General features: G+C 69.4%; 80 protein-coding genes and 1 tRNA gene (1 of these 81 cut by a window edge). 49 read left to right on the plus strand and 32 right to left on the minus strand.

Features of this window, described 5'->3' with window-relative positions; translation table 11 throughout:
• Nucleotides 1-120, minus strand: the start of a protein-coding gene (rimO, locus tag MKK54_RS16085; RefSeq protein ID WP_244012198.1) for a 30S ribosomal protein S12 methylthiotransferase RimO. It extends 1,224 nt beyond the left edge of the window; the window shows 120 of its 1,344 coding nt (coding positions 1-120); its start codon is at nucleotides 118-120; its stop codon lies off the left edge, out of view.
• Between the two features lie 264 nt (nucleotides 121-384).
• Here rimO and pabB point away from each other — a divergent pair, with 264 nt between their 5' ends.
• From pabB to MKK54_RS16105, 4 genes are read left to right on the plus strand one after another with little or no spacing between them, the layout of a single operon-like run.
• Complete coding sequence (gene pabB / locus MKK54_RS16090; protein ID WP_244012199.1) at nucleotides 385-1,815, plus strand: aminodeoxychorismate synthase component I; 1,431 nt, start codon at nucleotides 385-387, stop codon at nucleotides 1,813-1,815.
• Complete coding sequence (locus tag MKK54_RS16095) at nucleotides 1,812-2,432, plus strand: anthranilate synthase component II (protein ID WP_244012200.1); 621 nt, start codon at nucleotides 1,812-1,814, stop codon at nucleotides 2,430-2,432. Before pabB ends, MKK54_RS16095 begins: the two co-directional genes overlap by 4 nt.
• Complete coding sequence (locus MKK54_RS16100) at nucleotides 2,419-3,246, plus strand: aminotransferase class IV (protein WP_244012201.1); 828 nt, start codon at nucleotides 2,419-2,421, stop codon at nucleotides 3,244-3,246. Before MKK54_RS16095 ends, MKK54_RS16100 begins: the two co-directional genes overlap by 14 nt.
• Nucleotides 3,243-3,665, plus strand: coding sequence for a DoxX family protein (locus tag MKK54_RS16105; protein WP_409564194.1), 423 nt, complete (start codon nucleotides 3,243-3,245; stop codon nucleotides 3,663-3,665). Before MKK54_RS16100 ends, MKK54_RS16105 begins: the two co-directional genes overlap by 4 nt.
• A 3-nt stretch (nucleotides 3,666-3,668) precedes the next feature.
• On the opposite strand, the gene mazG is transcribed toward MKK54_RS16105, so the two are convergent.
• A complete protein-coding gene (gene mazG / locus MKK54_RS16110) occupies nucleotides 3,669-4,487 on the minus strand; it encodes a nucleoside triphosphate pyrophosphohydrolase (RefSeq protein WP_244012202.1) in 819 nt (272 codons plus the stop codon).
• A gap of 643 nt (nucleotides 4,488-5,130) precedes the next feature.
• Between mazG and MKK54_RS16115 the strand changes: the two genes are divergently transcribed.
• Nucleotides 5,131-6,222: a replication protein RepA gene (locus MKK54_RS16115; protein ID WP_244012203.1), complete on the plus strand. Its 1,092-nt coding sequence runs from the start codon at nucleotides 5,131-5,133 to the stop codon at nucleotides 6,220-6,222.
• Nucleotides 6,223-6,349: 127 nt separating this feature from the next.
• On the plus strand, nucleotides 6,350-6,883 hold the full coding sequence (locus MKK54_RS16120; protein WP_244012204.1) for a winged helix-turn-helix domain-containing protein: 534 nt from the start codon (nucleotides 6,350-6,352) through the stop codon (nucleotides 6,881-6,883).
• 68 nt (nucleotides 6,884-6,951) lie between these two features.
• Here the strand turns inward: MKK54_RS16120 and MKK54_RS16125 are convergent, their stop codons facing one another.
• Nucleotides 6,952-7,245 carry a succinate dehydrogenase assembly factor 2 gene (locus MKK54_RS16125; protein ID WP_244012205.1) on the minus strand — a complete coding sequence of 98 codons (294 nt, stop codon included), beginning with the start codon at nucleotides 7,243-7,245 and terminating at the stop codon, nucleotides 6,952-6,954.
• Between the two features lie 200 nt (nucleotides 7,246-7,445).
• On the opposite strand from MKK54_RS16125, the gene recG reads away from it, so the two are divergent.
• Together recG and MKK54_RS16135 are read left to right on the plus strand one after the other, a co-directional pair.
• The gene (gene recG, locus MKK54_RS16130) at nucleotides 7,446-9,593 is read left to right on the plus strand and encodes an ATP-dependent DNA helicase RecG (RefSeq protein ID WP_244012206.1); all 2,148 of its coding nucleotides are present in this window, start codon (nucleotides 7,446-7,448) and stop codon (nucleotides 9,591-9,593) included.
• 105 nt (nucleotides 9,594-9,698) lie between these two features.
• Nucleotides 9,699-12,176: a putative bifunctional diguanylate cyclase/phosphodiesterase gene (locus MKK54_RS16135; RefSeq protein ID WP_244012207.1), complete on the plus strand. Its 2,478-nt coding sequence runs from the start codon at nucleotides 9,699-9,701 to the stop codon at nucleotides 12,174-12,176.
• Between the two features lie 131 nt (nucleotides 12,177-12,307).
• Here the strand turns inward: MKK54_RS16135 and MKK54_RS16140 are convergent, their stop codons facing one another.
• On the minus strand, nucleotides 12,308-13,057 hold the full coding sequence (locus MKK54_RS16140) for a DUF502 domain-containing protein (protein WP_244012287.1): 750 nt from the start codon (nucleotides 13,055-13,057) through the stop codon (nucleotides 12,308-12,310).
• 235 nt (nucleotides 13,058-13,292) lie between these two features.
• Between MKK54_RS16140 and MKK54_RS16145 the strand changes: the two genes are divergently transcribed.
• The 5 genes from MKK54_RS16145 to MKK54_RS16170 all read left to right on the plus strand — a co-directional run bounded on the left by MKK54_RS16145 (nucleotide 13,293) and on the right by MKK54_RS16170 (nucleotide 18,755).
• On the plus strand, nucleotides 13,293-13,592 hold the full coding sequence (locus MKK54_RS16145) for a hypothetical protein (RefSeq protein WP_244012208.1): 300 nt from the start codon (nucleotides 13,293-13,295) through the stop codon (nucleotides 13,590-13,592).
• A gap of 296 nt (nucleotides 13,593-13,888) precedes the next feature.
• Nucleotides 13,889-14,080 (plus strand): hypothetical protein, encoded by a 192-nt coding sequence (locus MKK54_RS16150; protein WP_244012288.1) that lies wholly within the window; start codon nucleotides 13,889-13,891, stop codon nucleotides 14,078-14,080.
• A 31-nt stretch (nucleotides 14,081-14,111) separates the two neighbouring features.
• Nucleotides 14,112-14,990, plus strand: a complete 879-nt coding sequence (gene cysE, locus MKK54_RS16155) for a serine O-acetyltransferase (protein WP_244012209.1) — start codon at nucleotides 14,112-14,114, stop codon at nucleotides 14,988-14,990.
• A gap of 362 nt (nucleotides 14,991-15,352) precedes the next feature.
• A complete protein-coding gene (locus MKK54_RS24540; protein WP_279597391.1) occupies nucleotides 15,353-16,744 on the plus strand; it encodes a family 2B encapsulin nanocompartment shell protein in 1,392 nt (463 codons plus the stop codon).
• Complete coding sequence (locus MKK54_RS16170) at nucleotides 16,731-18,755, plus strand: cysteine desulfurase (protein WP_244012210.1); 2,025 nt, start codon at nucleotides 16,731-16,733, stop codon at nucleotides 18,753-18,755. The genes MKK54_RS24540 and MKK54_RS16170 overlap by 14 nt, the downstream gene beginning before the upstream one ends.
• 100 nt (nucleotides 18,756-18,855) lie before the next feature.
• Here the strand turns inward: MKK54_RS16170 and glmS are convergent, their stop codons facing one another.
• Entirely contained in the window at nucleotides 18,856-20,682 is a 1,827-nt protein-coding gene (glmS, locus tag MKK54_RS16175; RefSeq protein ID WP_244012212.1) for a glutamine--fructose-6-phosphate transaminase (isomerizing), read from the minus strand.
• Nucleotides 20,683-20,887: 205 nt separating this feature from the next.
• A complete protein-coding gene (glmU, locus tag MKK54_RS16180; protein WP_244012213.1) occupies nucleotides 20,888-22,255 on the minus strand; it encodes a bifunctional UDP-N-acetylglucosamine diphosphorylase/glucosamine-1-phosphate N-acetyltransferase GlmU in 1,368 nt (455 codons plus the stop codon).
• A gap of 293 nt (nucleotides 22,256-22,548) precedes the next feature.
• On the opposite strand from glmU, the gene MKK54_RS16185 reads away from it, so the two are divergent.
• From MKK54_RS16185 to MKK54_RS16250, 14 genes are all read left to right on the plus strand, one after another.
• On the plus strand, nucleotides 22,549-24,120 hold the full coding sequence (locus tag MKK54_RS16185; protein WP_244012214.1) for a glucan biosynthesis protein: 1,572 nt from the start codon (nucleotides 22,549-22,551) through the stop codon (nucleotides 24,118-24,120).
• 89 nt (nucleotides 24,121-24,209) lie between these two features.
• Entirely contained in the window at nucleotides 24,210-26,297 is a 2,088-nt protein-coding gene (gene mdoH / locus MKK54_RS16190; protein ID WP_244012215.1) for a glucans biosynthesis glucosyltransferase MdoH, read from the plus strand.
• Between the two features lie 125 nt (nucleotides 26,298-26,422).
• The gene (locus MKK54_RS16195; RefSeq protein WP_244012217.1) at nucleotides 26,423-26,638 is read left to right on the plus strand and encodes a hypothetical protein; all 216 of its coding nucleotides are present in this window, start codon (nucleotides 26,423-26,425) and stop codon (nucleotides 26,636-26,638) included.
• Between the two features lie 209 nt (nucleotides 26,639-26,847).
• Nucleotides 26,848-26,937: transfer RNA gene (locus tag MKK54_RS16200), tRNA-Ser, on the plus strand.
• A gap of 136 nt (nucleotides 26,938-27,073) precedes the next feature.
• Entirely contained in the window at nucleotides 27,074-28,258 is a 1,185-nt protein-coding gene (locus MKK54_RS16205; protein ID WP_244012218.1) for a tyrosine-type recombinase/integrase, read from the plus strand.
• On the plus strand, nucleotides 28,251-28,823 hold the full coding sequence (locus MKK54_RS16210) for a hypothetical protein (protein ID WP_244012219.1): 573 nt from the start codon (nucleotides 28,251-28,253) through the stop codon (nucleotides 28,821-28,823). Before MKK54_RS16205 ends, MKK54_RS16210 begins: the two co-directional genes overlap by 8 nt.
• 118 nt (nucleotides 28,824-28,941) lie before the next feature.
• Complete coding sequence (locus tag MKK54_RS16215; RefSeq protein ID WP_244012221.1) at nucleotides 28,942-29,169, plus strand: excisionase family DNA-binding protein; 228 nt, start codon at nucleotides 28,942-28,944, stop codon at nucleotides 29,167-29,169.
• Between the two features lie 213 nt (nucleotides 29,170-29,382).
• The gene (locus tag MKK54_RS16220) at nucleotides 29,383-29,766 is read left to right on the plus strand and encodes a hypothetical protein (RefSeq protein WP_244012222.1); all 384 of its coding nucleotides are present in this window, start codon (nucleotides 29,383-29,385) and stop codon (nucleotides 29,764-29,766) included.
• Complete coding sequence (locus MKK54_RS16225) at nucleotides 29,763-30,629, plus strand: bifunctional DNA primase/polymerase (RefSeq protein WP_244012223.1); 867 nt, start codon at nucleotides 29,763-29,765, stop codon at nucleotides 30,627-30,629. Before MKK54_RS16220 ends, MKK54_RS16225 begins: the two co-directional genes overlap by 4 nt.
• Nucleotides 30,613-32,031 (plus strand): phage/plasmid primase, P4 family, encoded by a 1,419-nt coding sequence (locus MKK54_RS16230; RefSeq protein WP_244012224.1) that lies wholly within the window; start codon nucleotides 30,613-30,615, stop codon nucleotides 32,029-32,031. The genes MKK54_RS16225 and MKK54_RS16230 overlap by 17 nt, the downstream gene beginning before the upstream one ends.
• Complete coding sequence (locus MKK54_RS16235) at nucleotides 32,021-32,428, plus strand: hypothetical protein (RefSeq protein ID WP_244012225.1); 408 nt, start codon at nucleotides 32,021-32,023, stop codon at nucleotides 32,426-32,428. The genes MKK54_RS16230 and MKK54_RS16235 overlap by 11 nt, the downstream gene beginning before the upstream one ends.
• Nucleotides 32,429-32,763: 335 nt before the next feature.
• Complete coding sequence (locus MKK54_RS16240; protein ID WP_244012226.1) at nucleotides 32,764-33,429, plus strand: hypothetical protein; 666 nt, start codon at nucleotides 32,764-32,766, stop codon at nucleotides 33,427-33,429.
• Nucleotides 33,416-33,682: a hypothetical protein gene (locus MKK54_RS16245; protein WP_244012227.1), complete on the plus strand. Its 267-nt coding sequence runs from the start codon at nucleotides 33,416-33,418 to the stop codon at nucleotides 33,680-33,682. Before MKK54_RS16240 ends, MKK54_RS16245 begins: the two co-directional genes overlap by 14 nt.
• A 224-nt stretch (nucleotides 33,683-33,906) precedes the next feature.
• Complete coding sequence (locus MKK54_RS16250) at nucleotides 33,907-34,116, plus strand: hypothetical protein (RefSeq protein ID WP_244012228.1); 210 nt, start codon at nucleotides 33,907-33,909, stop codon at nucleotides 34,114-34,116.
• A 20-nt stretch (nucleotides 34,117-34,136) separates the two neighbouring features.
• Here MKK54_RS16250 and MKK54_RS16255 read toward each other — a convergent pair whose 3' ends face one another.
• Nucleotides 34,137-34,631 (minus strand): hypothetical protein, encoded by a 495-nt coding sequence (locus MKK54_RS16255; protein ID WP_244012229.1) that lies wholly within the window; start codon nucleotides 34,629-34,631, stop codon nucleotides 34,137-34,139.
• Between the two features lie 200 nt (nucleotides 34,632-34,831).
• Here MKK54_RS16255 and MKK54_RS16260 point away from each other — a divergent pair, with 200 nt between their 5' ends.
• From MKK54_RS16260 to MKK54_RS16275, 4 genes are all read left to right on the plus strand, one after another.
• On the plus strand, nucleotides 34,832-35,485 hold the full coding sequence (locus tag MKK54_RS16260; protein ID WP_244012231.1) for a hypothetical protein: 654 nt from the start codon (nucleotides 34,832-34,834) through the stop codon (nucleotides 35,483-35,485).
• Nucleotides 35,486-35,617: 132 nt separating this feature from the next.
• Complete coding sequence (locus MKK54_RS16265; RefSeq protein ID WP_244012233.1) at nucleotides 35,618-35,815, plus strand: hypothetical protein; 198 nt, start codon at nucleotides 35,618-35,620, stop codon at nucleotides 35,813-35,815.
• A gap of 24 nt (nucleotides 35,816-35,839) precedes the next feature.
• Nucleotides 35,840-37,963 carry a hypothetical protein gene (locus tag MKK54_RS16270; protein ID WP_244012234.1) on the plus strand — a complete coding sequence of 708 codons (2,124 nt, stop codon included), beginning with the start codon at nucleotides 35,840-35,842 and terminating at the stop codon, nucleotides 37,961-37,963.
• Nucleotides 37,963-39,078 (plus strand): phage baseplate assembly protein, encoded by a 1,116-nt coding sequence (locus MKK54_RS16275; protein WP_244012235.1) that lies wholly within the window; start codon nucleotides 37,963-37,965, stop codon nucleotides 39,076-39,078. The genes MKK54_RS16270 and MKK54_RS16275 overlap by 1 nt, the downstream gene beginning before the upstream one ends.
• Before the next feature lie 1,033 nt (nucleotides 39,079-40,111).
• Here the strand turns inward: MKK54_RS16275 and MKK54_RS16280 are convergent.
• The 6 genes from MKK54_RS16280 to MKK54_RS16305 all read right to left on the minus strand — a co-directional run bounded on the left by MKK54_RS16280 (nucleotide 40,112) and on the right by MKK54_RS16305 (nucleotide 42,734).
• Nucleotides 40,112-40,411 carry a hypothetical protein gene (locus MKK54_RS16280; RefSeq protein WP_244012236.1) on the minus strand — a complete coding sequence of 100 codons (300 nt, stop codon included), beginning with the start codon at nucleotides 40,409-40,411 and terminating at the stop codon, nucleotides 40,112-40,114.
• A gap of 342 nt (nucleotides 40,412-40,753) precedes the next feature.
• Entirely contained in the window at nucleotides 40,754-40,966 is a 213-nt protein-coding gene (locus MKK54_RS16285) for a helix-turn-helix domain-containing protein (RefSeq protein WP_244012238.1), read from the minus strand.
• 417 nt (nucleotides 40,967-41,383) lie between these two features.
• Entirely contained in the window at nucleotides 41,384-41,617 is a 234-nt protein-coding gene (rmf, locus tag MKK54_RS16290) for a ribosome modulation factor (RefSeq protein WP_409564195.1), read from the minus strand.
• A 32-nt stretch (nucleotides 41,618-41,649) separates the two neighbouring features.
• Complete coding sequence (locus tag MKK54_RS16295) at nucleotides 41,650-41,910, minus strand: hypothetical protein (RefSeq protein ID WP_244012240.1); 261 nt, start codon at nucleotides 41,908-41,910, stop codon at nucleotides 41,650-41,652.
• Between the two features lie 29 nt (nucleotides 41,911-41,939).
• Nucleotides 41,940-42,269, minus strand: coding sequence for a hypothetical protein (locus MKK54_RS16300; RefSeq protein WP_244012241.1), 330 nt, complete (start codon nucleotides 42,267-42,269; stop codon nucleotides 41,940-41,942).
• 174 nt (nucleotides 42,270-42,443) lie between these two features.
• Nucleotides 42,444-42,734, minus strand: coding sequence for a helix-turn-helix transcriptional regulator (locus tag MKK54_RS16305; protein WP_313898393.1), 291 nt, complete (start codon nucleotides 42,732-42,734; stop codon nucleotides 42,444-42,446).
• A gap of 116 nt (nucleotides 42,735-42,850) precedes the next feature.
• Between MKK54_RS16305 and MKK54_RS16310 the strand changes: the two genes are divergently transcribed.
• Genes MKK54_RS16310 through MKK54_RS16320 form a run of 3 tightly spaced genes read left to right on the plus strand, consistent with a single transcriptional unit; the run spans nucleotide 42,851 to nucleotide 44,879 of the window.
• Complete coding sequence (locus tag MKK54_RS16310) at nucleotides 42,851-43,108, plus strand: hypothetical protein (RefSeq protein ID WP_244012243.1); 258 nt, start codon at nucleotides 42,851-42,853, stop codon at nucleotides 43,106-43,108.
• A gap of 12 nt (nucleotides 43,109-43,120) precedes the next feature.
• A complete protein-coding gene (locus MKK54_RS16315) occupies nucleotides 43,121-44,626 on the plus strand; it encodes a hypothetical protein (RefSeq protein WP_244012244.1) in 1,506 nt (501 codons plus the stop codon).
• A gap of 4 nt (nucleotides 44,627-44,630) precedes the next feature.
• Nucleotides 44,631-44,879 carry a hypothetical protein gene (locus tag MKK54_RS16320; protein ID WP_244012245.1) on the plus strand — a complete coding sequence of 83 codons (249 nt, stop codon included), beginning with the start codon at nucleotides 44,631-44,633 and terminating at the stop codon, nucleotides 44,877-44,879.
• Nucleotides 44,880-45,562: 683 nt separating this feature from the next.
• Here the strand turns inward: MKK54_RS16320 and MKK54_RS16325 are convergent.
• Nucleotides 45,563-45,739 (minus strand): hypothetical protein, encoded by a 177-nt coding sequence (locus tag MKK54_RS16325; protein ID WP_244012246.1) that lies wholly within the window; start codon nucleotides 45,737-45,739, stop codon nucleotides 45,563-45,565.
• Nucleotides 45,740-45,985: 246 nt separating this feature from the next.
• Here MKK54_RS16325 and MKK54_RS16330 point away from each other — a divergent pair, with 246 nt between their 5' ends.
• The 6 genes from MKK54_RS16330 (at nucleotide 45,986) to MKK54_RS16355 (ending at nucleotide 49,385) form a co-directional block, all read left to right on the plus strand.
• The gene (locus tag MKK54_RS16330) at nucleotides 45,986-46,387 is read left to right on the plus strand and encodes a hypothetical protein (protein WP_244012247.1); all 402 of its coding nucleotides are present in this window, start codon (nucleotides 45,986-45,988) and stop codon (nucleotides 46,385-46,387) included.
• Between the two features lie 452 nt (nucleotides 46,388-46,839).
• The gene (locus MKK54_RS16335; protein ID WP_244012248.1) at nucleotides 46,840-47,154 is read left to right on the plus strand and encodes a hypothetical protein; all 315 of its coding nucleotides are present in this window, start codon (nucleotides 46,840-46,842) and stop codon (nucleotides 47,152-47,154) included.
• A gap of 336 nt (nucleotides 47,155-47,490) precedes the next feature.
• Nucleotides 47,491-47,874, plus strand: coding sequence for a lysozyme inhibitor LprI family protein (locus MKK54_RS16340; protein ID WP_244012249.1), 384 nt, complete (start codon nucleotides 47,491-47,493; stop codon nucleotides 47,872-47,874).
• A gap of 345 nt (nucleotides 47,875-48,219) precedes the next feature.
• Nucleotides 48,220-48,723: a DNA-binding protein gene (locus MKK54_RS16345; protein WP_244012250.1), complete on the plus strand. Its 504-nt coding sequence runs from the start codon at nucleotides 48,220-48,222 to the stop codon at nucleotides 48,721-48,723.
• Between the two features lie 94 nt (nucleotides 48,724-48,817).
• Entirely contained in the window at nucleotides 48,818-49,000 is a 183-nt protein-coding gene (locus MKK54_RS16350) for a DUF3606 domain-containing protein (RefSeq protein WP_244012251.1), read from the plus strand.
• 136 nt (nucleotides 49,001-49,136) lie between these two features.
• Nucleotides 49,137-49,385 (plus strand): hypothetical protein, encoded by a 249-nt coding sequence (locus MKK54_RS16355; protein ID WP_409564196.1) that lies wholly within the window; start codon nucleotides 49,137-49,139, stop codon nucleotides 49,383-49,385.
• A gap of 60 nt (nucleotides 49,386-49,445) precedes the next feature.
• Here MKK54_RS16355 and paoC read toward each other — a convergent pair whose 3' ends face one another.
• Genes paoC through paoA form a run of 3 tightly spaced genes read right to left on the minus strand, consistent with a single transcriptional unit; the run spans nucleotide 49,446 to nucleotide 53,224 of the window.
• The gene (gene paoC / locus MKK54_RS16360) at nucleotides 49,446-51,665 is read right to left on the minus strand and encodes an aldehyde oxidoreductase molybdenum-binding subunit PaoC (protein ID WP_244012252.1); all 2,220 of its coding nucleotides are present in this window, start codon (nucleotides 51,663-51,665) and stop codon (nucleotides 49,446-49,448) included.
• Between the two features lie 3 nt (nucleotides 51,666-51,668).
• Entirely contained in the window at nucleotides 51,669-52,619 is a 951-nt protein-coding gene (locus tag MKK54_RS16365; protein WP_244012253.1) for an FAD binding domain-containing protein, read from the minus strand.
• Nucleotides 52,616-53,224 (minus strand): aldehyde dehydrogenase iron-sulfur subunit PaoA, encoded by a 609-nt coding sequence (gene paoA, locus MKK54_RS16370; protein WP_244012254.1) that lies wholly within the window; start codon nucleotides 53,222-53,224, stop codon nucleotides 52,616-52,618. Before paoA ends, MKK54_RS16365 begins: the two co-directional genes overlap by 4 nt.
• A 504-nt stretch (nucleotides 53,225-53,728) precedes the next feature.
• On the opposite strand from paoA, the gene MKK54_RS16375 reads away from it, so the two are divergent.
• The gene (locus MKK54_RS16375) at nucleotides 53,729-54,427 is read left to right on the plus strand and encodes a PAS domain-containing protein (protein ID WP_244012255.1); all 699 of its coding nucleotides are present in this window, start codon (nucleotides 53,729-53,731) and stop codon (nucleotides 54,425-54,427) included.
• Between the two features lie 51 nt (nucleotides 54,428-54,478).
• Here the strand turns inward: MKK54_RS16375 and MKK54_RS16380 are convergent, their stop codons facing one another.
• Entirely contained in the window at nucleotides 54,479-57,100 is a 2,622-nt protein-coding gene (locus MKK54_RS16380; protein WP_244012256.1) for an EAL domain-containing protein, read from the minus strand.
• Between the two features lie 1,142 nt (nucleotides 57,101-58,242).
• Here MKK54_RS16380 and MKK54_RS16385 point away from each other — a divergent pair.
• On the plus strand, nucleotides 58,243-58,632 hold the full coding sequence (locus MKK54_RS16385) for a helix-turn-helix domain-containing protein (protein WP_244012257.1): 390 nt from the start codon (nucleotides 58,243-58,245) through the stop codon (nucleotides 58,630-58,632).
• A gap of 113 nt (nucleotides 58,633-58,745) precedes the next feature.
• Here the strand turns inward: MKK54_RS16385 and MKK54_RS16390 are convergent, their stop codons facing one another.
• Complete coding sequence (locus tag MKK54_RS16390) at nucleotides 58,746-61,559, minus strand: ATP-binding protein (protein ID WP_244012258.1); 2,814 nt, start codon at nucleotides 61,557-61,559, stop codon at nucleotides 58,746-58,748.
• Nucleotides 61,560-61,897: 338 nt separating this feature from the next.
• Between MKK54_RS16390 and MKK54_RS16395 the strand changes: the two genes are divergently transcribed.
• Nucleotides 61,898-62,392: a TadE/TadG family type IV pilus assembly protein gene (locus tag MKK54_RS16395; RefSeq protein WP_244012259.1), complete on the plus strand. Its 495-nt coding sequence runs from the start codon at nucleotides 61,898-61,900 to the stop codon at nucleotides 62,390-62,392.
• Entirely contained in the window at nucleotides 62,386-63,024 is a 639-nt protein-coding gene (locus MKK54_RS16400) for a TadE/TadG family type IV pilus assembly protein (protein WP_279597392.1), read from the plus strand. Before MKK54_RS16395 ends, MKK54_RS16400 begins: the two co-directional genes overlap by 7 nt.
• 52 nt (nucleotides 63,025-63,076) lie before the next feature.
• Here the strand turns inward: MKK54_RS16400 and MKK54_RS16405 are convergent, their stop codons facing one another.
• Complete coding sequence (locus MKK54_RS16405) at nucleotides 63,077-64,438, minus strand: TadE/TadG family type IV pilus assembly protein (RefSeq protein WP_244012261.1); 1,362 nt, start codon at nucleotides 64,436-64,438, stop codon at nucleotides 63,077-63,079.
• Nucleotides 64,439-64,889: 451 nt separating this feature from the next.
• Between MKK54_RS16405 and MKK54_RS16410 the strand changes: the two genes are divergently transcribed.
• Nucleotides 64,890-67,313, plus strand: a complete 2,424-nt coding sequence (locus MKK54_RS16410) for a type IA DNA topoisomerase (protein WP_244012262.1) — start codon at nucleotides 64,890-64,892, stop codon at nucleotides 67,311-67,313.
• Nucleotides 67,314-67,355: 42 nt separating this feature from the next.
• On the opposite strand, the gene MKK54_RS24545 is transcribed toward MKK54_RS16410, so the two are convergent.
• On the minus strand, nucleotides 67,356-67,484 hold the full coding sequence (locus tag MKK54_RS24545) for a hypothetical protein (RefSeq protein ID WP_279597393.1): 129 nt from the start codon (nucleotides 67,482-67,484) through the stop codon (nucleotides 67,356-67,358).
• 527 nt (nucleotides 67,485-68,011) lie between these two features.
• Here MKK54_RS24545 and rocF point away from each other — a divergent pair.
• Nucleotides 68,012-68,941: an arginase gene (rocF, locus tag MKK54_RS16415; protein ID WP_244012263.1), complete on the plus strand. Its 930-nt coding sequence runs from the start codon at nucleotides 68,012-68,014 to the stop codon at nucleotides 68,939-68,941.
• A gap of 219 nt (nucleotides 68,942-69,160) precedes the next feature.
• On the plus strand, nucleotides 69,161-70,402 hold the full coding sequence (locus MKK54_RS16420; RefSeq protein ID WP_244012264.1) for a sensor domain-containing diguanylate cyclase: 1,242 nt from the start codon (nucleotides 69,161-69,163) through the stop codon (nucleotides 70,400-70,402).
• A 40-nt stretch (nucleotides 70,403-70,442) separates the two neighbouring features.
• Here MKK54_RS16420 and MKK54_RS16425 read toward each other — a convergent pair whose 3' ends face one another.
• Nucleotides 70,443-70,898 carry an RrF2 family transcriptional regulator gene (locus MKK54_RS16425; RefSeq protein WP_244012265.1) on the minus strand — a complete coding sequence of 152 codons (456 nt, stop codon included), beginning with the start codon at nucleotides 70,896-70,898 and terminating at the stop codon, nucleotides 70,443-70,445.
• 566 nt (nucleotides 70,899-71,464) lie between these two features.
• Here MKK54_RS16425 and MKK54_RS16430 point away from each other — a divergent pair.
• Together MKK54_RS16430 and MKK54_RS16435 are read left to right on the plus strand one after the other, a co-directional pair.
• The gene (locus tag MKK54_RS16430; RefSeq protein ID WP_244012266.1) at nucleotides 71,465-72,715 is read left to right on the plus strand and encodes an exonuclease SbcCD subunit D; all 1,251 of its coding nucleotides are present in this window, start codon (nucleotides 71,465-71,467) and stop codon (nucleotides 72,713-72,715) included.
• 37 nt (nucleotides 72,716-72,752) lie between these two features.
• Nucleotides 72,753-76,199 (plus strand): YhaN family protein, encoded by a 3,447-nt coding sequence (locus MKK54_RS16435; RefSeq protein ID WP_244012267.1) that lies wholly within the window; start codon nucleotides 72,753-72,755, stop codon nucleotides 76,197-76,199.
• 38 nt (nucleotides 76,200-76,237) lie between these two features.
• Here MKK54_RS16435 and MKK54_RS16440 read toward each other — a convergent pair whose 3' ends face one another.
• The 10 genes from MKK54_RS16440 to MKK54_RS16485 all read right to left on the minus strand — a co-directional run.
• Nucleotides 76,238-76,876 (minus strand): hypothetical protein, encoded by a 639-nt coding sequence (locus MKK54_RS16440; RefSeq protein ID WP_244012268.1) that lies wholly within the window; start codon nucleotides 76,874-76,876, stop codon nucleotides 76,238-76,240.
• Nucleotides 76,877-76,924: 48 nt separating this feature from the next.
• On the minus strand, nucleotides 76,925-77,368 hold the full coding sequence (locus MKK54_RS16445; RefSeq protein ID WP_244012269.1) for a hypothetical protein: 444 nt from the start codon (nucleotides 77,366-77,368) through the stop codon (nucleotides 76,925-76,927).
• A gap of 285 nt (nucleotides 77,369-77,653) precedes the next feature.
• A complete protein-coding gene (locus tag MKK54_RS16450) occupies nucleotides 77,654-77,875 on the minus strand; it encodes a DUF6894 family protein (protein ID WP_244012270.1) in 222 nt (73 codons plus the stop codon).
• Nucleotides 77,876-78,946: 1,071 nt separating this feature from the next.
• A complete protein-coding gene (locus MKK54_RS16455; protein ID WP_244012271.1) occupies nucleotides 78,947-80,308 on the minus strand; it encodes an HlyD family type I secretion periplasmic adaptor subunit in 1,362 nt (453 codons plus the stop codon).
• Nucleotides 80,308-82,074 (minus strand): type I secretion system permease/ATPase, encoded by a 1,767-nt coding sequence (locus tag MKK54_RS16460; RefSeq protein WP_244012272.1) that lies wholly within the window; start codon nucleotides 82,072-82,074, stop codon nucleotides 80,308-80,310. Before MKK54_RS16460 ends, MKK54_RS16455 begins: the two co-directional genes overlap by 1 nt.
• A gap of 318 nt (nucleotides 82,075-82,392) precedes the next feature.
• Nucleotides 82,393-84,327, minus strand: coding sequence for a hypothetical protein (locus tag MKK54_RS16465; protein WP_244012273.1), 1,935 nt, complete (start codon nucleotides 84,325-84,327; stop codon nucleotides 82,393-82,395).
• A gap of 676 nt (nucleotides 84,328-85,003) precedes the next feature.
• Entirely contained in the window at nucleotides 85,004-85,291 is a 288-nt protein-coding gene (locus MKK54_RS16470) for a hypothetical protein (RefSeq protein WP_244012274.1), read from the minus strand.
• Nucleotides 85,288-87,750: a tetratricopeptide repeat protein gene (locus MKK54_RS16475; RefSeq protein WP_244012275.1), complete on the minus strand. Its 2,463-nt coding sequence runs from the start codon at nucleotides 87,748-87,750 to the stop codon at nucleotides 85,288-85,290. The genes MKK54_RS16470 and MKK54_RS16475 overlap by 4 nt, the downstream gene beginning before the upstream one ends.
• 71 nt (nucleotides 87,751-87,821) lie before the next feature.
• Entirely contained in the window at nucleotides 87,822-89,144 is a 1,323-nt protein-coding gene (locus MKK54_RS16480; RefSeq protein WP_244012276.1) for a nucleotide sugar dehydrogenase, read from the minus strand.
• Nucleotides 89,137-89,432: UDP binding domain-containing protein (locus tag MKK54_RS16485; protein ID WP_244012277.1), on the minus strand; the 296-nt coding region annotated here is incomplete at its 5' end. The genes MKK54_RS16485 and MKK54_RS16480, both read right to left, overlap by 8 nt.

Below are 89,432 nucleotides of genomic sequence, written 5' to 3' on the forward strand. Positions count from 1 at the left end.
CGCGCGCAGGTGCGTGAGGATGCGCTCCGAATCCACCAGCGCCTTGGGGCAGCCCAGCGAGACGAACGAGATCTTCGGCGCCGTCTTCGCGGGAGCCGGCGTGAGGGGGGATGCGGTCATGGATGCTCGTCGGGCCGGGCCGGCTGCGGAACCGGGCGGGCCGTGAATCGGGGGAGAACGGGACAAAGAGGTTGACAGCCCTATAACGGGATTCGCATCCCCAGGCGAGCGGCCAAGCGGTCGGCGCGGGTCCGAGCCATGCGCGGATCGCGCTTTTGCCCCGGCGTCGCGCATGCCACCTGTGCATGGTACCGCAGGCTCCGACGGATGCTTCGTGCCGTCCGGCATCGATGATCCGCCGCATCCCCGAACCATCGAGTCATCATGTGGACCGCTGACATTCCGTTCGTCGAGCCCGTCGCGGCGGCGCAGGCCCTGGCCGCCCTGCCCGGCCTCGCCTTCCTCGACAGCGCCATGCACCACGACACGCTGGGCCGGACCTCGACCCTAGCGGCGGACCCGTTCGGGCGCTTCCGGTTCCGCGACGGTGTCGCGACCCTCGATGGGCGCCCCCTGCCGGGTTCCGGCCTGGCGGCGCTGCGGGCCTGCCTCGCGCCCTATCGCACGGAACGGGAGACCGATCTGCCGGCCTTCGCCGGCGGCGCCATCGGCTACGTCGCCTACGATCTCGGCGCGACCCTCGAACGGGTGGCGGCCCCGGCCCGGCGGGCGGATCTCTGCGACGACATCGCCTTCAACCTCTACGACACCGTTCTGAGCATCGACCACGGGACCGGGCGCTGCCGGCTCGTCGCCACCGGCTTTCCCGAGACCGACCCCGCCGCGCGCGAGGCCCGCGCCCGGGCGCGTCTGGCGCGGTTCACCGCGCTCCTGGCCGAGGCCCGCCCGAGCCCCGAGCCGGCCGCGCAGGGGCCGCTCGCCTGGCGCTCGAACTTCACGCGGCCCGCCTACGAGGCGGCGGTGGAGCGGGTGCGCGACTACATCCGCGCCGGCGACATCTACCAGGCCAACATCGCCCAGCGCTTCGAGGCCGACCTGCCCCCCGGCTTCGATCCGTTCGCGCTCTACCGGCGCCTGCGCGCCATCAACCCGGCGACCTTCGGCGCCTACCTGGCCTTCGAGGGCCTGAGCGTCGCATCGAGCAGCCCCGAGCGCTTCCTCAGGCTCTCAGGGTCCAGCATCGAGACCCGGCCGATCAAGGGCACCGTCCGCCGCGTCGCCGACCCGGAGGCCGATGCGCGTTTGGGCGCAGCCCTCCAGGCCAACCCCAAGGAGCGGGCCGAGAACATCATGATCGTTGACCTCCTGCGCAACGACCTCTCGCGCATCTGCGAGCCGCACAGCGTGCGGGTGCCGGTCCTATGCGGGCTCGAATCCTACGCCTCGGTCCACCATCTCGTGTCGGTGGTCACCGGAACCCTCAAGGCGGACATGGACGCCCTCGACCTGATCGCCGCCACCTTTCCGGGCGGCTCGATCACCGGCGCGCCGAAGCTGCGCGCCATGGACATCATCACGGAGATCGAGGGCGACGCGCGCGAACTCTATTGCGGCGCCATCGGCGCGCTCGGCTTCGATGGCGACCTCGACACTGCCATCGCCATCCGCACCGTGTTCATGGACGACCGGGTCGCCGTGCTCCAGGCCGGCGGCGGCATCACCCTGCTGTCGGAACCGGGGCCGGAATACGAGGAGACCCTGACCAAGGCCGCCCGGATCTTCGAGGCGTTCGGAGCGGAAGGGTGCGGCCCCGAAGGCCATGGCGCCGGGACGGATGCGAGGAGGGCGCCGTGATCCTCGTCATCGACAATTACGACAGCTTCGTCTTCAACGTGGTGCGCTACCTCGAGGAACTCGGCGAGACCGTGCGGGTGGCGCGCAACGACGCCCTCGACGTGGCGGGCATCCGCGCCCTGGACCCGGACGCCCTGGTGATCTCGCCCGGCCCCCGTACCCCGGCGGAGGCCGGCATCTCGCTCCCCGCCATCCGCGAACTCTCCGGCGAAATTCCGCTGCTGGGCGTCTGCCTCGGCCATCAGGCCATCGGCGCGGCCTTCGGCGGCCGGGTCGCGCGGGCCGGCCGGCCCCTGCACGGGCAGGCGACGCCGATCCGGCACGGCGGGGCGGGCCTGTTCGCAGGGCTTCCCGACCCGATGCAGGTCGGGCGCTACCATTCCCTGATCGTGGCGCCGGAGCCCGGCATGGACGAGCGCCTCGGCATCGACGCCGTCTCGGCGGAAGGGGAGGTGATGGCGCTCTCGCACCGGGTGCACCCGACCTGGGGCGTGCAGTTCCACCCGGAATCCGTGCTCACCGAGAACGGCCACGCCCTCTTCGCCAACTTCTTGCGATTGGCGCGCGACTGGCGCGCGGGCCACGACGCGCCGGAATCCACCGATGCTGTGGTTTGACGGCGCCCTCACCGAGGGGCCGGTGCCCTTCGACCTCGCCGACCGGGGCCTGACGCTGGGCGACGGGGTGTTCGACACCGCGCTCGCCCGCCACGGCCGCGTCGCGTTCGAGGCCGCGCACGTGGCGCGGCTGGCGGCCGCCACCGCGCGCCTCGGCTTCCCCGTGGCGCCGGAGCGCATCGCGGGCGCCCTGCGGGCGCTGGCGCGGGAAGAGGCGCATCCGCTCGCGGCGATCCGCACCACCGTGACGCGCGGCGCCGGGCCGCGCGGCCTTGCCCCCCCCGCCGAGCCCCGGCCCGTGCTCTGGGCCAGTTCCGCCCCGGTCGGACCCGCCCTCGCCTTCGCGCCCCTGAGCCTCCACACCACCGCGATCCGCCGCAACGAGACCTCGCCGGCCGCGTCCCTGAAGACGCTGGGCTACCTCGACGCGGTGCTGGCGGCGGGCGAGGCCCGCGCGGCGGGCTTCGACGAGGCCCTGTTCCTGAACACGCGGGGCCACGTCGCCTGCGCGGGGACGGGCAACCTGTTCGCGGTCCGCGGCGGCACCCTGGTGACCCCGCCGCTGGCGGACGGCGTGCTGCCCGGCATCCTGCGCGCCGAGATCCTCGTCTCGCGGGCGGCGCGGCTGGGAATCCCGGTCGCGGAACGGAGCCTGACCCTCGACGCCCTGCGGGCCTCCGAGGCGGTGTTCGTCACCAATTCCCTGCGGGGCCTCGCGCCCGTGACGGCGATCGGCGCGACCACCTTCGCCAGCGCCGAACACCCCGTGGTGACGGCCCTCGTCGCCGACCTGCGGCCGGCCTTCGCCCCATGAGGCCCCCCGAGATCCGGCGGGCGTCCCGGTTCTGGTGGCGCGTGCCGCTGATGGCCGCCTACGGCTTCATCGGGGTGGTCCATCTCGCGACCCCCGACGCGTTCCTGCCGATCATGCCGGATTGGGTGCCGGAGCCCCGCCGCGTCGTGATCGTCACCGGCCTGTGCGAACTCGCCGGCGTGCTCGGCCTCGCCTGGGCCCCGGCCCGGCGCTGGGCCGGAATCGGGCTGGCGCTCTACGCGGTCTGCGTCTTCCCGGCCAACCTGAAGCACGCCTTCGAGGGGATCACCGTACCGGGCCTGCCCGACAGCTGGTGGTACCACGCGCCGCGCCTCGCGTTTCAGCCGGTCTTCGTCTGGTGGGCGCTCTACGCGGCCGGGATCATCGACTGGCCCTGGCGAGCCCGGTCGGGCCGCTGAAGCTCAGCCCTTCTCGGCGCGTTTGACCGCCCGCCACGCCGCCTCCATCGCGTCGAGGTCGCTGTCGGACAGGCCGCGTCCCTGCTCGGACAGCCGCGCCGCCATGGCGTCGAACCGACGCTCGAACTTCATATTCCCTTCTCTCAAGGAATATTCCGGATCGATCCCGAGATGTCGGGCGAGGTTGGCCACCGAGAACAGCAGGTCCCCGAGTTCTTCCGCGATCGCCGCGCGCGTGCCGTTCGCCATGGCGTCGGCGACCTCGTCGATCTCCTCGCGCACCTTCAGCACCACCTGTTCGGGATCAGGCCAGTCGAAGCCGTAGGTCGCGGCCTTGGCCGAGAGCTTCTGCGCCCGCGTCAGGGCGGGCAGCGGCAGCGGAACGCCCGCCAGGGGGCCACCCGCCAGAGGCGGCTTTTCCCGGCGCTCCCGCGCCTTGATCGCCTCCCATTGCCGCGCCACCGCCTCCGGGTCGCGCCGGGGCGAGCCCTTCGGCAGCAGCGTCCCGTCGGGCGCGAACACGTGCGGGTGACGCCGGACCATCTTTTCCACCACGGCGCGGACCACGTCGGGGAAGGCGAAGAGCCCGGCCTCCTCGGCGATGCGGGCGTGGAAGACCACCTGGAGCAGCAGGTCCCCGAGCTCGTCGCGCAGGTCGTCCGTGTCGCCCCGCGCGATGGCGTCGGCCACCTCGTAGGCCTCCTCCACCGTGTAGGGCGCGATGCTGGAGAAATCCTGGGCCACGTCCCAGGAGCAGCCGACCTCCGGGTCGCGCAGGGTCGCCATCAGGGCCAGCAAATCCTCGATCCGCACCGCGTCCACTCCGTTCGTCCGGTTCCTCGTGCTCGTCCTTAGCCGATCGCGGTCCGTCCCGTGAGGTTGGGGACAAGGGCGGGAGAGGCGGTGTCTTCTTCTGAAAATTCCCTGGAAAAAGCCTTCGGTCGGGGTGTGTTCGTTCTTCCGAACGCTCAACCGGACCCTTAGGAAAGGTATCAGTAAGAGATTCTCAGAGAGTCATTTCTGAAAGTTATATGGGGTGGCCGAAACACCAGTCCTGCCATGGACTTATGAGGTGTTCTCGTATCGAACTCTGCGTGGGTTCGTATCGAACTCTGCGTGACGCCGTATCGGATTCTGCGTGGGCGAACCCCTCCGGCGCATGGGATTCTGCGTGGGTCCGTATCGGGTTCGGCGTGGATAAGCGCCCGCGCCGGTGAATTCCGGGGACAGCGCCGAATCCGACCCCGTATCGAACTCTGCGTCGGGTCGAGGCCTGCTCGGGATGGCGACCGCAAGCCCGTCGCCCGGACCCCTGTGCGCTCCGTGGATAGCCGGGATGACGCCGCCGCCCGCCGCCGTCGCCCGAGACTCTCCCGAATGGAATCGGGCATGGTCCCCGCGCGGCGCGGTCCGGGACTTTCCCCCGGACCGGCCTTGCCGGGAACGTAAGGTCACCACGGAACTCATGGGGATCGAGGACACATTGGCGGGCATCCGCGACGCCGACCTCCTGGGGGAGGTCGAGGCGGCGCGGGGCAGCTTCCTGTTCGCCACCATCGCGGAGACCATCCTGCACCGGCAGCGCGCCCGGGACGCGGAGGCGGCCGCGCGCGGTGCCGTGGCCGGGCGGCGCCAGGCCATGGGCCGCGACCAGCGCCGCCGCGACGCCGTGCGCGAGGTGATCGAGAACGAGCCCACGGCGCCGGAGAACCTGCAGCACATCCACTCGGTGCTGGCGCTCTGCGGCCTGCCCTATCGCGACCCCGGCGACGCCCGCGAGTTCTTTCGCGAGTACGGGCGCAATTCCCTGAGCCTGCTCGCCGGGCGCCTGAAGAACCCCGCCACCGGCGAGATGGAGTTCCAGGGCCTGCCCTACGGCCCCAAGGCCCGCCTCGTGCTGCTGCACCTCTGCACCGAGGCCGTGCGCCAGCGCAGCCCCACCATCGCGGTGGCCGACAGCCTGTCGGGCTTCATGAAGGAGATGGGCTTCGCCGTCACCGGCGGCGAGCGCGGCACCATCCGGCAGTTCAAGGAGCAGCTGGCGCGGCTCGCCGCCTGCACCCTGCAGATCGGCCTCTGGGACGGCGGCAACAACGCCAGCACCCTCAACGTGCCGCCCTTCCGCCAGCTCGATCTCTGGCTGCCACAGGGGGCCGACGGGGCGGTCTGGCAGAAGAGCGTGCAGTTCCACCAGGATTTCTACGACAACCTGATCCAGCACGCCCTGCCGGTGGACATCCGCGCCGCCCGCGCCTTCTCGGGCTCGGCGCGCAAGCTCGACCTGCTGTTCTGGGTCGGCTACCGCCTGCGCGCCCTGCAGCGGCCCCTGCGCCTCACCTGGGACAACCTGCACAAGCAGTTCGGGGCCGACAATGCCAGCCTGCGCAGCTTCCGCCAGGCCTTCAAGGCGGATCTGGCCCACCTGCAGGAGGTGTTTCCGAAGCTGCCCATCCGCCTCGACGACAACGGCATGCTGCTCCAGCCCGCCGACCCGAGCGCCCTGCTGATCCCGCCCCGGGGCGCCAAGCTTCCGCGGAAGGCCGCCGTCGCGGGCTGACGCGCATATTCCTTAGAAGCAAATGGAATATATGATGGAATAGACCTTGCGAGTCTATCTGGCAAAGGAATATAAAACGGAATATCCGGCTTGCTCGCCGGTTCGAAGAATATTCCGGGACGCGCCCATGTTGCTCTCCGAAGCCGAAGCCGAAGCCGCCCTGCGCGATCTGCGCCGCCGCCGCGACGCGCTCGACCGCGCCATCGCCGAGCACCAGCTCTATCTCGAACTCGGCCGGCGCCTTCAGGGCGCGGAGGCTCCGCCGCCCGAATGGCCCGTGGACGTCTGGAGGTCCGAGGCTCCGCCGCGCGTTCCCGACGCGGACGCGCCTCGGTTTTCCGAGGCTTCGCCCGGCTCCCCCCCGCTTTCGCCCCGGCCCGCCCCCGAGCCGCCGCGCGCGGGCGAGGATCTCGTGGCGGCGCGCCGCCACGGGCGCGCCCTCGTGGCGGCGGCGGTCAACCTGCTGCACGAGGCCGGGCGCCCGCTCCACGCGGGCGAGATCCTGCAAGGTCTCACCGCCCTCGGCTTCGAACTGCCGGGGCACGACCCGGTGGCCGCCCTCAACACCCGCCTGTGGAAGCGCTCGGGGCCGGGCGGTCCGCTCAAGCGCCTCGGCGAGGCCGTCTACGCCCCCGCGGAGGAGGACGAGGATCTCGGTTGAGGCGGCGCGTCGCGCAAGCAGGGCGAGCGGACGGCATCGACCCGGCGGTCGAACCCGGATGTCCGCCGCTAATGGATCGGTGCGTCGTGCTTGTGGAACGCCTTGAGGCGGCGATAGACCGGCGTGTCGTAGTTCTCGGGCGTCGCGTCCTCGCCGGTGAGCCAGCGGAACAGGTCGCGGTCCGGCACCTCGATCAGGGCCTCGAAGGTGGTCAGTTCCTCCTCCGTGAAGGTCCCGATCTCGGCATCGGCGAAGCGGCCCATGATCAGGTCCATCTCGCGGATGCCGCGGTGCCAGGCGCGGAAGAGGGTGCGGCGGCGGCGCGGATCGAGGTCCGCGCTGGTGCGGGTGGTGCCGGACATGCGGTCAACCTCTGGTGCGGTGATCCCCGGGATGCCCGACCCCGTGCGGCATCCGTCGCGGGACCAAGCCTTCGGGCACGTATATAGAGATGCTGGCCCACGCCACCATCCCGTCCCTGCGCAGGGCGGGCGCCCGTTCTCACGCTTTTCCGTCCCCGTCGAGGACCTCCCGCCCCTCTCCCGCCCCTCCACCGAGCCGCATGACCGACGACGCGCCCCGCCAGCCCCTGCTCCGCCCGAGCATCCTCGATTCCCTGTTCGCGCCCGCGCGCGGATTGCCGGGGGTCGGGCCGAAGATGGCGCCGATGATCGAGCGGCTGCTCGGCACGCCCGAGCAGCCGGCGCGGATCGTCGACCTGCTGTTCCACCTGCCGCAGGGCGGGGTGGTGCGAAAGCTCCTCGGCTCCATCGCCGAGGCGCCGCCGGGCGAGCCCGTCACCGTGGGCGTCACCGTCACCGGCCATCGGCCGCCGCAGCCCGGAGCCGGCCGGCGCCCGTTCCGGGTGCTCGTGGAGGATGCCACCGGCGACATCACCCTGGTGTTCTTCGGCATGCCGCAGGCCCGCGTCGAGAAGATGCTGCCGCTGGGCGCCCACCGCTACGTCACCGGGCGCATCGACCTCTGGGACGGGCAGCGCCAGATGGTCCACCCGGCCCGGATCGTCGACGAGGCGGGTCTGGCCGCCCTCCCCGCGGTGGAGCCGATCTACGGCGCCACCGAGGGGCTGACCTCGCGGGCGATCTCGAAGCTCGCCCACGCGGCCCTCGACCGGCTGCCGGTGCTGCCCGAGTGGCAGGACCCGGCTTGGGCGGCCCGCGAGGGCCTGCCCGCCTTCGCCGATGCCCTGCGCGCCGAGCACCGGCCCGAGACGGCGCCGCCGCCGGCACCCGAGGGCGGCGGCGCCCCGCCCCGGACCCCGGCCCGCCGGCGCCTGGCCTACGACGAGCTCCTGGCCTCGCAGCTGGCGCTCGCCCTGATGCGCGCCCGCAACCGCCGGGCTCCGGGGCGCGCCAATGCGGGCGATGGCCACCTCGTGGACCGGATCGAGGCCGCCCTGCCCTTCGGGCTGACCGCGGCCCAGACGAGGGCGCTCGCCGAGATCCGGGCGGACCTCGCCTCGGACCGGCGCATGCTGCGCCTGCTCCAGGGCGATGTCGGTTCGGGCAAGACCGCGGTCGCCCTGCTCGCCATGGCCTCGGCGGTGGAGGTGGGGCGTCAGGCCGCCCTGATGGCGCCGACCGAGATCCTGGCGCGCCAGCATTTCGAGCGCTTAGGCCCCGTGGCCGGGACTTTGCGCCTGCGCCTCCTCACCGGGCGCGACAAGGCCTCCGAGCGCCGCGCGACCCTGGCGGCCCTGGCGGCCGGCGAGGTCGACATCGTGGTCGGCACCCACGCGCTGTTCCAGGACAGCGTGGTCTTCGCCGATCTCGGCGTGGCGGTGGTGGACGAGCAGCACCGCTTCGGCGTCCACCAGCGCCTCGCCCTGGGCGCGAAGGGCGCCGCCGTCGACATCCTCGTGATGACGGCGACACCGATCCCCCGCACCCTGGCGCTGACCTGCTTCGGCGACATGGACGTCTCGGTGCTCGACGAGAAGCCCGCCGGGCGCCAGCCCATCGCCACCCGCCTCGTCTCCACCGACCGGCTCGACGAGGTGGTGGCGGGTCTGGGCCGTGCGCTCGCGGCCGGCGACCGGGTCTACTGGATCTGCCCCCTGGTGGCGGAATCCGAGTTCGTCGACCTCGCGGCGGCCGAGGAGCGCTTCTCGGACCTGCGTCACAGCTTCGGCGACGCGGTCGGGCTGATCCACGGCAAGATGCCCGGACCCGACAAGGACGCGGCGATGGAGCGCTTCCAGGCGGGGGCCACGAAGATCCTGGTCTCCACCACCGTGGTCGAGGTCGGCGTCGACGTGCCGGAGGCGACCATCATGGTCATCGAGCATGCCGAGCGCTTCGGACTGGCCCAGCTCCACCAGCTGCGCGGCCGGGTCGGGCGCGGGGCCAAGGCCTCCTCCTGCCTCCTGCTCTATCGCGGCCCCCTGGGCCAGGTCTCGCGGGCGCGGCTCGAGATGATGCGCGAGACCGAGGACGGTTTCCGCATCGCCGAGGAGGATCTGCGCCTGCGCGGCGAGGGCGAGGTGCTGGGAACCCGCCAATCGGGTCTCGCCGCCTTCCGCCTCGCCAGCCTGGAGAGCGACGCGCAACTGCTGCAGGTCGCGCGCGACGACGCCCAGCTCGTGGTCCAGCGCGATCCGGGCCTGAAGAGCGAGCGCGGCCGGGCGCTGCGCGTGCTGCTCTACCTGTTCGAGCGCGACGCCGCGATCCGGCTGCTCGGTGCCGGGTAGAATCCGCCCCGCCCTCGATCGGCCTTGAAATCGGAAGTTGGCTCATGAACTCGGTGTCAACCTCTGGGGGATTAAGCCGCGTCCCGGGAATCGGGATTGGGGACCATGCCGATCGAGAGCGCAGGAGCGAATTCCGCGGCCCTGATCGAGCGCTGGCAGGCGGCGCGCCGATTGGGCGAGGATATTCCATCCTATGACGTCGTGGTCCTCGGCAATCTCGGGCGCCATGCCGATCACGCGGCCCTCATCGCCACGCAGGCGGGCCAACCGCGCGCCATCCTCTGGAGTGGAACACGCTTCCTGGCCTGGCTCCACCGGGATTCCGGCTCCCCGCGCGCGGATGGGGCGCCCGCGATGGAGCGCTTGGACATGGCCGGCCTCAGCGAGGATGTCCGGCAGCCCCTGCACGAAGTGGTGGAGCGGGCGCTGGCCCTTCGCGGTCCGGCCGGGACGCGCTGCGACCGGGTCTCCGATGGAATCGTCACCAGCATCGCGTTCCTCGGCCTGCCCCTGACGCGCCAGGACGACGAACCCCTGGTGCTCCTCAGCCTCGTCGGCACGCAGTCCCGCTACGACCTCGTCAAGGCGATGTTCGGTGCCACGGACCAGGGGATGCTGGCCCTCAGCACCATCCGGGCCGGCAACGGACGGGTGAGCGACTTCAAGGTCGTCGCGGCGAACGAGGGCGCGGCCCGTCTCCTCGGATGCGCCATGTCCGATCTGCAATGGCAGCGCCTGACCCGGGTTTCGGCGCCCCTGACCCAGGGCGAGGTCCTCGACCGCCTGATCGGTGTCATCGCCTCGGAGCGCCGGGACGTCTTCGAGGTCAGCCTGGCCGGGGGCGACGGGCGCCCGATGCACCTCAAGATCGAGGCGGGGTGCATCGGCGACCTCCTGGCCCTGACCTTCGTCGATGTCGGGGACCTGAAAGCCCGCGAGGCCTCCGCCCGGCTCCTGTTCGAGAACAACCCCCTGCCCATGTGGCTGATCGACCGCGACACCCACCGCTTCCTGGCAGTGAACGATGCGGCCCTGACCCATTACGGGCATAGCCTCGAACGCTTCTACGGCATGACCCTGGCCGACCTCGAACCCGTCGTCCCGGGCGTCCCGCCCGCCACGGACGAACTCGACGGCCCGGCCGCCCCCCGGCCGCATCTGCGGGTGGACGGATCACGCATCGAGGTCATGCTGTTCGATCGGGTCCTCGAGTTTCACGGCCGCGCGGCGGTGCTGACGGCGGTGATCGACGTCACCGAACGCCGCCGGGCCGAGGCGCGCATCGCCCATATGGCGCACCACGATGCCCTGACCGACCTGCCCAACCGCGTCCTGTTCCGGGCGCGGTTGGGCGAGGCCATCCTCCGCCAGCGGCAGACCGGCACCGAGGCCCTGGTGCTCTTCCTCGACCTCGATCACTTCAAGACCGTCAACGACACCCTGGGCCATTCGGCCGGGGACGAATTGCTGCGGGGCGTGACCGAGCGGTTGGCCGGCTGCCTGGAGGACGCAGACCTGATCGCGCGCATGGGCGGGGACGAATTCGCGATCCTGGCCGAGCGCGACGTCTCCGCATCGCTCCTGTCCGCGCGCCTCATCGAGGCCGTGAGCCGACCCTTCGCGATCCAGGGGCAGGAGGTGCGCGTCGGCGTCAGCATCGGTGTCGCGCGCCTGCCCCAGGACGGCACCGACCCCGACCGTCTGCTGCGCAACGCCGATCTCGCCCTCTACGGGGCCAAGGGGGCGGGCCGGAACACCCATTGCTGCTTCACCCTGGAGATAGAAGCCGAGATCCAGGCCCGCCGGGCCCTGGAGCAGGACCTGCGCGCCGCCTTCGCCACCGGTGGCCTCGAGATCTACTATCAGCCGGTGCTGCTGGCGGCCTCCGGGCGGCTCACGGGGTTCGAGGCGCTCCTGCGCTGGCGCCACCCGGACCGCGGCTTCATTTCCCCCGCCGAGTTCGTGCCCATGGCCGAGGAGACGGGTCTCATCGTCCCCATCGGCGAATGGGTCCTGCGCACGGCCTGCGCCGAGGCGGCCACCTGGCCCCTGCCCCTTCGGGTCGCGGTGAACCTCTCGCCGGTCCAGTTTCGGAACCGTGGTCTCGCCGGGACGGTGAAGCGGGTGCTGGCGGAAACCGGCCTCGCGCCGGACCGCCTCGAACTCGAGATCACCGAAACCGTGCTGCTCGCCGAGAACGCGGCCAACCTCGCGGCCCTGCACCAGCTCAGGGCGCTCGGCGCGCGCATCGCCATGGACGATTTCGGCACGGGTTATTCGTCCCTCGGCTACCTGCGCTCGTTCCCCTTCGACCGCATCAAGATCGACCGCTCCTTCGTGAGCGAGATGGAGACCCATCCGGAGGCCGCCGCCATCGTCCGGGCCATCGTCGACCTCGGCGCCAGCCTCGGGATTCTCACGACCGCGGAGGGAATCGAGACGGAGGGGCAGTTCCAGCGCCTGCGCGCGGCCGGGTGCGACGAAGTCCAGGGCTTCCTGTTCGGGCGGCCGATGCCGGTCGAGAGGACCCGCCGGCGGATCGCGGACGAAGCGGGCGAGGCGCTCCTGCGGCACGCGGTCTGAGGAATGCCCGGACCCCGGCCTCGGACCAAGTCCTGTACCGTTTGATCCGTTCGGGATGGCGGATCGGGGCTTCGCCCAGGCGCCGCGCGGGCTAGCGGAACCGTCTCCCCTTCGATCCGGCGGGGACGGTCTCAGGCCTCCGTCCTCTGGGGCGCGGGCGCCGGGGCGTCCTCGCCCCGCGCCGCCCGCAGGGTCGCGGCCATGGCCTGGATGCGCGCATGCGGGTCGTCGGGCTGGATCACGCCCGCCGACATCACCAGCTTGGCCGCGTCGTCGACGCTCATGGCGATCTCGACGATGTCGGCGCGTGGCAGGTAGAAGAAGAACCCCGTGGTCGGGTTGGGCGCGCAGGGCAGGAACACGCCGACATGGTCGCCCCCCGGCGCCAGGGCGTTCTGCACGTCGGGGGCGGCGGGGGCGGACAGGAACACCACCGACCAGGTGCCCTTCACGGGGAATTCCACGAGGCCGACGGTGCGGAACGAGGTGCCGTTGGCCGAGAACAGGGTCTCGAAGATCTGGCGCAGGCCCTTGTAGAGCCCCGAGATCACCGGCGTGCGGGCGAGCAGCACCTCGCCGAACTCGACGACGCTGCGGCCGACGAGGTTGGCGGTGAGGAAGCCGAGCAGCGTCACCGCCACGAAGGCGATGACGAGGCCGAGGCCGGGAATCGAGAACGGCAGGTAATGGTCGGGCAGGTAGCTCGCCGGCACCAGGGGCTTCACCCAGCCGTCGATCAGGCTGATGAACCACCAGGTGAGATAGATCGTGATGGCGAGGGGGCCCGACACGATGATGCCGGTGAGGAAGTAGGTGCGCAGCCGGCCCCGCGCGCTCACCCGTGGGCGGGCGCCCGAATCGGGCTCGGGCAGCGGCGGCATGCCGAGCGTCGGGGCGCCCGGCAGCGGGAGCGGCGGCGGCGGATTCGCGGGTGGGGGTCTGGGCGCCACGGATGCACTTTCGGCCGGCGGGAACGGCATCTCGGGAGCCTCTTACGCCGTGACGGCGGCGGGAGACGGGTCTCCGGGCAGGCTTGAACCCTGCCCTAGAGGTAGCCCCTGCGCCGCTTCGGCTCAAGACCGCCGCGCGATCCGGGATCCGGGTTGCGCGCCCGCGTTGCGCGGCACGCGCGCGCGGGCCTATTCAGGGGGCATGACCGAGAAGCTGACGATCCGCGCCCTGTGCGACCTGGGCCTCATTTCCGAGACCGACGTGAAGGCGGCCATCGCCGCCTACATGGCCGACCCGATGGCGCCGCCCTTCGTCTTCGAGGCGGGCTACCGGCTCAACCTCGCCAAGGCGATCCGCCGCCATCCCGGCGCCAACGACTTCATCCACCGCAGCGGCGCCGGCCCGCAGCTGAAGCGGCCCTTCGTCGAGGCGGCGATCTGGGAGGCGCGCCCGGAGCGGGAATGACCCGCGCGGGCGGGACATTCCCGCCCGGCAGAACGGGCCTGCTTCGGGAGCGCGATCCTGGGGAAGGCTCTTGTCGTATGTCGCCGCGATTCGAAAAACGCTGTTCTTGACCGGCGACAGGTTAGGCCTGAAAAATACGGTGCGATGCTTGGCGATGTCCAGTCGTCCGGGCGTGCCGATCGCAAGGCGTCATCGATCTCTTCCTCTCTCACGGTCCGTGAACGGGGCGAACCCGGCCGCGGGTCGGCGCCTGATCGGCTCACCCTCACACATGATGGCCAGCGAAGGGGCGCGTGATGGTTCCTGGGGATCAGGTTGTGTTCACGAGACTCGACGTCGCCGAAATCCTCGGGATCTGGCGTCACGCCACCGGGCGCATCGTCGACGTCCTGCCCGCCATCGACGGGTCCGAGGTGGTGGACGTCCAGTTCGACGGGCACCGCCTGCTGGTGGGCTACATCGCGACGCTCTTCCAGCGCGTCGGCTGAGCCCGATGACCGGCCCGAGGACGCGACACGCATGACCGCCGGCAGCCAAGCCTCCCGCGCCGCCCACGAGGCGCTGCCCGGCACCATCCTGCGCCCGCCCCTGCGCAGCGTGAGCCGGACGCAGGCGGCCCCCGACGTCTGGCAGGCGATGCGGGCGGAGGCGGAGGCCGCGCTGATCGAGGAGCCGCTCTATGCCGGGATCATCCAGGCGACGGTGCTCGACCAGCCGAGCCTGATCCACGCCTTCGCGTACCGGCTCGCCCATCGCCTCGGCGACGGCGACCTCGCGCGGCTCTCGACCCGCGACCTCTGCCTCTCGGCCTTCGAGGCGGACCCGTACGCGGGCGACCACGCCGTGCGCGATCTCGTCGCGATCCGCGAGCGCGACCCCACCTGCCGCCGCTACCTCGATCCCTTCCTGTTCTACAAGGGGCTCGCCGCCCTGGAGGGGTACCGGGTGGCCCATTGGCTCTGGCACCAGGGCCGCGCCACCCTGGCGCTCCACATCCAGAGCCGGATCTCCGAGGTGTTCGGGGCCGACATCCACCCGGCCGCGCGGATCGGCTCGGGCGTCTTCATCGACCACGCCACCGGCGTCGTGATCGGCGAGACCACGGTGGTGGCCGACGACGTCTCGATCCTGCAATCGGTGACGCTGGGGGGCAACGGCAAGCAGAGTGGCGACCGGCACCCGAAGATCGAGCGCGGCGTGCTGCTCAGCGTCGGCGCCAAGGTTCTCGGCAACATCCGGGTCGGCGAGGGCGCGAAGGTCGCCGCGGCCGCCGTGGTCCTGCACGACGTGCCCGCCCACACCACCGTGGCGGGCGTGCCCGCGCGCGTCGTCTCCCGGATCAGCGCCGCCGAGGATCCCGCCCTCAGCATGGACCAGTTCTTCGGCGACGGGATCTAGATCGAGCCCCCGCGACGAACCTCTTCTGCAACAGATCGCGGCGACAGAGAATAAATCTCTCCTTTCCGGATTTTGTAGAATGAATTCATATCCAAATGAGAAAAGTAGTTTGTTCGTGCTCTGAGAGTGCGAAATTATGGAACATCATTTTATTGACCGCCTTCTCCGGCAGACGATAAAACGATGTGCATCCACAGTAACGCTTCCAGGTAAGCGGTGGACGCCAAGATCATCCCGATACGATCATTGATTCAAGACAATCCATCGAACGAGAGCGGTCGCGCGACGGGCGCCGATCGATGCGGCCTCGGCCGTGTCGCGGCTGACCCGTGCCGCCTGCCGATACACGGAGACGAACACCGATGAGTGGACCGGGTCTGAGCGTGAGCGCCTCGGCGGCACGCAATCTCGCAACCGCGACCGTCACTTCGGTCCAGAACGCGGCCAACACCCCCCGCTGGTTCCATCGCCTGCTGCCCTTCGTCGACGTCGCCGGCGGCGTCTACCGGGTCAACCGCCGGGCGGTGGTGCTGGCCAAGCCCGGTCGGATCGAGCTGTCCAACGACGATGGCGCGCGCACCGTGCGGCCGGCCTCCCTGCGGCGCATCCCGCTGTTCAGCCGCCTCGGCGACAACGAGCTGGCGGCGCTGGCGGGCAAGTTCACCGCCTCGCAGCACAAGGCCGGCGCGGTCATCGCCGAGGAAGGCTCGTCCGACCGCAGCCTGACCGTGGTGGCCGACGGCACCGTCGAACTCACCCTGTCCGGCCCGTTCAAGGGCCGCCTGCGCCAGGGACTGGCCACCGGCGGCGACTATTTCGGTGACGGCGACCTCGTGGGCGAGAACACGCCGGCCCCGGCCGTGAAGGCGCTCTCGGCGGTGACCCTGCTCACCCTCGACCGGGCCGCCATCGAGGACGAGGGCATCCGCTCGCGCATCACCCAGTACGTGGAGGAGCGCGACCGGCTGAAGGGCCACACGAATTCCCACGGCGAGCAGGGCATCGAGCTCCTGGCGGTCCATACGGGCGAGCCGCGCCTGCCCACCACCTTCGTGGATTACGAGGAGGACCCGCGCGAGTACCATCTCTCCACGATCCAGACGATCCTGCACACCCACACCCGCGTCACCGACCTCTATTCCAACGAGATCGACCAGCTGCGCGAGCAGATCCGCCTCACGGTCGATGCCGTGAAGGAGCGCGAGGAGTGGGAGCTGTTCAACAACTCCGAGTTCGGCCTGCTGCACGAAGTCAGCCAGCGCCAGCGCATCCCCACCCGTGGCGGTCCGCCCACCCCGGACGACCTCGACGAGCTCCTGACCCTGGTCTGGAAGAAGCCCGCCTTCTTCGTGGCCCATCCCCGCGCCATCGCGGCCTTCGGCCGTGAGGCGACCCGGCGCGGCGTGCCGCCGGTGGTGATCCACCTGTTCGGTTCGCCCTTCCTCACCTGGCGCGGCGTGCCCATCGTGCCGAGCGACAAGCTGCCCATCGACATCGATCCGGTGACCGGCGCCCAGACCACCTCGATCCTGCTCCTGCGCGTCGGCGAGGGCGAGCAGGGCGTGGTCGGCCTGCAGAAGTCCGGCGTCACCGGCGAGATCGAGACCGGCCTGTCGGTGCGCTACATGGGCACCAACGACCACTCCATCGCCTCGCACCTCGTGACCCGCTACTTCTCGGCCGCCGTGCTGGTGGAGGACGCGATCGCACGCCTCGATAACGTGCTCCTGGGCAACTATCATGACTACGCCTGACGCGCCGGGCCTCCCCACGGGGCTGTTCGGCGACACGGCGCATGCGGACCTCGTCGGGCGCCTCGCCCGCGAGATCTACGGTCAGGGTCAGGCGGCCTCCGCGCCCCTGACCCCCAACCTGCCGCAGACGCCGCAAGCGCCCCAGGCCCTGGAGAACATCCCCCAAGGGTTCGGCCACCCGCTGGCGCCCAAGGCGGATCTGGGCACGCCCTCGATCCCCTCGGGTCCGGGCCCGTCGGGCCTGCAGCCCGACGCGTCGGCGCTCGCCGCCCGCTCCTTCGGCGCGCCGCCGGTCGGCCTGCCCGGATTGACGGGGCCAGGCTTCGCCCAGGGGCCGGGCTTCGCCCAGCCTTCGGTGTTTCCGTCGGTCCACCCGGAAGCCGGAAGCCCGCAGCGGGGCCTGCCGGAATTCTTCGTGCCGAGCGTGCCCGAGGTCGCCGCCGCCCTCCCCGGCGGTCTCGATCTCCATCGCAACGTCGCTAAGGACCATCCGCGCGCGAACGGCTTCGCCCACGCGCTCGCCCCGTCCCTGGTGCCGGCCGCCCCCGGGCCGGACCGGGGCGGCAAGGCTGTCGGCGGCACGCATGCGGCGCGGGAGGCCGTCCCGCATCCCGGACGCGCGCCGGAGGCGGCCCGCAAGGTTGAGATCGGTCGCGAACCGTTCTCGCCGGGCGAGTACTACTTCCTGACCGACCGCAGCCGGACGGGCCACGCCGCTCCCGCCGTCCCGCCCCGGGTGGAGCCGGGCCACGGGCACGCCCCCCACGTCTCGACGCAAGGGACGAGCGCGATCGCCGCGCCCTTCGACGTGGAACGGGTCCGGCGGGACTTCCCGGCGCTCCACCAGAGCATCAACGGCCATCCGCTGGTCTGGCTCGACAATGCGGCCACCACCCACAAGCCGCAGAGCGCCATCGACGCGACGAGCGCGTTCTACGCCCGCCACAACTCCAACATCCACCGGGCGGCCCACACCCTGGCGGCCCGTTCCACGGACCTGTTCGAGGGCGGCCGCGAGCGGGTGCGGCGCTTCCTCAACGCCGCCTCGACGGACGAGATCGTGTTCCTGCGCGGAACCACCGAGGCGATCAACCTCGTGGCGAATTCCTACGGCCGGGCCCAGATCGGCCCGGGCGACGAGATCATCGTCTCGACCATCGAGCACCACGCCAACATCGTGCCCTGGCAGCTCCTGACCCAGGCCACGGGGGCGACCCTGCGGGTGATCCCGGTCAACGACCGGGGCGAGATCATCTTCGAGCAGTTCGCGACCCTGCTGTCGGGCCGCACCAAGCTCGTCTCGATCACCCACGTGGCCAACGCGCTCGGCACCATCAACCCGGTCGCCGAGATCATCGCGCTCTCCCACGCCTACGGCGTGCCGGTGCTGGTGGACGCGGCCCAGTCCTCGCCGCACATCCCCCTCGACGTGCAGGCGCTGGATGCCGATTTCCTGGTCTTCTCCGGCCACAAGGTGTTCGGGCCGACCGGAATCGGCGTCCTCTACGGCAAGCGGGCGCTGCTGGAGGCGATGCCCCCCTGGCAGGGCGGCGGCCACATGATCGAGGACGTCACCTTCGCCAAGACCGTCTACAAGGGCATCCCGGAGAAGTTCGAGGCCGGCACGCCCGACATCGCCGGCGCGGTGGGCCTGGGGGCCGCCCTCGACTACCTCGAGAGCGTCGGCCTGCCCGGCATCGCCGCCTACGAGCACGACCTGCTCGAATACGCGCAAGCGGGTCTGGCCGAGGTGAAGGGCCTGCGCCTCATCGGCACCGCCCGGCAGAAGGCCAGCGTGATGTCCTTCGTCATCGATGGGCACGAGAACGAGGCGGTGGCTCGCCACTTCGACGCGCGCGGCATCGCGGTGCGCTCGGGCCACCATTGCGCGCTCCCGGCCCTGCGCCGCTTCGGCGTCGACCAGTCGGTGCGCGCCTCGCTCGCCTTCTACAACACCCGCGCGGAGGTGGACGTCTTCCTCGAGGCGCTGCACGCCCTGCCCCGCCGCTGAGAGCCCGGACCGGGACGGGGACGCCGGCGTCCCCGTCCCGGGCGCGCGGGATGCGAAGCCCGCGCCCGAGAGGCCATGGGGCCGGAGCGTGTGAGGGCCGCTACTCCACCGTCACCGACTTGGCGAGGTTTCGCGGCTGGTCGACGTCTTTCCCCATGAAGACGGCGGTGTGGTAGGCGATGAGCTGGATCGGCACCGCGTAGACGATCGGGGCCACCACGGGGTCGAGGTCGGGCATCATCACGGTGGCCATGGTGTCGAGGCCGGCCGCCGCCGCGCCCCTGGCATCGCCGATCAGGATGATGCGTCCGCCGCGCGCGGCCACCTCCTGCATGTTCGACACCGTCTTCTCGAAGATCGCGTCGTGGGGGGCGATCACGATCACCGGCACGCTCTCGTCGATGAGCGCGATGGGGCCGTGCTTGAGTTCGCCCGCCGCATAACCTTCGGCGTGGATGTAGCTGATTTCCTTGAGTTTCAGCGCGCCCTCCAACGCCATCGGATAGCTCGTGCCGCGCCCCAGATAGAGCACGTCGCGGGCCTTCGAGACCTCGCGGGCCAGACCCTCGATCTCGCCCTCCAGCTTCGTCGCGTCCGCCATCAGGCCCGGCACGGTGATCAGTGCGTCGACGAGGCGGCGCTCCTCGTCCGCGCTCAGGGTGCCGCGCGCCCGGCCAGCATGGATGGCCAGACACAGCAGCACCGTGAGCTGGCACGAGAACGCCTTGGTGGAGGCGACGCCGATCTCGGGACCGGCCAGCGTCGGCACGGTGGCCGAGGCCTCCCGCGCGATGGTCGAGGTCGGCACGTTCACCACGGCGAGCGTGTGCTGGCCCTGACCCTTGGCGTAGCGGAGCGAGGCGAGGGTGTCGGCGGTCTCGCCCGATTGCGAGATCACGAGGGTGAGCCCGTCCCGGTCGAGCGGCGGCTCGCGGTAGCGCGCCTCCGAGGCGACGTCGATCTCGACGGGCAGCCGGGCCAGGCTCTCGAACCAGTACTTGGCCACGAGGCCGGCATAATAGGCGGTGCCGCAGGCGGTGATCGAGATCCGCGAGAGCGTGGCGAAGTCGAAGGGCAGGGCCTCGGGCAGGGCGACGCGGCCGTTCGCGAGGTCGACGTAATGGGCGAGCGTGCGGCCCACCACCTCGGGCTGCTCGTGGATCTCCTTGGCCATGAAGTGGCGATGGTTGCCCTTCTCCACCCGATAGGCCTGGGCGACGATGCGCTGGCGCTCGCGCGCCACCGGGTTGCCGGCCCCATCGCGGATCTCGGCCCCATCGCGTGACAGGATCGCCCAGTCGCCCTCGTCGAGATAGGTGATTTCCTGGGTGAAGGGCGCCAGCGCCAGGGCGTCCGAGCCGAGATAGGTCTCGCCCGCGCCGAAACCGATGGCCAGCGGCGCCCCGTGCCGGGCGCCGATGAGGAGGTCGTCGTGGCCGGCGAAGATGAAGCCGAGCGCGAAGGCGCCGTGCAGGCGCGGCAGGCAGGCGGCCACCGCGTCCACCGGACCGAGGCCCCGGTCCATGGCGTGGCTGACGAGCTGGGCCACCACCTCGGTGTCGGTCTCGCTCTCGAAGCGCACCCCTTGCGCCTGGAGTTCGGCCTTCAGCGCGCGGAAATTCTCGATGATGCCGTTGTGCACGACGGCGAGGCGGGCCGTGGCGTGCGGGTGGGCGTTGGTCTCGTTGGGGCGGCCATGCGTCGCCCAGCGGGTGTGGCCGATGCCGATGGCGCCGCCGAGGGGCTCGTCGCGCAGGCGCATCTCGAGGTTGGAGAGCTTGCCCTCGGCGCGCCGCCGCTCCAGGCGGCCCTGCGTCAGGGTGGCGATGCCGGCCGAGTCGTAGCCGCGGTATTCGAGCCGGCGCAGGGCTTCCACCAGCTGCCCGGCCACGGCGTCCCGTCCGACGATGCCAACGATTCCGCACATGGGTTCGTGTCTCTCAAGAATCCGGTTCGGGGGCACGGCCGGGGCCGCGTCACCCCGGGCTTGTACCGGATCGAGACAGGCGCGCGCCAGCCACGCGCCGCTTCCTCCGGCCAATCTGGCGGGCAGCCTGCCCGCGCAATCCTGAACGGGGGCTTGCGCGCTCCTGGACGGGACCGGCCCAGTGTCCGCCAAGTGCCGGGATGGTTTACGGTTTTTTCGCCCGCGCCGCCTTCTCGGCCTGGAGCGCGGCGCGCTTGCCCGGTGCCCAGCCCGCCACGTTGCGCTGGCGCCCCCGCGACACCGCGAGCGCGTCCTCCGGCACCTCCGCGGCGATCACCGAGCCCGCGCCCACGATGGCGCCCGCGCCGACGCGCACGGGGGCGACGAGGGCGGTGTTCGAGCCGATGAAGGCCCCCGCCCCGATCTCGGTGCGGTGCTTGTTCACCCCGTCATAATTGCAGGTGATGGTGCCGGCCCCGAGATTGGCGCCAGCACCCACCTCGGCATCGCCCACATAGGTGAGGTGGTTGGCCTTGGCGCCGGCCCCCATCCGGGCGTTCTTGACCTCGACGAAGTTACCGATGCGGGCGCCCGTCTCCAGCACCGCGCCGGGACGCAGGCGCGCATAGGGGCCGATCTGCACGCCGGCCGCCAGGGTGGCGCCCTCGAGATGCGAGAAGGCATGCACCACGCAACCGTCGCCGACCGTCACGTTCGGCCCGAACACCACGTGAGGTTCTACGAGAACGTCACGTCCCAACACCGTGTCGAAACTGAAGAAAACGGTCTCGGGCGCGATCAGCGTCGCGCCCGCCACCTGCGCCGCGCGGCGCAGGCGCCCCTGGATCTCGGCCTCGGCCACCGAGAGCTGGACCCGGTCGTTGACCCCTTGCGCCTCGGCTTCCGCGACGGGCACCACCGCGACCGCAAGACCGTCCGCGACCGCGAGCGCGACCGCGTCGGGGAGGTAGTATTCGCCCGCCGCGTTGGCGTTGCCGATGCGGGAGAGGAGGGCGAGCGCATGGGCGCCGGACAGCGCCATCAGCCCGGCATTGCACAGGGTGACGGCGCGCTCGTCCGCGCTCGCATCCTTCTCCTCGCGGATCGCCAGCACGCGCTCGCCCGCCGTCAGCACGCGGCCGTAGCCGGCCGGGTTCGGCGTCTCGAAGGCCAGCACCGCCACGGCCGCGCCCTGGCTGAGCGGCGCGCGCAGGCGGGCGAGGGTGGCGGCGGTGATCAGGGGCGTGTCGCCGAAGGCGATCACCACGTCGTCGTCGCCCGCCTCCAAGGCGGCCCGGGCGGCCAGCACCGCGTGCGCGGTGCCGAGGCGCTCGGCCTGGGGGAAGACGTCCGCCCCCGGCGCCAGGGCCGCGATCTCGTGGGCGACCTCCGCCTGGCCCGGCTCCACCACCACGGCGATGCGGCTGGCCCCGGCCTCGCGCGCGGCGGCCAGCACGTGGCCCAGCATCGTCCGGCCGGCGATCCGGTGCAGCACCTTCGGCCGGTCCGAGCGCATCCGCGTGCCCTTGCCGGCGGCGAGCACGATGGCGGTGAGACTGCGCGCTGAAGTCATGGTCGTCTGGTCCGTCATCGAGGGGTCGCCACGGGGCGAACGGTCGTTGTCCTCGCGGCTAAAGCGCGGACAGGGCTCTTTCAAGTCCGGCGGGCGCTTCGAAGTCTTCGCGGAGACCGGCGCCTGCACCGGCATGTGCGCCGAAACGAACGCTCCGGAGCCCTGCGGCGTTGACCGGTGAGGTCCGGGACGGCTTAACCCCCGGTTCAGGGCTCGACATGGTAAACACCCCGTAGCCTCGTACCCTGGGCCCCTTGGCCTCCACGCGCGTTCGCGCCGACCAGACGGACCCGATGACGCCGCCGAACCCGGATTTCCTCGACGACCCATCGGCCTGCCCCAGCCGCCGCACCGTTCTCGTGCGGGCCGGCCTCGCGGCCCTGGCCGGCGGGCTCTGCGCCCTGCCCTCGCCCGCCCGCGCCGACGAGGCCCCGGCCCTGCCCGCCGACGGCACGCCCTTCCAGCCCGGCCTCGTCACCGATCTCGCCCGGGCGCTGGCGAAGCGCGCCTACGCGGCGCCGCGCACCGACGACCTGCCCGATGCCCTGACCGGGCTCAACCGCGAGCAGTACGCCGCCATCCGCACCCGGCCCGGCAGCGCGGTCTGGGCCGAGGCCGGGCTCGGCTTCACCCTCGAGCCCCTGCATCGCGGCTCGGTCTTCCGCTCGCGGGTCGCGCTGGCCCTGGTGGAGGAGGGCACCGTGCGCGCCCTGCCCTACGATCCGGCCCGGTTCGAGACGGAAGGGGTCGCGCTGCCGGCCTTCAAGGAGGATCCGGGCTATTCGGGCTTCCGCATCCGTGCCCGCTTCCGGGGCGGCGAACTCAGCGATTTCGCGATGTTCCAGGGGGCCTCGTTCTTCCGCCTGCTGGCCACCGGCCAGGGCTTCGGCGTGACGGCACGGGCGCTGACCCTGCGCCCCGCCGACGCGAAGGGCGAGGAATTCCCCGAGTTCCGCGCGATCTGGATCGAGCGGCCGGGTCCCGGCGGTCCCCTCGTCCTGCACGCGCTGGTGGATTCGCCCTCCGCCACGGCGGCCCTGCGCATGAGCCTGCGCCCCGGCGACACCTCGCTCTGCGACGTCGAGGGGACGGTCTTCGCCCGGGCGGCCATCGACCACCTGGGTCTCGGCGGCATGACCACGAGCTACCTCTTCGGCCCGCACGACCGGCGCGGGGCGGACGATGCCCGCGCGGGCGCCTCGTCCAGCGGCGGCCTGCAGATCCGCACGGGCTCCGGCGAGGCGATCTGGCGACCGGTGCGCAACCCCGAGACCCTGCAGATCTCCTCCTTCATGGACGAGAACCCGAAGGGCTTCGGGCTGATGCAGCGCGCGCGCGACTACGCCGCCTTCCAGGACGACGTGCAGCACTGGGAGTGGCGGCCCTCGCTCTGGCTCGAGCCCCTGGGCGCCTGGGGACCGGGCACGGTGACGCTCCTGGAAATCCCGAGCGATTCCGAGTTCAACGAGAACGTCCTGGCCTATTGGCGCCCCAAGGCGACCCTCGCGGCCGGGGCCGAGATGCCGTTCAGCTATCGCCAGCACTGGTGCTGGCAGCCGCCCGAGCCGCCGCGCGTGGCGCAGGTCTCGGGCACCCGCAGCGGGCGCGGCGGCGAGAACCGCCGCCTGTTCCTCGTGGACTTCACCGGGGAGGGGCTGGCGGCGCCCGGTGACGTCCGGACCCAGCTCGGCGCGGCCTCCGGCGCGATCACGACGAGCACCCTCTACCGCTACCCCGAGCGCAATACCCTGCGGGTCGCCTTCGAACTCGACCCCAAGGGCGAGAAATCCTGCGAATTGCGGCTCTCCCTGCAGCGCGCCGACACGCTCCTCACCGAAACCTGGCTCTACCGTTGGACCCCGTGAACGCACCCACGCTCCCCGCCGAGGCGACCGCCCCGCTCCCGGATTCTCGCCCGGATTCTTGCCCGGTCTCCGCGCCCTTCGCGCCCGCGATGCCCCTCGAGTCGCCGCTGCCGATGCCGGTGCAGGACCTCGCGCGCTGGGACGCGAAGTCCGGCCACGGACCGGCGGTCCGGCACGGCAAGCCCTGGCTCGCCCGCGGCTTCGTCTTCGGCGGGGCGGCCGGGCTCACCGCCTACGGCGCGATGCAGATGTACGAGGTGGTGGCGGTCTCCGGCGGCACCACGGCGCTGCAATACGTGCTGCTGGCGCTCTTCACCCTGAACTTCTCCTGGATCGCGCTGGCCTTCATGGGCGCGATCCTGGGCTTCCTCGTGCTCCTGCGCGGGCAGAAGGCCCCTGCCCTGCCGGCGCGCCTGACCACCCGCACGGCCGTGGTGATGCCGGTCTACAACGAGGCCACCGCCCGCACCTTCGCGGGCGTCGAGGCGATGCGCGCCGAGATCGACGCCACGGGTCTGGGCGCGGCCTTCGACTACTTCGTGCTGTCGGATTCGACGCAAGGGGACGCCTGGGTCGCCGAGGAGCGCGCCTTCCTCGACCTGCGCGCCCGCTGGGGGCCAGAGGCCCGACTCCACTACCGGCACCGGGCGAAGAACCACCACCGCAAGGCCGGCAACATCGGCGACTTCGTCTCGCGCTGGGGCGGGGCCTACGACCACATGCTGGTGCTCGACGCCGACAGCCTGATGACGGGGCCTTGCGTCGTGCATCTCGCCGCCGCCATGGAGGCGGACCCGGATTCCGGCATCATCCAGTCGCTGCCGCTGATCATCAACCGCAACACGCTCTTCGCCCGCGTCCAGCAATTCGCCGCGCGCATCTACGGGCCGGTCATCGCCACCGGTCTCTCGGTCTGGTCCGGCCGAGACGGCAATTACTGGGGCCACAACGCCATCATCCGCACCCGAGCCTTCGCGGCGGCCTGCGGATTGCCCGACCTGAAGGGCAAGCCGCCCTTCGGTGGCCACGTGCTCTCCCACGACTTCGTGGAGGCCGCGCTGATCCGGCGCGCCGGCTGGAGCGTGACCATGCTGCCGGCGCTGCCCGGCTCCTACGAGGAGAGCCCGCCCTCGCTCATCGATGTCGCCGTGCGCGACCGGCGCTGGGCGCAAGGCAACCTCCAGCACAGCCGCATCATCGGGGCCGCCGGCCTCAAAACCGCCTCGCGCCAGCACTTCGCCACGGGCATCGCCGGCTACGTCGCCTCGCCCCTCTGGCTCGCGCAGCTCGTGGTCGGCATCGCCCTGGTGCTGCAGACGGCCTATGTCCGGCCCGAATACTTCACCTCCGAGTTCGGGCTCTACCCGGTCTGGCCGCGCTTCGACCCCGTGCGCGCGCTGCAGCTCTTCGGGCTCACCATGGGCATCCTGCTCGCCCCGAAGTTTTTGGGACTGATCCTGGCGCTGATCGACGGACCGGTGCGCCGGGCCTGCGGCGGGGCCGTCCGCCTCGTCCTGTCGAGCCTGATCGAGATCCTGCTCTCGGCCCTGATCGCGCCGATCGCGATGCTGATCCAGTCGGGCTCGGTGTTCCAGATCCTGCTCGGGCGCGACACCGGCTGGAACCCGCAGCGGCGCGACGACGGCTCGATCCCCTGGTCCGACATCGTCCGGCGCCACCGCTGGCACATGGCGCTGGGGCTCGTCACGGGCGTGGCGGCCTTCGCCATCGCCACCTCGCTGTTCCTCTGGATGTCGCCGACCATCCTGGGCCTCGTGCTGGCGATCCCGATCTCCTGGGCGAGCGGGCAGCTCGGCCTCGGCCTCGCCCTGAAGCGCCTCGGCCTGCTGATGACCCCGGAGGAGCGCACGCCCCCCGCCATCGCCGTGCAAGCCGGCGCCCTGAGCCGCCGCAACGCCGAGGCCGGCCTCGACGACGCGGACGCCCTGGCGGCCCTCCACGCCGATGCGGGCCTCGCGCAGGCCCATGCCCGCATGCTGCCGGAGGCCGCCCCGCGCCCCCGCGGCGCGATCGACCCCGACCGGGCGCTCGCCCAGGCCAAGGTGGTGGAGGCGGACCGGATCGGCGAGGCCCGGGCCTGGCTCACCCCGAAGGAGCGCATGGCCCTGCTGCACGATCGCGCCCTCCTCGACCGCCTCACGCGCCTCGCGCCCTGAAGGCGAAGCGCTTCAATCCCGGCGACGGCGCCCGGAGAAATCCGCTCACCAATCGGTAACCCGATCGCGCGACACCTTTGCCCCGCAGGCGACGAAGACCTGTCGAGGCATCGGGAGGAGATCACATGCCGAGCGGAACGACCGAACTGGGCTACGTGAACGTCAACGACCAGATGGTCCTGAGGAACACCGGCGGGACGGGGACGGATCACGCCCGGACGGGCTACGTGATGCGCTGCCTGGAATGCGAGCACGAGTATGGCGCCGACGGAGCCGACATTCCCGCCTGTCACTGCCCTGCCTGCGACAGCGGCCGTCTCGGCCTCGCCCACGCGGCGTGAGCGGCGGCGCGTGGGGCGGTTCCCTCACCACCGCGCGCGCCTCCCGACCGCGGTCCGGATCGGGGGCGGCACGCGCCCGGGCGAAGGTTGACGCCGCCCCGCGCGCGGCCATAGACAGGGCTTCCGGTTGATTGGGTCGCAAATCGGTAGCAACGGGCCATTCCCCGGTGCTTCGGCAGAGGCAAATTATTTTGCTTCTGCAAGGGTTTGGAAGGGTGGCCGAGTGGTTTAAGGCAGCGGTCTTGAAAACCGCCGTGGGGGCAACTCCACCGTGGGTTCGAATCCCACCCCTTCCGCCAACGTGGCGTTCAGGACCGTTCGCTAGCGTCCACTAAGTCACCGAATTCAATTGATTTTACCGGAACTGGTGGTTGCCAGCGTCCGCTCCCGTGCGCCACAATCCGCGTTTCGGATGTGGGTAGAAGCGGGGGAAGGATGGCGGCGCCGGGGAAGCTCAGTGCCCTGACGGCAGGCCGAGCCAAGGCCGCCGGCATGTACGGCGACGGCGGTGGCCTATGGCTTCAGGTCTCAGGCGCCGGGGCCAAAAGCTGGATCTTCCGCTTCACCCTGAACGGGCGGTCGCGAGAGATGGGCCTGGGGTCCTTCTCGACCTTCACCCTGGCCGAGGCGCGCGAGAGGGCCTTGGCCTGCCGGAAGCTGTGCGCCGAGGGCATCGATCCGATCGAGGCGCGGCAGGTCCAGCGTGGGGAAGCCCGACTGGAAGCCGCGAAGGCCATGACCTTCGCTGAATGCGCCCTGGCCTACATCGAGTCGCACAAGGCTGGCTGGCGCAACGCGAAGCACGCGAGTCAGTGGCAGGCAACACTCGACACCTATGCCAACCCTGCCTTCGGTGATCTGCCCGTCCAGGCGGTCGACACCGGCCTCGTGATGAGGGCCATCGAGCCGATCTGGGCGACGAAGTCCGAGACGGCGAGCCGTGTGCGAGGGCGCATTGAGGCTATCTTGGACTGGGCGACGACGCGCAGCTATCGGCGCGGTGAGAACCCGGCCCGTTGGAAGGGGCACCTTCAGAACCTCCTGCCGAAGCGCTCCAAGGTGCGGCGGGTCCAGCACCATGCCGCTCTGCCCTATGCCGAGATCTCCAGGTTCATGACCGACCTGCGATCGCGGGATGCCATCGCAGCCCGTGCGCTGGAGTTCGCCATCCTGACGGCGACGCGTACTGCCGAGATTATCGGCGCGCGGTGGTCTGAGATCGATCTGGCGACGGCCATGTGGACGATCCCGAAGGAGCGGATGAAGGGCGGCCGCGAGCACCGCGTGCCGCTGTCGGCGGCCGCCATGGATCTCCTCAATGCTCTGGCAGGCCCCTCTGGCGGTCCCTTCGTGTTCCCGGGCACCCGGCGGGGCAAGCCCCTCTCCAACATGGCGATGCTGGAACTGCTGAAGCGGATGGATCGGCCGGACCTCACGGTTCACGGCTTCCGGTCCACGTTCCGCGATTGGGCCGCCGAGACGACAACCTTCGCGTCCGAGGTCGTAGAGATGGCGCTGGCGCACATCGTGTCGGACAAGGTCGAGGCGGCGTACCGGCGCGGCGATCTGCTTCAGAAGCGACGCGAGTTGATGGACGCTTGGAGTAAGTTCTGTGGCTGATAAAAACGTCCCAGAAGACCCGGAATTCACATTCGATGACATCTATGCTTATCGAAAGACGTCTATCAAGCGCAGCATTGAACGTGTCGAAGAATTGCTAAAACGCTTTGGCAATGCACCTCATAAAACAGAGGCGGATGCTGCGGATGCCGCAATCGCTCTGGAAAATCTTGAGCACGGAAAGCATTATTTGTTAAATGTACTATCGACCCTAGAAGATTTAAGTCCTAGGGATGCCAAAATTCTAGTTCATAGTCTAGACTTCATTACACGCGGGTTCTTTTCCGGATTGAGTAGGGCTGCAGTTTCAGACAGCAGTATGAGATACGCGGAACTTGCCCGTGCCGAAGAGGCTCGGGCTCGTAAAAAGCTATCGCCCCGTGAGGTGATAATTGACGCTACTATCGATGAGGCTTTGGCAAAGTACGCCGCCTTATTGAACTATCCGTTCAAAATCGCTGGCAAGATCGAAAGGCGTCTGAACGAAGCTCTCGAAGCGGGTGGCCACAAAGGTATAAAACAGGATGCTCTGGGCAAACGCATAAGTCGTAGAACGCCGTCTTGAAGGCGGCGTAAAAAGAAACGCCGTCTTCAAGATGGCGCAAATCGACGGCGTGACACTTCAAGAGGTGTAAGCCACATTAATTTCGCTGGAACGCCAGCGGACAATATTGGACATCGCCATGAACTTTCACGCAGTTCAGGCGCCACAGGGAGACCTGCGCGCGTCACCGGAGAAGCTTGCCTACACTATATCCGAGGCGCTGTACGCGACTGGCCTCGGCCGTACCACGCTCTATGCGTTGGTCGCAGATAAGAAGCTGCGGACGATCAAGGTCGGAAGCCGCACGCTCATCCCGGCCGACAGCCTGCGCGGGTTCCTCGCGTCTCTTGAGATGGAGGTCGCATAAGGACATGCCTCAGAACGTCAAAACCCCCGCCGGCCAGGGCGAGGGCTTTGGAAATAGTGTTGTCGCTTCGCAGGCAGACAACTTTTCCTTAGCATCTCAGCCCCGTTTCTATCAAGCCAAAAAGCTTGCCGCTCGTCTTGGGCTGAGCCTTGCTCACGCCAGCGTTATTGCCGAGCAAGCTTATGCGGTCCCCGAGACATGGGGGAGCCGCGCATGAGCATCAGCACGCTCTCCCGCTCAGTCCAGCGTCGGCTGAAGCGCCTCACGGTCGAGAACGAGGCGAGCATCCAGGCCGATGCCCGCTTCTTTGAGCGCCGGCCGGATCGGAACCATCGCATCCGACTCGCCTCGCCGGCCGAGGTCGAGACGATTCACCTCCTGCATCCCGGCAATCCGCTCACGCCGGGCCTGCGCTGGTACACAGCCGTCCGTCAGGTACGGCAAGGCGTTCGTCTGCGCGTCTTCAGCATGGGCCTGCCGGACCTCGACACCGACGAGCCAGAGGACGTGTGCCGCTGGGTCTATGAGCGCAGCAGGACCGGCGGGGAATCGGAGATCGAGCGCGCCCTTCGTCGGGCGGTGGAGGCGCACTCATGAGTGATCGCCTAGAAGCCGCCCTTTACCTCGCCAGCCGAGGCGGACGGGTGTTCCCGCTCCACGGCATGCGCGCGGACGCAGACGGCACCCTCACCTGCACCTGCGGCAAGCCAGACTGCGACGACGCCGGCAAGCATCCCATGGCGAAGCTGGCGCCGCGCGGGCTGAACAGCGCGACGAACCAGGAGGACGTGATCCGCCACTGGTTCACGGTGGCTCCCATCGCCAATCTGGGGCTGGTGACGGGCAGCACCATCGTACTCGATGTCGACCCGCGCCATGGCGGTGACGATAGCCTTCGCGCCCTGGAGGCAGAGCACGGACCCTTGCCGGAGACCTGCCGCTCCATCACGGGCGGCGGTGGCGAGCACATCTTCTTCAAGCCGCCGGCCGGGGTCGAGATCCGCAACAGCGCGGGCGACAACGGCGGCCTCGCGCCCGGCCTCGATGTGCGCGGGACCGGCGGCTACATCGTCGCCCCGTCCAGCCTGCACCGTTCGGGGCGGTCCTATGAATGGTCCGTCGACCATCACCCCGACGAGGTGGTGCCAGCGCCAATGCCGGACTGGATGGTTGAGGCTCTGAAGCAGCCGAACCTGCGCGCCGCGCGCGCACCTGCCGAGTGGCGCCGCTTTGTCGCCGAGGGCGTTTCGGACGGTGGCCGCAACACGGCGGTCTCTCGCCTGACTGGCCACCTTCTGCGCCGTTACGTCGATCCCGAGGTGGCACACGAGTTGGTGCAGGCCTGGAACGCGACCCGATGCAGCCCGCCCCTGAGGACCGAGGAGGTGACGAAGACGGTCGGCTCCATTGCCCGCAAGGAACTCAAGCGAAGGGAGGCGCGCAATGGCAGCCGGCCTTGAGGACATTCTGAACCTGTCGGAGTTCAGTCAAGGCCGAGGCGCCCGCGCGGGTAGCAACGGCGACCTGCTCACCGAGGACCACGCCGCCCGGCAGTTTGCCGAGCGCTACAGCGGCGAGCTGCTGTTTTGCCACGACACCGGCAAGTGGCACGAGTGGACCGGCGCCGCTTGGGTTCCGAACCGTCAGGGCAAGGCGTTTCAGTGGGCGCGAGAGCTTGCCCGCGAACTCTGCGCGGACGAGGACCCGAAGACCCGGTTCATCGCTTCGAAGACGAGCTTTGCGGGTGGCGTTGAAAAGTTCTCTCGCGTCGATCCCGTCTTCGCCGTCACGATCGAGGGCTGGGATTCCGATCCCTGGCTCCTCGGCACGCCAGGCGGGACCGTGGACCTGCGCACCGGTGATCTGCGCGAGGCCCGGCGTGAGGAGCGCATCACGAAGCTGACGGCGGTGACGCCGGCCGAGGCACCGGACTGCCCGACCTGGTTCCAGTTCCTGCAGGACGTCACGCAAGGCGATGCGGGCTACATCCGGTTCATCCAGCAGTGGGCCGGGTACTGCCTGACCGGCGACACCAGCGAGCAAGCCCTGTGCTTCGCCTTCGGTGGTGGCGGCAACGGCAAGGGCGTGCTGATCCACGTCCTGGCCGGAATCCTCAACGACTACGCCCTGAACGCCGCGATGGAGACCTTCACGGCAGCCAAGCACGACCGGCACCCGACCGAGATCGCGGCCCTGCGCGGGGCCCGCCTCGTCACGGCATCCGAGACCGAGCAGGGGCGCCAGTGGGCCGAGAGCCGCATCAAGCAACTCACGGGCGGCGACGTCATGCGCGCCCGCTACATGCGCCAGGACGAGTTCGAGTTCATGCCGGTGCTGAAGCTCCTCATCATCGGCAACAACAAGCCGGGGCTGTCGAGCGTCGATGATGCCGCCCGGCGCCGGTTCAACCTTCTGCCCTTCCTGTTCAAGCCGGCGGTGCCGGACCCGCGCCTCGAGGAGAAGCTGAAGGCCGAGTGGCCGGCGATCCTGCGCTGGATGATCGAGGGCTGCCTGGACTGGCAGGCCAACCGGCTCGTGCGCCCCGACGTCGTGAAGGATGCCACCGACGAGTACTTCACCGCGCAGGACACCTTCAGCCAGTGGCTTGAAGAACGGTGCATCGTTGATCGCAGCAATCCATACCGGAAGGCGACGACGAAGGAGCTGTTCGATTCCTGGTCGAAATACGCCTTTGGTAACAACGAGGCCGTTGGCTCACTGAAAGCGTTCTCCGAAAACTTTGAGAAGCGCGGCTTCAAGAAGCTTCTCAACGTTCCGACTGGATTGGGCACCAGGGCACGAGGCTTTGCCGGCGTCGAGGTGCGCGTCGACCCCGCTCAGGGAGGACGTGATGAGGATTGATGAGCATCTCCCGTACTGCACGCACAGGCGCGGGCGCGCATATGAGGGGTATACGGAGAACCCTCGTCAAACCTCATCATCGGCTCCGGGTGAGGTGGCCAATCGCTGCCTCATCCCCTTCGACCGCCGCGAAGGTCTGTCTTTGTCCCAAGCCGCCAAGGTTGCCGGCAAGTCAGTCGACACCGTCCGGCTCTGGTGCCTGAACCACAACATCGGACGGCGCGTCGGCGGGGGCTCATGGGTCGTGAGCCGAGTGGCCCTGACGATGTTCCTCGACGACGATAGCCGAGCGCTGAAGGCCTACCTTGCTGGAAGCCGGTCGCAGGTGGACGTGGCGACGTATTTCCAGCGTCTCGGCCTAGATAACTTGCTCAAGGACTGGGCGAGATCTGCTTGAAACCTCCGAATATCCCGAAGCTATCTGTGGTCCTGAACACCCCTAATGGGGCACGGTCTGCACACCTAAAGCTTCACCCGAGGAGCCCGTCGTGCAGACCGCCGCTCGTTCCATGACTTTTCCAGAGGCTGTTCGCTTCCGTGCAGAGCGCGGCTTGTCTGATGCCGTTGTACGCGCGGCACGAATGAACCGCGTTTCCATCAGTGAATACGTGCGCCGAACAGTACGCGCTCAGCTGCTGGCTGACGGTGTGGCGCTGCCCGATCTGGACGGCGACGGTCCCCGCACGCCGCCGGCCGCTCCCGCCCTCCGTCAAGCAGCCTGAGGAAATCCGCATGAGCCTCCCCACCGTCAACGTCCGCGAAGCGAACACCCTTCACCCGGTCGTCAGCCTCGGCCGCCCACAACCCGAGGCCAACACAGCCTCCACCGGCGTTCGGACTGCGGCACAGATCTTCGCGGAGGGCGAGCGTGCCACGCTTGAAGGCGATGGGCTGTTGGCAAGCCGTCACGACGTTCTGTTGAGTGGTTCACCCCAAGACGTTGCAGACCTCGATGCACGTATCGAACTCGCTCGCATTCGGGTGCTGCAGGCGAATGCTCAACACGCCGCTGCAGTAATCGCCGAAGCTCAGGCCAAAACCGATCACGAGGCCGAGCAGAAGCGCCGCAAGGAGCTTCATCGCAAGGCCATGAAGGCCTCAGCCGAGGTCGCCAAGCTGGCTGACGAGTACGTCACCGAAGCGCAGCGCTTGGTGCCGCTGCTAACGAAGATCCGCGAAGGAGCGGCGCTCATCGCGGCTGCCAACTTCGCCCTGCCAGACGGCGCCGAGCCCGTCCCGCCTGGTGAGCCCCGCTGCAGTTGGAACGGCAAGGCCGACCAGCCGCACAGCACGATCGCAAACCGCGTGAAGCTGCCCGCCCTGGGCACCGACACCGGCTTCATTTGGGGCGAAGTCGCTGCCCCGCTTCCCCAAAGGATTGTCCATGAAATGCTCTGATATCGAGGCAGATCGCGCCTGGGCGCGTCGCGTCCTCGGCAAGCCCGAGCCGACCGCTTCCGAGCGCGAGCTCACGCAGGCCGAACGCATTGCAGCTTGGTCCGCCCAGAACCGCGAGGCCGAGGGCAAGCCCCCTCAGACCCGATCCGCCGTCGAGCAGACGAAGCGCGAGCTTCATACCCCCGGCGCCTCCTACCAGGTCGGCGCCGAGCGCTACGCAGCCGATGGCAGCCTTTGGCGCCGTACGGCCTGACACAGGATTGCGCGGGCGACCCTCACGGGCCTCCACCCGCGCCTTTGAGGGCGAACGAGTCAGCCTAATAGCGACAAGCCAGCCTGTCCTACGCCTGATCCAGAGCCATGGGGGCGGAGGATACGAAGGCCGGCAAGACTGCACCCCCTGTTCGTACAGGGACCATCGGGGATCGCGGCGGAGGGGTTACCCCGCTGCGGTCTCCTCTCTCAGAGGAGCAGGCCATGCCGAAGATCACTCAGGACACCGAGGTCAGCGCGCCGGACGATGCAGATGTCAACTTGGCGCCTGCTGTCGTCCCGTGGACGCCGCCGATCGATCCCGGTGATGCTGGTGGCATCGGCAACGGGGACGAGCGCAGCATCGCACCTGACACGCTGCAAGAGACCGCCGAGGATTACAGGGCTCGCGGCGGGATGTGGGGGCCGGTGTGAGCGAACTAGGCGCCACGACCCTAGGGCTGAGCGCTGGCCAAGACGTCAGGGTCGAGGAACGACAGGTCGACTGGCCCAATCTCGGTTGCGCAGTGCTGGCAGATGATCAGGAGCAGTCGCTGCGCCGGGACATCCAGGAAGTGCTCTTGCCCATCGTGGGTGACTGCCAACCCAGCATGATCCCATCGGCCGTCATCGAGACCACCGCATTCAGGCCCGAACCCGAATGGCCTTGCCTCACGCTCGGTGCCTGGAACCATCCATTTCTGGCCTTTCCCACCTGCATGCTTTGCGCCGTTGCAAGCACGATGAAGCAGATCAAAGGCGACACTATCACGGGCTTTGATCTCATTCTGAAGCTTCTTTGTTCGCCCCTCATCGCCTTCGGCGACGTAGTCGATGACGTGGAAGACCGCGATGCATGCCAGATAGATCAGACGTCGATCGCCCCGCGCAGCAAGCGCTTCCTTCAGTGTCGGGACAACAATAGTGGTGACGTAGGTCTCTGGCGTCATGAACAGACCATACAGCCGAACCGCTCCATACAGAACACTGACAACCCAAAAAGCACACAGTTGTAGAAATGCTACGCTTTTTGAGTGTTCCTGGGTCCTTCCTAAGGGGGCGGAGGGTCGAGGGTCAGCGCGAGTTCGGCTTCTGTCTAGGCGGCGACTTCCATTCGCTCCACCACAACTAAGGGTCCTTCCTTGTGCCGATGACGAAACGACTGTGGTCGATCAATGCGCTGGCAACGGAGTTGGACGCTGACCGGCGCACGATCGCAAACGCCCTCAAGCGGACGCCTGCCGATGGCGAAATCAGCGGGCACGGCGCTTGGTTCCTGACGACGGCACTCGGTGCGCTGCGACCAGGTGCGGGATCAGAAGAAGGCTTCCTAGATCCGGTACAGGAGCGCGCCCGCAAGGATCGCGCACTCGCCATTCAGACCGAGTTGAAGAATGCCATCGCTCAAGGCGAGGTGGTAGAAATCAACGCTGTGATTTCCGAGGTGACGCAACTGCTCGGAACCATTCGATCCAAGTTGCTCGGTCTACCGTCCCGTGCGCGATCCCGATTTGATCTGAGGAAGCCGGAGACGCTCTACTTCCTGCTGGAGGAACTCGTCATCGAGATCCTGACAGAACTTAGCGACCCGAACCAACTGGAGGCAGTTAAAGATGCAGAACGCAAGCAAAACCGCGCCGCGCGGCGAGATGCTTCTTCGGCTGATAGAGTCGGAGATCGCCGAGTGCCTGCAGGGAAACGAGCCATTGACCCGAGCCCTCCGGGGCGAAGTGATCGATCTCGGGCATCCGCGCTTGAACGCGGTGGCAGAGCGAACGGCGAGAAGGCTGGCAGCGCTCCCTAATGCTGCGGTGCCTCGATTAGCTGAGATATGCGGCCCTGCCGATTGCGAGATCATCATCCGAGAAATGATCTTGGATGCCCTAGCCGAGATCGACGCGCTTTGCGGGTTTCGAGCCTCAGAGGGAGCATTGGGATGAGCGACCTTCTCCGCATCACGCTCACCAGCAAAGCGCCGGAGGCCGTTCGCATTCCGGATGGCAAACGCGAGTTCGTCGAGGCGCCAGAGCCAGGCACCTATCACGACCCCTTCACCGGCAAGCTGAAGCGGCAGCGTCCGCCCGCAAACGGCACCTGGTGGTGGGGTGACTTGCTCGATCGCGTCCGCCGCTAAGCCGAAATCTGAAAGGGATCACCCATGGCTGACGATCGCCTCCGCCTTGTTGCGGAAGTCCAAGACGGCTTCACCGGCCCGCTTGCGAAGTTGGAAACTGCACTGGGCCGCACCGCCCGTGCCGGCACGCAGGCGGGGAAGGATCTCAAGCGGGACTTTGAGGGCTTCCATGGCGCCATCGGCAAGACGACCACGGCCCTGCAGGGCGTCCAGCCCATTCTATCCGGCCTTGGCGTCGCGGGCCTCACGGCAGGCGTCTCTCTCGGCGCAGTCACGGCAGCCCTCAGCGGCTTCTCTAAGGGCACGCAGCAGCTTGCCATCATGTCGAAGGAAACGGGGCTGGCGGTGGACCAGCTTCGTGCCTTCGGCGCCCTCGGCGAGCGGTTCGGCGTGTCGGCCGAGACGATGCAGGGGGGGGTCCGCAAGTTTGCGGATGAGATGAAAGGCCTCCGCAATCGGTACTCCGAGACCTACGAGACCTTGCGGGGCATGAACCTCGGCGAGATGGTCGAGAAGATGATCGCAGCGCCGAACATGAAGGTCGCGCTCGATACCTTCATGGAAAGGGTGAGCAGCATCGGCGACCCGGTAAAGCGTCGGAAGGTGGTCGAGATGGTGCTCGGCTCGGATCAGATCGCGGCTGTCGCTGGCCAGCTTACTGGGCGCTATCGGCAGGTGATGGATGAGATCCTAAAGGCGCAGGGCACAACGACGGACGCCCAGGTGAAGGCTGCGCAGCGCTTCGAGGACGCCCTCAGCAGGGTGCGCGAGAATATGGATGGCCTCCGCACCCAGGCGCTGACTCCGCTCTTGGAGGAGCTTTCCAGATTGGTCGAGAAGTTCAGCACCCCCGAGAACATGAAGGCGTTCAAGGACCAGCTGGAAGAGATCGGCAAGTTCGCCCGCACGACCGTGCAGGAGTTCGAGGCGATCGTTCGGGTTTGGGGGCAGTTGAAGGATTTCTTCGGTCGAGGCGACCCTTCGCTGAATAAGGATTTTACACCGCTCCTCGGTAGCGGCGGCGGAGCAAACCGGCAGCAGCTTGAGGGTCGGCGGGACTCCATCGAACAGCAGCGCCGGCTTCTCGACGCCAACCCAAGCGCACCAGACTACCAGCGCAAGCGCGACCGGATGACGGAGGAACTGAAACGCGTCGGTGACGAGCTTGAGAAGCTTCGGGCCACGGGTGGAGCGACGGCTCAGCCTTCCGGCTTCTCGGGTGCGCTTGGCGGCGGCAACCCGCTGATCCACCGCGCTGGGTATGGTGGCGGAGGCGGCGGGGCCGGGAGCAGCTATGGTGTCAGGAGTATTCCGCCGCTGGGCCTGACGGGCCCCCTGGGTGGTGGTGGCGGCAATCCGAACGTGACTGGCGGCAGCGCGGGCCGAGGGTATGGTGGTGCCCCCGCCATCGTGCCCTCGGCCCCGCTGCCGCCTCTTGGCGCTGGTGGAAGCCCTGCTCTCACCGCCAATCCGGGCGCCTACAAGGATGTCCTGGACCACATCGCCCAGTCGGAGGGCACCGCCCACAAGGCAGGCGGGGGCTACAACACCTCCTTGGGGTACGGCCGATACCTCCCAGGTGGCCAGGAACAGAACCTCACCAGCATGACGCTGGATCAGATCCACGCGCTTGGCCTTCACATGCGCCGGCAGCCTGGCAACCCGAACTCCTCCGCCCTCGGCCGCTACCAGATCGTCGGCCAGACCATGCGTGGCCTGATGCGCAGGATGGGCCTGAAGGGCGACGAGTTGTTCGACGAGCAGATGCAGGACCGCATGGGCGCCGAACTCGCTCGGGGCCGAGGCACGAGCGCCACGGGGCTGGGCCAGGAGTGGGCGTCGTTGCGCGGACAGCGCCTTGCGCGTGCAGTTGAACTCATGCGTCAGGTTGATCCGAAAGCGTCCACGATGCCGCGACGCAGGATGGCCGATGCGGATGGGTCGGATGCTGCCGGTTCCAGCAGACGCCTCGGCGACGATATCATGGGCCGGATGTTCAATCGGGAGCAGGCCGCGCCGCCCCCGCAAACCCATCGGATGACGATCGATCTCAACGGCTTCCCGGCCGGGACCCGTGCCCGCGCTTCGATGGGCGACCTGTTCAAGGAAACGACGGTCTCGAAATCCAGACAGGTGGAAGCGATCTGATGCCCGATCCCGATCTCATCTGTGAGGTGCGTACCAACGGCGGCACCTACCGCGACTGGATCAACGTCGCCGTCGAGCAGAACTACCTGAGCGAAGGTTGGATCAGATCCTTCCGCCTCGTCTGTGCCGAGCCGAGCGCCGTGGCCAACTTCCGACTGAAACCCGGTGATCGAGTGGACATCGCGCTCGCTGGTCAGGTGGTGATCAAGGAAGGCTACATCCGCGACCGGCAGGCGGCCTACGACGGCAACCGTCACGCCGTCCAGGTGGTCGGCTACGGCAAGGCCGGCATCATCACGGAAGCCAGCATCGACGGTGGTACGGGCCAGTATCGTGGCTACAAACTCGATGCCATCGCCAACTCGGTGCTCAAGCCCTACGGCCTGTCCTTCAAGGTGCAGAACGGCGCCGAGGGCTGGGATGCCCCCTTTCCGAACGTGATGGTCCGCTACGGCGAGACGCCCTTCGATCTGATCTCGCGGCTCTGCAAACAGCGCAATCTGTTCTTCTACGCGGACGCTGCCGGCAACGTGATGGCGGGTCCGAAGTCCGCTGGCGGCATGGTCACCTTCACCGAGGGCGAGAACATCCTCTCGGCGAACTGCCAACTGCGCCACCTCGCGGTTGAAGCGCTCGTCAGTGGATCTCAGATGTCCGGCTCCGACAGCCTATTCGGAAAGAAGGTATCCGAGATCCAGGCCAAAGCGACAGTGACCGGCGGGACCCCTGGCACAAAGCGGAAGGTGCTCGCCGAGATGCCGCTCGACCAGAAGGGCACGCAGTTGCGCACGAACTGGGAGGCGGCCGCGCTTCAGGCCATGGCACTCCAGCTACAGCTTACCTACCAGGGTTGGCTGAAGCCGGGCGTCGGCGGGCTCTGGGACCCGTCAGACGGCGTGACGGTGAAGTCGCCCATGCTGTTCCCGACCGAGACCGGCGAGCAGGAATTGAAGGTCGCCGGTTACGCCTATACGCAGGACCCGAACGGGGGCACGACGACGACTCTGGACCTCGTCAACAAGCTTGCCTGGCAGCAGCGCAAGGGCGACGCCACGAAGAACGACGGGTTCTATGACCTCGGTAACTCAGCGGCACAGCCGGAGGCGGCGACGTGAGGCCGAAAAGCCGTGTGAGCTGCGCACTCAGGAAAATGCGCGCGAGCCAGATGGTGGAGGGGGAGCGGACGCAGGCGAGGCAGGTTTGGAGTGCGAGCTGAGCGCTCTAGTTACTCTAGTGAGTAACCAGCCAGCCGTCAGACCTCAGTGGTTTGCCCACTGCTTGGCGGCTCCAGCCCCTTTGCGGCTCGATCGAAAATTAGAGGCGCACTTGCCCCTAAATAAAGCGAGGTGAGGATGTTCGGAGCGTCCAGGGCAATCGGCAGCGCCCCAGAAACCAGCGCAAGGGCCGTCCGCATAAAAACGTAGAACGGCCCATTATAGGGAGCCGGGCACTTACCACCGTTTTCTGCCGCTGCCTTCACCGCAGCGGCTATTTCGACGGCGGCGCTACCAAGAACTCCCCACAAATAATTGTTCGGGATATCAAGCCCAGCGATTATCATTCCGAGCCCGAGGAGATGCCCCAAGCCGGAAGACCCATACGAAACGGGACGCAACGCGCTGGATAGCAATAGCGAGGTTATCATTGTGCGCGAGACGTGCTGCTACGATTGCCGCATTAGCAGCCATCATGGCGCCAAGTGACGTAGCCATAATGATGAAAATTATGTTGGCGACGCTGTCTGCTAGCACGTCAAACGAGCCTCGTGTCTCTGGAACCCCTCGAAACGCGATGTGCATCTGAGGATAAAAATCCCCCCGGCCGTTTCAGCGGCGGGAGGGATTTTAAGGTCGTACGTCTGGGAAACCGAAGGTAGGCGCGTTTTGTTGCGCGCACAATCCCTTGTTAGAATTTACGCGGCACGCCATCCCGGCGGTTTCAGTGGACCGATCGTGCGGATGAACTCACGATATTGCCACTCGTCGTAGGTGCCGTTTGTGGGCCGGAAGGTGCAAGGCGCCCCCCATCCCGTCACCCACATTTCGTAGTTGTTCCGCCCCATGCGAACGAACTTGCAGCCAAATGCTGAAAGAGCGCTCGTGAGATCGGCGCGAGTCAAAAGCCGGGGGGAGGACATGCTTAGTTGTTCTACGCCGCCTCAGCGAACTCAACGACGAATTCGCGCTGTTTGCCGGAGTGGGTCACATGCACGTCGATGTCACGCGGGCTGGGGCCCTCAAGGAAGGACCGTGCAGGACGCGCAGCGCGAACGACAACGCTGTGGCCATACATCTCGTAGAGGTCACGGATGGCCGGCATGATGCACTCGACCACTTGCTCATGGTCGGGGCCTGACAAAACTAAGCCTGGAAGACTGTCGCTTGAGACCTGGATCCAGCCGTCTTCACGATCTTCGATGGTGACAGTGACGACTGCAATTTCGGCCATAGCGGAGTTCCCGGAAGGATGGCTCACGAAATCACTCTCTCTCTAAAATCCGGTTTCGACAACTCCTTCGAGTTTGTCCCAACGTGTGTCAACGGGAAATCGGTCCATCATGTGACGTTTAAAACTCCGTGTTGCCGCAGGCGAATGGTTCAAACGCTCTCATGCCGTTGCCAAAATCCCTTCCAATCCCGGCTAATTGGCGAAGCCATCGTGAGGCCAATCGTGCGCGTGAACGCTTCGCCATTTGGTGAAACGGTGACCGCATCTCCGAGGGGCCTTGGAGATGGATTTGCGCGTGTTTCGAAGAGAACTGAAGGCCGCTCTCGGCGGCAGCGCGCGTGGTTAGAGGCCTTGGCTATCTTTTTTCTTCGGAGGCTCTCGCTGCACCCACACGGCACGCTCCACCTCCTCGACGGCTGAGAGTGGAATTATGAGCAGCTTTCCGCCGAGGCGGTAGTGTCCGAGGTCGCCACGGTTGACCATGTTGCGGACGTGCTGTTCGGAGCAGCCCCAGCGTGCGGCGACCTCGCGGGGCAGGAGGGCATTCGGGTTCATGTCAGACGCCTCCTTCGTAATGAGGGGGGGCGGGGGTTCGAATGACAGATCCGCATTCGAACCTGGAAGGGGCTCTGCGCCCCACGCGCGAGAGCCATACCGGCACTAATCGGAACATGCCAAGCTGTCCCCGCTTCCTTGGCTATGGACCTTATGGAAACAATGCTCGACCGACTGAAGACGGAGCGGGCAAATTTAGTGGCTATCCCTTCCAAGGATGCCCGAGTCGGGACCGAAGCGGACCAGCACCTCCTGGATCACCTCAGCCGTACGATCGCGGCGTTGGAGCGCCTTATTGAGGATCGCTGACTGAGCCCGAAACAAAAGCCCGCCGCAGCGCTGGGCTGGGCGGGCAAGTTCAAGGAGAGGAGTTCCTTGGGAGGAATGTGAATTCTGTATGCAGATCGTATGCCAGTATCATGACGCCGTGAGTGGCAGATCTGGCCCATGCTCCCGAGGCGTCCCGTCGTAGCCCTCCATCCAGGCGGCTCGCTTTTCGCTGTCGCGGGGATAGGGGCAGGCGTCCTTCGGGCGACCGTGGATGCGGGCCTGTGCGCCTTCCTCGATCGGATCTGTGTGTGAATGACGGGTCTGGGCCATGACGGTGACTCCGCGTTCTGATGCCGATTTAACTGCGCCAGAATGAAACATGATCCCGCGACATAAGTAGCCGTATGCCCCGGTCAGTGAAGCGTTTCGACCGGCTCCAGAAACTGGCTCATGCCATCCTCCTCGACAGAGAGGAGGAACGCCTTGTGCGCAGCTTGGTCGCTGAGGAAACTTTCTGTCCAGACGGTCGAGCCGCCTTCCTGATCGACCACTTCAAGGGACCAGCTGTCGGCGACATTGGCGAAGCGATAGATCAGCACCTCGACGGTGATGCCTTCGCGAGTGAAGAGGCCAGAAAGGGCCGACTGCTCAAGTTCACGATTTGGAACCTCCATATCTACCTCCTGTTGCGCGCGCGTTGTCCCTACGGTCCTTGGAATGGCCGGAACATCCAAGCAAGCCGCCCGGTGGCTTCGTCCTCGGCGCTTGTCTGCTGAGCTTCAGCGGGGCCATGAGGCTGCTCGGCCGAGATCCCGTGCATGATCTGGCCCAGGAGCGAGGGTAGCTCCTGCCCGTGCTCTTGGAGCAGTAGGGCGGCCTCAAGGAGCGAGCGGATGTGCTCATTCGGGACCGGCCGGCTCATGATCTGAGCGTCCAGCACCTGGTCAGCGAGGAGCGTCGCGAGGCGGGAGACCTCCGATAGCTTTTCCACGTCAGCAAGATCACTGGCGCTCGGCTCTGTACCTTCGCTCATGGTCGCCCCTTCCCCACCATCACAGTCCCGATGCGATCGTCAGGATCGCCGCGACACCGGCAACGACAACCGCCTCTAGCTCTGGGTGCTCAAAGCCGGCGAGCTTGAGGGCGTAGGCACCTCCCAGAACGACGAGCATGGCCGCTATCGCCATGAGCCGTGGCAAAGCCGTCTTCACTCGGCCGCCCCCGACTTCCGTAGCCGTACGCCAGGTCCCTCGCCATTCTGATCGATAAAGATGACGCCGGCCGCCTCAAGGGCGGTCTGGAGTTTGGCAGCGGTATCCACCCGACCCCCGAAAGGTCCGTCCTCAGCCTCAAGCCTTTTTACAGTGGGGATAGAGACACCTGAGGCTCGGGCCAGGTCTTCCTGCGACCAAGCAAGGAGTGCGCGTGCCGCCTTGGCCTGCCGGGTGGTGATCGGCATTTGATACTTTCGGTATTGACGGCCAGTGCCGCTTTGCATTAATACGAATGGTATCAGAACTCACTAGCGCATTCAACGCGGCCGAGCCCTGACGTCTGCGCGAAAGCGCAGCTCCAAACACATCCCGACCACTTTAGCCCCGGAGCACACCGGTTATGGCAACGAACCCGCTTGCCCCTTTTCATCTCAAGCGCCGCTCTTCCGCAGCGGTTTATGCTCGCCCTGCGCCCGCCCTGGAGCCGGACGAGCACGGTCCCGGAAGCGCCGAGGATTGGCGCGTCACAGCCCCCGTCCGACCCGATACCCCGCACGTCCGCGCGCCGCGCTTCCTCGACCTGACCGGCGACTTCGTCTCCGCCGTCCTGATCATCGCCGGGGGCGTGTTCGCCTACGGCTTCGTGCAGATCGGTTGAGGGGAGGCTGTCATGACGACGAAGCACAAGACCGCCCCCCGCACGGCAGAGGGCACCCCGAGCCTCCGTGAGCGTGCCGAGCGCCTTCGGGATGCCACTGGCCGGTTCGTCCGGCGCACGCCAGCTGAGCCGTCTCCGGTGGTCGCCGCCGACCCCTTCGAGGGCGCGTCCTGCCCCGATGGGTTCGTGCCGTACCCGTTCGACAACCCGATGGGCTTCGCCAACATCGGACACATCGTAATTCCGAACGAAGCGCAGCGCCTGCTGGATCTGGCGTTGGGCGAGTATGAGCGCTGCTGCGGCTCGTTCGCGGACTACGTGAGCGAGGAGGAGCGCGAGGCCCGCAGGCAGGCGAAACGGGCCAGCCTGCATATCGATGCGCTCATAACCCTCGTTCAATCGCTGACGGCACCAAGCGGCGCAACGGTCGGGGTTTTGCCTGAAGCCGATGGGTCTGGGTTCATCACCTACAAAGACGCCGTTGGGCGGACCCGGCGCGAGCCCGTCGCTTACTGGATCGCTGCGGCTTCCATGGACCTCGTCGGCGTCGCTCGGCGGGAGGTCTCGCGGCAGTTCAACGCCGCGAGCAACGATCTCTCCCGTGAGGAGTGCGACGCGCTCTACGATCGACTGCGGAAAGAACACCGGATCGACGCACTGCACGATCTCGCGTTCCGATCCGATCGGGTCTTCGAGCTCTGCAAGGAGTACGCAGTCGGGGAGCGCTGGCGAATTGTCGGCAGCGATGTGGATGCCGAGCTTCTGTCTCTCGGCCGTGAGTTCGATGCCATACACGCCGAGTGGGTGCCAGTTTCGCAATCGGGCCGCGAAGAGGCGTGCGTCGCTATTGAACGCCGCATGGAGCCGGTGACGGCAAAGATCCGCGCACTTCCGGCACGAACACTTGATGGGCTCGCGGTCAAAGCGCGGGCGGCCATTCCCGGCATCTGGAGGAAGGGCCAGTATCAGGAGGATGCGGGCCTTGGAGATCACGAAGACTGGACTGAGCAAAACGTCCGCTCCTTGATCGACGAATGCCTACATCTTGCCGGGGTGGATTGGACCGGCCGGCGCTTCCGACCTTCGTCTCCGATGGCAGCCGAGGAAGTCGGCGCCCCAGACCCCGTTCAATCCGCTCTCACGCCGAAGGCGTCGGCCGAGGCCGTCAACCTCGCGGATCTCAGCATCAACGGGCTGTGCGTGCTCTACGATAAGGCGGGTGCCGTGAAGGAGATGTGGGGCGGGGCCATGTGCCAGCCTGTGGCCGTAGTAAACGAGCGACCGAATGGCTGGGTCACGCTGACCCCTCTCGGACGGCTCGCGGATTTCGAGGACAGCCGCCTCAGCTTCCTGAGAGACCGGATTGTCGATGAAGCCGCCGGGCGATCCCCTGCGGACGAGTATGACCGCGACAATCTTCTAGGCCTGCGCATCCAGCACGAAATTAACTGCAACGGCCGGATCGATCGCCGCGACGAACCCGACCTCCTCAGTGAAGTCTTGAAGGCGTGGGGCTGATCCGATGAGCAACATCATCCGCTTTCCCGCCTCCGGCCGCATCCAGGCCGAGACCATTCCCCGCGAGGAGTTCCAGCGCCTTGCAGACCTCGCCCTCGATGTCGTGGACCGCATCGTGGCGATCCTCGACGCGGTGGATGGTGATCCGGACTTGGAGCCGGACGCCGATGCAGAGCCCTCATTGGGTGCTCCTGAGGGGCAGGTGAACCAAACGGTCTGGCTACGTGGCGGGGATAGAGACCTTGAGCTTTGACCGCATCCGCAGCTTGCGATGTCGTCCACGCCCGCCCAGCAACCGGGGAGAACCTGAGCATGAGGGCGTGGACGGTCGATCTACAGACCGACACTGAGAGAAGTCTCGCCCCATGCCTTGCGTTCGGCATAGCGCTCAGATGCCGCGCCAACCGGCGGTGGTCACCTCACTCGTTTCTCGATCGCAGGCCGAGGATCATCGTCGTCGCCAGCACCGAAGCTGCAATGAAAAGGGAGAGGATGACCTCGTCTTTCGGATTGTCGGCGAAGGCTCGGGCTACTGCCGGCCCGATGAGGGCACACCCTGCGCCAGCGACGATGGCGGCTGTCCGTGGTGTCATCGTCCCACCCCGCTGCGAGCCCTTTCGAGCCTACGAACGGTGATGTTCGGACGCAAGGTTTATGCGCCCACCCGTCCGTAGAGGTTCGCCGCCAACCGCCTGCTTCCACAGACTCTATGTGGGTCAAAACGTGGGTAGATATATTGAATGTGGAGCTAAGTTGATGCCTCAACATGCAAATTTATTAGCGATGGACGGACACCCCTTCCGCCACCTCAGGACCCGAGCGGGCACGCCGATGGCCGCCGATTTCCCTCCCTGTGCGGCCACGAGCGTCCGACGTCGTCTCAGGCCCTCGGGCGAAGGGGCGGAGGTGAGTGGACGCAGATCGGCGGCTGGCGCTTCAGTGCTCGGTGCCCGGCATGTTCTGCCTCGGGGCGCCGCCGTGATCCTTCACGAAGCTTGACCGCTTCGGGTCGTGTTTCAGGTCCGCGACCTGCTTGCGTGCGCCCATGGCCAGGAAGCCGATGCCTCCGAGCGTTCCCAGCGCCAGGAACAGAAGTGGATATCCGGCACTCATCCGCCACACTCCGTTGGCCCCGGTTCGGGATGACGGGGCGAATAGGCATAATGCTGCGAGTCGGGCGCGGGTTGCGCAGTAAATTTCATCTCTTGTGAGCCGGGAAGCTGAACGAACGCTGCCGGCAAGCTTCAGCGTTGGTGCAGCCCGGCCCTGCCAATCTCCTCCTCACGGCCGAGAAACCACCGGCCGAGCCACCGAGACCGTGCACGATGCCGGCCTCCTTCGCGTGTCAGGGGATGGACGATGAGGAAGATTGCAGCGCTGACGGCCGCCGCGCTCGTCGCGGTGGGGGCTCTCGGAACGCCGAAGGCGGAGGCTCGGGGCGGCGGGGCTATCGCGGCCGGCGTCATCGGCGGCCTCGCGGCCGGCGCCCTTCTCGGAGCCGCCCTGTCCGAGGCCCACGCGGCTCCCTATGGCTATGGCGGCCACCCCGCGCCGGTTTACGGAGACGCGTACGATGCCCCTCCGCCGGTTCGCGAGCGTCCGGCTCGGGTGGTCCGCGCATACGATGACGAAGATGCACCCGTTTACCGCCATCCCCGTCCCGCGCGCTCCTACGCGGATGGTCCCTACGGCTACCGTCCCGCCGGGTATGGGTTCCGGCGGGACTGTGACCGGCCGGACGGCGGATATGGCGGCTGGTAGGGGCTGTCCCGGGCCTGCGCCGCGACCGCCCTGTCGCGCGTCAAGACATGCGCGTTCGTGGCGGGGCTGGGGGGCGACAGCGAATGCCGGCCCGGTGTCGCTCGCCGCATTCGCCTTTCGGGACGGGCACGGGAGTCTCGTTGCTCTCGCGTCCGTAAAGCGCCGGGCGCGATCGCGCAGGCCTCTCGATGTCCGAGATGGGGCCTCGAACGGTCATCGGCCAGTCGAGGATCTGACCGGCTGAAGCATCGGCGAAGCAAACGCCGCGCTCGATGGCCATGCATCCGCGCAACGCACGAAATCCTGTCCCGTTGATATGAATAAACCTGCGTTCCGGGTGATCGCATACAGCGAAGCATGCCGGCGTGCGACCTTTTGTGGTCCCGTTCATCGGAACGGTGCCGGACCAAGACCGTTGGTTAACCGATTGGCAATTCAGCAGGAGATATCGAATGCGGAAGTTCGCAATCGTTTCGACGGCCCTTCTCAGCCTTGGTGTTCTCGCGGTGGCCCCTGCGGCCGAGGCACGCGACTTCGGGCGCGGCGGTGGTTACGGCCACGGCGGTTACGGCGGTGGTCACGCACGCCGTGGGATCGGTACGGGGGCGGCGATCGGACTCGGCATCGCCGGTCTCGCGGCAGGCGCGGCGGCGGCGGGCGCCTACAATGGCGGCTATGGCGGATACGGCTACGACCGTCCGGTGGGCTACGGGTACGCTCCGGCCTATGGCTACGGTGGCGGCGGCTATTACGGGCGCGGCTACTGAACGGACGCCATTCCGCGTTCATTCGTGTTCGGAGGGTCGCCGCGAGGCGGCCCTTTTTCGTGACGGTGCCCGCCTCCGTGCGGCGCGCCGGACGATCCGTTGTCCTTCGTCATCCCGTAGATGGCTTCGGCGTGCGGGTGTCCGCTTCGTGGAGAAGGCCTGACCCGCCGGCCCCTCGGCCGCCGTTCGGCCCGGAACCCCCGTCCGTGATACGCTCACGCATCGTCGAACCGGCATCCCCTCCGGCGGACGGTAGCCTTGGGTCTTTTCCGCCCGATCGGAGCGCCGATGCCCCGCCCTGCCCTCCTGCGTTTTGCCCTGCCGCGTCTCGCCCGCGTGCTCCCGATCCTGTCGATCGGCCTCGGATCGGTCCAGGCGGGCGCGGCGCCCTGCCCGGGCTCGACGCAGATGGCGTTGAACGCGTGCGCGGCCGCCGACCTCAAGCGGGCGGATGACGCGATGAACGCGGCTTACGGCACGCTCATGGAACGGATCGGACCCAAGGCGCGGGAGGGCTTGCGCGCGGCGCAGAAGGCCTGGTTGCCGTTCCGCGATCAATCCTGCGCTCTGGAAGCGCTGGGAAGCGAGGGCGGCTCCATCCGGCCGATGATCCTTGCCGGATGTCTCGCCCATCTGACCGATGACCGGACGAAGACGCTCAGAAACTACCTGACCTGTGACGAGGGCGACCTGACTTGTGTCGGGCGGTTTCAGGAGTGAGACCGTCTTCCCCTTGATCCAAGCCGAGACGGTCTCGCTCGGCCCGCGCGGCGCCCGAGCGAAGCCCAAGATCCGCCATCCCGAAGGGATCGACCGGATTTGCTATGAGATCGGAAGCGGATCGGTCGTCGTCGAGCAGGGTACGGGCGTCGTTCTTCGGCCCTTTACCTGCACTCCCGGGCCGGTTGCTTACGGTTCTTTAATCCCGTATCGACAAATCTGTGGCCAGGATGCCCGTGCGTGCCCAGATATCCGACAGAGCCAGCGGCACCGTCGGCGAGAGGGACCGCCGGCAGGAGCACGATCCCGGATCGACACGATTTCAGACCATCTGATCGAGAGAGCATGTTGCGTAGACAGGCGCGGCGGTCGTTCACCGTCGAAGTGAAGCAAGGCGCCCCCTCGGGCCGCTCCGTCATTCCCGCCAAGCAGCCGCGCGTTCCGCGTGGGCCGAAGCGCGTCCCGGAGCCTCCGGCCGAGATGTCGGCCCTCTTCGCGCCTTCCCCGGTATCCGCAGACACCGCGAAGGCCGAGGCGCCGCGCCGCATCCTGCCGAACCTCATCGCCTGGGAGCCGCCGGAGCCGGAGGCCGAGCCCGCGATGGTGCGCGAGCCGCCCCTGCCGCGTGTTCGCCGCGTCGTCCCCGCCCCGCTCGCCGAGGCGGCCCCGCGCCGCCGGGGCAGGCCCCGGAAGGTGGTGCCCGAGGCCGAGGCGGCCCCTTCCGCCCCGCCGGAGGTCGCTCCGTCGGCCCCGCAGCGTCCCGTCTTCGCGTCGGTCGCGCGCGCCGGTGCCCCCGGTCTGCCGCGCGCCGAGCGCTGGAAACGCCGCCTTCACCGCGCGTGCTGGTAGTCTCGGGCTCCTCCGGACGTCGACCGTTCGGAACCCTGTCGCGCGGCCCTGACAATTCGGCGGCCGGCATCGGCACCGGTGTGGAGAGACGGACATGGCCGGCCTGAAGGACAAGCGCGGTTTCATCGACAAGGACCGCCTGGATCTCTCCGAGCGCAAGGCGGTCGAGTTCTGGATGAAGCGCTGGGGCGTCACGCAGGACCAGCTCACGGCCGCGCACCGGAAGGTCGGCCGGATGAGCAAGGACATCGCGGCGGAACTGGGCAAGAAGCGGTAGCGATCTCGTCGACGCGACGAGCCGGCGCGGCGCCGGTCTTCCCATGGGCGCCGGTGCCGTGTAGCTCACGCGGGTACGTCCCGCCCCCTGCGGGAATTGGGCGCGGCGAGCCCGCGCCGCACAGTTGGGATGACCGATGACCCGCATGGCCCGCGCGACCCTCGGTCTCGCCCTGATCGCGCTGCCGATGGGCCTGCCGGTCCCCGTGGCGGCGCAGAGCCCGGCCAAGGACTTCCTGTTCCAGGAGCAGCGCTTCAGCCGCGCGTGCCGGCCACCGCTGAAATACGCGGCCGGCGCCTGCGTCCGCCGTTGTCCCGCGGGCTACGAGGACATGGGCCGGACCTGCCGCCAGAGGAGCATGCGGGGCGGCGGCGGAGGCCGGTGACGGCGCGCGCGGCGCCGCCACCTTCGAAGCCTGCGCCGACCGGCGCGGCCGGTCGCCGGGTCAGGCCGCGTCCGGCATGCGCTCCAGGAGCTTGTCGAGGGTGATGGGATAGTCCCGCACCCGCACGCCGGTGGCGTTGTAGACGGCGTTCGCCACCGCCGCGCCGACGCCGCAGATGCCGAGCTCACCGACGCCCTTGGCCTTCATGGGCGAGGATTGCGGATCGACCTCGTCGAGGAAGATCACCTCCTGGTGCGGAATGTCGGCATGCACCGGAACCTCGTAGCCGGCCAGATCGTGGTTGACGAAGAAGCCCCGCTTCGTGTCGACCGCGAGTTCCTCCATCAGGGCCGCGCCGACGCCCATCGTCATGGCGCCGATGACCTGGCTGCGCGCCGATTTCGGGTTGAGGATGCGCCCGGCCGCGCAGACCGCCAGCATGCGCCGCACCCGGATCTCCGCCGTGTCGACATCGACGCCCACCTCCACGAAATGGCCCGCGAAGGTCGATTGCTGCTGCTTCTTGGCGAGATCGCCGTACGCGATGGAATCCTCGGCCACGAGTTCGCCCTCGCTCGCCGCCTGCGCCAGCGCCTCGGTCCGGTTGCCGGAGCGGACCGCGCCGTCCTCGAACACGGCGTCGGCCGAGTTGAAGCCGAGCCGCTGCGCCACGGCCTCCCGCAGCTTGACGCAGGCCGCGTAGACGCCGGCCGTGGCGTTGTTGGCACCGAACTGCCCGCCCGAGCCGGCCGAGACCGGGAAGTCCGAGTCGCCGAGGCGCACCACCACGCGATCCAGGGGCAGGCCCATCATCTCGGCGGCCGTCTGGGCGATGATGGTGTAGCTGCCCGTGCCGATGTCGGTCATGTCGGTCTCGACCGTGACCACGCCGTCGCGGCCGAGCCGGACCCGGGCCCCCGACTTCATCAGGAGGTTGTTGCGGAAGCCCGCCGCCATGCCGATCCCGACCAGCCAGCGCCCGTCCCGGACCTGGCCGGGCTTCGGGTTGCGCCTGTCCCAACCGAAGGTTTTCGCGCCGAGCTCGAGGCAGCCGACGAGGTTCCGGTGCGAGAAAGGGCGCTCCGGATGGCCCGGATCGACCTGGGTGTCGTTGCGGACGCGGAACGCCACCGGGTCCATCCCCAGCGCCTCCGCCATCTCGTCCATGGCGATCTCCAGCGCCATCAGGCCGGGCGCCTCGCCCGGCGCCCGCATCGAATTGCCCTCGGGCAGGTCGAGATGCGCGAGCTTCATGGCGGTCAGGCGGTTGGCGCCCGCATAGAGGAGCTTGGTCTGGTCGACCGCCGTCTCCGGCTTGCCCTGCGGAAGGTTGCCCGACGTGCTCTCGTGCGCGATGGCGGTGATCGTCCCGTCCTTCGTCGCGCCGATGCGGATGCGCTGGATCGTGGCCGGCCGGTGCGTGGTGTTGTTGGCGATCAGCGGGCGCGTCAGCGCGACCTTGACGGGACGCCCGGCGGCCTTGGCGGCAAGCGCCGCCACCACCGCGTCGGAGCGCACGAACAGCTTTCCGCCGAAGCCGCCGCCGATATAGGGCGAGTCGACGCGGATCGCATCCGCCGGGAGCCCCAGGATCTTGGCGATGCTGCCCTTGGTCCAGGCGATCATCTGGTTGGAGGTCCAGAGCGTGAGTTTCTCGCCCTCCCAGGCGGCGATGGTCGCGTGCGGCTCCATCATCGCGTGGCTCTCGTCGGGCGTGGTGTAGGTCTCGTCGAATCGGACGGCCGCAGCCGCGAACGCCCCCTCGAAATCGCCCGTCCGGTCCTCTCCGCCACCGCCGCTGCCCTCGCCGCTGTCGCCCGGAACGGGCTTGGCGGAGGCCGCCACGGCGGCGAGATCGAACTGCCCCGCCGCGCGGACATAGTCGACCTTGATCAGGAAGGCGGCGGCCCGGGCCTGCTCGAAGGTCTCGGCCACCACCACGGCGATGGCCTGATGGTAGTGCTGGATCTCGGCGCCGCCGAAGAGGTTCGCGGCGTTCATCCGGCCCAGGCCGAGCTTCGGCATGTCGAGGGTGGTGACGATGGCGACGACGCCGGGGGCCTTCCCGGCGGCCTCGGTATCGATCCCGCGCACCCGGCCCTTGGCGATGCCGGCGCCCAGGACGTAGCCGTAGGCCTGGTTCGCCGCCACGTCGTGGCGCTCGTAGGCATAGGGCGCAGTGCCGGTGGTCTTGAACTTGCCGTCGATGCGGTCGAGGGGCTGGCCGACGACCTTGAGCCGGTCGATGGGGTTCTGCCCCGCGGGGGTGTCGAACTTCATGGCTCAGGCCCTCGCTTCGGTGAGCGCCGCGCCGAGCGTGCGCTCGGCCAGCTTCAGCTTGTAGGCGTTGTCGCGCGTCGGCTTGGCGCCGTCGAAGGCCCGCGCGGTGACCGCCTTGGCACCCCGGGTCATCTCGGCTTCGGCCGCCTCGACGCGCCAGGGCTTGTGGGCGACGCCGCCGAAGGCCACGCGGCCGCTGCCGTCCGCCTGCACCACCGCCGCCACCGAGACCAGGGCGTAGGCATAGGAGGCCCGGTCGCGGACCTTGCGGTAGATGTGCGCCCCGCCCAGCGGCTTGGGCAACGTCACCGCCGTGATGAGTTCGCCGGGCTTCAGGGTGGTGTCGACCTCCGGCCGGTCGCCGGCCAGGCGGTGGAACGCGGCGATCGGAATGGCGCGGGCGGTCCCCTTGGCGTCGATGGTCTCGACCGTGGCGTCGAGGACGCGCATGGCCACCGCCATGTCGCCCGGATGCGTGGCGATGCAGGTTTCGCTCGCGCCGATCACGGCGAGCTGACGCGAGACGCCGTCGAGGGCCGAGCAGCCGGAGCCCGGCTGGCGTTTGTTGCAGGCCTGGGCCGTGTCGTAGAAGTACGGGCAGCGGGTCCGCTGGAGCAGGTTGCCGGCGGTGGTGGCCTTGTTGCGCAATTGCCCCGAGGCGCCGGCCAGCAGGGCGCGGCTGAGCACCGCGTAGTCCCTGCGCACGCGGGCATCCGCCGCGAGATCGGTGTTGCGCACCAGCGCGCCGACGCGCAGGCCGCCCTCCGGGGTCGGCTCGATCGTGTCGAGGCCGAGGCCGTTCACGTCGACGAGGTGGGTGGGCGTCTCGATCTGCAGCTTCATCAGGTCGAGCAGGTTGGTGCCGCCGGCGATGAACTTGGCGTTCGGAGTGCGGGACACGGCGGCGGCGGCCTCGGCGGGCGTGCCCGGACGCTCGTAGGTGAAGGATTTCATGCGGGCCCCCGTGTGGTCAGATTGCCGGCGACCTCGGTCATCGCCTCGACGATGTTGGAATAGGCGCCGCAGCGGCAGATGTTGCCGCTCATGCGCTCGCGGATCTCGGCGTCCGTGACCTGCATCGGCGCATTCAGATCGGCCGTGACGTGGCTCGGGATGCCGGCCTTGATCTCGGCCAGCACCGCGACGCCCGAGCAGATCTGGCCCGGCGTGCAGTAGCCGCACTGGTAGCCGTCATGCTTGATGAAGGCGGCCTGCATCGGATGCAGGTTTTCGGGCTGGCCGAGGCCCTCGATGGTGGTGATCTCGGCGCCCTGGTGCATGACCGCCAGGGTCAGGCAGGCGTTGATGCGCCGTCCGTCGACGATCATCGTGCAGGCACCGCACTGGCCGTGATCGCAGCCCTTCTTGGAGCCGGTCAGGTGCAGGTGCTCGCGCGCCGCGTCGAGGAGGGAGGTGCGGGTGTCGAGTTCGAGGTCGCGCCGCTGCCCGTTCATCGTGAAGGACACCCGGGCGAGCACGGGCTGGTCGGTGCCGGCATTCTCGGCCCGACTGGTGCCGGGCATGGCGGTCATGGCGGCGCAGGCGGCCGTTCCCGCCATCAGGTCTCGACGACTCAATCCAATCTCTCCGGGACATATTTCTTCGGAACGGGACATGGCGTTCTCCGGGCCTGCCGTGGCAAGGCCGTCTTCGCGCGTCCGTTCGCGCGATCGGGTCTGAAAAACCTTCGGCATTCGTGGACAACGCGAAAACCCGGCGTTCGGCACCGTCGCGAGGTCGGGAAAAACCGGTGGGCTCTCTGAGCGCGGGCTCGGGTGACCGATGGTCGCGGCCTGTGCGCGAGGCGTCCCGTGACGGTGTCGGACCGGCGGCCGCACGCGCCCCTCGAGGACGGGCGCTCGCCCCTGGCGCGGCGTCGGGGCGGATCGGTGGCAGGACGATTGCAGGCCAGGACGATCGCAGGGCCGGAACCCGGCGTGACCACGATTGATTTTTTCTCTGTCCCAGACATGTTAGGTGTATGGCTCATCAGAACGATAGCGCGGCAGTTTCCATGCGGAGACAGGCAGCAACGGCGCAGTAATTTTCGAGACCCCTCCGGCATGCGTTCGGGAAAAGAGCGGTCTGCCGCGGGAATGGTTTTTGGTCGATTCTCGAATCGACGCTCGTGTGTGAAGGGTTGGCGCGAAACATCTGGGGAATACGGTCACGTGGGTCGACATCATGTCATCGCAGCGCAGGCGTCCCCGGGCGTTCTGCAGGAAACGCTCGACAGCTCGGACATCATCGGCCGATGGGAGTGGGACATCGCGCACGACCGGGTCTATGCCGGCGCGGCCGTTGCCCACCTGTTCAATCTCGAGCCGGCCGTCGCGCAGGCCGGCGCCTCCCTCTCGTCCTATCTCGCCGCGGTCCATCCGGACGATCGTGAGAAGACGAGCCAGTGCATCACCGCGAGCGCGATGGATGGCCGAACCTACGTGCAGGAATACCGCGTGCTCTCGGCGGACGGGGTCACGCGCTGCGTGCTCGCCCGGGGGCGCATCCGGCTGGATGCATCGGGACGGCCGGCATGGGGGACGGGTCTCCTGATCGACGTCACCCAGAACCGGTGCGAGACCGTGGAAACGGTGCATCAGGACCTGTTGCCCCTCGCGGCCGAGCATTGCCTGGCGATGCGCAAGGCCCTCCATGCGCTGCCCGAGCCGCTCCTGCGCCGGATGAGCGACATGCTTCTTCTGGAGATCGGCCGGGCGATGGCCCGGGCCGACAGGAACGACCAGCGAAGCCAGTTGAATTGAGGGCGTGCGCGCGTCGCGTCGGCCGGGCACCGACGGCCGGGCCGACCATCGTCAGGCCCGGTTCCAGGCGCCGCCGCTGCGGATGAGTTTCAGCGCGTCGGGGGCCGGGAGCGCCGGGCTGAAGAGGTAGCCCTGAACCTCCGTGCAGCCCTCGAGCCTGACGAAATCCAATTGCTCGCGGGTCTCGACGCCCTCGGCGGTGATGCGGGCCCCGAGACTGCCGGCCAGCATCACGATCGCCCGCACGATGGCGGCCGTCTTCGCGCCGAGCGTCTCGGTAACGAAGGAGCGGTCGATCTTCACCGTGTCGAAGCTGAAGCGATGGAGGTAGCTGAGGCTGGAATAGCCCGTCCCGAAATCGTCGAGGGCGATCCGGACCCCGAGGGCGCGCAGCCGCCGGATGCTCGCGCCCACGGCCTCCGCATCCTGCAGCAGGATCGTCTCGGTGATCTCGAGTTCGAGCCGGTGGGGGGCCAGTCCCGACCGGGCCAGGGCATGGGTGACCGTCTCCTCCATGCTGATCTGCTGGAACTGGAGCGCCGAGACGTTGACCGCGACCTTCAGGTGATCCGGCCAGGACGCCGCGGCGAGGCAGGCCTCCTTCAGGGCCCATGCGCCGAGCGAGATGATCAGACCGGTCTCCTCCGCGAGCGGGATGAATTCGCTCGGCGGAATCGCGCCCCTCAGGGGATGCTGCCAGCGCATCAGGGCTTCGAACCCCGCGATGGCTCCGGTCGAGAGTTCGACGATGGGCTGATAGTGCAGCAGGAAGCCGCCGCGCTTCATCGTACCGCGCATGTCGCGTTCCAGGGAATGCGATGCGTCCGGCCCGGACTCATGGGGCGGATCGTGAGGTGAATCGTGGAAGCGATAGGTGTTCCGGCCGGCGGCCTTGGCCTTGTAGAGGGCGAGATCGGAGCGCTTGAAGAACGCCTCCGCATCGGTCTCGCGGACCGCTCCGAAGGCGATGCCGACGCTCGCCCCCACGCTGACCCGGTTGCCGTCCAGCGCGACCGGCCGCCGGATCGCCTCGATCACGCGCTCGGCCATCCGGCTGGCATCGCCCCGATGGCGGATCGGCGCCAGGACGATGGCGAATTCGTCCCCGCCGAGGCGCGCCACGATGTCCGTTTCCCGGATGACGGCCCGGAGCCGCTTCGCGATTTGCTGCAGGAGGCGGTCGCCGGCCGGATGTCCGAGGGTGTCGTTGACGTGCTTGAAGCGATCGAGGTCGCAGGCCAGGACCGCGACGTGCGTGTCGCCCCGCTCGGGGGAGCGGATTTCCCGATTCAGCCGCTCCCAGAACAGCGTCCGGTTCGGCAGGTCGGTCAGGGGATCGTGCAGGGCCAGATGCGCGATGCGCTCCTCGTCCTGCTTGCGCCGGGAGATGTCGATGTGGGTTCCCACGACCCGGAGCGGGGCGCCGGCCCGATCGCGGCTCACGACCTTGCCGCGCGCCAGCAGCCAGACGTAGTGCCCCTGCTTGGCCCGGAGGCGGTACTCGCACGCGAAGATCGGCGTCCGGCCCTCGAAATGGTCCTGCAGCACGCGCCGCGAGCGCTCGGCGTCGTCGGGATGGATCAGGGCGTTCCAGGTGGCGATGTGCGGCCGGATCTCGCCGCGCTCGTAGTCCAGCATCGCCGCCCAGTGATCCGAGATCTCGACCTCTCCCGTCGCGACGGACCAATCCCACAGGCCGTCGCTTCCGCTGTTCAGGGCGAGGCCCAGGCGCTCCTCGCTCACCCGCAGCGCGTCCTCGACCGCCTTGCGCTCGGTGATGTCGCGCAGGGACGTCACGTAGCCCGTCGGGGCTTGCGTGATCGGGTCGCGGGCGAGGCTCTGCGAGACCTCCATGCAGAGCCACCGCCCGTCCTTGCTCCGATAGCGCTGGCAGGTGGACGCCTGGTCGATGCGGCCCCGGCTCAGGTCGTCGAGCACGCGAGCGAAGGCGTCCGCATCGTCCCCGTGGACGAAGTCGAGGGGCTTGGTTCCGACGAGTTCGTCCGGGTCGTAGCCCAGCACGGTCCTGACGGAGGGCGAGACGTACCGGCGGGTGGTGTCGAGATCCGACCAGATGATGACGTCGGTGGTGGTCTCGGCCAGGAGGCGGAAGCGCTGCTCGCTCTCGCGCAGGGCCGACTCGACCGCGTGGCGACGCGCGGCCTCCGCTTCGCTCGCGACGCGCGCCTCGTGCAGGCGCAGATGCGCCTCCACGACGAGGGCGAGATCCTGGAGCCGGCGCACCGCGCGTTCGGAGAAGTCGGGCCGCGGCCTGCGGTCCATGACGCAGAACGTGCCGATGTTGAGCCCCGCTCCGAGGGCCAGCGGCACGCCGGCATAGAAGCGGGCATAGGGTTCGCCGGTGACGAGGGGGCTCTCGGCGGAGCGCGCATCCGCGCGCAGGTCCGGGATGACCAGCGGATCCCGGCCCGTCCCCCGGATCGTCAGGTCGCAGAACGCGTCCCGGCGCGAGACGCTGCCGGCCTCGATTCCGCACCTGGCCTTGAACCAGACCCGGTCCTCGTCGACGAACTGGACGGCGCACATCGGGGTGTCGAACAGGTCCGCGGCCGTCCGGCAGACGGCATCGAGATGGGCTTCGGCGGCCGAGTCCAGGATCCGCAGGGCCCGCAGAGCCGCGAGCCGCCGGACTTCACCGCTGACATCGACCATCGCTCGCTCCCCGCACCTGCGGACACAACCTGAAAACAACTTTGATACGATTTAAGGCCAAAAATCACAGATTGATCGCTGAAAAATCGCTTCATAAGCGAAATTCTATTCTCCGGTACAGGAGGATCGTTTCGCAGGTGCTAACACCCAGGCCGGAACGGGCTTCGCTCGGAGACGGTCTCGCTCGGCCCGCGCGGCGCCATCGCGAAGCCCAGATCCGCCATCGCGAAGGACATCGACTGGTCTCGGACGATCATGAGCCTCGATGGGACCGCGAGGGCGCGATGGCTGACGAAGGAGGGCGTCCGCCGATCCGGTGGACGCCGGGCGCCTCGGGAGCCGCGATGCGGCTCCGCCGGGCTCATGGGGTTCGGTTGCGGCGGCGACGCGCAGGGGCTGGCTGAAAATTCGTGGTCGGCGCCGGTATCGTGATCGTTCGTCCCGCGCTTTGTGCACGCAACACGCGCGTCCCGGTTCCGGGACCTCGGCGTCTGATCCCGCATGCTTAAGTGACGATTGGCGAAGGCTCGGCGTTACCGGAGTGCCGCGAGGTTCGTCGTCTGGGGCGATGGTTCCAGATCACACCACAGATATGCCTTCGCCAGGGCCGTGTAACGCGACCGTCGTCCGAAGCCCAACCTCTCATGTTTCCTGCGCGGACACGCGTGCGCAATATTGTTTCTGCGTTATCCAAGTGGGATCGATCGGCGAGGATTTAACATTTATCAACTTATAGCCGGGCGCTGGATTTTTGTGGCAGTGTTCTGATATAGTTTCTCTCAACATCACAGATTGTGCGCACATTGACCAAGTCCATCAGGGCGAGCATCGATGGAAAGCTCAGACAAACCCTCGCCGATCATCGGATCTCATCGCCCTTTCGTGTCGAAGGGCTGTCGCCGGATGGGTCGGATGCGGCGCCTCTCAGTATTTCGACGCACTTGCCGGACCCCGGGGATGGTGCCATCGACTCACGAACTCTTGCTGATCAGTCCCACCGCAAAGCCTGTTCCCGCAGCAGGTTCGTACCTATGGTCCGGAGCTTCGATTTCTCGCAGAGGCGAAAATCGGATAAAACGTTCGCACCGCTGCGGTTGCGATTCGTAGAATCATTGCAAAAGACCAACTCCGAGTAAGATGGAATGTCAGACACGAACAAAGGCGGAAGTGCAGGCGAAGTCGGGCTACGCATCAAGTCGTTGCGACGCTCGGCCGGGCTGAGCCAGGCCAACCTGGGCAATGCTCTGGGTGTGACGTTCCAGCAAGTCCAGAAGTACGAGAGCGGCCGGAGCAAGATCGCGGCCGAGAAGCTTCACCAGATTGCTCAGGCTCTGGGTGTCGACATCAGCTACTTCTACGAAACGAAGCAGGGTGCCGGTCCTTCCGACAAGACCGGAGAGACGGCCCTGACGCAGGTGACCTCCGAAGGCGCGCTCTTCAAGGACTCCTTCGATCGGATCAAGGACCCGCGCGCGCGCTACCTTCTAGCGGAACTCGCGCGCGTCTTCTGCGAGATCGAGGCGGGACGATAGCCCGGCCGGAACCGCGCCGAGGGCTCCTGAGCGAACCTGACCCGCCTGCCGTGTGAGCGACGACCCGTGCCCGTCGCGCGGGATCTTTTGTCGATGGGAGGGCGGCTCCCGGTTCAGGCGGACAGGCGGGTCTCGCCGGGAGCGGCGGCCTCCGTTTCGAGGCCCAGCCGCGCGCCGACCCGCTCCGTGGTGCGCCGGATCAGGGGCGCGAGGGCCGCGATGGCGTCGGGGGACGGGAGGCGCGCCTCCGTCCGCGCGGCCTCCTCGATCTCCGCGAGCGCCCGCGCCAGGGCGCGCCCGCCGATGTTCAGGCTCATCGAGCGCAGGCCATGGGCCGCGCGGGCGACATCCGCCGCGCCCGCGGCGTCGCGCAGGGCCTCGAGGGCGGCCGGGGCATTCTCGGTGTAGAGGGCGAGGATGCGCGCGGCAAAGCCAGCACCTGCCCGCTCGGCCATGTCCGCGAGGCCGTCCACCACCTCGGTGTCGAGGAGGTCGGCGTCGTCCGACGGGCCGGCGGATCCTGCGGAAGCCCGCTCCTGTCCGGTCCCGGCCTCGCCGGTCGCCCCCTGTGGCGCGTCCAGGAAGCGCAGCAGCATGTCGCCGAGCCCGCTGAGGCTGAAGGGCTTCGTCAGCGTCCCGTCCATGCCGGCCGCGCGCCAGGCCTCGGCCGCCGCGCCCACCACGTGCGCGGTCAGGGCGACGATGGGCAGGCGCTCGGCTCCCCGCGAGGCCTCCTCGGCCCGGATCGCGGCGGCGGCCGCGTAGCCGTCGAGGATCGGCATGCTGCCATCCATGAGCACGAGGTCGAACGCGCCCGCCCGGCAGGCGTCCACGGCGGCCTGCCCGTCCTCCACCATGACGATCGCGGTGATGCCGCAGCGCGCCAGCGCCGCGCGGGCGACCTCGCGGTTCACCGCGCTGTCATCCGCCACCAGCACCCGGGCGGTGGGGAATTGCGGCAGGATCGTCCGGGCTTCCGCCGGGCGCGCGTCGCGGCGCGCGAAGTCGGTTCCGCTCGCCAGCGCCGCCAGCGCGGGCCCCCATTCCGCCTGGACCAGGGGCCAGGTCAGGAGCGCGTCGGCCCAGCCCGCCTCCAGGATGGCGGTGCCGGCGGGGTCGCCGAAGCGGGCCAGGGCCAGCACGCGGCCCAGGCCCCCGCGGCGGCGGCCCAGCGTCCGGATCGCGGCGGCGTCCGCGATCCAGTGGGCGTCCGCCTCGGCGGGCGCGCCGGGGCCGGCCGGTGCGAAGCCCGCCGCCGCGAGCCCTTCGCGCAGGCTGTCGCCCGTGGCCTCGCCCGCGACCGCCACGACGATGCGGGACGTCACGCCCGGCGCCCGCCGGGGTGCGGCGCGCGGGCTCGCGTCGGCGGCCTCCAGCGGCAATTCGGTCCAGAAAGTCGAGCCTTCGCCGAGCCGGCTGTCGACGCCGATGCGCCCGCCCATGGCGAGCGCCAGGCGCTGGGCGATGGAGAGGCCGAGGCCGGTGCCGCCGAAGCGGCGGGTGGTCGACTGGTCGGCCTGGGAGAAGGCCGAGAACAGGCCTCCGACCTTGTCGGCGGCGATGCCGATGCCGGTGTCCCGCACGCTCAGCCGCAGGCCGCCGGCGGCACCGCGCTCCAGGCGCACGCGCACCGAGCCGGCCGGCGTGAACTTCAGGGCGTTGTTGACGAAGTTGCCGAGGATCTGGCCGAGGCGCACCGGATCGCCGAGGAGGCGGGCGGGAACGTCGGGCGCCACGGTGGCGGCGAGGTCGAGGCCGCTCTCGCGGGCCTTCTCGGCGAACAGCGAGACCACGGTGTCCACGATCTCGGCCGGATCGAGGGCGACGTGCTCGAGTTCCAGCTTGCCGGCCTCGACCTTCGCGAAATCGAGGATGTCGTTGATGATGGCGAGCAGGCTCTGGCCCGACCGGGCGATGACCTCCGCGTGCCGCTTCTGGCGCTCCGGCAGGTCCGCGTCGGCCAGGAGCTCGGCCATGACCAGCATGCCGTTCAGCGGCGTGCGGATCTCGTGGCTCATGGTGGCGAGGAAGCTCGACTTGGCGTGGTTGGCCGCCTCCGCCGCCTCCTTGGCCTCGTGCAGGTCGACGGTGCGCGCCGCGACCTCGTTCTCCAGGTGCTCCATGTGCCGCGCCAGCCGGGCGTCGCGCTCGCGCAGGGCGCCGAGGAGGGCGTTGAAGGAGCGGGCCAGGACCCCGACCTCGTCGTCGCGCACGATCCGGGCCGTCCGGGCATAATCCTGGGACGCGCGCACCCCGTCCATGGTCTCGGCGAGCGCGGCGATCGGATGGGTGATCGCGCGCTGCAGCCCGTAGGACAGGAACAGGCCGAAGCCGAGGGCGAGGAGCCAGCCGAGGGCGGAGGCCTTGAGCAGGGACAGGACGCGGCCGGGCAGGTCGGTGGTGTCGGCGACGAGCACCAGGGTGCCGACCCGGCGCCCCGCCTCCAGGATCGGGACCTGGACCTGCGCGGTCCGGCTCAGGAGCAGGCCGAAGGGCGATCCGCCCTCGCCGAGGTCGACGTCGCTCACCAGCCGGACGGCGAGGCCCCGGTCGGCCAGGATCGAGCCGTCGGGACGCTCGATCCCCGCATAGACGAGGTCGCTGCGCCGGCCGATGGCGTTGAGGGTGCGCGCCGCCATCGCGGCATCCCCCGCATCGACCGCCCGCGCGCTCGCGGCGGCGAAGATCTCCGCGATGGTGCTGAGCGACTCGCGCTTGGTCTCCGCGTAGCGATGAACCTCCTGCCAGAGCGAAAAGGCCGTCGCCAGGGCGAGCGCCAGGACCACGGAGCCGAAGACCGCCAGGGCGAGCCGGGCCGCGAGGGAGCGCGCGACGCGCAGCCTCGGCGGCCGGGAGCCCGAGTGGGGAGCGGAGTCCCGAACGGAAGATCCCGGGACGAGAGAAGATGCGGGACGCGGATCGCTCATGGTCACGCAGCATAGGCGGGCTTCGTATGGATGGCCTTAACCGTCCACGCCGCGTTACGACCCGCGATCGCCGCGCCGGGCGTGAGGTTGGCGGAAAATTAAGCGTGGCCTTGTAGACGTGGCGTCCGCCCTGATCTTGCATGGATCGATCCAGGTCTGGCCTTCGTCACGATCTGTTATCCGCGCGACAGGTGCATGAGCTTGAAATGCACGCCCTGACTGCAGATCCATCGCCTCAGTCCAAGCCGTGTCGCCCGCAGGCCCGTCGATCCGTGGCCACGGGCAGGATCCGCCGATGCCGGATGGCCTCGCGGTTCGGCGCGGATCAGCGCGGAGCGATGGCGGTCGAGTTCGCGATGATCCTGTTTCCGCTCTGCATCCTCATCTTCGCGTTGCTCGAGGGCGCCCTGGTCTACTGGATCTCGTCCGCGCTGGACAATGGTCTCGATACGTCCATGCGGCAGTTCTACATCCAGGGCCAGGCCTCCTCGACGGCGCTGGTCGACGGCATTCGCGGCGAGCTGTGCCAGCAGGTGTCCCCTTTCGTGAAGTGCGAGAACCTCAAGGTCGACGTCGCGGCCTATGACAGCTTCGGCCGGATCGACAAGGCCGGCCCCGTCGACCCCTCGACGGGGACGTGGCGTGCGGGCTTCGGGGAGCAGCACGGCTGCCTGGCGAAGGGCAGCGTCGTCGTGGTTCAGGCCGCCCTGGCCCAGCAGACCTTCCAGAAGTTCGGCGCCGCCACGAGCCGGTTCAAGGATGGCAGTCAGCTGATCCTCGCGACCTCGGTGATTCAGCTCGACGGCAATTCCACGGGCAGCGCCGGTTGCTAGCCGAGGCTGTCCGTCGTGCGCGTTGCGCGGGCTCGCGGCTCCGCGCCCGGTTCGCGCGGGCGCAGGACGGCATCGCCATCCTGGAATTCGCGCTGGTGACCCCGCTCCTGCTGCTGATCTATTTCGGGACCGTCGAACTGACCACCGCCCTGCGCCATGCGCGCAAGCTCGACCTCCTGTCCCGGACGCTGGGCGACACCTTCTCCCAGCGCAACGCCCCGACCTCGGCGGAGGCCAGCGACATCTTCCAGGTCGCCTCCATCGTGATGGCGCCCCTGGACAGCGCCGGCATCCGGATGACGGTGAGCGCGGTCGGTGTGGTGGGGGACGAGGAGACGGGCTTCCTGCAGGTCTGCTCCAGCGTGGCGGCGCCGAACTCGCCGCTGCGGATTCCCGGCACCCCGGCCCCGGTGGACGCCGCGGACAGCCTCCAGCCCAGGGGAACCCGCCTCCTCCTCGTCGAGATCTCGACGGTCTACAGGCCGGTGACGGGTTCGGCCTTCTTCAAGGACGACGCGGCCGGCTTCACGATGTCGCGAAAGACCCTGTGGCCGGTCCGCTACGGGCGGCGCTACGCGAGCCAGAGCCCCGAGATCGTCATCGCCAGCGGAGCGCCCTGCCCCGTGCGCTGAGAGAACCGCAGGAGACGCGCCCTCACGGGCGCGCGTCGCCGGCCGGGAGCCGCTACTGCGTGAGCTGCGTGTCGCCGGAGCTCGGACCGACGCCCTTCGGAACCGGGATGTCGGTACTGCTGTAGCGGGCGTTGAGGATGAGGTTGGGGCCGTCGTAGAGGGTGATCATCCGCGCCACGATGACCGTGTAGTCGGACTGGTCCGCGACGGGCTTCGAGGAATCGATGATCAGGCGCCCGACGGGCAGGTAGATGGTGCCCAGCAGCGTGCGCGCGTTGTCGCTGATGATCCGGTACTCGCGCGCCGCGATCAATCCGCCCGGCGCCGGCTTCGCCAGGCCCTTCCCGTCGAGCGGCAGCAGGGACGGCAGGGGCGGCGGCGCGTTGCGGTCCTCGAAGAGCAGCAGGCCCGACATGATGCCGTCCCGGGGCGCGGTGAGGCTGATGACGCTCTTCTGGTCGAACAGCACGCCGCCGCGCACGCCCGTGAAGTAGAAGCCGGTGTTGACCCCCGTGAGGCTGGCGTGCTTGTCGACGACCAGGGGGCCGTCCTTCATGATGTAGACGCCCGGTTCCAGAGTGACGCGGGCGCCCTTCGTGATGTGCAGGCCCCCGCAATACGTGCCCGGCCGGAGGGTGACGTTGCCGCTGACGACGACCGCCCCGTAGAGGAGATTGTCGAGGCCATCGATCAGCTTCTTGGGGTTGAGCAGCATGCCGAGCAGGTTGATGCAGGATTCGGGGGTGGGGCCCTGCCGGTCGGCGAGGGGATCGCGCAGGGGCGGGCAGCCGGTGGCCGGCGGCGGCGTGAAGTTGGCGCCCGAGCCGGCGTAGCCGCCCGCCGAGCAGATCGAGAGGGCGGAGGCGACGGCCGCATTCTCCCCCTGGATGCCGGCCGGGTGCAGGGAATTCGAGTAGAGCGAGCAGTCCGAGGCGGTGATCCGGGCCGCGCTCTCGAGGTGGAACGCGCCGATCGAGAGCGCGTCGAGGGCGAGCAGGCACAGGCGCGTGGTCCCGGCGAGCTTGGCCGTGGATTGCACGCTCACGGCCACGCTCGGCATGTTGATGAGCTTGCCCAGGGAGAGGGGCACCTCCTCGGAGATCGTGACCTGGACGCCCGAATGGGTGCCGACCACCTGGGCCTTGATCAGCATCGTCCCGGGATTGGGGCTGCGCGCCTGGGCGCGGGCCATGGCTTCCGCGGTGCGGATCGCCGCCACGTCGTCGGCATTGGCGAGCTTGAACTGGTTGACCCCCGCGATGCTGGCGGTGTCGGCCGAGCGCTGGAGTTCGGCCCGGCGCTTGACCAGGGAGGCATACTCGATCGCCGCCGCGCTCAGGCCCATCAGGACCGGCATCATCAGGGCGAACAGCACGAGCACGCCGCCGCTCCTGTCCTGGCGGAATCGAGCCATGCCTGCGCGTGCCGGGGAGGTCATCATGGTTTCGTCGTGGCAGACAGTCTTATCGATTCCATGAAGCGGAGAGGGACGGGGAATGTCCTGGATATGTTCGCTCAACAAAGGCTTAAGAGTGCCTCACAAAACTCCCGACCACCGCCGATCCTCACTCTGGGCACGGCAGCGCAGCGGGAGTTTTGTGAGAGACACTGAGACGCCCGTGCGGCTTGTCGCGGGCGAGATTTATACTTTTCGTTGCATGGCGGGCTCCGATGCGGCGGCGCGACGCGGACCGAACCGGCCGATGCCCCGGCCCGGCCGACGGAACCGACCTCGTTCATCCTCCCGCTCGTCAGCCCCTTGTCAGGCCCGCCGCCCTCCCCTCATATGAGAACAGAGTGGGAACCGACGTGACGATCCGGGCGCAAGGCGAGAGACAGGGATGGATGCGCGGGAGAGCACGGTCATGACCTCCGGCGCCGCTCGCCCGGGCCGCACGCTGTTCTTCTTCGAGAAACCCTCGGCGATGCGCCAGCTCCAGCGCTTCTTCCGCTCGCCCGCCACGGTCTGCGTCGCGGCCGAGGGCCACCTGCTCGCCGCCGAGGAGCCCGGGAAGATCCGGCCCGAATGGAAGCCCTGGCACTTCGAGACCCTGCCCATCGTGCTCGACACCATCCCGGTCCGCTGCGGCACCAACCGCTCGGGCCAGTCCCATTCGGGCCGGATCGCCGCCATCGCGGCGGCCCTGCGGGGGGTCGAGCGCGTCATCATCGCCACCGATCCGGGACGCGAGGGCTCGATGATCGCCTGGGAGGTGCTGGAGCATCTCGGCTGGCGCGGGCGCGTGGACCGCCTGAAGCTCGGGGCGCTCGACGACGTCTCGATCCGCCGCGCCTTCGCCGCCCTGGCGCGGGAGCCGGATTCCGGCGCGCGCGACTACGCGGCCTACCTGGAGGCGCTCTGCCGCCAGTACGAGGATTATCATCTCGGCCTGAACGGCACGCGGGCCATCTCCCTGCGCCTGCGCCCGCCGGCCTTCCGCGAGCCCTGGCGCTTCGGCGGCGTGCAGTCACCGACGCTGGCGATTCTCGCCGACCTCGAGGCGCGCATCCGTTCGTTCGTGCCGCAGGACTTCTTCAAGGTCGCGCTGCATGCCGAGACCGGCACGGGCGGCGCCCTGACCCTGTGGCACATGCCCAAAGAGCGGATCTTCGAGCGCGCGGCGGCCGAGACGATCCGGGCGGCGGCCGCCGCCTGGTCCGGGCCGCTGGCGGTGGAGCAGCGCGACGTGCGGCGCGCGCCCCCGCGCCTGTTCTCGAAGGACACCCTGGCGCGGCGCTGCGCGAAGCGCTTCGGCTGGGACCCGCAGCACACCGCCCGCCTCGCCCAGGATCTCTACGACCAGGGCTATCTCAGCTACCCGCGCACGGAATCCGAGTCTCTGCCCGAGGGCCAGGCCGGGGACGCCGCCGCCGTGCTGGCCGCCATCGGAACCGTGATCGCCGAACTGAGCGCCCTCGTGCCGCCGGACGGGCCGGTGATCCGGCGCGGCGCCCGGGGGCACTACGTCAAGGATCCGGGCGAGCACCACGCCATCGTGCCCCTGCGCAAGGTGCCCGAGCGCGGCCGGCTCGACGCCGATCAGGCCCGGCTCTGGGACCTCGTGGCGAAGGCCTACGCCGCCGCCCACCTGCCCGACGGGATCGATGCCCGCACCGCCGTGACGGCGGAGGTGGCGACGCCGCTCGGTCCCAAACGCTTCGCCGTCACCGGCCGCGTCGTCCGGGTGCCGGGCTGGCGCGCGCTCTACGGCGCCGAGGCGGAGGCCGAGCCGGACGTCGTTCCCGGAAAGGCGAAGCCGGAGGACGAGGCCAGCGTCGCCCGCCTGCCGCGCGTGAGCGACGGCGAGGCGGCTACGGCCACGGGCGCCGAGATCGCCGAGGCGGTGACCGAGCCCCCCCGGCGCATCACCCGGGGCGAATTGCCGGTCGTGATGGGGCGCCTGATCGATCAGGTCGAGGACCCCGTGGCCCGGCGCGCCCTGGAGAATCCCGTCAACCCGAACGAGCCGAAGGGGCTCGGCACGGCGGCGACCCGCGACACGATCCTGCCCAAGCTCCTGAAGAGCCACTACGTCAGCCTCGCGGACGGCAAGGACCCGGCGATCGCGGTGACCGAGGTCGGGCTCGCCTTCATCGGGGCGGTGCGGCGGGTCTTTCCGGCCTATGGCGACCCCGTGGGGCGGGCGATGTTCGAGGCGGATCTGGCCGAGATCGGCCGGGCCACCACGCGCGACGAGGCGCGCGCGCGGGCGCAGGCTTTCCGGGAGCGCACCCGCGCGCGGCTCGACGCGCTGATCGCCGCGATCGGCCGGGCGGAGGCGGTCAGCCTCGATCCCGACGCGATCCCGCCGAACCCGAATGCGCCGGGACGGGGCGGCGACCGGGCGCCGACGCCGGCGATGATCGCCTTCGCGGTGTCGCTGGCCGCGCGCAAGGGGGTCGCGCTGCCGCGCGGATGCAGGAGCAGCCTCGTTCGCTGCCGCGCCTTCCTGGACGCCCATGCGGGACCGCGCGCCCCTGGCGATGCCGCCGCTGTCCGGGGCGCCGCGCGGCCGCCGAGCGCGGCCATGCTGGCCTATGCGCGTCGCCTCGCCGCGGAGCGTGGGCTCGCATGCCCGCCGGAGATCGAGACGCGGTTCGATGTCTGCCGTGAATTCCTGGACGCCCATGCGGCGCCGAAGGCCTCGGATTCCGTCGAGGCCGCGGGCATTGCGGAGGCCGGCCGCCTCGCGCGCGCCGCGGGCAGGGCGCGGTCCGTCAAGGCGGACGCTCCCAAGCCGCGGCGGCGCAAGGCCGGGCGCCAGCTCCGGCGCGCGTCCACGTCGTGATCGGGGGATCCCGGGCGAGTGACGCGCTCGGGTCGGCCCGTGTCAGGTGGCGGCGGGACGGCCGCGGAAGAGGCCGCCGAAGCTTTGGAACGGCAGCCAGAGAAGTTTGAGGAACGCCCGGATCGTCAGGACGGCGGCGACGGTGAAGAGCGCCAGCAGCGTTTTGATCATGGATCAGGCTCCTTTCCAAGAACCGGTCGGCCTCTGCTTGCGGCAGGAGCACCGGTCTCGACCAATGGGCTCGGAGAACAGGGCGGGATTAAGGACGCGCTCGGGTGGATGGGCTTCGAATACGCTCCGCCGCAGCGGATTTCGTCGAAACGCATTCTCCCGAACCTGTCCTCACCGCGCTCCCGGCCTCGCGTCGTTTCTCCCGATCCGGCCGGACGGCAGGGCCGCCGACGGGACGGGCGGAGGCTGAGGCCGGATTGGTTAACAAATTCTTTGACGCGCGCGCCGGGCGGATTCGGATGCGGGGGCCTGTCATGCCCGATCCGGCAATCCTTCCGGAGATGGCGGATCCCGGCTTTTCTCGAGCGGACGCGGTATCGGTCTCGTCCGGCGCGATCCCGGCCCTACCTGCCCGTCGAGCGGCACGATCCTGGCCAGGGGCGGGCGTGAACCTTCGAACCCGACGCGCAGCGAGGCGGCCCATGATTCCGGAGGGCAAGACTCCTGAGGGCGTGGTCCATCCGCCCATGACGACCCCGCGCGTCACCCTCATCGGTGTCCGCATCCAGGAGGGCGCCGGGCGCCTCGGCTGCGACATGGGGCCGAGCGCCTACCGGGCGGCGGGCCTGGCCGAGACCCTGTCCGGCCTCGGCCTCGAGATCGTCGATGCGGGCGACTTGGTTCCACGCCCGCACGTCGCGCGCGCCCATCCCAACGGGGCGCTGCGCCATCTCGGCGCCGTCGCGGCCTGGACGGAGGTGCTCGCCGAGGCGGCCCACGCGGCGAGCGGCACGGGTATCCCGATCTTCCTCGGCGGCGATCACAGCCTGTCGGCGGGCACGCTCTCGGGCCTCGGACGGCGGGCGGCCGAGGAGGGCCGGCCGCTCTTCGTGCTCTGGCTCGACGCGCACGCGGATTTCCACACCCTCGACAGCAGCACGAGCGGAAACCTGCACGGCGTGCCGCTGGCCTACGCCACCGGGCTTGCGGGCTTCGACGGCTACCTGCCGGCCCTGGCCGCGCCCGTCGATCCTGCCCATGTCTGCCTGATGGGCACCCGCAGCCTCGACCCGGCGGAACGGATCGCGGTGCGCGAGGCCGGCGTTCTGGTCCACGACATGCGCGCCATCGACGAGTCCGGCGTCGCCGCCCCCCTGCGGGCTTTCCTCCGCCGCGTCGCGGCGGCGGGCGGGCGCCTGCACGTGAGCCTCGACGTCGATTTCCTCGACCCCGGCATCGCCCCCGCCGTCGGCACCACGGTGCCGGGGGGCGCCACCTTCCGCGAGGCGCACCTGATCATGGAGATGCTGCACGATTCCGGCCTCGTCGGCAGCCTCGACCTCGTCGAACTCAACCCCTTCCTCGACGAGCGCGGGCGCACCGCGCACCTCATGGTCGACCTCGCCGCCAGCCTCATGGGCCGGCGCGTCCTCGACCGGCCGACGCAGAGCTATTGAGGGAGTGGCAGGACGAGGCGCGGGCATTGTTTCGGATCGCGCGCTGAAATCCGTTCCGGCGGCGTGCGATTCAAGCAACACGGAGACGAGGCTTCGGTTGCGGGCGGTCGAAGGTTAGGATTTCTATCAAGATCATCCTCAGATTGTATCACAACCGATCGAAAATGTGAGGATTTCGTAATTCATCTTCCCCTATATCCCGTCGGGATGATCAGGCACGTGACTTCACGAGACGACGCGATGGCGCGCGCGGCGCGGATCGACGACGAGCGGCTGGCCGCCCTCGATCGTTACGACATCCTCGACACGCCGCAGGAGGAGGGTTTCGACCGCATCACCCGCCTGACCCGCCGGATCCTCGACGTGCCGATGTCGACGATCGCGCTGATCGACGGGCATCGGCAATGGTTCAAGTCCCGCTCGGGCGTCGAGGCCTGCGAGACGCCGCGGGGGCCCGCCCTGTGCAATCTCGCGATGCACGAGCCGTGCGCCCTCGTCGTGCCGGATGCCCGCGCGGATGCCCGCTTCTCCGATAATCCCTTCGTCCTCGGCTCGCCCCATATCCGCTTCTATGCCGGCGTTCCCCTGCGCACCCCGCAGGGCCACAGCATCGGCACCCTGTGCGCCATGGACACCCGGCCGCGCCACCTGCCCGATGCCGACGTCGAGATCCTGGCCGACCTCTCGCATATCGTGATGAGCGAACTCGAACTGCGCCGCGTCGCCATGACGGACGCCCTCACCGGGACCCTGTCGCGGCGCGCCTTCCGCGACGAGTGCGGCCGCAGCCTGTCCCTGGCGCTGCGGCACCGCCATCCGCTAAGCTGCATCATGCTGGATCTCGATCATTTCAAGGCGGTCAACGACGGGCACGGGCATCCCGTCGGCGACCGCGTCCTGGCGGAGATAGCCACGGCCTGCCGCACGGAATTGCGGGCCTCGGACGTCTTCGGGCGGCTGGGCGGCGAGGAGTTCGCCGTGCTCCTGCCCCATACCGACCTGGCCTCCGCGATGACCGTCGCCGGGAAGTTGCGGGCGGCCATCGCCCGGGTCGGCGTGCCGGTTCCGGGCGGTCTCCTTCGCGTCACCGCGAGCTTCGGCGTCGCGGTCCTCGACCCCGCGGCCGCCGACCTGGACGCGCTTCTGGAGAATGCCGACGCCGCGCTCTATGCCGCCAAGGCGGAGGGCCGGGACCGCTGCGTCGCGTGGCGGCCGGTGCCGCGGCCGCAGCAGGCGGTCCGTCGGCGGGTCCTGAAGGCGGGCCGGATCGCGTTCGACGACGGCCGCCCGGTCGTCGATTGCACGATCCGCAGCCTGTCCGACGAGGGCGCCGGCCTGTCGGTGTCCGGCACGGCCGGCCTGCCCGAGACGTTCACGCTCGCCATCCCCGCCGACGGGGCCTCGCGCGCCTGCCGGATCGCGCTGAGGACCGACGGGCACCTCGACGTCGTGTTCGTCTGAAATTCCCGCGCGCGGTCCGGCGCCGGCCCGCTCCGCCCGCTCAGGTGGGAGCCTCGGCGGAAGGCGCGTCGAGGCCGAGCAGCCGCGCGATGTCCGGGCCGGCCTCCCCGATGAGATCGGCCAGGGTGTAGCGGTCGAGCACGGCCAGGAAGGCGGCCATCGCGTCGTTCAGCATCCGCCGCAGGCGGCAGGCCGGCGTCACCGCGCAGCCGTTCCCGGTAAAGCACTCGGTCAGCGCGAAATCCTCCTCCGTTTCCCGGATCACGGCTCCGACCTGGATCTCGGCCGGGGGTCTGCCCAGGCGCAGGCCGCCCCCGCGGCCCCGCATCGTCCGGACCAGACCCAGGCGGCCCAAGCGATGCACCACCTTCGTCAGGTGACTCTCCGAGATGCGGAAGGCGCGGGCGATCTCGGCGGTCGAACTCCGCCGCCCGCCATTCACGCCGAGATACATCAGGATGCGCAGGGCGTAGTCGGAGTAGAGGGTCAGCCGCATGGGGATTGTACTCGGGCCAGAGGACGATCCCGTGAGATCGCGGCACGGTCCCGGAGGCTTGCCCCGACGCGCGCCGCGAGGCCGGACCGGCCTTCGATCCGACGCATCGTGCCCCGGGTCGTCGGGAGCGCTTGCGGAACACCGGCTTCCAGTTCGTGCGTCTCGTCGGAGGATCGATTTGACAAATTTCTAATTCAGCCGTTCAGATCCAGGCTATAGTTGTATAGGTATAATGAATCGATAAGACGGGGCCGGTCCAGGGGCTGCGCGCGCCCGGACTGGTCTGGTCCGGACCGCCTGGCCCCCTCCGCCGGGACGCCCGCTCCTCGGCGCTCGCCCGGCAGGATGGGACGGGATCGGCCCGGCGAGAAACCCGGGCGCCCGGGCCGTATCAAACAACGGCCAGCCCTCAGGTACTGGTATGAGGTGTGGGCGCCCGCGGCCCGGCGCGTTGCAATCCCGCGTCAAACCCGCGACCCTGCGGCCCCTCGCCGGGCTTATGCCCGACCCCGTGTCCGGTCCCGGCCGGCGCCTCGGCCCGAGCGGGGCCGCCCAGAACAGAGACGATGTCCGCGTTCACCTTCATCCACGCCGCCGATCTGCACCTCGGCAGCCCCCTCACCGGCCTCGCCCTCAAGGATCCGGACATCGCCCGGCGCTTCGCCTCGGCCGGCCGCCGGGCCTTCGAGGACCTCGTCACGTATGCGATCGAGCGGGGCGTCGCCTTCCTGGTCGTGGCCGGCGACGTCTATGACGGCGACTGGTCCGACAACACCATCGGGCTGTTCTTCGCCCGGCAGGTCGCGCGGCTCGACCGGGCCGGCATCCCGGTCTTCCTGGTGCGCGGCAACCACGACGCCGAGAGCGTCGTCACGCGCTCCGTCACGCTGCCGGCCTCCGTACGCAACTTTTCCACGGCGCGGGCCGAGACCCACCGCCTCGACGCGTTGCGGGTCGCGCTGCATGGGCGCAGCTTCCCGAACCGGGCGGTGGAGGAGAACTACGCCCTCACCTACCCGGCCGCCCTCCCCGGCTGGTTCAACATCGGCATCCTGCACACCTCCTGCACCGGCCATGCGGCCCACGCCACCTACGCCCCCTGCTCGGTGGCGGACCTGGCGGCACGCGGCTACGGCTACTGGGCGCTCGGGCATGTCCACGACTACGCCGAACTGTCCCGCGATCCCTGGATCGTGTTCCCGGGCAACCTCCAGGGCCGCAGCATCCGTGAGTGCGGGCCCAAGGGCGCGGTCGCCGTCTCCGTCGCCGACGGCGTGGTCGGGCAGGTGGAGCGCCTCATCGTCGACCACGCCCGCTTCCACCACCTCGAGGTCGATCTCGTGGGCGCGGCCGGCGAGCGCGAGGCCGTGGCCGCCATCGAGGCGGCCCTGCGCCCGGTCGCGGAGGCCGCTGCCGAGCGCCTCGTGGCCGTGCGGGTGCGCCTGCACGGGGAGACGCCGGCGCATGACCGCCTCGCGGCCGACCGCGACGGGCTCACCGCCGAGATTCAGGCCGCCGCCCATCGCCTCCACGAGGACATCTGGCTGGAGCGCCTGAAGATCGAGACGGTCCGTCCCCGCCGCGCCGCCGCCGAGGCGCGTCCCGACGCCTTCGCGGCCATCGACCCCGCGACCCTGCTGGAGGCGGTGGACCACGACCCCGAGTTCCGCGCCCGCGCCCGGGCGGCCCTGGCCGAGATCACCGCCCGGATGCCGGGCGGTCTCGCCGCCGATGACGACCTCGCCGCCGATCTCGACGCCCTCTGCGCGGAGGCCGAGGCGGTGATCCTCGGCCGTCTCACCGGCCGCAGCTGCTAGAATCCGTCACCAAGGTCCCGAAAGCGTCCTTCGAACCATGCGTCTCCTCTCCCTCGCCCTCGAACGCTACGGCCCCTTCACGGACCGCACGGTGACGTTCCGGGAGGATGCGCGCCTGCACGTGGTGCTGGGCGCCAACGAGGCCGGCAAGAGCTCCGCGCTGAGCGCCGTCACCGACCTCCTGTTCGGCATCGAGACGCGCACCCGCTACGACTTCCTGCACGACATGCCGCAGATGCGGATCGGCGCCGAGATCCGCGCGCGCGACGGGCGCCGTCTCGGCTTCCGCCGGCGCAAGGGCACGAAGAACACCCTCGTGGACGCCGCCGACGCGGCCCTGCCGGAGGATGCGCTCGCGCCCTTCCTCGGGGGGCTGGCCCGCGAGGTGTTCTGCCGTGCCTTCGGCCTCGATGCCCGCGCGCTCCGGGCGGGGGCCGCCGAGATGATGGATGCCGAGGGCGAGGTCGGCGCCAGCCTGTTCGCGGCGGCCTCGGGGCTTCGCGGCTACAGCGGCCTCCAGGCCGAGCTGGAGGGCGAGGCCGCCGGCATCTTCATGCCGCGCGCCGCCCAGAGCCGGACCTTCTACCAGGCGCTCGGCCGCTACGACGAGGCCCGCAAGGCGATCCGCGCCGGGGAACTGCGCGCCGGCGACTGGCGCGACCTCAACGCCGAGATCGAGGCCGCCGGCACCCGGCTCGCCGAGATCAAGGCGAACCGCGGGCGCATCGCCGCCGAGCAGGCGCGCCTCACCCGCCTGCGCCGGGTCGGCCCCCTGCTCCAGGCCATCGACGCGGTGGACGCGCGCGCCGAGCCCGCCCCGATCGCGATGCCGGAGGCCTGGATCGACCGGCTCGGCCTCGCGCTGGCCGCCCTGCGCGCGACGGGCGAGGCCGTGACCCGCACCGGGGCCGCCGCCGCCGAGGCGGCGCAAGCCCTGGAACGGGTGCCGGTGGACGAGGGCGTGCTCGCCCGCGCCGACGAGATCCTGGAGGCGTTTCGCGGCACCGACCGCTTCGACAAGGGCGGCCTCGACCTGCCCCGCATCCAGGGCGAGGCCGACGCCTTCGCGCGCGAGATCGCGCAGCTCGCCGCGCGCATCGGCCTGCCGGATGCGGAGGCCCTGCGCGCCCGCCAGCCCTCCGACGCGGCGCGCACGCGCATCGAGGGCCTGATCCGCGACGGTCGCGAGAACGCGGCCACGATCGCCCGGCTGAGCCAGGACCTCGCCGCCCGCCGCGCCGAGCGGGACCGGCTCGCCGCGTCGATGGCGGAATCGGGCGCCCTCTCCGACCCCGCCTCCCTGCGCGCCGACCTCAGGACCTTCGCCACCCTGCCGCGCGACCTCGACCGGCGCGACGACCTCGCCGCCACCCTGGCGCGGGAGGCCGGGCTGATCCGCGCCCAGGCCGTCCGACTGAGCCCCCCGATCCCGGATCTCGCCGCCTACGACGCCGGGCGTCCGCCCTCGGCCGAGGCGGTGGCCCGGTTCCGGCGCACCCTCGACGCGGTGATGCGCGAGCGCGACCGGGCCGCCGACCGCCGGGACGCGGCGCAGGCAGCGGTGGCCCAGCGCCTGGCTCGCCTCCGGGCGCGCGAGGCCGGGCGGCCGATTCCGACCCGCGCGGATCTGCTGGCCCTGCGCGCCCGCCGCGACGGCCTGCTCGCCGCCCTGCCCGACGGCGCGCCCGACGATTTCGCCCGCTTCGGCGCGGCGCTCGCCGAAGCCGACCGGGCGGCGGACGACCTCGTGAGCGACGCCGCCCGCGTCGCCGAGCAGGCCTCCGACGCGCAGAGCCTGGAGACCGAGCGGGCGGAAGCCGCGGCGGCGGCCGATGCGCTCGCCGCCTGCGAGGCCCGCCTCGCCGAGGGGGACGCCGCCTGGCGCGAGGCCTGGGCGCCCTGCGGGATCGAGCCGGCCGCGCCGGCCGAGATGGCCGCCTGGCTCACCGAGGTCGAGACCCTCCTCGACGACCGCCAGACCCTGGAGACCACGCGCCTGGAGCAGGCCCGCATGGCCGCCCGGGTCGAGGCCTGCCGGGCCCCCCTCGCCGATCTCAGCCGCCGGGCGGACCTGCCCGACCTCGACGGCCTCGATGTCGGGCGGATGCTCGCCCGGGTCACGGACCGGATCGCGGAGCTCGGCCTGCGCTGGGAGGCGGTGCGCGATGCCAAGATCCGCGCCGTGGACGCGGCTGGGCAGATCGCCCGCACCGAGGCGGCCCTGGCCGAGGCACACGCCCGCGAGACGGCCTGGCGCGCGGGCTGGGGCGCGGCGCTCGGCGCGCTCGGCCTCGCGGCCGGGGCCGGTCCCGACGAGGCCGAGAGCGCCCTCGTCGCCTGGCGGGCGGTGCCGGCGGCCCTGTCCGAGCGCGACAACCGCCTCGGCCGCGTCAACGGCATCCTGCGCGACCTGGAGGCCTATCGCGCCGTGGTGGCGCGCCTCACGGAATCGCTCGCGCCCGATCTGGCCGGCCTTCCCCCGACCGCCGCGATGAAGGCCCTGCATGCCCGCCTGCAGAACGCCCTGAGGGGCGAGACCCGCCGGGCGGAACTGGCGCGCCAGCGCGACGCGGCCGAGGCGGCCCGGGCGCAGGCGGAGCGCGCGGCGCTGGCGGCCGGTGCCGATCTCGCCGCCCTCATGACGGAGGGCGCGGCCGGGACACTCCCGCCCGGCACCGACCCGGAGGCGCTGCACGCGCGCCTGACCGCGCGCCGGGCCTGGGAGGCCGAACGCGCCGAGCGCCGGGCCGAACTGGCGCGCGCCGCCGACGGCCAAGCGGAAGCCGACCTGCGCGCCGAGCGCGCGGCCCTCACGGGCGACGACATCGAGGGGCTTCTCGCCAACCTCGCGGCCGAGGCGGACGACCTCGACCAGCGCGGACAGCGCGCCTTCGCCGACCGCGACCGGCACGAGCGCCGCCGCGCCGAGCTGGAGGGGGGCACCGGCGCCGAGCTGGCGCTCGCCCAGCGCAAGGCGGCGGAGGCCGAACTCCAGACCAATGCCCGGCACTGGGCCGTGCTGAAGCTCGCGAGCCTGATGCTCGGCACCGCCATCGGCCGCCACCGGGCGGGGCAGCAGGACCCGCTCCTGACCCGTTCGGGCGCCCTGTTCCGGGCGCTGACCGGGGGCGCCTTCGCGGGCCTCGCCCAGGATTACGACGCCTCGGACACGCCCCGCCTCGCCGGGCGCCGCGCCACCGGCGAACTGGTTCCCGTCGAGGGCCTGAGCGAGGGCACCCGCGACCAGCTCTACCTCGCCCTGCGGCTGGCCTATCTCGAGGACTACGCCAGCCGCGCCGAGCCCGCGCCCTTCATCGGCGACGACCTCTTCCTCACCTTCGACGACGCCCGCACCGCCCACGGCCTCGAAGCCCTGGCGGCGGTGGGCGACACCATCCAGCCGATCCTGTTCACCCACCACCGCCACGTGGCGGACCTGGCCCGGGCCCGATTGGGCGACGCGGTGGACGTGCTGGACCTGTGAGACCCTCTTCCGCTCGATCGAAGCGGAAACGGTCTCGCTCAGCCCGCGCGGCGCCGGAGCGAAGCCCCAATCCGCCATCCCGAAGGGATCGACCGGTCTGAGGGCGCTCGGGGCCGGCGCCAGATCGCCCGCCCCAGCAGCAACCCCAGTCGACGGCAGAACAGGGCCACGCCCAAGCACCAGGCCAGCCCCGCCAGGAGGGCCGTCGCGAGGCCGGCGAGGCCGCTGCCGAGCGCCAGGGCGCCGCGTCCGAGCAGCGCCAGGGCGGCGCGGGTGCGGGGGCCGAGGCGCTCGCTGAGGCGGAGCGCGCGGGTGACGTCGGCCGGGTCGCGCGCGAGGCCGAGCACCTGCATCACCCCGCGCTGGCCCGTGCGGCGGCCGAGCGCCAGGGAATCGCCGGCGAGATTCGACAGGCGCGCCATCGTGCCGGGGCGGATGGCGAGGCCGGCGGCGGCCCGCGCGCCGGCGAGATCCAGGCGGGCGGCGGCGGTGAGCGCGCCGGCCACCGCCTCGCGATCGAGGCCGGCGCGCACCGTGCGGCCGAGATTCGCGGCCAGCGCCGGTGAGAGCCGGCCGCCGCGTCGGGCCGCCTTCAGCACGGTCATGCCCGCGCGCCCGCCCGCCCCCGCCCCGGCCGTCCAGGTGGCCAGGGTCAGCGGCAGGCCGACCAGCGCCATACCGAGCAGGAGCGCGTCGTAGGGCTCGTCGCGGGCGTAGCGGCCGCCCTAGCGCAGGAGGTCGCGAACGTCGCCGATCCCCGTGACGTCGGCGGCGAGCGATCCGGCGAGGCCCGCCGCCCCCTCCGCCTCGCCCGTGACCGCGCCGGAGGCGAAGTCCCGCACCGTGCGTCCCACCCGCCCCTGCGCCAGGGCCTCGACGCGCCCGCGGCGCGCCGGATCGACGGCGACGCCGCGCGCCTCGGCGAGGGCGAGGAAGCTCCGGGCCAGGTCCTCGTCCTCGGCCGCGAGCGCGGCGTCGAGGCCCTCGGCCAGGCGCGTCTCCGTGGCCTCGCGTTCCAGGCGGATCTCCGCGAGGGCACCGGGATCCTCGGCCGCGCCGAGGAGGCGGCCCGCGAGGTAGGCCGGTGCGACCACGGGGGCGGCCGTGGCCGCGAGCGCCGCGCCGCCCGCGAGCAGGCTGATCCAGGCCGCGACGCTGCGCAGGCGCATTCGCCTCGTTCCCCCCGTCTCGCCCGAATCGTCCGCAACAAGATGGGGAAGCCGTGCGCCGGGCGCATCCCCTTCCCGTCGCCGGGCCGGGGCTGTCCGCTCCGGGCAGGCTGCCGGCGACATGGTCGCTCGGTATCCGGTCGGGACCGGTGCCGCCCGGTCCGACGCGTCATCGCCCCGGCGGGCGCGTCAGGGCGTCGCTCGGATCAGGCCGGGATTGATTTCAGGCGGTCCTGTCGACCGACGAACGCGCGGGCGATTCGAAATAACATTTCCTATGGAATTTTATTCGCTTGGCAGTATCGACAGGCGATGCAGCTCGTTTCCGCCGGCATCCTTGATCACGAGTTCCCACAGGCCGTCCACGTCCATCAGTTCACCGCCGCTGCGCAGTTCCTCGATCACGATGACGGCCTGTTCGATGGCCTCGGGCAGGTCGGCCGCCTCGGCACCCTCCGCGTCGGACATCGTGGTTCTGCCATCGGTGAGATCGAAGTGGAAGCGCATGAGGGAATCGCTCTCCGGGACGCGGGAATCAGGCAGGTGTGAATAGTCCGATTCCACCAGAGTGCAACGCGATCCCTGTCGCATGCACTCCGCCTTGCGTGGGGCCGGTCTCGCTGAAGGAGACCGCTCGATTCGCGTTCGGCGGGAAGTTGACGCCACGGGATCTCGCGTTCTCCAGGCCCGCGTCGACCCGCTCGCCAAAGGATGATGGGACCGATTACTGAGAATCGCAATTTATCTACAATGCGGACTTGACATAAGCCGTGGGATAATCACCGTTATTTTTGTGCATTGCGGCGTAAGCGATCGGGGGGAAGGTCTACCAATGATGGGGTGCGAGGAACGCCGAGCCATAGCAGGAACCGCTCTGCCCTCCGAACGGATCTCGAACCTGCGAAATCATATTCGGACCCTCGTCAGACGATTGAGCGGCGGCACGACGAGCGCGGGTTGAAGGCGGGCCGTCCGACGAGGCGGCTTCGACATCATATGATTGTTAAAATCTTGCATTTCTATGGTAATAACATAAATATCACGTATTTATTAGATGCACGTAAACATATAGTTCATGCTGATTAGAATTTTTATCAAAAAATTGACTAAAAATAGCTAGAAAGATAATTTAGTCGCAGGCATATTGTAAATTCTCTCTGAAAACCCAGACATGTGTCGACAATCGGAAAAATACACACAGCAATGGGTCTGTAAAATTATTCCATGTTGTTAAGCGCCAGTATTCTTCGTCAATGTGAACAACCAATTCAAACATTTTATCGGGCCATTTTTCTGACATTGTAATTTCTAATATTTTCATAAATATTACGCCAGATTTACATTTTGAAGATCGATAATCATCAATGGGTATTAGATCTTGCGCTGCATATTCTCTCAGCGCTTTGTTCGGGACTATGTATAGTACGGTTCCGACCTCGATAGTCTTCGGGTCCAAAACACCCCAGTATTCACTCTGCGTGTTCATCACATATAAGCCTCTCGCAGCGCTTCCAAATATTACCTACCCTGGTTCATTCTTTTTTCTGCCGTCAAGAGAATAAGTTGCTTGCCGCTGCCTTACCGCTCCCGCCACGCCTTTGCGATCTGGTCGGCCAGCGGCTTGGTGAGGTAGCTCATCACCGATCGGTCGCCGAGCTGCATGTAGCTCTCCACCGGCATGCCGGGCACCAGGCGCACGCTCCCTAAGCGCTGGATCTGCTCCTCCGGCACCCGGATGCGGGCCACGTAGTAGCTCATCCCCGTCTTCGGGTCGGTGGTCACGTCGGCCGAGACCCGGCTCACCACCCCGTCGATCTCCGGCGTGGTGCGCTGGTTGAAGGCCGGAAAGCGCAGGACCGCCGCCTGGTCGAGACGCACGTTGTCGATGTCCTGGGGCTGGATCTTGACCTCCACCGCGAGCTGGTCGGCCTCCGGCACGATCAGCATGGCGGGTTCCGACGGCGTCACCAGTCCGCCGATCGTATGCACCGTCATCTGGTGCACCACTCCCGCCTGGGGCGCGCGCAGGTCGACGCGCTTGAGCTGGTCCTCGGCCGCCACGCGCTTCTCGACGGATTCCGACCACTTGCCCCGGATCTCGGCCAGATCCTTGCCCGTCTCGGTGCGCATGTCGCCGTCGATCTGCAGGATCTGCAATTCGGTCTCGGCGATCTTGCCCCGCGCGGAGGCGGTGGCGGCGACGAGCTGGCCGCGCTCGCCGTCCAGGCGCGCCGCGTCCCGCTCCAGGGCGTTGACGCGCGCGAGCGGCACCAGGTTCTTGGCGTAGAGCCCGCGCACGCCCTCGAGCTCGCCCGTGATGAAGCCGACCTCGCGGGCTTTCGCCGCCACCTGCTCGGTCAGCCCCTTGATCTCCTCGCGCAGCTGCAGCACGCGCTCGCGCAGCTGCGCCTTCTGGCCCTCGCGCCCCGCCACGCGAGCGGTGAACAGCCGGGTCTCGCCCTCGATCAGGTGGGCCACCGCCGGGTCGCCGTCCTTGCGCGCCAGGAGATCGGGCGGGAAGACGATCCGGGCGGCCCCGTCGCGCTCGGCCTCGTCGCGGGCGCGGCGCGCGGCCAATTCGTCCAGCGCCTTCAGCACGATGTCGAGGTTGGCCCGGACCTGGGTCTCGTCGAGGCGGATCAGCACCTCGCCGGCCTTCACCCGCGCGCCCTCGCGGACCAAGAGCGCGCCCACCACCCCGCCGGTGGGGTGCTGCACCTTCTTGACGTCGGACTCGACCACGAGCTGGCCCGGCGCGATCACCGCGCCCGAGATCTGGGTGAAGGTGGCCCAGCCCCCCACCCCCACCACCAGCACCGCGCCGAGCCCCAGGCTCAGCGCCAGGTGGCGGCGGATCGAGCCCTGGGCGCCGGCGCGCGGACCGGCAAGGGGGCGCCCGAGGGTGGGGCCGAGGGGGCCGGATTCGAGGGCGACGGCCATCAGGCGCTCTCCTGCAGGGGGCCGGGGGATGCGGAGCCCGGAGGCGTGGGACCGGAGGCGGGGCGGGCCTCGACCGGCACGGAGGCCGGGCGCAGCACGCGCTTCAGGACCTCGTCCTTCGGCCCGAAGGCCTGGGCCCGGCCGTCGGCCATCATCAGGATCAGGTCGACGGCCGCCAGTGCGCTCGGTCGGTGGGCGATGACCACGCAGATGCCCCCGCGCCGGCGCACCCCCAGGATCGCCTGCGTCAGGGCGTTCTCGCCCTCCGCGTCGAGGTTGGCGTTGGGCTCGTCGAGGAAGACGAGGAAGGGCTCGCCGTAGAGGGCGCGGGCGAGGCCCACGCGCTGGCGCTGGCCCGCCGAGAGCCCCGCCCCGCCCTCGCCGATGCGGGTGTCGTAGCCCTCCGAGAGCCGCAGGATCAATTCGTGCACCCCCGCCGCGCGCGCCGCCGCGATCACGCCCTCGGCCGAGGCCTCCGGATCGAAGCGCGCGATGTTCTCCGCCACCGTGCCGGCGAAGAGCTCCACCTCCTGGGGCAGGAAGCCGAGATGGGGGCCGAGATCGTCGGCCGCCCACTGGTCGAGGGCCGCCCCGTCGAGGCGGACCTTGCCGCGAAAAGCCGGCCAGACCCCGACGAGCGCCCGCACCAGGCTCGACTTGCCCGACGCCGAGGGGCCGATGATGCCCAGACCCTGGCCGGCCTGGAGGGCGAGGCTGACGTCCTGCACCACGAGGCGCTGGGTGCCGGGGGGCGCGACGCTCAAGGACTCGACCTGGAGGGCGCGGGTCGGCGCGGGCAGCGCGTGGGGCCGGGCCCCGGCCGGCATGCGGGCGAACAGGTCCGACAGGCGGGCCCAGCTCTGCCGGGCCTGGACGAAGCCCTTCCAGTTGGCGATGGCGAGCTCGGCCGGGGCCAGCGCTCGCGCCACCAGGATCGAACTCGCGATGATGATGCCGGCACTGGCCTGGCCGTTGATGACGAGGGTGGCGCCCAGCGCCAGCACGCCCGATTGCAGGGCCATGCGGAAGACCTTCGAGGCGGCGCTGAAGCCCCCGGCGATGTCGGAGGCGCGCTGCTGGGCCAAGCAGTAATCGCCGTTGGCTTGCCCCCAGCGGGTGGAAAAGCGCCCCTGCATGCCGAGTGCGGCCAGCACCTCGGCGTTGCGCCGCCCGGCCTCGGCCAGGCCGTTGCGGCGCAGGCCGTGGCCGGTGGCGGTCTGGGCGGGCCGGCGCGTGGCCCGGTCGGTGAGGAGCGCGAGTGTCGCCAGCACGGCGGCGCCGACGAGGGCGGCGAGCCCGATCACGGGATGGAACAGGAAGCAGATGAGCAGGTAGACCGGCATCCAGGGCAGGTCGAAGAAGGCGGAAGGGCCCGAGCCGCCGAGGAAGGCGCGTAAGGAATCGAGGTCGCGCAAGGGCAGCAGGCCGTCGCCGGGGGCCGCGCCCTTGAGGGGCGCGCGCACCACGATGTCGAAGACGCGCCCGCTCAAGCTCTCGTCCAGGGCCGCGCCGACCCGGGCGAGCACGCGCGCGCGCAGGGTCTCGAGCAATCCCTGAAAGGCGTAGAGCACCAGGGCGAGCACGCAGAGCCCGACCAGGGTCGGCACCGAGCGGCTCGGGATCACGCGGTCGTAGACCTCGAGCATGAAGAACGAGCCCGTCAGGTAGAGCACGTTCACCAGTCCGCTCATCGCCGCGACACCGACGAACGCCGTGCGGCACGACGCGAGGGCCGAGACCAGCTCGACCGAATCCCGAGCCTTCATGACGTCGCGTTTCCCTCTCCAGGGTGCCGCTCTCGACGATATCGAGATCGGCGAATCCACCTATGAAGTATAGATTGAGCGCATTCGGTCATCGGCACAATCGGTCTCTCGGTTGGCTCCGCTCGCATCGGGGCGAATTCTGTTGTCGGGCACGTGATCGAAAGGCGTACATTCGCCCGGACCTCGTCTCATCCTGTCGTCCCGCCATCGAGGTTGTCGGGCCGTCCCATGCGGCTTCCCCGATGCCGGGGTTATCGGATGCAGCGGGACCGGCGGGCGCGCCGCCGGTCCCGATTCGCAAGGGAATTGGGACAGGCCTCAGGCGAAATGCGCCCAGTCGGCCGTCACCGCGTGGAGATGGACGCCCTCCAGCAGGATGGTCTCGCCCGGCAGGTGGAGCGTGGTGCCGGCGGCCCCGTCCGTCAGGGTCGCGTCCGCGGCATGGTAGCCGTGGAAGTCCAGGGTGTCCGTCCCGAGGACGAAGTCGTGGATCACGTCCTGCCCGCCCGCGCCCTTGGTGAAGGCGAAGACGTCGCGGCCGGCGCCGCCCGTGAGCGCGTCGTTGCCCGCCCCGCCATCGATGCGGTTGTTGCCGGCATTGCCCATCAGGATGTTGTCGAGGGCGTTGCCGGTGGCGGAATTGTCGCTCGATCCGGTCAGGATCAGGTTCTCGACATTGTCGCCGAGCTTGTAGCTCGTGGCGCTCTCCACCGTGTCGTTGCCCTGCCCCGTCAGTTCCACCACACGGTCGCGCGCGATGTCGACGACGTAGGTGTCGTCCCCGGTCCCGCCGGCCATGTCGTCGGCATTGCTGCCGCCGTCGAGGCGGTCGTTGCCCGCCCCGCCGGTGAGCACGTCGTGGCTCGCGCCGCCCTCCAGGACGTCGTTGCCGTCGCCGCCGTCGAGGATGTCGCTGCCGGCGCCGCCGGCGACGTGGTCGTCGCCGGTCCCGCCGAAGAGCTGATCGTCGCCGTTGCCGCCCGACAGGGTGTCGTTGCCCGCATCCCCGAACAGGATGTCGCGGCCTTCCCCGCCGATCAGGGTGTCGTTCCCGTCATGGCCGTGGACCAGGTCGTGCCCCCGCAGGGCGTCGATATGGTCGTCGCCGGCCGTGCCGTCGAGCGAATCCGCGCCTCGGGTGCCGAGATGCGAGGGCGTGGTCTCCACCGGTGCCGGCACGGACGGCGCGGGGGACGCTGCCGGCGGCTTGGCCACCGGGTCGGACGTCACGGGGTCCGGCGTCACGGGGTCGGACGTCACCGGCGTCGATGTCACCGGCGCGGACGTCACCGGCTCGGTCGTCACGGGCACCGGCACGGCGGCGCCGAGATGCCCCACGCCCGCCTGCGCCCGGTCGAGGCCGGGGACGCTCGCGGCGGCATCGAGGGTGTAGGCGTAGGGCACGTCGTAGGAGGCGGTGGAGACGCCGTTCTCGGCGCTCGCCTCGTTGCTGCCGGTCTTGCTCCAGGTCACGTCGGTCATGACGTTCCCGCTCAGGTCCCAGTAGCCGATCTTGGCGCTGTCGAGGCTGACGATCGGGTTGTGGGCGTTCTCGAAGACGTTGTTCTCGATCAGGCCGACCGCGCCCATGCGCAGGTTGATGCCCGAGGTCTCGATGTTCTTGTAGTAGTTGTCGTAGATGTGCACGTCCCCGTCGCGGACGCTGGGTGCGCGCGAGCCGATGTTCTCGAAGACGTTGTGGTCATAGGTGATGTAGCGTCCACCCGCATCTTCGTCCGAATAGCCCACGAGCGACGTCTTGTGATGGTCGTGCAGGTAGTTGTTCGAGATGGTGATGTACTCGGCGCCGCGTTTGATATCGAGCAGGCCGTCGTAATAATCCTTGTCGGCCGCCAGGCTGCTGTAGAGTTCGTTGTGGTCGATCCAGATGTTCTTCGAGGCGCCCTCGATGCCGATCGCGTCCTTCGGGCCGGTGGCGACGTCGTGGATCTTCAGGTTCTGGATGATCAGGTTCGATGAGCCGCCGCTGATGCGGATGCCGATGCCGTCGAAATCGGCGTTGCTGCCGACGCCGATCACCGAGATGTTGCTCTTGCCCGCGATGGCGATCGCGTCGACGCCGCTATTGCCCGGGGTGATCTTGCCGTCGACGTAGATCGTCAGCGGTCCCGAAGCCTTGTCGATCGCCGCCTGAAGCGCCGCGCCGGTGGAGACCGTCACGCTCGGGCCGCCGCTGCCGCCGGTCGTGCCGCCGTTCATCGAGGCGAAGCCGTGAGCCAAATTGTCAGCCATTGATGTTGTTCCCCTTCCGCATTTTCTGCGGAGATTCTTTTATTGATTTGATAATTTATGGTTAATGCATCTTAACGAAGGCTATTATAAGATTTTCATCTTCATACGATCTCCATGGGCATGGTTGTCCCTCGACCGGATGCGGGGTGCAGTCCGGCCTCGAGGCCATCGGAACGTGTGTTGCAGGCCCGATCACGCGGGAGGATCAGGCTTCGGAAATCCGGTCGCTCGCAAAACCCGGTCGGCGGTTCCTGTGCGCGGAACGCGGCGTCGCTGCGGCCCGGTCCCGGCCTGCGGGATCAGCCGCGCTCCCGCCCGGGGGCGGGAGCCGCCGTCGCATCGGTCATGAAGAGGTCCTCGCTCTGATCGGGATCACGCCGAAGGGCGCGAAGCCGCGAAAGTGGGGAACGCCTGGGCACAGACGAGACGCCGGCCCGGATCACCGGTTCCGAGGCCCGCAGACAATCAAGCCGAGAGGGACATCGACGATACCCCCGTCGCTCTCGCGCCGACGGCAATGTCATGCAGCAATAAGGCTAAGTTGTGAACCCCATAATCGGATCGAAAGCGCCGAATGCTTGCGCAGATCGGGCGAGGGTAGCGCTTAAATGGGTGGCATGCTGTGTTGTTGTGCGTCTGATCGGACTTTATGTTACTTCGAAGTGACACGAATTCATCAGGGCGGCGACGATGTCTGATGCTCCAGCGTGTCGAGCAGGGACTGGGCGAGCCGCGCGATGAGGCGGCGGGCCTCTGATTCGTGGTCCGCGCGGGCGCCCCCCTCGGGCGCGACGAAGACCTCGCCGGCGATGCCCCCCAGCGGCGTGCGGAAGCTGAAGCGGTAACGCCCGCGATGGCCGCGCTTCAGCACGAAATGCACCGGCTCGCGCGCGGCCTGGAAGCCGCGCTCGGTGGGCGCGCGCGGGCGGGCATCCTCCGGGGCGATGGGCGGCGGGCGGATCAACGGGCCCGCCTCTCGCCGAGATCGGCCAGGATCTTGTGCGCGGCCTGGCTGGTCGGGTCGCGGGCGAGCGCCTCCCGGGCGGCGTCGCGGGCCTCATCGTAGCTCTTCATCAGGCGCAGGCAGCGGCCGAGCTTGATCCAGTGGGCGGCGACGTCCGATTGCACCACGGTGAGGCGCCGCAGGAGGTGGGCGGCCTCGTCGAAGCGGCCGCTGGTGAGGTGCGCCTTCGAGAGGACGCGCAGGGCCTCGAAGCGCGCGGGATCGATGCGCAGGAGCTGTGTCGCCAGGGCCTCCTGCCGGGCGGCGTCGCCGTCGGCCACCGCTCGGCGCAGCGCGGAGGCGACCTGCGCCCCGCCCCGCCGCAGCAGGCGGGTGCAGACCGGGTCCTCGGGATTGTCGGCCAGCACGATGGCGGCCGCGCGCACGGCCCCGTCGATGTCCCCGGCCTCCTCCTGCGCCCGGGCCTGCTTGGCGAGGCGGCGCGACAGGGATTCGGCCGAGGCCCGGGCCTTCGTGTTGCCGGGATCGGCCCGGGCGGCGCGGCGGTAGAGACCGAGCGCCGGCTCGGGGCGCCCGGCGAGGTCGGCGGCGCGGGCGGCGCGCACCAGGGTCGCGGCGTCGCTGTCGCCGGCGCGGTCGACCTGATCCCAGAGATCGGCCGCCCGCGCCCAGTCGGCGCGCTTCTCGGCCGCCGAGGCCGCCTCGCGCAGGGTCTTCACCCCGTCGGGATCGATGTGCAGGACGAGGTCGTAGGCCTGGGCCGCCGCCTGGAAATCCCCCGCCTGGATCGCCGAGCGTGCGGGCTTGAGCCAGTGGGTGGCGAGCCGCGAGAGGCTGCGGGCGACCGTGCGGTCGCCGGGGTGGAAGACGAGGTAGGCGCGCAGGGCCTCCGCGCCGGTGGCCCAGAATTCCTGGGCGAGGGCGTGCTCGCCCGCCGCCTTCAGCTGGCGGCAGATATCGTCGCGGTGCTCCTCGGGCACGCCCTGCGGCGCGGCGTGGACCCGGCGCGCCACGCGCGTCAGGCCCTCGACCCGGCCGGCCGCGATCATCCACTGCATGATGGCGAGTGCCGCCTCCGGGTTGGCCTCGGCGAGCGCCTCGGCCACGGCGGCGAGTTCGGAGAAGCGGCCGAGCATGCGCAGGGCCTCGGCCTTGACCGCCAGCGCCACGGTGTCGGCGGGCTCGCGCTCCAGCACCTCGGCGGCGAGCGCCAGGCCCGCATCGGCCTGCTTGGCGCGCAGGTGGCAGCGGGCGGCCTCGATCAGCGGCCAGGTCGCCTCGCGGCGGCAGGCGGCCATCTCGCGCCACATCGCGGCCGCCTCCTCGAAGCGCTTGAGCTTGGTCAGGGCCTTGGCCGCCGTGACCACCGAGGAGGAGTTGCGCGGGTTGGCGGCGCGCCCCCGCAGGGCGAAGTCGAGGGCCGTCTCCGGCTCGCCCCGGCGCAGGGCCACCTGGGCGATCACCGAGATGCCGGGCGCGCAGGGCGGATCGGCGGCGATGGCGGCGCGCGCCACCGCCGAGGCGGCGGACAGGTCGCCCGCCCGCATGGCCTCGGCGGCGCGCAGGTGCATCGGGGCGTCGCCGGGATCGGCCGGCAGCGGCGCGGCGCGGCGCGGGGCGGGCACGGGCGATTCGGGCACGAACCCCTGCGTGGCGCGCGGCAGGGAGGCGGCGGCGAGCCGGACCTCGTGGAGGAGTTCATCCCGCAGCACCGCCTCGAAAGCGGGAGAATAATGCGCGCGGCTGGCGCCCGCCTCGGCCATCGCGGCCTCGACCCCGAAGGCCAGGACGTGCGGGGTCGGGTCGAACACCCGCAGGCCGTGGCTGCGGGCGAGCTCGGCCATCCAGGTGCTGATCCGGGCCCGGCTCTCGATCTCGCGGCCTTGGCGGTCGGCCACGTTGCAATGGGTCACGAACACCACGGGGCGGGGCAGACGGGCGACGATCTCGAGGACGTCGCGCTCCAGCGCCTCCCGGGTGGTGGTGGCGACATGCGATTCGGCGAGCACGTGCCGCTCGAAGGGCGCCAGCGCGCCGAACTCCGCGCGGGCGACGAGGTCGAGGATGCGGCGGTCGCGCTGGTCCTCGCCGAGCGCGGCGTAGAGCACCTTCAGGAGGTCGGGCTGGCCCCGGAAGCGCTCGGTGAAGTAGTTGAGCTGCAGCACCCACGCGCCGAGCATCACGCCCTTGAGCGAGGAGATCTCCACGAGGTAGACGCGCGGCTCCTCCGGCTGCGCCCGGGCGGGCAGCCCGCGCGGGCCGGCGAGGTAGGGCACGATCTCGGGGGGCAGCGCCAGCCCGTCGCGAAAATCGAGGAATTGCAGCACCTCGCGCGCCGTGTGGAGGTAGCCGTAGACATCCGCGTTGGCGAGGTCGACGAGACCGGCCTGCGCGGCGGCGCGCATCGGGTTGACGATGCGGCAGCTGCCTAAAGCCGTGACGCTCAGCCGCTTGAACATGGCACTCTCCCCGCCGGCCTTCCGCCGGCCCCGTTTCGCGTTGCGGCCCCGGAGCGGCGGGGCCCGTCCCGTCACATCCGCCACAGGGCGACGCCCTGCGGGACCTGCCCCCGGTCGAGGCAGGCCCGCACGTCGAGGACGTCGCCGCCCCCGGGCTTCAGGCAGCGCCGCACGAGGTCCCAGCCCGCCGCCACGAACTGGTGGTGCGAGACGGCCAGGATCACGGCGTCGCAATCCCGCAATTCCGCGACCGGCCGCAGGGTGAGGCCGTATTCGTGGCGCGTGGCCGCGGCGTCCGCCTGCGGATCGTGCACCCGCACCTCGCAGCCATGGGCTTCGAGCGTGCGGACGACGTCCGCCACCTTGGAGTTCCGGATGTCGGGGACGTTCTCCTTGAAGGTCAGGCCGAGCACCCCGACCCGGCCCCGCGCGACGCCCCGGGCGGCGAGCCGCCGGATGCATTCGCGGGCGACCACCTCGGCCATGCCGTCGTTGATGCGCCGGCCCGCCAGGATCACCTCCGGCTGGTAATCCGACATCTGCGCCAGGTGGGTGAGGTAGTAGGGGTCGACGCCGATGCAGTGGCCGCCCACCAGCCCGGGGGCGAAGGGCAGGAAGTTCCACTTGGTGCGGGCGGCGTCGAGCACGTCGGCGGTGTCGATGCCGATGCGGTGGCAGATGATCGCGAGTTCGTTCATCAGCGCGATGTTGAGGTCGCGCTGGGTGTTCTCGATGACCTTGGCGGCCTCCGCGACCCGGATCGAGGGCGCGCGGTGGACCCCTGCGCGGACCACCGAGGCGTAGACCTCGGCCACGACCTCGAGGGTGGCCGCGTCCTGGCCGGCCACCACCTTGGTCACGGTCTCGAAGCGGTGGACGATGTCGCCCGGATTGATCCGCTCCGGGCTGTAGCCGATCGTGAAGTCCCGCCCGCAGACGAGGCCGGACGCGGCCTCGAGCACGGGGACGCAGACCTCCTCGGTGGCGCCCGGATAGACCGTGGATTCGTAGACCACGATGGCGCCGGGCGCGAGGGTCGCCCCGACGCAGCGGGAGGCGGCGATCAGGGCCGAGAGGTCCGGCCGGCAGGCGGCGTCGATGGGGGTCGGCACCGCCACGATGAAGAAGTCGGCGCCCCGCAGGGCCCCGGCCTCCGCCGTGTAGCGGATCGGCGCATCCTCGAGGTCGCGCCGGTCGATGACGTTGCAGCGGTCGAGACCCCGGCGCAGCTCCGCGATGCGAAGCGCGTCGACGTCGAAGCCGATGGTGGGCGCGCCGGAGGCCGCGAAGGCGGCGGCCACCGGTAGGCCGACATAGCCGAGGCCGATCACCGCGATGCGCCGGCCGTGCCCGGTCCGGGCACGGCGCCTGGCTCTGGGGAGGAGATCAAGCACGGACCACCTCCGGTGCCGGGGCGGCGGCCGTCACGGGCGCGTCGGGCGCCGAGAGTTGGGGCGCCGAGAGCTGGGGCGCGGAGACGGGCAGCTCGCGGCGCCCGCCGATGCCGGCGTAGCGGAAGCCGTGGCGGGTGGCCTCGTCGGCCTTGTAGACGTTGCGCAGGTCGACCATGACGGGGGCGGTCATGGCGGCGCGCAGCCTGGCGAAGTCGAGGGCCCGGAAGGCGTTCCACTCGGTCACGATCACCACCGCGTCCGCGCCTTGCGCGCAGTCGTAGGCGTCGG

The sequence above is a fragment of the Methylobacterium sp. J-068 genome (assembly GCF_022829445.1).
In the GTDB taxonomy this organism is placed as follows: domain Bacteria; phylum Pseudomonadota; class Alphaproteobacteria; order Rhizobiales; family Beijerinckiaceae; genus Methylobacterium.

Coding starts and splice junctions, on each gene's coding strand:
- MKK54_RS16270 (WP_244012234.1), top strand. CDS start 35,840: ATGGCTGACGATCGCCTCCGCCTTGTTGCGGAAGTCCAAGACGGCTTC.
- MKK54_RS16430 (WP_244012266.1), top strand. CDS start 71,465: ATGTCCGCGTTCACCTTCATCCACGCCGCCGATCTGCACCTCGGCAGC.
- MKK54_RS16275 (WP_244012235.1), top strand. CDS start 37,963: ATGCCCGATCCCGATCTCATCTGTGAGGTGCGTACCAACGGCGGCACC.
- recG (WP_244012206.1), top strand. CDS start 7,446: ATGACCGACGACGCGCCCCGCCAGCCCCTGCTCCGCCCGAGCATCCTC.
- MKK54_RS16195 (WP_244012217.1), top strand. CDS start 26,423: ATGCCGAGCGGAACGACCGAACTGGGCTACGTGAACGTCAACGACCAG.
- MKK54_RS16345 (WP_244012250.1), top strand. CDS start 48,220: ATGTTGCGTAGACAGGCGCGGCGGTCGTTCACCGTCGAAGTGAAGCAA.
- MKK54_RS16375 (WP_244012255.1), top strand. CDS start 53,729: ATGCGTTCGGGAAAAGAGCGGTCTGCCGCGGGAATGGTTTTTGGTCGA.
- MKK54_RS16395 (WP_244012259.1), top strand. CDS start 61,898: ATGGCGGTCGAGTTCGCGATGATCCTGTTTCCGCTCTGCATCCTCATC.
- glmU (WP_244012213.1), bottom strand. CDS start 22,255: ATGACTTCAGCGCGCAGTCTCACCGCCATCGTGCTCGCCGCCGGCAAG.
- MKK54_RS16280 (WP_244012236.1), bottom strand. CDS start 40,411: ATGGCCGAAATTGCAGTCGTCACTGTCACCATCGAAGATCGTGAAGAC.
- pabB (WP_244012199.1), top strand. CDS start 385: ATGTGGACCGCTGACATTCCGTTCGTCGAGCCCGTCGCGGCGGCGCAG.
- MKK54_RS16410 (WP_244012262.1), top strand. CDS start 64,890: ATGACCTCCGGCGCCGCTCGCCCGGGCCGCACGCTGTTCTTCTTCGAG.
- MKK54_RS16455 (WP_244012271.1), bottom strand. CDS start 80,308: ATGGCCGTCGCCCTCGAATCCGGCCCCCTCGGCCCCACCCTCGGGCGC.
- MKK54_RS16215 (WP_244012221.1), top strand. CDS start 28,942: ATGAACTTTCACGCAGTTCAGGCGCCACAGGGAGACCTGCGCGCGTCA.
- MKK54_RS16125 (WP_244012205.1), bottom strand. CDS start 7,245: ATGTCCGGCACCACCCGCACCAGCGCGGACCTCGATCCGCGCCGCCGC.
- MKK54_RS16475 (WP_244012275.1), bottom strand. CDS start 87,750: ATGTTCAAGCGGCTGAGCGTCACGGCTTTAGGCAGCTGCCGCATCGTC.
- MKK54_RS16230 (WP_244012224.1), top strand. CDS start 30,613: ATGGCAGCCGGCCTTGAGGACATTCTGAACCTGTCGGAGTTCAGTCAA.
- MKK54_RS16295 (WP_244012240.1), bottom strand. CDS start 41,910: ATGGAGGTTCCAAATCGTGAACTTGAGCAGTCGGCCCTTTCTGGCCTC.
- MKK54_RS16185 (WP_244012214.1), top strand. CDS start 22,549: ATGACGCCGCCGAACCCGGATTTCCTCGACGACCCATCGGCCTGCCCC.
- MKK54_RS16100 (WP_244012201.1), top strand. CDS start 2,419: ATGCTGTGGTTTGACGGCGCCCTCACCGAGGGGCCGGTGCCCTTCGAC.
- MKK54_RS16170 (WP_244012210.1), top strand. CDS start 16,731: ATGACTACGCCTGACGCGCCGGGCCTCCCCACGGGGCTGTTCGGCGAC.
- MKK54_RS16445 (WP_244012269.1), bottom strand. CDS start 77,368: ATGCGCCTGCGCAGCGTCGCGGCCTGGATCAGCCTGCTCGCGGGCGGC.
- MKK54_RS16135 (WP_244012207.1), top strand. CDS start 9,699: ATGCCGATCGAGAGCGCAGGAGCGAATTCCGCGGCCCTGATCGAGCGC.
- paoA (WP_244012254.1), bottom strand. CDS start 53,224: ATGGCGGGAACGGCCGCCTGCGCCGCCATGACCGCCATGCCCGGCACC.
- MKK54_RS16320 (WP_244012245.1), top strand. CDS start 44,631: ATGAGCAACATCATCCGCTTTCCCGCCTCCGGCCGCATCCAGGCCGAG.
- MKK54_RS16255 (WP_244012229.1), bottom strand. CDS start 34,631: ATGACGCCAGAGACCTACGTCACCACTATTGTTGTCCCGACACTGAAG.
- MKK54_RS16220 (WP_244012222.1), top strand. CDS start 29,383: ATGAGCATCAGCACGCTCTCCCGCTCAGTCCAGCGTCGGCTGAAGCGC.
- MKK54_RS16300 (WP_244012241.1), bottom strand. CDS start 42,269: ATGAGCGAAGGTACAGAGCCGAGCGCCAGTGATCTTGCTGACGTGGAA.
- MKK54_RS16105 (WP_409564194.1), top strand. CDS start 3,243: ATGAGGCCCCCCGAGATCCGGCGGGCGTCCCGGTTCTGGTGGCGCGTG.
- MKK54_RS16385 (WP_244012257.1), top strand. CDS start 58,243: ATGTCAGACACGAACAAAGGCGGAAGTGCAGGCGAAGTCGGGCTACGC.
- rmf (WP_409564195.1), bottom strand. CDS start 41,617: ATGTTTCATTCTGGCGCAGTTAAATCGGCATCAGAACGCGGAGTCACC.
- MKK54_RS16245 (WP_244012227.1), top strand. CDS start 33,416: ATGAAATGCTCTGATATCGAGGCAGATCGCGCCTGGGCGCGTCGCGTC.
- MKK54_RS16390 (WP_244012258.1), bottom strand. CDS start 61,559: ATGAGCGATCCGCGTCCCGCATCTTCTCTCGTCCCGGGATCTTCCGTT.
- MKK54_RS16425 (WP_244012265.1), bottom strand. CDS start 70,898: ATGCGGCTGACCCTCTACTCCGACTACGCCCTGCGCATCCTGATGTAT.
- MKK54_RS24545 (WP_279597393.1), bottom strand. CDS start 67,484: ATGATCAAAACGCTGCTGGCGCTCTTCACCGTCGCCGCCGTCCTGACG.
- MKK54_RS16330 (WP_244012247.1), top strand. CDS start 45,986: ATGAGGAAGATTGCAGCGCTGACGGCCGCCGCGCTCGTCGCGGTGGGG.
- MKK54_RS16450 (WP_244012270.1), bottom strand. CDS start 77,875: ATGCGCTTCCACTTCGATCTCACCGATGGCAGAACCACGATGTCCGAC.
- MKK54_RS16380 (WP_244012256.1), bottom strand. CDS start 57,100: ATGGTCGATGTCAGCGGTGAAGTCCGGCGGCTCGCGGCTCTGCGGGCC.
- MKK54_RS16440 (WP_244012268.1), bottom strand. CDS start 76,876: ATGGCGCTGGTCGGCCTGCCGCTGACCCTGGCCACCTGGACGGCCGGG.
- glmS (WP_244012212.1), bottom strand. CDS start 20,682: ATGTGCGGAATCGTTGGCATCGTCGGACGGGACGCCGTGGCCGGGCAG.
- MKK54_RS16310 (WP_244012243.1), top strand. CDS start 42,851: ATGGCAACGAACCCGCTTGCCCCTTTTCATCTCAAGCGCCGCTCTTCC.
- MKK54_RS16315 (WP_244012244.1), top strand. CDS start 43,121: ATGACGACGAAGCACAAGACCGCCCCCCGCACGGCAGAGGGCACCCCG.
- MKK54_RS16250 (WP_244012228.1), top strand. CDS start 33,907: ATGCCGAAGATCACTCAGGACACCGAGGTCAGCGCGCCGGACGATGCA.
- MKK54_RS16235 (WP_244012225.1), top strand. CDS start 32,021: ATGAGGATTGATGAGCATCTCCCGTACTGCACGCACAGGCGCGGGCGC.
- MKK54_RS16325 (WP_244012246.1), bottom strand. CDS start 45,739: ATGAGTGCCGGATATCCACTTCTGTTCCTGGCGCTGGGAACGCTCGGA.
- MKK54_RS16240 (WP_244012226.1), top strand. CDS start 32,764: ATGAGCCTCCCCACCGTCAACGTCCGCGAAGCGAACACCCTTCACCCG.
- MKK54_RS16260 (WP_244012231.1), top strand. CDS start 34,832: ATGACGAAACGACTGTGGTCGATCAATGCGCTGGCAACGGAGTTGGAC.
- MKK54_RS16465 (WP_244012273.1), bottom strand. CDS start 84,327: ATGGCTGACAATTTGGCTCACGGCTTCGCCTCGATGAACGGCGGCACG.
- MKK54_RS16285 (WP_244012238.1), bottom strand. CDS start 40,966: ATGAACCCGAATGCCCTCCTGCCCCGCGAGGTCGCCGCACGCTGGGGC.
- MKK54_RS16460 (WP_244012272.1), bottom strand. CDS start 82,074: ATGAAGGCTCGGGATTCGGTCGAGCTGGTCTCGGCCCTCGCGTCGTGC.
- rocF (WP_244012263.1), top strand. CDS start 68,012: ATGACGACCCCGCGCGTCACCCTCATCGGTGTCCGCATCCAGGAGGGC.
- MKK54_RS16265 (WP_244012233.1), top strand. CDS start 35,618: ATGAGCGACCTTCTCCGCATCACGCTCACCAGCAAAGCGCCGGAGGCC.
- MKK54_RS24540 (WP_279597391.1), top strand. CDS start 15,353: ATGAGTGGACCGGGTCTGAGCGTGAGCGCCTCGGCGGCACGCAATCTC.
- cysE (WP_244012209.1), top strand. CDS start 14,112: ATGACCGCCGGCAGCCAAGCCTCCCGCGCCGCCCACGAGGCGCTGCCC.
- paoC (WP_244012252.1), bottom strand. CDS start 51,665: ATGAAGTTCGACACCCCCGCGGGGCAGAACCCCATCGACCGGCTCAAG.
- MKK54_RS16350 (WP_244012251.1), top strand. CDS start 48,818: ATGGCCGGCCTGAAGGACAAGCGCGGTTTCATCGACAAGGACCGCCTG.
- MKK54_RS16120 (WP_244012204.1), top strand. CDS start 6,350: ATGTTGCTCTCCGAAGCCGAAGCCGAAGCCGCCCTGCGCGATCTGCGC.
- MKK54_RS16140 (WP_244012287.1), bottom strand. CDS start 13,057: ATGCCGCCGCTGCCCGAGCCCGATTCGGGCGCCCGCCCACGGGTGAGC.
- MKK54_RS16435 (WP_244012267.1), top strand. CDS start 72,753: ATGCGTCTCCTCTCCCTCGCCCTCGAACGCTACGGCCCCTTCACGGAC.
- MKK54_RS16115 (WP_244012203.1), top strand. CDS start 5,131: ATGGGGATCGAGGACACATTGGCGGGCATCCGCGACGCCGACCTCCTG.
- MKK54_RS16305 (WP_313898393.1), bottom strand. CDS start 42,734: ATGCAAAGCGGCACTGGCCGTCAATACCGAAAGTATCAAATGCCGATC.
- MKK54_RS16365 (WP_244012253.1), bottom strand. CDS start 52,619: ATGAAATCCTTCACCTACGAGCGTCCGGGCACGCCCGCCGAGGCCGCC.
- mdoH (WP_244012215.1), top strand. CDS start 24,210: ATGCCCCTCGAGTCGCCGCTGCCGATGCCGGTGCAGGACCTCGCGCGC.
- MKK54_RS16150 (WP_244012288.1), top strand. CDS start 13,889: ATGGTTCCTGGGGATCAGGTTGTGTTCACGAGACTCGACGTCGCCGAA.
- MKK54_RS16225 (WP_244012223.1), top strand. CDS start 29,763: ATGAGTGATCGCCTAGAAGCCGCCCTTTACCTCGCCAGCCGAGGCGGA.
- MKK54_RS16335 (WP_244012248.1), top strand. CDS start 46,840: ATGCGGAAGTTCGCAATCGTTTCGACGGCCCTTCTCAGCCTTGGTGTT.
- MKK54_RS16205 (WP_244012218.1), top strand. CDS start 27,074: ATGGCGGCGCCGGGGAAGCTCAGTGCCCTGACGGCAGGCCGAGCCAAG.
- MKK54_RS16405 (WP_244012261.1), bottom strand. CDS start 64,438: ATGGCTCGATTCCGCCAGGACAGGAGCGGCGGCGTGCTCGTGCTGTTC.
- MKK54_RS16355 (WP_409564196.1), top strand. CDS start 49,137: ATGACCCGCATGGCCCGCGCGACCCTCGGTCTCGCCCTGATCGCGCTG.